We start from the raw sequence: 115,343 nt of genomic DNA, 5'->3' as shown, positions 1-115,343 counted from the left end.
TGACCTGGCGCTCACTCGAGCCGTATCGAGCGCTGTCGGCGTTCCGGTTATCGCATCGGGCGGCGCCGGGAGTGCCGGGCACTTCGCTGAGGTGTTTGCGGAAGGGCACGCAGATGCGGCGCTTGCCGCCAGCATTTTCCACTATAAAGAGGTAACGGTTCACGAGGTTAAGGATACGCTGCGCAGTAAAGGAGTGAACGTTCGATGAAACCTTCTGAAGACCGGAGTTTAGGGGAACAAATCTCTTGGAACGCGGACGGGCTGGTGCCTGCTGTCGTTCAAGACGCAGTCAGCAAAGAAGTGCTCATGCTGGCGTATATGAACCGGGAGTCTTTGCAGAAATCGCTGGAAAGCGGCCAAACCTGGTTTTGGAGCCGTTCTCGGCAAGAGCTATGGAACAAAGGCGCGACAAGCGGCAATACTCAACAAATCGTGTCCCTGCATTACGATTGCGATAGCGACACATTGCTCGTCAAGGTGCGGCAGAGCGGACCGGCATGTCATACGGGCGCGTACAGCTGCTTCTTCACAGAAGTCGAAGGCGCGTCCCCTGCCGTTTCCGCCGCTGACGATCGCTTTGGACCGCTCAGCCGGCTGGAAGCAACCATTGCACAGCGGCATGCCGAGCGCCCCGAAGGAGCTTATACGACTTATCTTTTCGACAAAGGTATAGACAAGATCCTCAAGAAGGTCGGAGAAGAAACGGCCGAAGTGATCATTGCCGGGAAGAATCGTGATGCGGCAGAACTGCGCGCTGAGGCGGCCGACCTCATTTTCCACCTGATGGTGCTCCTTAAGGAGCAGGACATTCCTTTCGATGCGGTGTTGGGGGAATTGGAGTTCCGCCATCGCAAGCCCGTGAAGAAAGACTAGGTGGCGGCTATGCGGATTGATTACCATACCCATCATTACAGGTGCGGACATGCCGTCGGTTCTCTTGAGGAATATGTACAGAGCGCGATCGCCAAGGGGTTGACCCATATCGGCTTATCGGATCATATGCCGCTTCTGCATGTTGATCCGGCTGACTATTATCCTGAGATGGCGATGCCGATGGAAGAGCTGCCCCGATATGTGGAGGAATGCCTGACCCTTAAAGAAAAATATAAAGACAAAATAGCGATTCGAGTGGGCCTTGAAGGCGATTATATCGAGGGTTACGAGGAAAAGATCGCGGATTTTGTTCATGCATACCCTTGGGACTATGTCATCGGATCCGTTCATTTTCTCGGGACATGGGACGTCACGGATTTCCGCCAGGTTCACCAATGGGAAGGCCGGAGCGTTATAGAAGTCTATGAGCAGTATTACGATGCGGTTCAGAAAGCGGCGGCTGCCGGTCTGTATGATTTTATCGGCCATATCGACGCGATCAAGCGATTCGGCTACCGGCCCGAGGAAGATACCACAGAATTGGAAGACCGTGCGCTGGCTGCTGTTGCTAAGAATGGGCTGGCCATTGAGTTGAATGCGGCGGGTATCCATACGGCTGCTAAGGAAATGTATCCCTCGCGAAGAATGCTGGAGAGAGCTAGAGCCTATGATATTCCGATTACGTTCGGCTCTGACGCACACCATCCGGATCGAGTGGCCCAAAAAGGGGATGAGGCCGAAGCCATGCTGAAAAACGCAGGTTTTACTCATATCGCCACATTTACAGGCCGCAAACGGCAGCAAGCACCTTTATAAATGAGCCTCTTGTCATGTATAATGAGTACAAAGTGACGGTTTTCGACACGTAGAGATAAAAACTGTGGCAGAGCCGAAAATTTGGAGGGGCACATGTATAGCAGTAAAAAGCTTCGTATCTTTTCGGGATCTTCCAATCCGGTCTTGGCAGGAAAAATTGCCGAGCACCTGAACACTCCGCTGGGGAAAATCAAGCTTTCCCGATTTAAAAGCGGAGAAGTCTATGTTCACTATGAGGAGTCCATTCGTAATTGCGATGTTTTCCTTATCCAGTCCTTATCTCATCCGATCAATGAACATTTTGTCGAGCTGCTGGTCATGATCGACGCGGCTAAACGGGCTTCCGCCCGGACGATTAACGTCGTGCTGCCGTATTACGGTTACGCCAGACAGGAGAGGAAGGCTGCGCCTCGCGAGCCGATATCCGCCAAGATGGTCGCTGACGTCTTGACGACGGTAGGCGCAACCCGGATTATATCCATCGATCTTCATGCCCCTGCGATTCAGGGATTTTTCAATATACCGGTCGATCATCTGACTGCTCTGGATTTGATCAGCGACTACCTGAAATCCAAGAACATAATCAATCCCGTCGTCGTTTCCCCGGACGCCGGGCGCGCGTCTACAGCCGAGAAGCTGGCGAACCAGCTGGATTCTCCTTTTGCGATCATGATCAAGAAACGTCCGGCGCATAATGAATCGGTCATTACGCACGTAATCGGGGATGTCTCAGGCTCTACGCCGATCATTATCGAAGATATGATCGATACCGGCACGACCATCGTGAATGTCGTGGAAGGGTTGAAGGAGCGGGGCGCGGAAGATGTCTATGTATGTGCCACGCATCCGATTTTCTCAGGCAATGCGCTGGAGAAGCTGGATCACCCGAACATCAAGGAAGTGGTCGTTACGGATTCCATCCTGATTCCGGATCACCACTCTTCCAGGTTTAAGGTCATCACCGTAGCACCGATGCTCGCTGAAGCCACCCGAATTATTATGGAAGGCGGCTCCATCAGCACATTGTTCAAGAACGCCGGAGTGTAATCATATTTAATAATACCAAGGTGCCTAATGCCGTAAAGTCGGCGAGGCATCTTTTTGTTTAAAAGTAGTAAGAAGAGTTATTGACGGTTTTTAGATCCTTAGTTATTATGTTAATAACACCACTGGAGAAAATAACTAAATATACACATCTAAGACATCACGAATCCCCATAAGATTCGTGATTTTTTTGTAGAATTCGAGTTTTTCCGGGGGAATTTATCATATGGCGAAACAAATAAAGCACGACCAGGAACTTATCAAAAAAACTAAACAAAAAAATGATCCTGAACTTAATCAAAGTGCACCGACTGATATCACGTGCACAGCTTAGTAAGCTGTCAAAGATGAGCGCCACTTCGATCAGCAGGATTATCGCCGAATTGATTAATGAGGGACTTGTTCGGGAAACAGGGCAGACGTCTTCTGGTGTCGGCAGGCAAGCCGTACTTTTGGAGCTCAACCCCAGCGCTATTTTCACAATTGGAGTTGAGATCGATAGGGAAATCATAAAAGCCGCAATATTTGATTTCTCAGCAAAATCTATCACTGAGATCCACCAGTCAACTGCTGTCAACAATTCAGACCCTAACGAAGCTGTCGACCAAATTTGTTCACTGATACTATCCTTGATTGAAAAAACAGCAAATGAGGCGGCAAGATATTGCTCCGTCGGAATTGGGCTGCCGGGTGTCATTAATTCTGACGAAGGTGTCTCTCTGTTCTCAGCGCAAATGAATTGGAAAAACATACAATTAAAATCATTAGTGGAAGAAAGATTGGGTATACCGGTTTATATAGACAATGACCAGAAGGTAAAAGCGCTTGCTGAATACTCTTATGGCTCAGCCCAAAATTCAAAGAGCACATTGTTTATTGGAATTGGAAGCGGCGTGGGGTCAGTTCTCATGGTAAATGGAAACGTATTCAGGGGAGGATCGAATAGTGCAGGTGAAATTGGCCATACAACGATTGATCCTAATGGTATTCTCTGCGAATGCGGCCGACGGGGATGCTTGCAAACTTATATTGCCGATTGGGCGTTGATCCAGGAAGCAAACAAACTCAGCCCTACACAAAACATCGATCAACTGTTTGAAGCGAGTAAAACGGAGTCGTGGGCGAGCAGTATCATCAATCGGGCTGTTATGTATTGTGGCATGATGATCAGCAACGCGGTGTGTATGTATAATCCGGACTCGGTTATCGTAAGCGGTTCCCTTGTGGAAAGCTATCCCGAGCTGATCACTATGATCGAGGAGCAGTGCAATAAATTTGTGTGGGAGCCGTATAAAGACACTTTTAAAATTTACAGCTCCGAACTCGGAGGATCGGCGAATCTGATCGGAGCCAGTGTACTTGCCACTAATAAATACTTGGAACAATAGTAATCTATAGACGGGAGTGACGACAAAAATGATTGAAACCTTAGTAGAAGAATATCGAGGGAATGTACTTGAAAATACTCACAGCGGGAGAATTTGCGGTGTGAACGAGAGAGGAGAGGTGGTGTATTCGATCGGCGACGTGGAACAACTGACTTATCTACGTTCTTCCGCCAAACCTTTGCAAGCACTTCCTTCTATTCAACGTGGGGTTCAAGAAAAGTATAATTTGACGGACATTGAACTGGCATTATTGGGAGCATCACATCGAGGGGAACCGTTTCATATTGAAGCGCTGGAGTCCTTGTCACGAAAAGTCGGACTGAATGAAGACAATTTGATCTGTTTGCCCACATACCCTTTGAACCCCGATGCCAGAGACAGACTATTCAAGTCAGATCATCCAAAGCGAAAAATTTATCATAATTGTTCGGGCAAGCATTTTGGCATCATGTCACTGTGCAAACTGCTGGCTGTGGAAATTGATAACTATTGGGAACGGGAACACGCCGCCCAGCAAGAAATATTGAAAACAGTTTCTATTATGTCTGGATATCCGGCTGATCATATAAGCCTAGGTGTAGATGGCTGCGGAGTTCCGGTATTTGCATTACCTCTTAGAAATATTGCACAAGCCTATATGACACTTGCATGTCCAGATCTAATCGAGAATGTGGCACTAGGAAAAGCAGTACAGACATTGACCCGGATTATGAACGAGCAAAGCCGGATGATCGGGGGAACGGATCAAATCTGCTCAACATTACTGCAAGATCCGAACATTGTTGCCAAGGGCGGAGCAAAGGGGATTTATTGTTTCGGCTTAAAGAACGAACGTTTAGGGTTTGCGCTAAAAGTAAGCGACGGATCCGAAGAAGAATGGCCGTTAATCGTGGCGGGTATTCTTCAACAGATTGATTATAGTAATCAATCAACGATAAACAACATGCTCCGTCTTTCCAGCCAGAAAGTGATCAACGACAACAATCGTATTGTCGGTGAGAATAAAATCTCATTCCATCTATCAGCTTATCGAAGGGATTAATATTTTGACACCAAAATTGGAGGTGGTCATTCTCACAATTATGGCGTGAGAAATTGTGTTGCAAATTGAATGCTAATCGGAGGTCAAAACGAATGAGTAAACGTATTTCTTATTTCGGCGCAGTTATGGTGTTAATCTTATCAATTGTTGTAACCGCTTGCAGTTCCGGTAATAAGACCAGCGGCGCGTCTAGCAGCAACTCACCGGAAAGCACGTCAAGCTCAAGTTCCACGCCAAGCTCAAGTGAAGAAAAGGTGACGATTTCTTACTTAGATAACATACCCAGTCCAGAAAGAACGGCTCTTTTGAAAGAGATTATTGGTAAATTCGAAAGCAAATACCCAAACATAAAAGTGGAATACTCCTCAGTGGCTTTTGAAGAATCCTACAAGAAGTTGATGGTAATGGGCGCATCGCAGTCTCTGCCGGACGTATTTAATGTGGATGAGTCCATGCTGGGTACTATGATTCCGACTGGTTATCTTGAGAACTTGCAGTCTTATGTTGACAAGTGGGACCAAAAGGAGAACCTGATCGAAGGCGTTAAAAACTGGCCATCCAAATACAAAGGCGACTATTATGCTGTACCGGATGCATTTATGCTGCAAGCACTCTTTATACGTTCGGATTGGTTTAAAGAAAAAAGTCTGCAACCACGTATCGACACTTGGGATCAATACTTTGAATATGGCAAACAATTGACAGATGCTGCAAAAGGCCAATACGGTATTTCATTCCGCGGCGGTCCGAACGGGATCGTTCGATATATGGAGTATCTTGCTTCTCTGACGGAAACGCCCGGTTGGTTCGACGCTGACGGAAATCCGATTACATCGAAACCGGAAGCTTTGGAAGCATTTAAAAAAATTCTACGGGGTATATAAAGATGGTTATGCTCCAAAAGAATCCATTAACTGGGGCTACAATGAAATGGTGCAAGGCTTCATGAATGGCCAGGCGGCTATTTTGAATCAGACGGCGGAAGTTATCGTGCCGGTTCAAAAGAATATGAAAGAAGGCAATTGGGAAATCATTCCTATACCGAAATCGCCAAGCGGGAAAAACTTCAACCATTACGGCTCTACCGCTGCCTACGCCATATCCAGTAACTCGAAAAACAAAGAGGCCGCTTGGAAATTTATCGAATTCGTAAGTTCGCCTGAGATTAACCTCGAGTACGCAAAGCGAAACGGAATGCTTCCTATCTTTAAAGACTCTTATTACGACGAGTTCTTCAGCAAGGGAGCAATAAAAGGATTTGCGGAACAAATGGCCGACCCCAACATTGTGTATGTCAACTGGGCTGACTATTTGCCGGAGCAATCCACGTTCATCGGTACGTTTGCAAAAGACGAAGTGCAAAAATACTTGCTGAACAAGCAATCGGCCGAAGATACTTTGAAGAACCTCAATGAGTTCCTGGTTAATGCGCAAAAAAAATATAATGAAGCCAATAAAAAGTAATTAGATTTGATCAAGTGATATAAAAAGCATGCATATTACATGCGTGCTTTTTATATGGGTTATAGACAAGAAAGGAGGCTGGTCATGGATCTGAAGTCAATCAAGGGCAAAGAACCCTATTTGCTGCTGCTTCCGGCCTTTATATTAATATTGGTTTTCTTCGGTTATCCAATCGTAGAAGGCATCAGACTTGCTTTTTATCACTACCTGCTGACAGAACCGTTTAATATTCATTTTAATGGATTAGACAATTTTAAACTTTTAATTCATGACTCGAACTTCACCCTCGTTCTGAAAAATACGGTCATCTGGGTTCTGGGCTCCGTGGGCTTGCAACTGATTTTGGGGATGATGGTTGCACTGGCCTTAAATAACTTGCGATTTCGTGGCAAGAACTTGTTTCAATCCTTTTTGTTTCTGCCGTGGGCGGTTTCCGGTTTTCTTATAGGAATGATGTTCAAATGGATGTTCAATGAAGCAATGGGCTGGTTAATTATCTTCTGGTTCACTTAGGGGTGGTTAGTGAAGGTATCCCCTTCTTGGCGATGCCGGGGGTATCCATCTATCCGGCAATCATCGCTATGGTTTGGTATGGTGTACCTTTCTTTGCCATCATGATACTCGCGGCGTTACAGTCCATCCCGGATGAAGTCTATGAGGCGGCTGTCATGGATGGGGCGGGCCGTATAAGAACGTTTATCCACATCATGCTCCCTTATATTAAAAGAACGTTGGTCTTGGCCGTTCTGCTTCGGGTCATATGGGTGTTCAATTCGGCTGATATTATTTACATAATGACTAATGGAGGACCCGGGAACACCTCCCATACTCTTGCTTCCTATATCTTCGGAACCGTGTTTTATACCATGGATTTCGGTGTCGCATCAGCTGCGGGTGTGGTGATGTTGGCGATGCTTATTCTGTATACGGTCATTTTCTTCTCCGCAACACGATTCAACAAGGGTGGTGAATTCTAAGCATGAAAAGTAGGGGAAAATGGATCAGTACCATTACGCGTGTTGCCGTTTTATCCTGTGCCTTCCTTTTCGTTGCTGTTCCGCTCTATTGGATGTTAATCACTTCCTTGAAAGATAGAAAAGAAATTTACGGCGGAAAGCTGACGTTGTGGCCAAGCAATGTAACCTTCTCAAACTATATCGATACTTTCCGTCATTCGGATTTTCCTCAATTTTTTTGGAATAGTCTGGTTGTGACCATGCTCAGCTCTTTATTTGTATTGATTATTTCGGTCATGGGCGGATATAGCTTGGCCCGATTCAAGTTCAAAGGTAAAGCTGTCGCGCTTATGGCATTCTTGGTTACCCAAATGGTACCGACTATGGTTATGCTTATCCCGCTGTTTATCGTTTTCGGCAAGTTCGGTTTAATTAATCATCTGGTCTCGCTCATCGTGTTGTACAGCGTTATAAATATTCCTTTCTGTTTAATTACACTCTCAGGTTTCTTTCAAAGGATTCCAATCTCTCTTGAAGAGGCGGCGCTCATTGACGGCTGTTCCCGATTGTCGGCTGTGGTCCGGGTTGTTATCCCAATCATGCTGCCGGGCATTGTTGCGACATTTGTGTTTGCTTTCACCGGAGCATGGAATGAGCTGTTCTTTGGGATTATGTTCATAAATGGAGGATCCCAGGCAACGATTCCTGTCGGATTGAACAGCTTTGTGCAAAAGTTTGATATCGACTGGGGGCAGATGAGCGCTGGGGGTATTCTATCACTCGTGCCGGTCACTGTGCTTTTCATGTTCGTGCAAAAGTATATTGTAGCCGGTTTAACGCAAGGCGCAGTAAAAGGAGAATAACAAAATCAAATGAGAGGAACGTGCAGCATGCGCGAGCCGAAACTTATTCGGACAAATCCTTATATTATTGATGAAGTTGAAGCAGACATTCCCGCTTTTACGAAAGAAGACTATCAATGCAGGTTAAACCTGCTTGTTGATAAATTGAAGCGGGACGATCTGACACATGCGATCATTTACGCCGATAGGGAGCATTTTAGCAACCTTGAATATTTGACGGGGTTCGAGCCGCGTTTTGAGGAGCTTTGCTCATTCTTAACCAGTCAGGCGAAGCCACCCTTGTCGTGGGCAATGAGTGCTGGGGCTACTCCTTTGCATCGCCGCTTGATTTAAAACGAGTGCGCTATCAAAATTTCAGCCTTCAGGGGCAGCCGAGAGATGAATTAATATCCTTAGAGCAAATTTTCATCGAATGCAGAATCCACGCAAGCTCCCGAGTGGGTCTTATCGGATTTAAGTATTTCGAGTCAAATCATCTAAAAAATTATCAAAATAAAACAGATATACCAGCTTATATTGCGGATGAACTGTATGAGGTCGTAGATCGGGTGAATGTAGTTAACTATACGGCGGCCATGACTCACCCTACCGAAGGTCTCCGCATGGTGATCCGTTCCGCGAAGGAAATCGCTTTCTATGAATATGTCTCGAACAAAACTTCTAATGCAGTAATTAATATTCTTAAAGAATTGACACCCGGCATCAATGAGTTAGAAGCATCGCGTAACGCATGTTACGATGCTTCGCCCATCAGTATGTTTCCGATCGTTAATTTTGGCGAGGAACATGTAAAACTAGGTTTGCGCAGTCCCGATCACCGTACTCTGCAGGATGGTGATATGATTACAGTTTGCTATGGTTTGAGGGGGAGTCTAGTAGCACGTTCGGGGTTCGCAGCAACCGGACCGTCTGCACTCCCTGATGAATATGGAGATGTTGTGGAGCACTTTTATAAACCATATTACCAAGCGCTTGTCGCATGGTATGAAACTCTTCGCGTCGGCAATCTCTATGGGGACAGTCATGAGAAAGTATACAGCATCATTGGAGACAAAGACCGCTTTGGTCTGTTCCTAAATGTTGGACATCTCATTAGCAGCGATGAATGGCCGAACTCGCCTGTGTACGCAGGCTCAGAAATTCCGATGTTGTCCGGACATTATTTACAATGTGATATTATTGCCTGCAGCGATTATCCTTTCAAGCAGGCAATTTTAGAGGACGGATTGATTCTGGCTGACGATTCGCTTCGTACTGCACTGCAGCGTGAATACCCGGATGTGTTTGCGCGAATTCAAAAAAGAAGAAGATTTATGATCGATACACTAGGCATTAACGTGCACGAGGATGTGTTGCCGTTGTCCAATGGGCAAGCGGTTATGCACCCTTATATGCTTGACCTTAATACCCTATTTTCCATAAAAGAATAGTAGGGAAGGAGCAATCATGAAACTTGAGGTTATCGTGACGCGAGTTGATGAAGCGTTAATTGCCGATCAATCAGGTGCAGACCGGATCGAACTTGTCTCAGGTATCTTGGAGGGAGGATTGACGCCTAGCTGCGCTATGATTGAAGAGGTCGTTAATGCTGTGGGTATTCCGGTGAATGTCATGGTCCGTCCGCACAGCCAGTCCTTCCGATATTCAGCAGGAGATAGAAAAGTAATGGCAAAGGATATAGAACACATCCGTAAGGTTGGGGCGAATGGTATTGTTATCGGCGTGTTGAGCGGTGAAAGCACTATAGATGAATATGCGTTGCAATGGTATCTTGACTGTGCCGAGCATCTGGAGGTCACTTTTCATAGGGCGTTCGACGAGTTGGCGAATCAGGAGGCTTCGGTTAACACACTGCTGAAATATCCTCAAATCACAAGACTGTTGACGTCCGGCGGAAAATCGAACGTCAACGATGCGGCGGACCGCGTCAAGAAATTTGTGGAATTAACGAAAGGGACGCATCTTACCGTGATGGCGGGCAGTGGTCTGAGAGTTGAAACGCTGAGAGCTTTTGTGGAGAAAACAGGCGTTAAGGAAGTGCATTTTGGGACAGGTGCCAGAATTGACTTAGACCCTCTAAAGAATGTGGATGCCGGGAGGATTATAAATATAAAAAAGGTGATGCTTGATATTGGCATGTAAGCAGGAGGATCGGTGAGATGAAAATATTGGTGCTGCCTATGGCTGACATTGCAGGGTACGTGGCCGACCTGCTTGCTGTTCAGCTGCAAGAGAGGCGCGACTCCGTACTGGGGATGACAACGGGTACTACGCCGTTAACGACAGGGATATATATAGAATGGGCTCGGCGAGTGCATCAAAAAGAGCTTGATTTGAGCCGGGCACGATTCGTGAACCCGGATGAGTTTATCGGTCTGCCCCAAAATCATCCGGAAAGCTACCGCTCATATATGAACAAGCACTTATTTAATAATATCGATGTCCCGTTAGAGCATATTCTTTTTCCGAATGTGGAAGCACAAGACCTAAAGGCCGAGTGCGAGCGATTCGACACTGTCGTGCAAAGTTGGGGAGGAATAGACTGGCAGCTGCTTGGCCTGGGTCAAAATGGGCACATTTGCTTTATTGAGCCTAATGATGCGATCCCTTCTTCATCCTATATCGTGAATGTCGCAGAAGAAAACAGAATACTATACGCTGCTGATTTCGGATCGTTAGCTGATGTTCCTACACAAGCTGTCACCACCGGGTTAAGGATGCTGATGTGCGCAAGGAAGATAGTTCTGGTTGCCGTTGGTACTAAGAAGGCAGGTGTCGTGGCGAGAATCGTACTTAATCCAGTGAGCACAAGATTACCCGGTACATTTTTACAATTACATCACAATGCAGTTATGATCCTTGATGAAGAGTCGGCCGAAGGACTTCCTGAGTCTCTAGTTAACAGGCTAAGAAGGATTAAGTAATCGGAGAAGATCGCAATACATCTAGCATTATGTCTAGATGATGCGGTCTTCTTCTCATTCCCCGATGATTATCATCTAAATAAACAAGCGAGTACTGTGTGCGCTCTTACTGCGGTGCGTTTTATTTTATGCAAAGCGCCTGCTGTGGTATAATCTTGTTAACATAAACAACAACTTAGGAGGTGCCTTGCCGATGAGTCAGCGGAAACGTGCGGCCAAAAACCGTCGTCCCAAAGTGATCCCGATGCGTCTGGATGCTACCTTCTTCTTTGAACGGGCCGTACAGTCGCTGGATCGTTATCACTATGACAAGGCATTGAAATATTTCCGCCGCGCCGTGGAATACGAACCGGAGAATCCGGTCAACCATTGCAATATGGCAGGTATTCTGTCGGAGATGGGACGTTACGAGGAATCCAATGTAATCCTTCGCTCCGTGCTGGATCAGATCGATCCTGCGATGACCGAATGTTATTACTACTTGGCGAACAACTATGCCAACATGGAATTATACGAAGCGGCTGAAGAAGCGTTGGTCCGTTACTTGGAGAATGACCTGGACGGACAGTTTTTGGATGAAGCGGACGAGCTGCTTGATCTGTTGAACTATGAACTGAACCGGCCGACGAAGATTTCCACGATCAAGTCACGGGAGAATATTTACGCTCATGATAAGGCGCGTGAATTGCTCGAAGCGGGACATTTCGCCGAAGCCGTCAAAATATTGGAAGAAATTATACAACGCCAACCTGATTTTTTAGCGGCAAGGAACAACTTGGGACTGGCATACTACTATATGGGATTGTTTGATCAGTCTGTAGCCACGATCACCGAAGTTCTGGACGCGGAACCGGGCAACCTGCATGCACTTTGCAACCTGGCGATATTCTATCAGCATTCGAATCAGGAAGAGCCGCTCCGCGAATTGATCGAGAAGCTCAACAAAACGGTGCCCTTCCACCCCGAGCATGTGTTCAAGATGGCCACCACACTCGGTATTGTCGGCGAACACCGGGAGGCTTACAGCCATTTCCGCCGTCTGTTAAGGACGGGCGAATTGGCCGGCGAGCCGAGCCTGCACCATTTTGCCGCAGTTGCGGCCACCAATCTGCTCAGGTATGACGATGCGGAGAGACATTGGAAACAGGCAGAAAAGCTCGATCCGCAGTCTCCCGTGCCTTCTTTTTATCTGGATAAGCTTGATAAGGTCCGCAAAGGAGAAGAACGGGCACCGACTCATTATCATTATCATCTTCCCTTCGAGGAGCAGTTCAAGCAATGGGAGAACAGTCCCGGTCAAGTCACGGAGGCGCTAAAGCGCGAGCCTTTGATTCGTTCGTCGTTCTTCTGGGCGCTGCGACACGGTGACCGGAAGACGAAAGTTCAGGTGATCCAGGCGCTCGGGCTGGTTGCCGACGAGGAAGTGATCGAAGCGCTCAAAGCGTTTCTGATTGATGCGGACGAGGACGACGAGCTGAAGCGGGTAGCCGTGCTTGTCCTTCGTTCGATCGGAGTGCAGGATGCATTGACCGTTACGTTCAGCGGACGGACGCTCACTTTGGAAGCAAGGCGCAAATCGGCAAGACTTCCGGTGTGGGACAACGCGTGGCAAGCGGTACTGGAACAAGCGCTGGAAGGTATGTCCGGCCGATATGATGTGGTGCAGCAGCATGATATGATGACATTGTGGGTTGATTATCTGTCCCGGGTATACCCGGAGGTTCCCAAGCTCCACAAGTCAACCGGCTGGGCCGCCGCGCTTGAATACTGGACGGCGAAGATGCACCGCAGGACAGTAACCTACGCGGATCTGGTGAACCGGTACGGGGTATCTCAAGCAAGCATCAGCCGTTATGCGAACAGGATAGACGAAGCGTGCGGAATCCGCGAGAAACTGGATTTAACAACGCCTTCTTTTCACTAATAGACGCCTACAATGACGCAGCGGAAGCTAGGAGGAAGAAACATGCATAAGACGATTGTTATCGGAACCGGGCCTGCAGGATTAACGGCGGCCATTTATTTGGCACGTGCGAATTTGGCTCCACTGGTTATTGAAGGTCCCGAACCCGGCGGCCAGTTAACGACCACGACGGATGTGGAGAACTTTCCGGGATTTCCCGACGGCATTATGGGTCCGGATTTAATGGCTAATATGCGCAAGCAGGCGGAGCGTTTCGGCGCGGAATTCCGCACAGGCTGGATTAACAAAGTCGATATGTCCAAACGTCCGTTCACGCTTTCTCTCGAAGGCGGAGAGACGCTGCAAGCTGAAAGCCTGATTATCTCAACGGGCGCTTCCGCCAAATACATGGGTATTCCCGGAGAACGGGATAATGTCGGACATGGCGTGAGCACATGCGCTACCTGTGACGGATTCTTTTTCCGCGGCAAAAAGATCATCGTCGTCGGCGGCGGAGACTCGGCTATGGAAGAAGCTAACTTCTTGACCCGCTTTGCTTCCGAGGTCACGCTGGTTCATCGCCGGGAGGAAATGAGAGCCTCCAAAATTATGCAGGATCGTGCGCGGGAGAACAGCAAGATCACCTGGGCCATGAACCGTACCCCTTTGGAAGTCGTTGCAGGCGACGCAGGCGTTACCGGGTTGAAGGTTCGCAATAATGAGACGGGCCGTGAGGAAATCATTGAAACACAAGGCCTGTTCGTTGCGATCGGACATACACCGAACACGAAATTTTTGGACAATCAGATTGAGACGGATGAGCTTGGCTATATCAAAGTGAAGCCAGGCACCTCGGAGACCAACGTACCGGGTGTGTTCGCCTGCGGCGACGTGCAAGACCACAAATACCGTCAAGCCATTACCGCTGCCGGGACCGGTTGTATGGCCGCTCTCGATTGCGAGAAGTTCCTGGAAGGCGCGCCGGTTCACGATTGGAGCCAAACGCTCGGTTAATTGAGGAGCGATCATTATACCTGTTGAGGTGTCCGCTAACATGTCAGAAACATTGTACGTCGGCGTAGATTTGGGTGGTACGACCATCAAGGTTGGACTCTGCACTGCCGCAGGGGATCTGCTCCGTACCTATGAGGGCGCGACAGAGGCCGCGGGTGGCAGCGATGCCATTCTTTCCAATATCGAAGCTTACGTGAAATTGCTCGTGCCTCCCGGCACCCCGGAATGGGACGCAGTGGCCGGCGTAGGCATCGGTGTCCCCGGGTTTTTGGATATTCCGGCCGGAATCGTTAATTCCTCGCCTAATCTGCCCTTCAAAGACGTGCCGCTGACGCAAATCATGCAGGAGAAACTCGGAAAGCCTGTAAAGATGAACAACGACGCGAATGTTGCCGCGCTCGGAGAGTCATGGGGCGGCGCCGGCCGAGGGGTTGCCAACTGCGTCTGTTATACGCTGGGCACCGGCGTCGGCGGAGGCATTATTCTTAATAATCGGTTGATTGAAGGCTTCAAAGGTATGGCTGGAGAGCTTGGCCACTTGTCGATTGTCCCGGATCTCGAGGCTATCCAATGCGGCTGCGGAATGATGGGCTGTCTTGAGACCGTATCATCCGCAACCGGTATTATCCGGATGGCCCGTGACGCTGTGGAACGCGGCGACAAGACGCCGCTCGCGTTACTGGAAGAGATCACTGCGAAGGATGTTTTGGACGCAGCGAAGGAAGGCGATGAAGTCGCGCAGCGAATCGTCAGCCGGGCGGCCTATTATTTAGGTAAATCGCTTGCGGCTGTGGCAATCGTCCTCAATCCCCAAAGATTCATCATCGGCGGAGGGGTCAGTAAAGCAGGGGAATTCTTTTTTGCGCAAATCCGCGAAGTATTCAATAAATTGACGCCAGGCAATGCCAAGGACGGGGTCGAGATTGTGGCCGCCGAGTTGGGTAACAATGCCGGTGTCGTTGGGGCAGCAGGTTTGTTCCTTCGCGCGTAACTTTAGCTGGCGCCTGCACCGCCGTCCTTGACGGCGGCTCAGGCGCTCTGTCATTAATCGCGGCTTGGGAGGGGATCTTTCATGGAGACAATGACGTCGCAGCCGACACTGGTAATCATCACCGGAATGTCGGGAGCGGGCAAAACGATTGCGGTTCAGAGTCTGGAGGATTTAGGTTTCTTCTGTGTAGATAATTTGCCGCCGGTGCTCATACCGAAATTTGCCGAATTGATCGAGCAGTCGCAGGGACGGATTGCCAAGGTTGCGTTGGTTATCGATCTGCGGGGCAGGGAATTTTTCACGGCGTTGTCCGAGTCGCTCTCTTTCATTCGTGAGCAAAACACCATTCATTACGAAATCTTGTTTCTTGACGCCACCGACTCGGTGTTAGTGCAGCGCTACAAAGAAAGCCGCCGGCGGCATCCGCTCGCACCGGACGGCATGCCGCTGGACGGCATACAATTAGAGAGAAAGCTGCTTGAGGATCTGAAAGGCTGGGCTACTCAAGTTATCGATACGAGCATTCTCAAGCCGGCTGCGTTGAAAGAGAAAATCATCAGCCGCTTTACAAATCTCGACCGCAATAACATTTCCATCAATGTAACCTCGTTCGGATTCAAGTACGGTGTTCCGATCGATGCGGATTTGATTTTCGATTGCCGGTTCCTGCCGAATCCCCATTACGTTGAGCAGCTGCGTCCGAAAACAGGGCAAGATCCGGATGTGTACGACTATGTGATGAAGTGGCCGGAGACCCAGACATTCCTCTCGAAACTTCTCGATATGCTGCAATACCTCATTCCTCTGTATCAGAAAGAAGGAAAGAGTCAGGTTGTGATCGGAATCGGCTGCACCGGTGGAAAGCATCGGTCCGTGTCGATCGCGGAATATTTGGGGCGCATGCTGGGCTCCAGTGAAACGGAAAAGGTACGTGTCAGTCATCGTGACGCGGAACGTGACCGTCAAAGTTGAGGTGATGCAATGCAACAAAATCGGAATCTGGCCCGTAAACCGCGAATTGTCGTCATTGGCGGCGGCACAGGGTTGTCTGTTATGCTCCGCGGACTTAAGCAAAAACCGCTTGACATTACCGCGATCGTAACCGTCGCCGATGATGGCGGCAGCTCCGGCATTCTTCGGGAAGAGCTGCAAATTCCGCCGCCTGGCGATATTCGAAGCGTTATCTCTTCTCTGGCGGATACAGAGCCGCTGCTCGCTGAAGTGCTGCAATACCGATTCCATAACGGGACAGGTTTAGCGGGTCACAGCTTGGGAAATCTGATATTGGCGGCTATGACGGATATCACCGGCGATTTCGTCACCGGGATTACGGAGTTAAGCCGTGTGCTGGCGGTGCGGGGACGTGTATTGCCAGCAGCGAATCAAGCGATTGTGTTGAAAGCCGAAATGATGGACGGTTCCATTGTTGTCGGCGAGTCCTCCATTCCGAAAGCGGGCGGAACTATTCGCAGAGTATTCATTGAGCCGGAGGCCGTGGAGGCTCTGCCGGAGGCGGTCGAAGCGCTTCGGGCGGCAGATGCGATATTGATCGGTCCCGGCAGTTTATATACGAGCATTATTCCGAATCTGATCGTGCCTAAGCTCGCCGAAGCCATCATCAACTCCGATGCGGTAAAGCTGTTTGTGTGCAATGTGATGACACAGCCGGGGGAGACTGATAATTATTCGGTGAGCGATCATTTGGAGGCCATCCACTCGCATATCGGTCATCATTTGTTCGATTATGTCATCGTGAACGACGGGGAAATTCCTTCGCAAGTTCAGGACCTGTATGCCGAAAAAGGTGCGAAGGCCGTTCATCTGGATTTGGAGGAGGTAACGCGGAGAGGCTACAAAGTGATCGCCGATCGTTTGGTGCTGTTCCGCACGTATCTGCGCCACGATGCCGCCAAGTTAAGCCAACATATTTATCAACTGGTAGAAGACTGGATGTTGCGAAAGGGGTGAAACAGGCATGTCATTTGCGGCGCTTACAAAAAAAGAATTGACGATGGTGGACTCCGACACCTGCTGCGAGCGGGCTGAACTGTCTGCGCTGATCCGTATGAACGGAACGGTCTCGCTCTCGAGCAAGCGGGTCGTTCTGGACTTTGCCACGGAAAATGCCGCGATCTCGCGCCGAATGTACACTCTGCTCAAGCGACATTTTAAAGTGCCTACCGAGCTGTTGGTTCGTAAGAAAATGCGGCTTAAAAAGAACAACGTGTATGTAGTTCGGATTCCGGCGGGCGTCGAGGACATACTGAAAGAGCTTGCCATTGCCACGGAAGGCTTTGTGTTCCATCCGAGCATCGACAAGAATCTGGTGCGTAAACCGTGCTGCAAACGGGCCTATTTGCGCGGCGCCTTCCTTGCAGGCGGGTCTGTTAATAATCCGGAGGGTTCCTCCTATCACTTGGAGATCTCTTCTATGTATGAGGAGCACTGCAAAGCGCTGGTAGAGCTGGCGAACAAATTTCAATTGAATGCTCGTTTCATCGAAACGCAAAAAGGGTTTCATCCTTTACCTCAAAGAGGGCGAGAAGATCATTGAATTCCTGAGCATTATCGGCGCCCATCAGGCGTTGTTCAAATTCGAGGATGTCCGCATCATGAGGGATATGCGCAATTCCGTGAACCGGATCGTCAATTGCGAAACGGCCAACCTGAACAAGACGATCGGAGCGGCTGTCCGGCAGATCGATAATATCAAGCTTTTGCAGAAAGAAGTCGGTCTTAATAACTTGCCTGAAAAGCTGCGCGAAGTTGCCGAGGTGAGGCTTCAGCATCCCGATATCAATCTTAAAGAAGTCGGAGACTTACTGAAGGGTCAGGTCAGCAAATCGGGAGTGAACCATAGGCTCCGCAAGCTGGACGAATGGGCGGAAAAAATCCGAAACGGCGGCGCATAAAGCGTGTGGCGCTTTTGTTCCGAACAATGGTATAATAGCAAAGAAACCCATGTGCGGGGTCCCTTCGAGGGACGAATCAATAATAGGGGGTATCCGGTCCATGACGAGACAGCCGGTGGTTGTTCGGCTAAAAACGGGGCTTCACGCCAGACCGGCGGCGCTTTTCGTGCAGGAAGCCAATAAATTTTCGTCCGATGTGTTTGTAGAGAAGGATGAAAAGAAAGTTAATGCCAAGAGCATCATGGGTATTATGAGTCTGGCAATCAGCTCCGGCACGGAAGTCGCCATCAGTGCGGACGGTTCCGATGCCGAGCAAGCTGTAACCGCTTTAGTTCAACTGGTAAGCAAAGAAGAACTGGAGAACCAATAATTTATCGACGCTGAAGCTCCCGAGAGGGAGCTTTTTGCATTTTATTGTTTATATTGAGAATAATTGAAACATTATCCGGGCTTGTTGCGTCCATAGGTCAAACACTTGAAAGGGGTTTATGGATGAAACAGCGCGGCGTACAGGTCTTGATCCTTGCAGTGGCAGTTGTCGTTATCGGTTGGTTTGGAATGGGTAGAGAGGGGCCGGCTGTCGTGGCGGCGGAAGGTGTTCCGGCAACCGCTTCGAATACGGTTACCGTCGGTGCCAACGGATCCATTATGGTTGAACCGGATGTCGCTTACTTGAATGTCGCGGTAGAAACCCGGGGAGCGAAGGCGGGCGATGCGCAAAAGGCGAATGCCGACAAATTTGCGGCAGTGGAGAAAACGCTGTACGAGACATTCGGGATCGAGAAAAAAGACGTGAAGACGACCGGCTTCCGAGTACAGCCGGAATATAACTTTACGGAAAAGGAAGGCCAAGTGTTAAAAGGTTATCTGGCTGTTCACTCCATCCAGGTCACTTACCGGAAGCTGCCGGAAATCGGGAAGCTGCTGGACGCGCTGTCTGCGGCCGGGGCAAACCGGATGGACGGCGTTCAATTCGATACCGAGAAAAAAGAACAATACGAACTCGAAGCTTTGAAGAAGGCAATGGCTAATGCGTCTGCCAAGGCCGACGTACTTGCAACGTCTGCCAATCGTCAGCTCAAAGGCGTCGTTAACATCGTGCAAGGCAGCGTAGCAAACAATCCTATTATCATGAGTACCACAGCTGAATCCGCAATGTTCGCAGAGGATCTGGCGCAGCGTTCCTCTTCCTCCGTTCAATCGGGACAGATCCAGATCACGACTTCAGTCACCGTGCAGTATAATATGCAATAAGAGTATCCGGCTGTTCCAGGAGGTCTGTGAAGACTAAGGGGATGGCCTTTTTTTGTGTCCGGACAAAATGAAAACCGCCGCTCCAAGGAGCGGCGATAACGGTGTGAGATTGTTCGTGTATATAATAATCAAGCCTGCTGCAAATGCTCCAATTGACGCATGGAGATGGCTTCTTCCAATAGCTCGATGAATTCGCTGGACAGATTCAACTTCTTGGCCTCGCGGTACACTTCGAGCAAGTGCTCATCTTGCAGCGGGCGCAAGAGCGAAGCCTTGTCGCTGAGGCGGCGATCGGCCATCACATCGACCGGTGCGGCGTTTGATTGTCGGTCATCCTTACTTACCAAATAAGGGTAGGAACGTTGTGCCATCAGAATCCCCTCTTCCAAAATTCCTAGGTGCTAACTAGAAGTGGAGGTAATTGGAATTACCTCAGAAGTAAGCATACCACGGATTGTGGATGAGCAGATGGGGGATTCAACGGTTTGAAAATGACTTGACAGGAAAATGGGGCTATGATAAATGCCGACTTCTTTCGACCTGGGTGCGAGTGAATTTCAGTTGGTGTGATCACATAGAAAAAAAGCGGGCCTGCGCCCGCTTTTTGTGTTCCCAGACTCATCAGACTTTTTCGATGACTTTGTCGATAAGCCCGTAATTTTTAGCCGCTTCGGCGTCCATAAAGTTGTCGCGGTCGGTGTCCTTGTCGATTCGCTCCAACGGTTGGCCGGTACGTTCGGACAGAATTCCGTTCAGCTTATCGCGCAGCTTCAAAATGCGTCGAGCGCGAATTTCAATGTCGCTGGCCTGACCTTCAGCGCCGCCGAGCGGCTGGTGAATCATAACCTCGCTGTTCGGCAATGCGAAACGCTTGCCTTTAGCACCGGCAGCAAGAAGGAACGCGCCCATAGACGCCGCCATGCCCACACAGATGGTGGACACATCGGGTTTGATGAAGTGCATCGTATCATAAATCGCCATACCGGCTGTGATGGAACCGCCGGGGCTGTTAATATACAAATGAATATCCTTGTCAGGATCCTCGGCTGCCAAGAATAGCAGTTGGGCAATAATGGAGTTGGCAACCACGTCATTTACCTGAGTGCCCAGAAAAACGATTCGATCTTTAAGCAGACGGGAATAAATATCGTATGCACGTTCTCCTCGATTGCTTTGCTCGACAACCATTGGTACAAAACTCATATTCGGCGTCCCTCCTCATGTCTTTGTAATTTATCATATCGAATTCAAATGTAAAAGTCAAAGAAAGTCAAAGAGGATCTGTCCACTGAAATTCTTTGATTCAGGGAGAAGTGTACGCCGAAAAAGGATGCCCCTTCCACCGCTGCTCTTCCCCACAAAGTGACGTTATGCTAACGAAGCTTAATCCGATTACTTTGCAGGGACCCCTGAAACCATCAAGTTGTCATGAACTATTATTACCGACACAACTCGATTTCAAAGGCGGCCGTTCCACTTTCCAGGGGCATTCCTTTTCCTCTGTACACGACCTGAATCACGATTTCACGGACAGACGAGGGCGCAAAAAAACCGGCCGTATGGAACGGCCGGTTGTGTTGAATGCTATTGGTTGGTTAAATTTGGCGCGCCCGCGAGGAATCGAACCTCGATCTCAGGCTCCGGAGGCCTACGTCATATCCGTTGGACCACGGGCGCACATTGTGACAGCAAGAATTATTATATGGGATGCCAAGCCAAAAAGCAAGCTGAATGGGGCTGGAAAATTTATTCCTTTTGCGGAGTTGCAACGCTGTTGTATATTCGATAATATAGAGGTGGGACTTAAAAAGATACGTCGGGACGTTTTACGTCCAACCATCGGATTCGCAGGATTACCGACGATCACCATCCGGTTCCCAGGAGGTTACGCGGAAAGAATGCGAAATATTGTTGAGATTCAAAAGAAGTTGCTGCCCGATCTCATGCAAGTCATGCAGAAAAGGTATGAAATTCTTCACCGGATAGCCGCAGCCGGAACAATCGGCCGCAGGACGCTGGCGGCCAACCTGGATCTCACAGAACGCGTCCTGAGAGCGGATTTGGATCTCCTGCGCTCGCAGGGACTGCTTGACACGGGAACCTCCGGCATGACCCTTAGCGACGCCGGCCGGCAGCTTGTAGAAGAGATGGAGCCGATCATTAAGGAAATATTCGGCTTGACGGCTTTGGAAGAAGCCGTTCGTGAAGCTTTCGGCTTAAAGCAGGTTGTCATCGTCCCCGGAGATTCCGACACATCCGCGGCAACGAAGCGCGAAATGGGCCGTGCGGCCGGCAAAGTGCTGAGAGACAGCTTGTCTGCAGGAGACGTCGTTGCCGTTATGGGCGGCACGTCGATGGCGAGAATGGCCGCTCAATTTTCCACAGCTTTTACCCTGAAAGACAATTGGTTCGTGCCCGCACGCGGAGGCTCGGAGAGAGTGTGGATTACCAAGCGAACACGATCGCCGCCGAGTTAGCCAAGCGAACCGGAGCCAGATACCGGATGCTGCATGTACCGGATCATTTAAGAGAAGAGGCTTATCAAACGATCATGCAGGAGCCTAACGTTCGGGAAGTGGTCGATATGATCCGCAGCGCCCGTATTGTCGTTCACGGCATCGGAGACGCGCTGACCATGGCTCGCCGGCGGAAGCTCAGTGATGACACGAAGGGTGAATTGCTCAAGGATGGAGCGTTAGCCGAGGCGTTCGGCTACTACTTCGACCGAAGCGGCAAAGTCGTTCACCGGATGGCGACCGCAGGGCTTCGTCTCGAGGATATCGAAGCTGCCGGTATCGTAATCGGCATAGCAGGCGGGCGCAGCAAAGGCGAAGCGATCGCTTCCGTGTTGAGATTCGGGCACGATGACGTTCTGGTAACAGACGAAGCGGCGGCACACGAAGCTTTGAAACATATTTGAAGCCTTGGCATGCAAAGAGGGTAATCATACTTATTGTGGTCTTAGCGCATCAGCGCTTGAAAGTATAGATCAATAAACAATGAAATTCCAAGGAGGAAATTATTGTGGTAAAGGTTGGTATTAATGGATTTGGCCGTATCGGCCGCAACGTATTCCGCGCTTCTTTCAAAAACTCCGATGTTGAGATCGTGGCCATCAACGATCTTACCGACGTTAATACGCTCGCTCACCTTTTGAAGTGGGATACGACACACGGCCGGTTCGACGGAACGGTTGAAGCCGCCGAAGGTGCTATTATCGTTAACGGAAAAACAATCAAAGTGTTCGCCGAACGCGATCCTGGAGCGCTCCCTTGGGCTTCTGTAGGGGCGGAAATCGTCGTTGAGTCTACAGGTATTTTCACCGCTAAAGAAAAGGCGGAGCTTCACCTGAAAGGCGGAGCCAAAAAAGTTATCATTTCCGCTCCTGCAACCAATGAAGATATTACAGTGGTAATGGGCGTCAACCATGACAAATACGATCCTGCCCAGCATACGATCATCTCCAACGCTTCCTGCACAACCAACTGTTTAGCGCCGTTCGCGAAGGTGATCAACGATCAATTCGGGATCGTGAAAGGTATGATGACCACCATTCACTCGTACACGAACGACCAAAGCGTGCTTGATGTGCCGCACAAGGACCTTCGCCGTGCCCGTGCCGCAGCGGAAAACATCATTCCGTCCTCGACCGGTGCCGCCAAAGCGGTCTCCTTGGTGCTGCCCGAGCTGAAAGGCAAATTGAACGGTCTGTCCATGCGTGTGCCGACTCCGAACGTATCCATCACCGACCTCGTTGCGGAGCTTAAAGTAAATGTCACGGTTGATGAGGTGAACGCCGCTCTGAAAGCTGCTTCTGAAGGCCCGCTCAAAGGCATTATGGAGTACTCCGAAGAGCCGCTTGTGTCGAGAGACTACAACGGCAACCCGGCTTCGTCCACAATTGATGCGTTGTCCACAATGGTCGTAGAAGGCAACATGGTGAAAGTTCTTTCCTGGTACGATAACGAGTGGGGCTATTCCAACCGCGTTGTTGACCTGGCCGCATACATCGCAAGCAAAGGTCTGTAATACGAATATCCCGAAATAACTTCGTCCCGGATTGCTCTGCAAGCCGGGACACGTTTTACATCCGGTCTATTAGCCGAGACTCACAAGTAGACTGCGGAGTTTCATGTTGATTGAGGGAGGATTGCGAGTTGAACAAGAAAAGCGTTAGAGACGTAGACGTCGCCGGCAAGAAAGTGTTTGTCCGCGTGGATTTTAACGTACCGCTGGAGAACGGTGCCATCACAGATGATACCCGCATACGCGAGACACTGCCTACGATTCGTTATTTAATGGAGAACGGTGCTCGAGTTATTCTTGCCAGCCACTTAGGCCGGCCTAAAGGGCAGGTCGTTGAGGAGCTGCGGCTGACGCCTGTTGCCGCACGGTTGTCCGAGCTGCTAGGCAAGCCAGTCGCGAAAGCGGATGAGGTAGTAGGCGAAACGGTAAAAGCAAAAGCCGACAGCTTGAAAAACGGGGACGTGCTGCTGCTCGAAAATGTGCGTTTCCACCCGGGTGAAGAAAGCAACGATTCCGAGTTGGCACAAGCTTTCGCCGGATTGGCTGACCTGTACGTGAACGACGCATTCGGCGCCGCGCACCGTGCTCATGCGTCAACGGAAGGCATCGCACACCATCTTCCGGCCGTGTCCGGCTTGTTAATGGAGAAGGAGCTGGATGTGCTCGGCAAAGCGCTGAACAATCCGGAACGCCCCTTTACCGCCATCGTGGGCGGTTCCAAGGTGAAAGACAAGATCGACGTGATTAACAAAATGATTGAGATCGCAGACAACATCCTCATCGGCGGGGGATTGACCTATACATTCCTCAAAGCGCAAGGCAAAGAAATCGGCAAATCGCTTCTCGACAATTCCAAGCTGGAGCAGTCGTTGGAATTTATAGAGAAGGCCGAAAGATCAGGCAAAAAGCTGTATCTGCCGGTAGACATTGTCGCGGCCGACGATTTCAGCGCGACCGCCAACACCCGAATCGTCGATACGGACCACATTCCCGCGCAATGGGAAGGCGTCGATATCGGGCCTGAAACGCGGGAGATCTTTGCTGACGTGATCAAAAACTCAAAGCTCGTCGTGTGGAACGGACCGATGGGCGTTTTTGAAATAGAGCCGTTCTCGCATGGAACGCGTGCAGTCGCACAAGCCTGTGCAGAGACGGATGCGTATACCATAATCGGCGGCGGGGACTCGGCAGCGGCTGCGGAGAAATTCAAGCTGGCCGATCGAATGAACCACATTTCCACAGGCGGCGGCGCGTCTCTTGAATTCATGGAGGGCAAGCCCCTTCCTGGCGTTGTCGCACTGAACGATAAATGAGGTGGGTAATATGAGAACTCCGATCATCGCAGGGAACTGGAAAATGTTTAAAACGGCCTCAGAAGCGGCTGCTTTCGTCTCCGAATTAAAGGGAGAAGCAGAGGTGTCGGGCGTGGAGAGTGTTATTTGCGCGCCTTTCACCACTCTGCCGGCGCTTGCGGAAGCCGTGAAAGGAACAAAGATCAAAATAGGCGCCCAGAATCTCCATTTTGAGGACAACGGCGCATTCACGGGTGAAGTCAGCGGCCCAATGCTGAAAGACCTTGGTGTGCATTACGTCATCATCGGTCATTCGGAACGCCGCCAATATTTTGGGGAAACGGACGAGACCGTAAATAAGAAAGCTCATGCCGCCTTCCGTCATGGCTTGATTCCCATCATCTGTGTCGGTGAAAAGCTGGAGGAGCGGGAAGCCGGTCAAACCAAAACGGTATGCCGGGTTCAAACCGAAGCCGCGTTGGCCGGACTGAGCGATGAGCAGGCTTCGGCGCTTGTGATCGCTTACGAGCCGATCTGGGCGATCGGAACCGGCAAATCCTCCACAGCCGAGGATGCCAACGAAGTAATCAGCTTTATCCGTGATGTCATTAAAGGGCTGTACAACGCAGAAGTTGCGGACAACGTCCGTATTCAGTACGGCGGAAGCGTTAAACCGAACAATGTGGCGGAATACGTAGGGCAACCCGATATCGACGGGGCTCTGGTCGGGGGCGCAAGCCTCGAACCGGCATCCTATGCAGCATTGGTCCAGGGGGCGAAGTAATATGTCAGCACCAAAACCGGTAGCCCTCATCATACTGGACGGCTTCGGATTACGTGAAAGCATTCACGGCAATGCCGTTGCTCAGGCCAATAAACCGAATTTCGACCGCTACTGGAATACGTTCCCTCACACGACGTTAACGGCGTGCGGCGAAGCCGTCGGCCTGCCGGGAGGCCAGATGGGGAATTCCGAAGTGGGACACCTCAACATCGGTGCCGGAAGAATTGTCTATCAGGATTTGACGCGTATTTCCAAGTCGATCCGCGACCAGGAGTTTTTCGATAATCAGACGCTCGTCGATGCCGTGCGTCATGCGAAGAACAATAATAAAAAGCTTCACCTGTACGGCTTGCTTTCGGACGGCGGTGTGCACAGCCATATCGCCCATCTGTTCGCTCTGCTGGAGCTTGCGAAGAAAGAAGAGTTCGATGACGTTTATATTCATGCGTTCCTGGACGGCCGCGACGTGTCGCCGGACAGCGCCGTCGGTTATCTTCAGCAGCTTCAATCCACGATCGACCAGCTTGGAGTGGGCCGCATCGCCACGGTTCAGGGGCGTTACTACGCAATGGACCGCGACAAGCGATGGGAGAGGACGGAGAAGTCTTACCGCGCGATGGTATACGGCGAAGGACCGGCATATCGGGATCCGGTTCAAGCAGTGAAGGAATCCTACGAGAAATCGGTATACGATGAATTCGTCATGCCTACCGTAATTGTCGGCGGCGACTCCAAACCGGTAGGCTTGGTTGAATCGGAAGACTCGGTCATCTTCTTCAACTTCCGTCCGGACCGCGCCATACAGTTGTCCAACGTGTTTACGAATGAAGACTTCCGCGGCTTTGACCGGGGTCCTCATTTTCCGAAAAATTTGTACTTCGTCTGTATGACCCTGTTCGCGGAATCGGTCGGCGGTTTTGTTGCCTACAAGCCGAAGGATCTGGACAACACGCTAGGCGAAGTTCTTGTACAGCAAGGCAAGAAGCAGCTGCGGATTGCGGAAACCGAAAAGTATCCGCATGTTACGTTCTTCTTCAGCGGCGGCCGCGATGTTCAGCTGGAGGGCGAGACCCGTGTCCTCATCAATTCGCCGAAGGTCGCCACTTATGACCTGAAGCCGGAGATGAGCGCTTACGAGGTGGCGGATGCCGCCGTCAGAGAAATCGAAACAGGCGGTCATGACGCCATTATCCTCAACTTCGCGAACCCCGACATGGTTGGGCATTCCGGCATGCTGGAGCCCACGATCAAAGCGGTGGAGGCCACCGACGAATGCCTCGGCAAGGTAGTAGATGCCGTGCTGGCGCAAGGCGGTGTGTGTGTTATTATGGCTGACCATGGGAATGCGGACATGGTAATAGACGACGAAGGCCGTCCGTTCACGGCACATACGACGAATCCGGTGCCTTGTATCGTTACCGCGGAGGGACGCAAGCTTCGGGAGGGCGGCATTCTGGCGGATGTGGCGCCGACTATTCTCTCTTTAATGGAGCTGCCCAAGCCGGAACAGATGACCGGGAAATCGCTTCTATTTGTGTGATTAACGATTTACCCATAAGATGTATATGTTTCGCCCCATTAAATTTTAATAAGGAGTGTTACTTAATGACGATTATTACCGATGTGTACGCACGTGAAGTCTTGGATTCCCGCGGCAATCCGACCGTAGAAGTGGAAGTCCGTCTGGAATCCGGCGTGCTGGGCCGCGCGATCGTTCCTTCCGGTGCATCTACAGGCGCTCACGAGGCCGTCGAGCTTCGTGACGGCGACAAAGACCGTTACCTGGGTAAAGGTGTATTGAAGGCAGTGGAGAACGTTAACACGACGATCGCGCCGGAAATCATCGGTTACGATGCACTGGATCAAGTGGTGATCGACCGCAAAATGATCGAACTGGACGGAACTCCGAATAAAGGCAACCTGGGTGCGAACGCAATCCTCGGTGTTTCCATCGCTGTAGCCAAAGCTGCCGCAGACGCGCTCGATATGCCGCTGTACACATACCTCGGCGGGGTGAACGCTAAAACCCTTCCCGTGCCGATGATGAACATCGTCAACGGCGGAGCGCATGCGGACAACAATGTAGATATTCAAGAGTTCATGGTTCTTCCTGTGGGGGCGCCGACGTTCGCGGACGCTTTACGCATGGGTGCGGAAATTTTCCACGCATTGAAATCGGTTCTTAAAGCGAAGGGCCTGAACACTGCAGTAGGTGATGAAGGCGGATTCGCTCCGAACCTGGGCTCCAATGAAGAAGCGCTCAGCACGATTCTTGAAGCGATCGAGAAAGCCGGCTACAAAGCGGGAGAAGAAATCTTCCTCGGTATGGACGTTGCATCGACCGAGTTTTTCAAAGACGGCAAATATCATCTTGAAGGTGAAGGAAAATCCTACACACCGGCTGAGTTCGTGGACTTGCTGGCCGGTTGGGCCCAGAAATATCCGATCATCTCCATCGAAGACGGCTGCGCTGAGGACGATTGGGAAGGCTGGAAGCTGCTCACCGATCGACTGGGCGGGAAAGTACAGCTTGTCGGCGATGATCTGTTCGTAACGAACACAGAGCGCCTCTCTGACGGGATCAATAAAGAGGTAGCGAACTCGATTCTCGTCAAAGTTAACCAAATCGGTACGCTGACGGAGACCTTCGACGCGATCGAAATGGCGAAACGGGCCGGTTACACGGCGATCATCTCGCACCGTTCAGGTGAGACCGAGGATGCGACGATTGCTGATATTGCCGTAGCAACGAATGCCGGACAAATCAAAACCGGCGCACCGTCCCGGAGCGACCGCGTGGCGAAGTACAACCAATTGCTGCGCATCGAGGACCGTTTGGGCTCCATCGCACAATACGGCGGCAGAGCGGCATTCTATAACCTTCGCGGGTTGAAGTAATCGAACAAAAGAACATCTTTCTCAGAAAGAGCAGACTCTTGTGCGCCTCACAGCACAGTCTGCTCTTTTTTTTTCGCCTCCAAAATGCCATAGAAAGAAGCCAAAAACCCCTCTCGTGAGAACGCATTCTTTTGCCTATAATGGGGTATATGATTTTAACAGTGTCGATAGGATGGTGAACTGTATGAGCAGACCAGAAGTAGGTATTCAGCTATATTCCGTTCGTGATCGCAGTGAGAAGGATTTTCTGGCAACCATTCGGGAAATCGCAGGGATCGGATACAAAAATGTAGAGTTCGCCGGCTATTACGGTTTTTCCGCTCGTGAAGTTAAGCAGGTAATGGAGGATACCGGCTTGCATGCGACTTCGGCTCATGTCGGACTGTCCGTGAATGAACCGGCCAAGATGTGGGACAACTTGCGGGAGCAGATTGAATACGCATCCGAGCTGGGTTTGAAGCGTTTCATCGTTCCATGGTATCCGCTCGGGGACAATCCGTCTCTGGACGATGTAGCCCGAATGGCCGACACTTTGCAGCACGCAGCGGGTATCGTGACGGGCGCGGGGATGGAATTCGGCTATCACAATCATGATTTCGAGTTTAAGCCGGTAGAAGGCAAGCTGGTCATCGATCACCTGTTGGAGCGAATTCCGGCGCACCTCCTGTTCGCGGAGTTCGATCTGGGCTGGGTGAAGGTCGCAGGCCAAGACCCGGCTGAGTATATCAACAAGTATGCCGGGCGGCTTCCGCTCGTTCATGCCAAAGACTTCAAGCCGGACGGTATCGACACTGAAATCGGCCGCGGTACCGTCGATTGGGACGCCGCTTTGGCGGCTTGCGAATCCGTTCACGTCGAGTACGTTATTATCGAGCAGGAGCGTTACGACGTATCGTCGCTGGAAAGTGCGAAGCTCAATTATGAATGGTTCAAACAACGCGGCTGGATCTGACGAATAGGCGGTGGCGGTATGGAATTCAGGCAGCTGCGGGCGGACGACTTTGATGAACGGGTGGCATTGTCCACATTTGCATTTCAGTTTGAATTATCTGCTGAAGAAGTGGAGGACCGCAGGAATAATTTCCGCCCTCAAGACGGCTGGGGCATATTCGATGAGAACGGGCATATGCTTTCGGGGCTGTTTTTGCTTCCTTTCGAAACATGGATTCAGGGCCGGAGTTACAAAATGGGCGGCCTTGCGGGAGTGGCGACATGGCCCGAAACTCGCAGACACGGCTATGTGAGCCGCCTCCTTGAGCACTCGCTGCAGACGATGCGCGACAACGGACAAACGATCAGCATGCTGCACCCGTTCTCGTTTCCTTTTTACCGCAAATACGGTTGGGAAATGACGTGTGAACGGAAGCAATATACGATCCATACAGCGCAGCTTCCTCCGCGCATCGATACGCCGGGACAGGTTGTGCGCATGTTTAAGCCTGACGTTGAGCTGCTGCATCCTCTCTATTCCGCTTTCGCGTCGCAGTACAGCGGCACACTGATTCGTGACGCGGAATGGTGGGAACGAAGAGTTCTGAACAAAAAAGGCGTCATCGCGGTTTATTATAATGAAGATGAAGAAGCTCAAGGTTATGTTTTCTATCGGGTGGCGGATCGAAAGCTGACCATACATGAGTTGGTAAGCACGAACGAAATGTCCCGCAAGGCGTTGTGGACTTACATAGGCAATCATGATTCGATGATCGATCAATTGACGATCACGGTTGCTGTCGATGATCCGCTGCCTTTGCTCATACCGGATCCGCGCATCAAGCAAGAAATAACGCCGTATTTCATGTCCAGGATCGTAGATGCCGAGGCTTTTGTACGGCAATATCCTTTTGCTGAGGCGGAAACTGAGGAAGAAGTGAACCTTTCTCTCACGGATCAGCATGCAGATTGGAACAACGGGAACTATCGGTTGAAGATTGCGAAAGAAGGAACAGCTCGTTTGGAACGGTTGCCGGGAGAGGAATCTGCACCGGGGGGTATCGCGTGCGATGTTCAAGCGCTGACGGCAATGCTGGCGGGGGACAGGCGGCCTAGTCTGCTGCAAGAAACCGGATGTATTAGCGGAGACTCTAAGAGTATAGCGATACTCGACCGGCGAATTCCACGCAGAACCACTCATCTTATGGACTTTTTCTAAGCAGACGTCTTATCGATCTCATTTTGTGGAAGAATTCAACATGGTTGTCAAGCTGCTAGGCGTTGTGATAGAATAAAAATACTGTTTTTGTTTCGGTACTAGGGGGTGTAAGCGTGGTCGTATTTCTTAAAGTACTTCTGGTTATATTCTCACTCGGCGTGATTGCCGTTGTTCTGTTGCAGCGCGGTAAGAGCGCAGGTTTATCGGGGGCTATCACCGGCGGTGCCGAGCATTTGTTCGGTAAACAAAAAGCCCGTGGACTGGATTTGTTCCTGCAGCGTCTCACGATCGGTCTGGCAGTGGGATTCTTCATCCTTGCTCTCATTGTCGCTTATTTCGTTAAAGAGGTCTAATCATTTACAAAGAACAGGCGGGAAGCGTAAGCTTCCTGCTTTTTTTGTGCCATCGGCCGAGACAACGGGTGTTTGTCCGATTGCCGGGGCAGGAATACGTGTATACTATACATAAACGAGGTGATACGGAGTGCCGATATGCACAGAGCAGGAGCTGCTCGATTTCATGCGGGAGACCGCTTATAAACCAATGACGTACCAGGAGCTGGAGAAGCATTTTGGCATAGAGGATGCGGCTGAATTCAAGCAATTTCTGCGCATGTTGGCCGAAATGGAACAAGAGGGCAAAATCCTGATGACGCGTACCAATCGTTATGGCGTGCCTGAGCGTATGAATCTGCTGCGCGGCCGCATACAAGGTCATCCCAAAGGTTTTGCGTTCCTGATCCCGGAGGAAGAAGAACATCCGGATGTCTATATTCACGCGAACGATATGAAAGGCGCGATGAATGGAGATATCGTTCTCGTACGGGTGACCTCCAAAAGCGAAAACGGAAAAATGGAAGGCGAAATCGTGCGGATCGTAAAACGTGCGGTCACACAGGTCGTCGGGCTGTTTAGTAGTCATGACAGCTTCGGATTTGTCGTGCCCGACGACAAGAGGATTAATAAAGATATCTTCATCCGCGCTGAAGGTTTCAAGGGAGCTGTAACCGGTCAGAAGGTGGTCGTGAGCATTATCCGCTACCCGGAAGGCCGATCCGCGGCTGAAGGTGAAATTATAGAAATCTTAGGACACAAAGATGATCCCGGTGTCGATATTCTCAGTATTATCCGCAAGCACGGATTGCCGGAGGAGTTCCCGGAAGAAGTGTTGGCGGAAGCGCAGGCCGCTCCGGATTCCATATCGGATGACGAGATCGTTCGGCAAGGAAGACGGGATTTACGCGACAAAGTGATCGTTACGATCGATGGCGAAGACGCCAAGGATTTGGACGACGCGGTCAATGTAGAACGTCTGCCTAACGGGAATCTGCTGCTGGGTGTGCATATCGCCGATGTGAGCTATTATGTGCGTGAGAAATCACAGCTCGATGAGGAAGCTTACAACCGGGGCTGCAGCGTTTACCTGGTCGACCGGGTCATTCCGATGCTGCCGCACCGTTTATCCAACGGGATCTGCTCCTTGAACCCGAAGGTGGATCGGCTGACGATGTCGTGCGAGATGGAATTTGATCCGAAGACGATGCGCCGTGTCCGACATGACGTGTTCACCAGTGTCATTCGAACGACCGAGCGCATGACATATACCAATGTTCGTAAAATATTGACCGATCAAGACCCTGAAGTGATGGAGCGCTACTCCGGACTAGTGGAAAACTTCCGGCTGATGGAGGAGCTCGCAATGGCGCTGCGGCAGCAGCGGATGCGCAGGGGCGCCGTCGATTTCGACTTCCAGGAATCGAAGGTAATCGTGGACGAGCAGGGTAAGCCGGTTGATATCGTGAAACGTGAGCGTTCGGTCGCGGAGCAGATTATCGAAGAGTTTATGCTCGCGGCTAACGAGACGGTAGCGGAGCATTTTCACTGGTTAAAGGTGCCGTTTATTTACCGTATCCACGAAGATCCGGATGGCGAGAAGCTGATGCGTTTCATTCAATTTGCCGGTAATTTCGGGTATGCGGTGAGGGGCCAAGGGAATACGGTACACCCGCGCGCACTTCAGACTTTGCTGGAAGAAATCCAGGGCACGAAGGAAGAAACGGTTATCAGCACGATGATGCTGCGGTCGATGAAGCAGGCCAAATACGATTCCGAAAGCCGCGGCCACTTCGGACTTGCGGCGGAATTCTACACGCATTTCACGTCTCCGATCCGGCGTTATCCCGACTTGGCTATACACCGGGTGATGCGGGAGGTTTTGGAGAATGGAGGCGCCCTTCCGGAAAACCGATATGACCAGCTGGCGGCACGTATGCCCGACATTGCGGTGCAATCTTCTGAACGGGAACGTGTAGCGGTCGATGCTGAGCGCGATACCGAAAAGCTGAAAAAGGCCGAATTTATGCTTGATAAAATCGGTGAGGAGTTCTCCGGCATTATTAGCGGCGTCACGAGCTTCGGTATGTTCGTGGAGCTGGAGAATACGGTGGAAGGCCTTATTCGTCTCAGCGATTTAACGGACGATTATTACCATTTCCATGAACTGCATATGGCGTTGATCGGTGAGAGGACGTCCAAGGTGTACAGGATCGGCGACGAAGTGAAGATTCGTGTCGCCCGAGTGAATATGGATGATCATACGATCGACTTTGAAATGATGGACATGAAATCCCGCGGCGGAAAAGTAAGCCTTGTCGGCAACCGGGCTCCGTCGGGCGTGATCGTAAGCGCAAGAAACGCGGCGCAGGCGGCGGTTTCGCTGCAGGCGGGCGTGTTGATCGCGGAGGGCGGAGCGAGCGGGGCGGCAGCGATGCAGGGCGCGCCGGCGGAGGCCGTAATGCAGGTGCCGCCAAAGCCGGGCGAGGCCGCAAGACAGGTCCAGCCGAACCGGCGGGAACCGGTGTTAAGAGCGGCTCTGCAGCCCCTAGGCGGAGCGCCAAAACGGTCGTCGCCGAAAGGGAGGCTCCTCCGGCAAAGGGAGCTAAAGGCGTGGACATGTGGGGACTTCCCGTGTCGGGGAATTACCCTCGGGAACCGGAAGAGAAGCCAAGCAGACGTAGAAAGTCGAAGAAATAAGCCTCAGCGAGCCAACCGGTAGATGTGCCGGCTGGCTCATTTTTTTCAGGAGCAGCCCTTCGATACCATTTTACAAACTTCGCCGTATCTTATAGGATAGAACTTAATGTGTACGAGTATGGCGGGGTGGGAATAGATGAAGCAGTTATATCATGTACTGGGAGCGAAGCAGCTCGTGAGGGACGAGCTGGAGGAGCTGTTCGAATCTGCTCGGGCCATGGAAGAAGTCGTCGCAGCCGGCGGGGATCGACGCTATGAAGGACGCATTATGACGACATTGTTTTTTGAGGCGAGCACGCGCACCCGCTTATCGTTCGAATCCGCGATGCATCGACTGGGCGGGAGTGTCATCGGCACGGAGAACGCCGGTCAGTTCTCCTCCGCGATTAAAGGCGAAACGCTTGAAGACAGCATTCGGATACTGAGCGGCTACAGCGATGTTATCGTGATGAGGCATACGGAAATCGGTGCGGCTAAGCGAGCGGCGAAGGTGGCGGGCGTTCCCGTCATCAACGCGGGCGACGGGGCGGGCGAGCATCCGACTCAGGCGCTGCTTGACGCCTATACGATCAAGAAGGAGTTCGGACGCATCGACGGGTTGAAAATCGCGATGGTCGGCGATCTAACTTATGGTCGCACCGTCCACTCACTGAGCTATATTTTGGCTAATTATCAGGATGTCATGATTTACTATATCGCTCCAGAGAATGTGCAGATCCCGGTTAACGTGAAGAGGTACCTGGACGAAAAAGGGATTGAATACATGGAGACAGACGATTTGGACGCAGTCGCGGGTTCGGTCGATGTTCTGTATCAGACGCGTATTCAGAAAGAACGCTTCCCATCGGTGGAGGAGTACGAAAAGGCTTCCGGCAGATATATTGTGGACGCCGAGCTGATGAGTCGAATGGGACGCGAATCCATTGTGCTCCATCCGCTCCCTCGTGCAGGTGAGATAACCGAGGAAGTGGACGCCGATCCTCGGGCCGCTTACTTCCGCCAGGCAGTTAACGGGCTTTATATTCGTATGGCGTTAATCGATAAGTGTCTCGGCGGCAGCAGATAATGCGGCTTCCGGATGAAATAAGCCGCTGCGAGCGGTTTAAATGAGCGGAACCCGTGCTCCATGACGGAATAAGCCGCTGCCAACGGTAATATTGATGGTGCCGCCGCGCGCGTGCTATAATGAATGTCCGAACAGAAGGAGGATGAAGGAAAATGGGCAAGAAAGACCAGTTCGACAAACCGCTTGCACAAAATAAAAAAGCGTCCCATGATTACTTCATCGAGGAAACCTATGAAGCGGGCATGGTATTGACGGGCACGGAAATTAAATCGCTGCGCACCGGCCGGGCGAATCTCAACGATGCGTTCGCGACCATCCGAAACGGCGAGATTTTTCTGCATAACCTGCATATCAGTCCGTTCGAGCAGGGGAACCGCAACAACCCGAGCGATCCGACGCGTGCACGGAAGCTGCTTCTGCATAAGGTGCAGATCCACAAGCTGCTCGGTCTTTCCAAGCAGGAAGGCTACACACTTGTGCCGCTGCGCGTATATGTGAAGAACGGGTATGCTAAAGTTCTGATCGGCGTCGGTAAAGGTAAAAAGCAGTATGATAAACGTGAAGCAGCGGCTAAGCGTGATGTTCAACGCGATCTTCAGCGGATTTTACGGGAGAAGCAGAAGGTCAGCATGCCGAAGTAATTCGGGTGCCGGCGGATCGGCATTGTGTGGCAGCATTGCCAGTAATCGTTTAGGTATTTCGTTGCTATTCATGGTATAATAATAAAGCAAGCTCATGCATTATTCTTATTATCCGGGGCCGTTTATGGATTCGACGGGGATAGTTCGAGCGTGGGTAGCGGGTAGTAGGGCTGCGTCTGCTTCACTAACGCGGAAACCTATTAAACGGCAAACAACAACCAACTTTAGCAGCAGCCTAAGAAACTGATCTGCTAAGCTTCTACTCTCCATCGCCCATGTGGCGGGATAGGGGCTCAACTTTAGTGGGATACGCTGTCTAGTCTCCGCCTGGGGCTAGCTGAAGAAGATAATCAGGCTGACCCGAAGGGAATCCGGTGACGGGGAGTCTCTAGGGTGACATCAAATCTGTCACTACACCCGTAGAAGCCTATGTGGCGTTGTCTTCGGACAGGGGTTCGACTCCCCTCGGCTCCACCATAAGAACACTGACCGCACGAGGTCAGTGTTTTTTTGTGGAGAGAATTGGGGAGTCGCCCCGGTCCGAAGGAGGACATTGGGGTTCGATCGCACGGAGGTCTGCAAAGCAGACCGAGTACGCAATCCAATTCTACCTCTAAGCTTGTCATCGTCGAATAAGCTTCGTGAGCAAGTTAAATCAGGAATTGGATACTCCCCTCGGCTCCACCATGTAAATCCACAACCGCGTGAGGTTGTGGATTTTGCATTTAGTTATTATCACTTTTCAGTACAGGAAGCGTTTACGAAAATAATTTTTAATGACAGTACGTATGATTATACGTATAATAATGTGTGTAAAGAACATAATATATAGGAAAGGATGTGTCAAAGGTGGGGATGATATTGGAAAGGGAAGTTGGAATGAACATGGCCGATGAGACTAAGACGCGGGTTCTATTTGGTCGTGACCAACTGGTAAATACCGCGACGATTTCTCGACACTTCAGTAAAATTAAAGCTCTTGCTAACATAAAACCTTTGTTTATTACAGACAATGGAGAAGTGAATATGGTATTACTTAGTTATGATGCCTATGAGCAAATGTTTAAGAGGCTTAAAGAGCTTGAAGAGGAAGTGTTGGAATATCGTGAGGAGGAAGCGAAGAGGGAACCGGATAGTTTGGTGGAATGGCGTTCCATTCGTCGCGTTGAAAATGAGGAGTAAATAAACAATCGTCGGTTTGTCGTAAAGTTTTGTAGAAAGGCAGCCGAAGAATACTCAAAGTTAGATGGAGCTATCCTTAATGAAGTGGACGAGGCACTTCAATCACTTGAGCAAAGGGCAGACGCAATAGGTAAGGTGCTCGGTAAAAAACGAAGTGTAGATCTGACTGGATCAAAAGAGAAGAAGCTTCGGAGTTCAGGGATTAGAATTATCTATATTATCTCCAATGATTTTCGGGAAGTTGAAGTGCTGCAAATCGTGGAAGTCCTACTAGTAGATTTTAAACGTAAAGATTATGATGTTTACCGAGATGCACTTGAGCGTCTTCAACGGTATTGGAGAGATGGATTAGAGGACAAAGAAGATGGTTCACTTTACTGGAACCTCAATGAAGACAACCCTATAGATTTAAATGAGCCTAGCATGATTGACCAGATTTTTAATGAAAATTTTGATAACCTTGACGAAGAAATAAAGGATAAAATTATTGAATTATTTAACCATGGCGATGTCATTGGTGCATACGAAATTTGGAGAGACGCAAATGGTCAAGGCTTTTGAAAATGTGTCAGGGTAACTTGATGTTCCTTGTTCCGCCTGTTATTCAAACATAGCTTAAGCTATTCCTCCAAACATCCTCAGCATCAAACGGCGAAGGATTGTGGTTTTGCACAGCCACGGTTCGGCCCCACTATAAGAACACTGACCGCACGAGGTCAGTGTTTTTTTTGTGGAGAGATTGGGGAGTCACCCCGGTCCGGAGGAGGACATTGGGGTTCGATCGCACGGAGGTCTGCAGAGCAGACCGAGTACGCAATCCAATTCTACCTCTAAGCTTGTCATCCTCGAATCAGCTTCGTGAGCAAGTAAAAGCAGGAATTGGATACTCCCCTCGGGGGAGAAATCGACCGCCCACTTTTAATTTTACGCCATAGAGTAAAAATTTGCATTTTAAAAGTAAATTATTATGTTGCTTTTTAAAGTAAAGGATATTACTCTATAAAGTAAGGAGGATGAAAATATTGGAGGATATTCGACTTAATGTTCCGCTTCTTCGCCAACGTGTTCCAAATTTGACGAGTGCTGCTCGATCAGTTGGTCTGCGTTCTGCGACGGTTTCAAACTTATGCACTGGAAAAATTCCAGTAGGTCGTGCAGAAGTTCGTACGCTTGTAGCATTAGCCTCTTTGGCTAAATGCAGCTTGGATGAATTGATTCTAATTGGGGAGGAAATTGAAATGATTGAAACTGGGATTAAAACCTTAGATTTGTTTGCACCATTAGTCAAAGGGGGAACCGCGGGATTAGTAGCCCGCCCGAAGATGGGCCAGTTAGTTGTACTTGCTGAGTTATTTTATCGATTGAAACAACAAGGCTATGTGACCGTACTTCTTAAGCCAGAAGGGGACCATCCCGAAATTGAAGATGTGGCAGGAGATGCAGAAATAGTCTGCAATAGCGTGGACGAAGCTTTTACACAGATTAGTAATATCGGCTCCACCAAGGATGTAGTTTTGTCAAGTGATCGCTCCCATGTCATTAGCAATGAGATCTACAATTTGCAGAACCGTCTGCATAAGTCTGGTGTCGTTTCATTAACCACTTTGCTTGTAGATCTTAAAGGTGAAGCCATCGACGAGGGATTACCTTACGGACCGCTTGAAACACTATGGCAATTCGACGCGGACTTGGCGGTTAGACATATCTATCCTGCTGTGAACCCAGTGCTCTCCACCTCCGAAATTATCGAGGGTGCCGATACGGACTCCCTTCATCAATCGATCGGACAAAAGGCCAAGAAATTACTGCGTCGTTACAAGGAATTGCGATTTTTGGTTCAAGTACACGGCATGGAAGCGCTTCCTAATGCCGAAACACAAACCTTTATGCGAGGCGAGAGGCTCGAAGCCTATCTCACGCAGCCACTATACGTAGCAGAAGCTTTTACAGGGACAGCAGGAGTTAACGTTTCCCTGCAAGAAGCTTTGCAAGATGTTCAACGAATTCTAGATGGTGACGTGGATGAGAGAGACACTAAAGAATTAATGTATATCGGTCGGTTACAATAACGAATCAAATTGATTATCAATTTGTACGCCATTTTACATAAATAGGATCAAGAGGACAGTTGGGTTCGATCGCACGCGCCGGCGGGGATGCGGCGGTTCGACATCAGGCTTTGAAGGATCATCCCGGTGATGACAAGAAGGATCCCCGCCCAAGATAAAGCGGATGGCAAGGCAACGGAAAGGAAGAGTCGCTCCATAGCAAACGTAAAAACGACCTCGCCCGATTGCGTCGCTTCAACGGCTGCCAGCCGATGTGCGGAGCCGCTGGCCATCCCCGTCGCGGAAAAAAAGAGAACGGTCGCGATGACGCCTGCAAATATGGCTACAAGCAGCGACTGGCTGATCTGTCCTGCACCTGGCGGCCCGCTGCGCACGAGTGTATAAACCGCCAGCAGGATCCACACCGGCAGACTGGCAAGTGTCATGCCGAGTATGCGCTGATAGACGTCCAGCTGACCCTCGCACGCCTCCATCATTTTCCTATTGCCGAGCGGATATGCGAAAGCGGCAATTACGACGGGCACGACGCCCGCAATCAAATCCCCCGTCGAGATCTTCCCGGCCTGCTGCAACTGCATAATGCCAACACCCAGCAAGATTAGGAGAGACATGACCAGTCCCGTCCACGGAATTTTTTCTCTCACCTTCATGGGACCGCCGGGTGTCGGGATCACCTTGTAAAACAAAGGGGAGAGCAGCGAGCCCGCAATGATGGTCACCTGCCATGTCCCCGCAATGACGGCTCGTATTCGGCCGCATAACACACCGGCGCGTACATTACTCCGAGTCCGACTGTACTCCATCCGATCCATAGGCCAAGCCGCTTCTTCATGTCCGACAGCAGAGCTCCCAAACCTTTTCTATAAACGACAATAATCAGAAGGAAAGGAATCATGAACAGAAATCGCAGCGAAGCGCTCCACATCCAGCTGCCGCCGGACAATGTCATCGCCTGATTCATGACAAAGGTGAAGGAAAAAAAGAAAGAAGCCAAGATGCCGTATACAATAGGACGCATTTAAGCCAAATAGGCCTCCTTGACTTGCTCGTTGCTAAGCAGCGATTTGGCTTCGTCTTCCATCAGAATTTCGCCGGTTTGGATCACATAGCCCCGGCGGGCGACTTGGAGCGCTTGATAGGCGTTTTGCTCGACGAGCAGAATGGTCATCCCGCCGCGGTTCAACTCCTGAATGATTTCGAAAATTTGCTCGACCAGGATCGGTGAGAGACCCATGGAGGGTTCATCCAGAAGCAGGATCTTGGGCTGCATCATCAACGCGCGTGCGATGGCCAGCATTTGCTGCTCTCCTCCGCTCATTGTTCCGCCCTGCTGATGGTAGCGTTCCTTCAATCGGGGAAAATAGGCAAAAGCCCGTTCCGTTCGTTCCCTAATCTGCTTCTTATCTTTGACCGAGAATGCTCCCATCTCCAAATTTTCCTTGACGGTCAGCCTTGGGAAAATGCGCCGGCCTTCCGGTACATGCGCGATGCCTTCGAGCGCAATCTGATGCGGGGGTTGGGCTGAAACATCTTTCCCACCGAATAAGACTGAGCCTTGAATCTTTACCTGGCCGCAAATCGATTTGAGCGTGGTGGATTTGCCGGCGCCGTTCGAACCGATCAGTGTAACGATCTCTCCCTCATCGACCGTAAGAGAGATTCCCTTCAACGCTTCGATAACCCCATAAAAAGCGTGCAACCGGCGAAGCTGCAGTAAACTCATGAGACCACCTCTTGTTCGACAGCGCTCTTGCCTAAATAAGCTCAATCACTTTGGGGTTCGAGCGAATTTCGGCAGGAGAGCCCTCTGCGATCTTGATCCCGTGATCGAGCACCATAATATGCTCAGACAGATCCATCACCAATTTCATGTCATGTTCGATTAAAATAACCGTCATATCCAAATCGAGTTGAATTCGCTTGATGAGTCCGATCAACTCTGCCGTTTCGCGCGGATTCATCCCCGCCGCCGGCTCGTCAAGCAGCAATACCTTCGGCTTGGTCGCCAGCGCTCTGGCTATTTCCAACCGCCTTTGGGCGCCATAGGAAAGGCTGTCCGCTTGTTCGTTCAACAAGACTTCATTCGACAATATAACAGTATATGTTATAAAAAGTAACATATATCTACTCGGTTAGTGGAATAAGAGCTCGATTATTAGTATCTATCTGTCGAAATCACTCAGTTTTTTCGCAGATTTGAAAATTATTCGTTGACCACTCTTGGAGAATATTGTTTATAATGGAAACAGTAACGCAACAACCGAATATGCGGATGAAGGCAGCGGGAGAGATTACCGCTTCTGAACAGGTAACGCCGAAGGAGTAAGCCTCCGGGTGAATCTCTCAGGCAAAAGGACCGTTGCTGGACGCAACTCTGAAGAGCATCCCGGGCACGGGATCACCAACGGGGAAACTTTCGGCGCATGTGCATGCGTCGGAGGGTAACTCTCAGGTACCAAGGACAGAGCCGAAGGAACGAGAAGCGCACGATGCGCGTTTTTCGACTACCCTTCAGACCTGTCTTTTTTTGTGCACTCATAACTGGAAAGAGGGTGATGGAATGAGTCAACTTCAAAGGACACCGCTGTTTCCCTTTTATCAAAAAGAAGGCGGACCGGCCGCGCGCTGTATCGATTTCGGAGGATGGGAGCTGCCCGTGCAGTTTTACGGCATTGGGCGGGAGCACGATGCGGTTCGCATGAAGGCGGGTCTGTTTGATGTATCCCACATGGGTGAATTTGAAGTATCGGGTCCGCAGGCCGAATCGTTCGTGCAGCAAATGACCACCAACGACGTGTCCCGGCTGGCAGCCGGGCAGGCACAGTACACGCTGATGTGTTACCCGGACGGCGGGGTCGTGGACGACCTTCTGGTGTATAAGCGGTCAGCGGAACATTTTATGCTCGTTGTGAACGCCTCCAACATCGCCAAAGACTTTGCCTGGCTGAATGTCCGGCTGCCGAAGGGCGCGGAGCTGCGAGACCGTTCGGAGACAACCGCGCTGCTGGCGCTTCAAGGCCCTTTGTCGGAATCCATACTCTCCCGTCTCGCAGACGCCGACTTGGCAGCGCTTTTGCCTTTCCACTTCCTTGATGGCGTCGAGGTTTGCGGGAAGAAAGCGCTAGTGTCCCGTACCGGATACACCGGGGAAGACGGGTTTGAGATTTATTGCGGCGCTGCGGATGCGCCTCACTTATGGGAACAACTGCTCACGGCGGGGGAGCCGGACGGTCTCATCCCCGCAGGTCTCGGCGCCCGCGACACGCTTCGGTTTGAAGCGCGGCTGCCTCTGTACGGACAAGAGCTGTCCGACACGATCTCTCCGCTGGAAGCCGGTCTCGGAATGTTCGTGAAGCTGGATAAAGGGGATTTTATCGGCCGGGATGCATTGGCTGAACAGAAGACGAAAGGTCTCAAGCGCAAGCTAGTCGGCATTGAAATGATTGACCGCGGCATTCCGCGCGCGCATTACACCGTTCATGCGAATGATCGGCAGATCGGAGAAGTGACGACAGGCACCCAATCCCCCACGCTCAAACGAAATCTGGGACTTGCTCTTCTGGACATCGCACATACCGGCCTGCACAGTGAGGTGTGGGTGGATGTACGCGGCAAAATGTTGAGAGCAGAAGTGGTTTCCACCCCTTTCTACAAGAGAAGCAAACCAGCGGATAAAGGAGAGAAACCCGGATGAAACACCGATATTTGCCGATGACGGAACGGGATCAAGGCGAGATGCTCACAGCGGTCGGCGCCGAATCCGTGGAGGATCTGTTCGCGGACATTCCTGCGTCGATCCGTTATCAAGGCGTGCTGCCGATGTCATCCGCGCTCGATGAGCCAAGTTTGCTGAAGCATATGCGAAAGCTGTCCGAGCGCAACGCCGATACCGACCGGTATTCCAGTTTTCTCGGAGCGGGCATATACGATCACCATATCCCCGTCGTCATTAACCATGTGCTTTCGCGATCTGAATTTTACACCGCCTATACGCCGTATCAACCGGAGATCAGCCAAGGCGAGCTTCAGGCCATTTTTGAATTCCAGTCGTACATTTGCGAATTGACAGGCATGCCTGTTGCCAACGCCAGCATGTATGACGGCGCAACGGCGCTGGCAGAAGCGGCCGCCCTGGCAAGCGGCGCGACCAAGCGCAAGCGGATTGTGGTCAGCCGGACCGTGCATCCCGAAGCTCGCGAAATCGTTCTTACGTCCGCCCGGGGTTTGAATCTCGAGGTGGTGGAGGTCGATTTCCGGGATGGCGTAACCGACCTTGAGCAGCTCCGGCAAGCGGTGGATGAAAATACCGCAGCGGTGCTGGTGCAGACGCCGAATTTTTTCGGATGCCTTGAGGATATCCGGTCGATCGAGCCGCTCATTCATGCGCAAAACGGACTACTCGTGGTAAGCGTCAATCCGTTGTCTCTCGGCCTGCTCGAAGCACCCGGCGCGCTTGGTGCCGATGTCGTTGTCGGCGACGCGCAGCCGCTGGGCATTCCAACCTCGCTCGGCGGACCGACTTGCGGCTTTTTCGCGGTCACACAAGCTTGATGCGCCGCATACCGGGCCGGATTGTCGGTCAGACAACGGACCGGGACGGAAAGCGCGGGTTTGTGTTGACCCTGCAGGCGAGAGAGCAGCATATCCGCCGGGAAAAAGCCACCTCGAACATTTGCTCCAACCAGGCGCTGCTTGCGTTGTGCGCGTCTGTGTATATGTCGGTGATGGGCAAAGCCGGCATGCAGGAAGTGGCCCGTCAGAACATGAGCAAGGCGCATTACGCGTCCGGCCGGTTCCCTTCCGGCTCCAAGGCCTTCACGGAGCCGTTCTTCAACGAATTCGTCATCAAGTTGCCGGAATCCAGCAATATCCCATCAGTGAATGCTAAGCTGCTCAAGGCCGGTTACATTGGAGGATACGATTTGGGAAGAGACTATCCGGAGCTCGCGGGCCATATGCTCGTGGCTGTTACGGAGCGCAGAACGAAAGGCGAAATCGACGATTTCGTCCGCGAATGGGAGGCCAGTCTATGAAGCCGGAAAAAGCGCTCATTTTCGAATTGACTCAGCCGGGCCGGGTCGCTTACTCGGTGCCGGATTGCGACGTTCCCGAAGTGGATCCCGCCTCCGTCATTCCCCATGGGATGCTCAGAGCCAAACCGGCCGAACTTCCGGAGGTCTATGAAGTCGACGTCATCCGGCATTACACGGAGCTTTCGCGCAGAAACTTCGGGATCGACAACGGCTTTTATCCGCTGGGCTCCTGCACGATGAAGTACAATCCGAAAATTAACGAAGACGTCGCCCGCTTCCCCGGATTCGCCAAGATCCACCCCTATCAGCCGGAAGAGAGCATCCAAGGCGCGCTGGAGCTTCTGTTTACTCTGCAAAATGATCTGGCCGCGCTGACCGGCATGGACCAAGTGACGCTCCAGCCGGCTGCCGGCGCGCATGGGGAATGGACCGGATTGATGCTGATCCGCGCCTATCATGAAAGCCGCGGCGAGAAGCGGACGAAAGTGATCGTACCCGATTCCTCGCACGGCACGAACCCGGCCAGCGCCACGGTGGCGGGCTTCGAGACGATCACCATCCCGTCCAACGACCTGGGATTGGTGGATTTAGAAGAGCTGCGTGCCGCGGTAGGCAGCGACACGGCGGCGCTTATGCTCACGAATCCGAATACGCTCGGACTGTTCGAGCGGCAGATCGAAGACGTCGCCAAAATCATCCATGACGCGGGAGGTTTGCTCTATTACGACGGCGCGAATTCCAACGCCATTATGGGCATCACTCGACCGGGAGACATGGGCTTTGATGTTGTGCACTTGAACTTGCACAAGACAATGAGTACGCCGCATGGCGGCGGGGGTCCCGGCGCCGGACCGGTCGGGGTCAAGAGCAGGCTCGTCCCGTTCCTGCCCAAACCGGTCGTCGGACGAACGGACGACGGCGTCTATTACTGGGACACCGACCGTCCGCAATCGATCGGCCGGGTGAAGGCGTATTACGGAAATTTCGGTATTTTGGTCCGCGCCTATACGTATATCCGCACATACGGACCGGAAGGCTTGCGCCGCGTTTCCGAAAACGCCGTTCTCAATGCCAATTATATGATGCACCGGCTCGCTCCTTATTTCGAGGTTCCGTATCCCGGCGTCTGCAAACACGAATTCGTGCTGTCCGGCAAACGGCTGAAAGCGTTCGGCGTTCGCACGCTGGATGTGGCCAAACGGCTGCTCGATTTCGGCTATCATCCGCCAACCGTCTATTTTCCGCTTAACGTCGAGGAATGCATCATGATCGAACCCACGGAAACCGAAAGCAAGGAAACGCTTGATGCTTTCATCGACACGATGATTCAGATCGCGCAAGAAGCGGAAACCGATCCGCAGCTCGTCATTAACGCGCCGTACACGACTGTGGTGAAGCGGCTGGACGAAGCGACGGCCGCCCGCAAACCGGTGCTCAATTGCTCCTGCTGACTTGCGAGTCTCGTATTTTTCTATCCTTTTATTGAAAAGAGGCCTGAACAAATGAGCGATATTAGGGATAACCGCTTTTACAGCGAAGAGCATGAATGGGCGCTGCCCACCGAAGGGCAAATCATCCGTATCGGCATCACGGATTATGCGCAATGCCAGCTCGGCGATATTGTATTCGTGGAGCTGCCGGAAGTCGGCTCCAGCGTGACTGCGGGCGACAGTGTGGGCTCAATCGAGTCGGTCAAAACCGTCTCGGAACTGTACACGCCGGTCAGCGGGACAGTCGTGCGTGTGAACGACAAGCTGATCGACGCGCCCGAAGCCGTCAACAGCGATCCGTATGAGGACGGCTGGATGCTTGAAGTGGAAGTCGACGGCAGCGTGGAGGAAGAGATCGGAAAGCTGCTCACGCCGGATCGTTATCGTACGGTCACCGACTGAATAGGAAGTGCCGGAAAGCACCGTGTACACAGAGCATAGTCTGTCGTTCACGGTGCTTTTTTTATTTTCGGCTCGTGGACGGACGAAAAACACATGGTGTATATTGTGTAGATGATAACCCTGAGGAGTTGGTATCGCAAATGAAGGATCAGTTACATCTCGCCGACCAATTGGCCCAATTGAATAAGCAGCAATTAATCGATTTGCTGCTGCTCTATGCGCGTGATTTTGAACAAGTGGAGCAGCGTTTGACCTTGCATTTCATTCAGCCCACTGGTGCCGATGAGCTAAAACAGTCCAAAGCACTTATTCGGTCATATATAAAACAAAGTTCGGACAGACACGGCTTCGTATCGTATCGAAATGTCTCTTATGCAATAACCGGAGCGGAAATGGTCCTTCAGAAAGCCTTGCAAGTGGTGGATCAAGGTAATGCGCTACGTACAATAAACATAAGTTTTTGCGTGCTTCATGAAATGGAGAGATTGCTTCAATGCTCGGATGATTCAAACGGATATGTCGGCGATTTATTGCACAGTGCCTCTCGACAGTACAAGAAGCGGTTCGGGCAAATCCCGTATCAGACAAAGAAAAGAAGCAGCTACTCACTTTACTGCTGAAGGAAACCCGATATGCTGGCTATGAAGGATGGGATGAATGGCTGCTCTCGATTTTTGAGATTGCGGCTGAGTTAGTGCATAGCGCGGAATCACGACGGATGTGGGAAGAATGTGTGGCTGAACTCGAGTCCAAGAAGAAGTCCGATTCGCACCACTCCTATTTTGTGGAACATGCTGCTTTGCTGAGATACAGGCTCATTCAAAACTTCGATGACTCAGACATCGCTGCCGAATTTTTAGCCAAGAATCTTAAATATCCGGAATTCCGACGAGTGGCAATATCTGACGCTCTTGCTGAGCAACGTTATGAAGAAGCGCTTCAATTGACTGAGGAAGGCGAACGGCTGGACACTCGCAACGGCTTTCCCGGTCTCGTAAATGAATGGAAGAAACTTCGATACGAGGTATATAGATTAACTTACCGCATTGACATGCAGCGTCAGTTGGCGGAAGAGCTGGCATTGGACGGGGAGTATTCCTACTATCAGTCGCTGCAGGAATTGTATGACACTCAGGAGTGGCCGGCTGTGCGGGATCGGATTCTTACAGAACTGGAAAAAGGCGGCCGTGGATGGCACGCGCATGATTTGTATACCAATTTGCTTATTGAGGAAAAAGAAACGGCCCGATTATTGCGATATGTACAAAAGCATCATCGTTCAGTCAGTGAGTATTATCCCCATTTGGTGCTGATTTTCCTAACGAGGTATATGCCATTTTTGAACAGCTTGTGGAAAAGGAGGCGGCTGACGCATCTAATCGCTCGGAATATCAAAAAGTCTGCAAAATAATCCGACAACTCATCAAGGCGGGCGGCTCGGAAATTGCGCAAGAACTGGTTGAACGGCTTGGAGAACGGTATGCTAAACGCCCTGCCATGCTGGACGAGCTTCGAAAAATCAAATAGATCGGCAATATAGATCCGCTTCTATGCTTGCATTCATCCGTAATCCGCCGAGCACCGAAGCACCATGTTGCAGAAAGCTTTTCTTCTGCGTGCATGGTGCTTTTTTTGACGCAAAAATTTCTGAGAATATTCGTTAGGTGGACACATATAGTTTAATCGAACAAGTAAATAGCTTTCTTGCGCTGTGAGAGGATGAGAACAGCCATTATCTGCTATGTATAGCAAATAGCACGATATTTGGCTGTGTTTTTTTCAGGGGGGTGAAAGCGGTTACAATCAATTGTTTTTAGTTTTTCTGCAAGTAAATATGGTTATGGGAGGCTAATGGTATGTCACCTTATGTGGCGGAGATCATTGGTACGGCGATCTTGATTCTATTCGGCGATGGAGTGGTCGCAGGTTCCTTGTTAAGGCATTCGAAAGCGGAAAACGGCGGTTGGGTTGTCATAACGTTCGCCTGGGGCTTGGCGGTCGCCGTCGCGGTGTACGCGGTCGGCCAGTTCAGCGGGGCGCATCTGAATCCTGCGGTGACGCTCGCTTTGGCGGTTTCCGGGGACTTTTCCTGGAGTCAGGTGCCTGGGTATATCGGAGCGCAGATGCTCGGTGCATTTATTGGCGGGGTTCTCGTGTGGCTCCATTATCTGCCTCACTGGAAAGCGACTTCGGATCCGGGATTGAAGCTGGCTGTATTTTGCACAGGTCCCGCAATTAGGAGCCCGGGTGCGAACCTGATCAGTGAAATTATCGGAACCTTTATTCTTGTGCTGGGGATTATGGCGATCGGGGCGAATAATTTCGCGGACGGTGTCAATCCGTTAATCGTCGGTTTCCTCGTCGTCGTGATCGGTATGTCACTGGGCGGAACGACAGGCTATGCGATTAACCCGGCACGTGACCTCGGCCCCCGCATTGCGCATTTCTTGCTTCCGGTTGCCGGCAAAGGATCTTCGGACTGGGCATATGCACCGATTCCGGTCATCGGACCAATCATCGGAGGCATTCTTGCCGCACTATTTTACCAGGGGTTATTCTAGAATCAGCAAGCCATTCGGCCAATAAAACAAACATCAAACGTTGGAGGTCATCGCAATGGAAAAGAAGTACGTATTAGCGCTCGATCAAGGCACAACCAGTTCCCGGGCCATTTTGTTCGACCGTGAGGGGAATATCGCGGGAGTGGCGCAAAAAGAATTTACGCAATATTATCCTCAGCCTGGCTGGGTTGAACATGACGCCATGGAAATTTGGGGTACCCAGAGCGGTGTCGCTCGTGAAGTGCTTGAGACCACCGGCGTCCGTCCACAGGAAATCGTCTCCATCGGGATCACGAACCAAAGGGAAACCACACTCGTCTGGGATAAAAACACCGGAAAGCCCATCCATAATGCTATCGTCTGGCAGGACAGAAGAACAGCGGCCATTTGTGACGATCTGAAAGCTCGGGGACTGGAATCTTATATTCGTGAAAATACCGGACTTGTAATCGATGCCTACTTCTCCGGAACGAAGATCAAGTGGCTTCTGGATCATGTCGAAGGTGCCAGGGAGAAGGCGGAGCGCGGCGAGCTGCTGTTCGGCACAATGGATACTTGGCTCATTTGGAATTTGACCCGAGGGCAAGCCCATGTCACCGATTATTCCAATGCGTCCCGCACGCTGCTCTACAATATCAAAGAGCTGTGTTGGGATAACAAGCTGCTTGATGAGCTGGGCATTCCTGCTTCGTTGCTGCCCGAAGTCAGACCGTCTGTAGGAGAATTCGGTGTTACCGACCCGCAAACCTTTGGCGGCGCGGAAATCCCGATCGCAGGCGTGGCCGGCGATCAGCAAGCGGCGTTGTTCGGGCAAACGTGCTTCGAATCGGGAATGGCCAAAAATACTTACGGCACCGGCTGTTTCATGTTGATGAACACAGGCACGAAAGCCGTGCAGTCGAATTCCGGATTGTTAACCACCATTGCATGGGGCATGGACGGCCAGGTGGAATACGCGCTTGAAGGCAGCATCTTTATCGCCGGCGCGGCGATCCAATGGCTGCGTGACGGATTGAAGCTGTTCGAGTCGGCCGGCGACTCCGAATATTATGCGGGCAAAGTTAAAGATACGGACGGTGTGTACGTCGTTCCGGCTTTTGCAGGCCTTGGCGCGCCCTATTGGGATATGTATGCCCGAGGTGCGATTTTCGGTCTCACTAGAGGCACGAGTAAAGCGCACCTCATCCGCGCAACGCTGGATTCTTTGGCGTATCAGACGAAAGACGTACTCGGCGCTATGGAGAGCGATTCCGGACTGAAGCTGCAGGCGCTGCGAGTGGACGGCGGTGCTACAGCGAATAACCTGTTGATGCAGTTCCAAGCGGACATTCTTGGTGTGGCCGTGCAGCGCCCTTCCGTTACAGAGACGACTGCACTCGGAGCCGCCTACATGGCCGGTATTGCCGTCGGCTTTTGGAACAAAAACGACATTGCTCAAAAAGCGGGCGAGAACACCATGTTTGAACCGCATATGGAGGATACGGAGCGTCAGAAGTTATACAGAGGCTGGAAAAAGGCTGTTAAACGTACGATGAACTGGGAGAACGAAGAAGAATAACCAAACGGGAAAACATGCCGCAGATGCCTGAATTTCAATCTGCGGCATGTTGTTTTACACCGGATACTGGAGGCGGGCAGCATCATGGATCGATTACCTTTTTCGGTGTTCGACAGGTTATCCCATTTGGAGAAAATGTCGGAGCAGACTCTTGATTTGCTGGTCATCGGAGGAGGAATTACCGGCGCGGGCATCGCTCTCGATGCCGCATCGCGCGGGTTGAGCGTCGGTCTTGTGGAGAAACAGGATTTCGGCGCCGGCACAAGCAGCAGATCCACGAAATTGATACACGGCGGACTGCGTTATTTGAAGCAGGGAGAAGTGAAGCTTGTACGGGAAGTCGGCCGCGAGCGGGCGATTCTGCATAGAAATGCGCCGCATTTGGTCATTCCGGAGAAAATGCTCTTACCGTTAGTCATCGGCGGAACATACGGGAAGCTGGCGACCTCTTTCGGCTTATGGCTGTATGACATATTGGCAGGTGTGAAGCGGGAGGAACGGCGGGTCATGTTGAGCCAAGCTCAGGCGGGTGAAGCCGAGCCGCTGCTGCGCACCGATATTCTGAAGGGCGGGGGCTTGTATATTGAGTACCGCACCGATGACGCGAGGCTGACCATCGAGGTAATGAAAACGGCGGTGCAGTATGGCGCGATGTGCGTGAACTACACGGAAGCTGCCGAATTGCTGTATCGGGACGGTAAAATCGCAGGGTTTGAGGCCAGAGACTTGCTGACTCAAAAGACGTTTAACCTTTCAGCCAAAAGAGTGGTCAACGCTGCCGGACCTTGGGCGGATGAACTGCGCGAGAAGGATCGGTCTTTACGGGGTAAAAGCCTGCATTTGACCAAGGGAGTACATCTGGTTGTACCTTATGACAAATTTCCGCTTCAGCAGTCCGTTTACTTCGATGTTCCCGACGGACGCATGATTTTTGCCATACCCCGAGGCAAATGCACGTATTTCGGCACGACAGATACGGACTACCGTAGCGTTATCGAACATCCGCGAGTGACGAGAGAGGATGCCGCCTATCTGATTAACGCCGTCAATCGTATGTTTCCCTCCCTGAATTTGTCGCAGGACGATATATGCTCCAGCTGGGCCGGACTGCGTCCGTTGATTCACGAAGACGGCAAATCGCCGTCCGAGCTCTCACGCAAGGATGAAATTTTCCTGTCTCCGAGCGGACTCATTACGATCGCCGGCGGTAAACTCACAGGTTACCGTAAGATGGCGGAACGCGTTGTCAATATGGTCGCTGAGCAATTAGAGCAAGAAGAGCAAATTTCATTGAACAAGTGCTATACCGATCGCATCGTATTATCGGGCGGGGATTTCTTGTCACCTGAATCTGTCTCTGCCTATATCGAGCAGCTCGCTGCCAGACATTCTCAGCAATTAAGCCGGCAATTGTTAGTCGATTTGGTCAGAAGCTTCGGCACCAACTCTGAGAAGATATTGGAGCTTTCTCACTCGTTCAGGGAAACGGGTACGGAGATGAATCCGGCCACGGCGCTGCTTTTTGCTGAGCTCCAGTATTGCATTCAGGAAGAAATGACGGTCAGTTTGACGGACTTCCTCATTCGGCGAACCGGCATGCTGCTGTTCGATCGACAGAGGATAGAGGAAGTACTCCCGATGGTTGCAGATGAACTCGCCAATAAATTGGAATGGGAGTCGGAGCGTAAATCAGATGAACTGCAGCGGCTTTTCATTGAATATGATAGCGCGGTGACGTTTCACTAGTGCATTCGTAATCCGGAGGTCTGGTATGAGAAGCAAGCTGGTTATCCCTGCAGTGAGAGGATTTAAGGAGTTTGATATCGCGCTGCAATGTCCGCAGGACGTCATCTTTCTGCTCGACGGGGAATTGATTCAACTTCAGGGAATCGTAGATGCCGTTAAAAGGGTCGATAAAAAAATCTATCTCCACCTGGACATGGTAAAGGGAATCAAAGATGATGAGGCGTCCATCCGTTTTTTAGCCAAGGCGGTCAAAATAGACGGTGTGATCAGCACCCGAACCTCAAGTTTGCTTCATGCTAAAAAATATGGTCTCAGTGCGATTCAGCGCGGCTTTTTAATCGATTCCCATTCCATCCACACGATCGTCAGAACCGCGTTACAGGTGCAGCCGGATTATCTGGAGCTGCTGCCTAGCTTCTCTCTTCCTAAAATAACGCAGATCAAGCAAGAGACCGGCTTGGATGTCATCATGGGCGGCTTTATTGAAACCCATGAAAATATGCGGGCAATCTTCGATGCGGGGGCAGTCGCCGTATCTACCAGTAAAGTCGACCTCTGGCGCTAAGGCGGATGAACGGACATGCTGACCTTTCAAGGAGTAGGGATATCACACGGAATTGTGCTGGGAAAGGCTTTCTTCTTAAGAAACAGTCGATTGTCATCGAAGACCTCCAACGAATCGCTTCCGCCGCGCAAGCTGGAAGACATACTGGAACAAACAAAACAAAAACTGCGGCACATGGCGGCGCAAACGGAATATACGATGGGCAGGGACGAAGCATCGATTTTCGAGATGCATCAATTGATATTGGAAGACGAATATTTGATTGAGCAGATTAAAGGTTTACAAAATAAAGGATTATCGCTTAACGACAGCATCGAGCAAGCCTTTCAAGACCTTGCTAGCCAATTCGGAGAGTTATCGGATGAGTATATGCGGGAGAGATCCGCTGACTTTCAGAATTTATCCCAGATCATGCTGAACGTAATAGAAGGCAGTATGGAGCAGATGGAGTTTCCTTCCGATACCATCTTACTGACAGACGAGCTTTATCCGAGCGATATTATATACCTGCAGCAGAAGCAAGTTGCTGCCGTCGTATCCGGCAAAGGAGGCAGTAACGGACATGCGGCGATTCTAGTCCGCTCCTTAGGTTTACCTGCCGTGTTAGGTTTGGGAGACGGTATACATAAAATTGAGCATGGTGCCCAAATCATTGTAGACGGGGCAAGCGGCGTTGTGATCGTTGAACCGGACGACCAAACCAGGCAATCGTTGGACGAACAGTCAGCCTCGTACAACAGGAAAATGAATGCTGCGAAATTATTTCGAACGAGAAAAGCATGTATGCGCGACGGCACTCCTTTCAGTCTGCTCGCTAATGCAAGCAAAGCGGATGATGCTCACGACATTGGAGCGTATGAACTCGACGGTATTGGCTTGTTTCGCACGGAGTACTTGTTTTATGGGCGAAATGATTTACCAAGCGAAGATTTCCAATTCGAATATTTTAAGCAAGTGCTGCAGACAGCAGGACAAAAGCCGGTGACCTTCCGTACGTTCGACATCGGCGGCGATAAACCCGTTCCTCAGCTTACGATGAGGGACGAGACGAACCCCTATCTAGGTCTCAGAGGGATCCGTCTTTCTCTCTATTATGCTGACGTTTTTCGCACTCACTTAAGGGCGTTGATGAGAGCCAGCCCTTATGGGCGCATGGAAATTATGTTCCCTTTTATTTGTGAGCTTCAAGAAGTCGTACGAGCGAAAAGCTTGCTTGACGATGTCATTCGCGAACTTGAGCTGGAGGGACATCCTTATCGTTCCGATATCCCGGTCGGAATTATGGTGGAGCTTCCAAGCGCCGCCATTCAAATTGAGTCTCTCATCGGGCACTGCGACTTTGTGAGTATAGGCACCAATGATTTAACACAATACACGCTGGGCGTTGACCGCACGAATCCGCTCGTTGCTCATTTATATTGCGAGGATCATCCGGCTGTCCTGCAGTTAATTGCGAGAGTAGCGTCTGCAGGCCGGGACTATCAAGTACCGGTAAGTGTGTGCGGAGAAATGGCGGGAAATCCGAGATTTACGACTTTTTTTGCCGGCTTGGGCATTACCAAATTGAGTATCAGCGCTGCAAGGTCCTCTGCGATAAAGGAGGCCTTGAGCCAAACAACCTTTGATGAATGTCAGCGAATTGCAGCGCAGGTACTCGCAAATGGCGCTTTAGCCTAAATGAGGAGGCGTTTAAGATGAAGAAACTGATTAATCATCCCGAGCAAGTAGTGCGTGACATGATTGAGGGTGTCGTGCTTGCTCATCCTGACAGATTGAAAAATGTACCGGATACAAGCGTGCTCATTCGTGCGGATGCTCCGGTTCGGGGGAAAGTGGCGCTCGTGAGCGGCGGCGGCAGCGGCCATGAGCCGGCCCATGCCGGTTATGTCGGCAAAGGCATGCTGGATGGCGCGGTATGCGGGGAAGTATTCACTTCACCGACACCCGATCAGGTTCTCGCAGCGATCAAAGCGGTTGACAGCGGAGAAGGCGTGCTGTTGGTTATTAAAAACTATACGGGCGACGTGATGAATTTCGAGATGGCCGCAGAGTTGGCGGAGGCGGAAGGTATACAGGTAACCAAAGTGATCGTGAATGATGATGTTGCGGTGGAAAACAGCACGTATACAACCGGCCGGCGAGGCATTGCCGGGACGGTGTTCGTCCATAAGATTGCAGGCGCACAGGCTGAAAATGGCGCATCATTGCAGGATGTGGAGCGGGTAGCACTAAAAGTCATTGAAAACGTCAGAAGTATGGGAATGGCGCTCACGTCATGCACAGTACCGGCTGCGGGAAAACCCGGATTCTCCATACCGGAAGATGAGATGGAGATCGGGATGGGCATTCATGGTGAGCCCGGAACGCACCGGGCCAAGATCGCTGAAGCCGACAGCGTCGCCTCGCAGTTATTATCGCTTGTTATAAACGATATGGGCTTACAAGAAGGGGACCGTGTTGCTGTCATGATCAACAGCCTGGGCGCCACGCCGCAAATGGAACTGTATGTGCTGAACAAAACGGTAGGGCAGACGCTCAAGAGTAGAGGAATTCAGGTCCATAAAACGTATGTCGGCGAATATATGACTTCTTTGGAAATGGCCGGATGTTCGATTTCCGTACTTCGGCTGGACGAAGAACTGGCTGAGCTGCTGGATGCCGATGCTGACACATTAGGTTGGAAATAGGCGAAGATGGCTATTACAATCAAGCAGCTTGTCTTATGGCTCGAAACGGCGTCTCAACGCATTCTGCAGCAAAAAAGTTATTTGACCGAATTGGATCAGGCCATTGGAGACGGAGATCACGGGATCAATTTGTCCCGCGGATTTCAGGAAGTGACGAGCAGGATTCAATCAACCGAATACGATGATGTCGGTCAATTGTTTAACGCAGTCGGCAGCACTTTAATTCAAAAGGTGGGCGGCGCCTCAGGCCCCATCTATGGCATTGCTTTCGTTAAAGGCGGGGCTGCGTTAAAAGGACGGCAGGAGATTACTATTGCTGAGTTCTCACAGTTTCTCCACCAAGGCATTGCGGCGATTAAGTCGCTCGGAAAGTCGGAGGAAGGGAACAAAACCGTGCTTGATGTGTGGGCGCCCGTCGCTTCTTATTTGACGGAAAACGGAGAAAACACGGATTGGGCAAAAGCCATCGATCATTGTTGGGAACACGCTGAGAAAACCAAAGACTTAAAGGCGACCAAAGGCCGTGCTTCCTATCTGGGCGAACGTTCCATCGGCCATCTCGATCCCGGCGCCGTTTCGTCCGCGTATTTATTCGAAGCTTTATTTCAAACTCTTGCGGATGGGAATCGGGCGGTATGAGCCGCTATGTCGGGCTGGTGCTGGTGTCGCACAGCGTTGACCTGGTGTATGGATTACAAAAACTTATTTCGCAAATAGAGCCGGAAGTGCCGGTTGCCATTGCCGGAGGCGCTGAAGATAACGAAATCGGTACTAGCGCAATCAAAATAAAAGCAGCTGTTGAAACCGTGCGGTCGGAAAAAGGTGCAATTCTGTTATTCGATTTAGGCAGCGCCTGCATGAATGCCGAACTCGCTCTTGAATGGTTAGGGGATCAGCGGCAAGTGAAAATCGCGGATGCACCGCTGGTGGAAGGCGCTTATGCGGCTGTCATCGAATCCGGGTGCGGCGGCAGCTTGGATGAAGTATGGCAGGCAGCCCAAGCAGCCAGGTGTCAGGAAAAGATGATCTGAGGGATAAAGGATGAAAGTAGAGAAGGATTTGATCGTGAACAGAGCGGACGGTTTGCATGCAAGGCCGGCCGGCAATCTGGTAAAACAACTGAAAGCATATGAGAGCAGCATCGTCTTCGTCTATAAAGACAGACATATTGACGGCAAAAGCATCATTCAATTAATGAAGCTTTCATTGAAACAGGGTGAGCGGGTAAAGGTGGTCATTGACGGCCACGACGCTCAGCAAGCGGCGGCCGCGATTGAGCGTTTCCTGGAACACTGACCAAACAAGGTCAGTGTTTTTTTTGCTATCAACTCATATGCTGCATAAGAGGAAAATGACTTATTCTAACGAATAAAAACAGCGCTGGCTAAACAGGTGCGTTTGAGAAAGGACACTGAAGATGAAAACCGGTATCAACCTTTTGAAAGTACTAGGTGCTGTTATACCAAGCTGCATTTTATATTTCTTTTTAATTAAACATTTCCCAAACACAGGAATAGCTAGAATCTTTGCGCTACCGTCTATTTTCGTTGTAAATACGACCATCACAACCATGGGAATAATCTTTGCCCATCGATTGAATTATGCTCGTGCAGCTGGAATGTGGATCATGATTATACTACTGACATTGGTGCTTACCGTTTTGCTCTATCCTCAAGAATATGGTCCAAGCGTAGCTACTCAATTGTGGAATAACATTGCAGGCAAAAAATACTGAGAAGATTATACAAAGAGCACCAGCCGCAGTGGTTGCCAATGGCATCCAATGTGGCTTTTTCTATGATATATGTAATATTACCTTACATAAATTTAAGATAATCTTAAATATGACTTTACTTTAACTCATCTAGATGTTAGTTTTAATAACATTAATACTAAATAAACATCTTTTATAGGAGGTTGTAAGGTAATATTACATTAATTCATTGTTTTTTAAATACGGAGAGGAGCTACAACATGATCAAATGGAGAAAAGGACTTCTTTCAGTGTTATCAGCCTTGCTTCTACTCGCAACTTTCGTACCGGCTTATGCCTCACCAGCGAACGATGCGGGGCGGCAGCAAACCCCAGGCAAAAAGCAAATCACTTCTGCGGAATTCTTACGAATGCTGACCGATACATATTCAAAAGCGGGAGCCGCTGCTCCAAACCTTGCGAAGAATGGTGATCAAGCACTCAAGAGGGAAGATGCGGCCCTGTATTTATATACAGCGTTGAAGCTGCCAAAAGCGACGATAAAGTTCAAAGATGTTCCGTCGAACAGCAAGTATGCTGCGGCGATCGGTGCTTTGGTCAAAGCAGGCATGATGTCAGGCATATCCAAAGATAAATTCGGTTATGGAAATACAATAAACACCGAGCAAGCTGCGGTGTTGATGATTCGCCTGTACGACCGGATAAAACCGTTCAAATTGATCGAAGCGACGATCTCGGATATGCAGAAAGCTTTGCAGTCGGGGAAAATTACTTCTCGGGAACTTGTGCAAATTTACCTGGATAGGATTGAAAAATATGACGACCATGGACCGTCACTAAAAGCGATAATTACAGTCAACCCTAAGGCCTTGGAAACTGCTGATTCACTCGATAAAGAACGGGCCGAAAAAGGCCCCAGGGGTCCGCTTCATGGCATCCCAATCATCGTAAAAGACAACTACGACACGTTCGATTTGCCAACCACCGCGGGGTCCGCGTCCCTCGCAGGATCGATTCCGCCAGATGATGCCTTCCAAGTCAAGAAGCTTCGCGAAGCGGGAGCGATTGTGCTCGCGAAATCGAATATGGCCGAATTCGCGTTCAGTCCATATGAAACCGTAAGTTCAATCGAAGGTACGACCCGCAATCCCTATGCGTTAGACCGAGTGCCGGCAGGTTCCAGCGGAGGCACAGCGGCTTCGGTAGCTGCCAACTTAGGAGCCGCCGGTCTTGGAACGGATACGGGCAACTCGATTCGCGGTCCGTCTTCCCATAACTCCCTCGTAGGGATCCGGTCGACGATCGGCCTTACAAGCCGGGACGGAATCGTGCCGCTCAACCTGGGGCGGGACATCGGCGGTCCGATAGCAAGAACGGTGACGGATGCGACGATTATTTTGGACGCCATTGCCGGTTATGATCCGAAAGATCCCGTGACCGCTGCCAGCATTGGGAATATGCCGGAAAGCTACATGAGCTTTTTGAAAAAAGATGGGTTAAAGGGAGCGAGAATCGGTGTCCTAAGGGAATTCTTCGAAACGCCTACGACAGACCCGGAAATTAAAAAGTTGATGGAGCAGGCAATCGAAGATTTGCGCAAACAAGGTGCAATCATTGTCGATCCTTTCGTTATTCCGAATCATACCGAAATCCGCAGCAAGGCGAGCGGAGGAAATCCCTTCGAATACGAGCTGAATGAATATTTGAAGTCTCTGGGGACTGGAGCTAAGATGAAAACGCTGGATGATATTATCGCGTCGGGCAAATTTGATCCTTCTATTAAAGACCGCATGTTGGCGGCTCAAAAAGTTGACGTCGCTCCCATGGATGATCCTGCCTATCTAAAGGGTGAATTCTATCGCGACAGATACCGTGAAGCTGTACTGAAAGCTATGGCGGATTACGACATTGATGTTATCGTTTATCCGAGTTGGAGCAATCCGCCGCGGCTGATCGGGGACTTGGAAAGCCCGCACGGCAACAACAGCGGCTTGATGAGCCCGCCGCTGGGATTTCCTGCTTTAACGGTGCCTATGGGATTTAGCTACGACAAATATCCTGCAGGATTGCAAATGCTCGGCCGCCCGTTTGACGAAGGTATTTTGATCCAATATGCATATGCATACGAACAAGCGACGTTGCACCGCGTTCCGCCAACGTCAACGCCATAACGATGAAAACCGTCCGGCTGCCTCTTGGAGGTGCGGACGGTTTTATTTTTATAACGACAGCTGCAGCAGCGAATGCAACATATGTTAAACTAAAACTATAAGAATTTACCAATTAATATTTTTTCAAAAGGGTGATTGTTTGGCTGGGAATATACTTTATATACCTTATACGATCGTTATGATCATTGGTCTGATTATTCTCGGTGCAGTGATCATCTTTAAAAAAAGTAAAACAGCCGCTAAAAATTTCTTTATTTTTTCGATTCCCATTTTTATTTTATTTCAATTTTATTTTTGGAATTTAGAATTCAATGACTATGTGAAAAGCTATTTGTTCCCAAGTAAAGTATTTGAATGTGAATATGTAGAAGAACTGAAAAACATATCTATTCCTCTTCCTGAAAGAACCGTATTTAAAGGAAAATCAGATGGCTGCTCTCTATTTTATTCAACCTATGTGAATGTTAGTGAGTTTAAATCCTTCTATCAGGAAGAGTTAAGGACGCTGAAAAGTAAAGGGATCATTCAAGAATATAAATATACTGAACTTAGTGATAATGATGGGACTGAAAATAAGGGGTTTGCAGCAGAACTGCCATCGGGTTCGAAGATTAATTTTTTTATACAAAGAAGAGAAGGTTCAGGGTTAATTTCAATCGCTTATGAACCTAATAATTAAGTGTAACGATCTATCGCGAAGAGGCAGGTGAACAGGATGAACAATGGTATTACAATCGAGCCTTCTTTTACGCAGAACTTCCAAACTGTAACGCTGGGTATGGGCTGCTTTTGGAGTCCTGATGCCTTGTTCGGTCATTTGCCTGGTGTAGTGAGAACGCGTGTCGGTTATGCCGGAGGAACAGCAGCAAATCCAACTTACCGTGACATGGGGGATCATTCCGAGACTGTTGAGATCGATTATGATCCTTCAATGATATCGTTGAAAGAGATTTTGAATGTTTTTTGGAGCAACCACAATCCGATTAATATTAATGGTTATAAAGGAAAGCAGTATATGTCCCTAATATTATATCGCGATAAAAATCAAAATGAGCCCATACAACAGGTGAAGCAGCGGCAAGAACAAGAAAAGGGGAAGCTTGAAACGCGCGTTGAGCCTTATTCGGGATTTTACTTGGCAGAAGATCGACACCAGAAGCATTACTTGAAAAGGTATCCGAACGCGATCGAAAAGATAAGTACCCTGTATCCTTCTGAAGAAGGTCTGACGAATTCCACTTTAGCCTCACGTTTGAACGGTTTGGCGAAGGGATATACAAACTTGGAACAGATCAAGAATGAAATTAACCAATGGCCGACAAGTTTACACAATCGTGAAATGATGGTTAATCTCATCAAGCAAATTCGATGGTAGGCTTTTGTGGTTTTCTATTTCACATCGATTAGGGGCATTTGCTTCCGTTTGGCTTTGCGGAAGAGATACACGGCGGTGGCAGCGGCGCCAATATCCCCGCAGATGATGTCCGCCATGGTGTCGACAAGGCTGTCATTTTGAGAATGGAGTCCGAATATGCGGTCCGTAGTGAACTCGTAGATTTCCCAGCAACCGGCCATCGCGGCGGCGAAAAACAGAGCGAACCAAACGGCAGCCCCGGAGCTCGGCCGGTTAACGCCATCTTTTTCCGTCGTTTTTTTATAGATCAGCAAACCGACAAAGCACAGGATGATTCCCGACAATAGATGCTCGACTTTATCCAGATAGGGGATCACGCCGTAAAACCCGAACAAGTTCGCAATAAACATCGTCAACGTGATGAAGAACAGAATTGAAAACCGCAAGGCGGGAAAGAGTTCAGTCCTCGTCCATCTCACAGTAAGCCGAATGAGCGTCAAAACAACCACAATCAGAACGGGTTGGAGCATTTTGAAATGAATCCCCCGCGCCCAAAAATAAATGAAGCAAACGGCGGCCAGTATGTACAAGGCAAGCTCGAAAACATCGTTCGCTCGATCTGTCCGTTTTTGCGGATTCATGAACACCCCTCCCTTCGCCCAATGGCGATAAGATCATCATTTTAAAAAGCATTAAACTTATTGTGATGAAATAAACCTCCCTTAATTATTTAAGGAGATAAACAACATTATTCACGATAAAAAAGCACCTCCTAAGCGGAAGTGCTAATTGTGTAGGCATTTAAAATTAGCGATCCTTCAAACCTTTAAGTGTTTCGTCGTACTGCTCTTAAATTGAACGGCGGGAAGCCAGCCACCGCATCATCTCCGGCTTGCTCTGCCAAATGTGATAATGGGTTTTCGCGTATACAACAGCTTCCCTGTCATCGCCATATCCGATGTATTCGGGCATTTGGCGGGGAATCTTTTTCATGCCTAAAAGATATTTCAGCACAAAAGGATTCTGCTTAGCCGCCTTTTTCAGGTATGAATCGAGCTTATCCGAGAGACCGTGAAGGCCATACTCGATCAGTAGTCGGTTATAGTTAAAACTCGCTGTTGCGTCTTCGTCGTACTGTTTAATTAAGGCAGCACCCTTTTTCCATTCTTCAAGCTCGAGGTATGCGATCAACAACAACTCACGCACGCCTTGATTATCGTTCGGATTTAACTCCAGAAGTTCAACATAATGCTTGATGGCTTCAGAATTATTTTCCATAAGCGAGCATGTTTCGGCATAACCTTTTTTGGCTCTCATGTAGGGACGAGTGGGAACATAACCCCAGAAATGTCCGCGATTCTCCTTGAAACAAGCCTCCCCCAAATCACGCTCGCCGGCTAACATCCCCTGTTTATAGTAAAACGCGGTCTCTTTGAGATTGGTCGCGGCGTTCTCGGCAAGAATGTTGTATGCATCTGCGCTGTCCGTATAAAGCTGAAGAGCTGCGTTGGCCATTTCGACACGTTTCTTGGGATTTGGCTCGTCCCATGCGGAGTATAAAAGCTCCTCTGCCTGACTTTTCTTAGAGGGCGGCTTCTTAGGGAGTGGTTTCTGCGCTTGTCCGCGCAACTGATTATTCAGGAAGTTGTTCATTTCATCTATGGAGTCAAAATTCTGATCTTCAAGCAAAGAGCCTATTTGTTGCATGGCTTGCTCCATACCCAGTCTGCTTACAGGGTGCGCATGATCACTCAAGGGATCAAGAGCATTGTCCAAATGAGGCAGGGTGCAATCCGCGAAGTCCATAATGTCATGGGTGCGTTGTGAGATGGTTGCCACCGATACGTTGTATTTTTCGGCCAATTGAGACTGGGTCACTTCATGTCCATAAATTAGGCAAAGGCAATACTCTAAGGCAGCGGGGAAAACACCCGCTTTTTTCGTTACGGGAGTTTCGGAGCTGGAGTAATCGTTCCAGAGCCTAATCGCCAGATCTATTTCGACTGGTGGATATAACCCTTCCGTATTGTTAAATAAGTGCACGGCAATTAACCTGTAAAGCTCATTCCCCCACACTAATTCTTCATTGATGAGGCGCGGGATGGAAATATGCGACGGATCCGGCTTCGAGATAATTCTTGTCACATGGCTTGCTTCGTCTTTTTGAAGGCAGCAGCGCTTGTACTTGTTCCCGCTGCCGCAATGACAGGGGTCGTTTCTCCCTAACTTTTGCATGTAGACCCTCCGTATTTCACAACTTATTTACATACAAGGTAACAAGAAACGACAAGCTTGACAAGACGGCCCCATTGGCACTTAGTCCCAGACAAAAAGCCCTGACCCGCATGGGCCAGGGGCTTTCATGTATGCTATCGTGACTTGACGATAATTTTACGGATGCTTTCACCCGACAAATGATACTTTTGTTCCAAGTCCGCAATGGACCAGCCGTTCGTATAGCAGCGCGCAATTTCCTCGTTTCGTTCGGAAAGCTGCTGTCTTGCGCCGCTTCTTTCGCCCCAGCTCGCTCGCTGCTGCGCCGGCTTGGGGATATAGATGACTTCACCTTGGATGTACTTCTGAAGCTCCGACAGTAAATTAGGGGGAAGCACATCTCTTCCATTCTTGTAATTCACGATAAACGTCCTCCTGGAACAGGTTATTTCTCTTAAGATGACTTGTTGTGAATGTCATGTTCATCGTTTATCCTGCCTCCTCTCGGCTCGTTTATAAATGCGAAAAAACCGTGCAGTATCAACGGTTTTAAAAAAGGGAGGCCTCTCGGCCTCCCCCTATATTGGCCCTCCCCGACTAGACGGAGAGCACCTCCATATGATTGATCAACTTGATCATCTCCTTTCCTAGGAAATCGTCGGCCGGCCCGACAACTTTATTTTACATCCAATCTATGGAAGGTAAAAGTGAAAAAACGATTATAATCGAACTTTACCAGGTTTCATGAATCGACATTTCGTGTACACAAGATGAAAAAGGGAGGTTTTCTATAAATATGAATGCGATTACAATCGTCATAGCATCAGCGTGTATTCTAGCAATAGCCTATCGTCTATACGGGACATTCATGGCTGTAAAAGTACTTCGTATTGAAGACTCCAAGCCCACACCGGCCCACACTTTGGAGGATGGCAAGGATTATGTCCCAACGAACCGCTGGGTCGTGTTCGGACATCATTTTGCGGCCATAGCGGCGGCGGGACCTCTGGTCGGACCCGTGCTTGCAGCGCAGTTCGGGTATCTGCCCGGTCTTCTATGGATCTTGATCGGTGCCGTCTTGGGTGGTGCCGTGCATGACATGGTGGTCCTGTTCGCCTCGATGCGACAGGAAGGGAAGTCACTTTCCGAAGTGGCCAAGAAAGAATTGGGACCGGTCGCAGGTTTCTGTACAGGCCTGGCTATGCTGTTCATCATTACGATCACGATGGCCGGTCTATCCATGGTCGTGCTTCACGCATTGGAGAAAAATCCATGGGGAACCTTCGCTGTTGGAATGACCATACCGATTGCGATGGCAGTGGGTCTATATCAAAGAAAGACCGGCGATCTGAAAAAGGCGTCTATTTTCGGGATTATTCTGGTCATGGGAGCCGTGATTGCCGGACCTTACATTCAGGACACGGCGCTCGGTCAGATGCTCACATTGGATATTAAGACGTTGTCTTGGATTCTTCCCGTTTATGCTTTCTTTGCGGCCGCGCTGCCGGTATGGCTGCTGCTTGCGCCGCGCGACTACTTGAGCAGTTTTATGAAAATAGGTGTATTCGTCGCGTTAATTGCAGGTGTATTTATCGTGAATCCGGCTATTCAGTTCCCGGCTTTCACTGATTTCATAAACGGAGGCGGGCCCATTATCGCCGGACCTGTGTGGCCTTTTGTATCGATTACGATCGCCTGCGGAGCGATTTCCGGCTTTCATGCGTTTATCGGTTCCGGCACCACACCGAAAATGCTCAACCGTTGGAAGGATATCAAAATGGTTGGCTTTGGCGCAATGCTCGTAGAGAGCATGGTTGCGGTTATGGCGCTGATCGCGGCAACAGTGCTTCATCCAGCCGATTATTTTGCCATTAATACATCGCCCGAAAAGTTCCAAGCGCTCGGCATGACCGTTCAACACCTGCCGCAATTAAGTCAGGAGATCGGCTTAGGACTGGAAGGAAGGACGGGTGGAGCTGTCAGTCTGGCTGTAGGGATGACCGATGTTTTTAGAAGCATTCCTTGGTTTGATCACATGGCAGCTTACTTTTTCCAATTTGTCATCATGTTTGAGGCGGTGTTCATTTTGACCGCAATCGATGCCGGAACACGGGTTTCCCGTTATATCATTCAAGATTTTCTGGGCACGTTCATTTCGCCGCTCCGAAGGACTGATTGGACGCCAGGCGTCATCTTCTCCAGCGCGTTGGCTTGTTTCCTGTGGGGCTACTTGCTGTATTCCGGAGATATCAGCTCCATTTGGGTTCTTTTCGGTGTATCTAATCAGTTGATGGCAGCCATAGGGTTAATCATAGGCACCACAGTCATCCTGAAGTTCGCAAACAAGCGTATCTATGCATTGACTTGTCTCGTACCGCTCGTTTATCTGTATGCAACCGTAACGTATGCAGCATATTGGATGGTTACGAAGGTTTATCTTGGTCCCGGCCCGGGACACAGTGTTCTGAATGCGGTGTTGTCCTTAATCATGATGGTACTCGGGGTCGTTATTATTGTCACCGCCATCGGCAAATGGGTACGGTTGTGGAAGCGGCCTGAATTGCCATTGGATCCGGCGGTCAGTTCGAGCAGGGCATTGTGATTCAAATATTGCAGAAAGCGTTTAATAACTGCTGATAGTTTAAGGGCGGATAGCAGGCGATTACTAACCGACTCCAATCGGTTCTCCGAAAGGAGGTGAAATTCAAATGTGTAAAGGCGTAAGAGGCCGTGATTGGATACAAATGACGTTGGTCATCATTCTGATGGCTTTGTTTGGAATGCTTATCCTTGTTATCCAGCCGCCGAAAGTATCCGCAATGCTGCAAGAGGCAGCGGTACCGAACGGATCGCAGCAAGTACTTAACCCGATCGAAGGCGGTATGGATCAGATCGCATCCGGAGAGACCGTCGACAAGCTGGCGAATAGCACAGAACTGACGAATCCCGCAGATTCCGTTATTTCTGAGCAAAGCGTACCGGAAACTACCGGAATTGTAGACAATACGATTGATAGAATAGTGGATCCGGTTGCCTCGCAGCCAGTTGCAGAGGTGCCGCCGCTGACGGTGGAAACAGCGGCGGGAAAGTTAGAGGCACCCGCCATTAAGGTTGACCCAAAGGACGTAAGTAAGCCGATCCGCTCGATCCGGGATACGGCAGTGGAACCGGCCACGGTAACGAAGCCGCTGGTTGATGACATGCCGGATCCCGAAGAAGTGTTGGCGGAAATAGATTTGCCCAAGGATGAAAACTCGAATGTAGATCTGCCGGAGACGGTGTTGTCCGATGAGGATTTGTCCAATGCGCAGGCAGGTTCGGTGCAGAAGGAAACGGTTGTTATCGGTATTGCTTCGGCAACGAAGAATTACAGCGGAGCTTCGCATAAACGAACACAATCGCAAGACAGTCCGATAAATCCAGCGTCTAAAAGGCCGATGCCATTTCCGGAACAAGCAATTAATGCTTCACAGGTCACACTGGCATCCGGAGCCGGCGGCGGACAACCTGCCGGATCCGGTTCAGCATCGCCGGCCGGCGGGTGGATGGCGTTGGCGGACACATCAGCAGACGGCAATCCGAATGACTCGGCACGAAAAATCTTCAGCGGCTATCTGCTGGGGTTCGACCAGTGGTGTCAGCCTCCACCGGAACATCCTCCAATGGCACACTTCTTCTCTCAACATTTTGATGATTAAAACAAACTCAAAAATGAGAAGGAGTGTTTCCAAATGAATAAAGTAAGTCAATGGGTGAAGGTTTCGGTGTTCTCTGGTGCAAGTATTGGGATTGTTTGCTGCCGGCCAAGTCGGCTATGCTGCCGGCGAGGGCAGCCTCAGCTTGGGCTTGAACCACGAAGTTCAAGCGGCAACGAAGGTCGGTACTTCGATGGCAACGGGATCCGCAGCTACAGTGGATGTACAAGCCGCGGTTCAAAGTACCGTTGATGCTGCGATTGATAAGGCGCTTGCTGCTACGCTTGCTGCACAGTCTGATGCGAATGCCGCGCTGACAAACGTCAGCGAACTGAAGGCTGATGTGAGCTCCAGCTCCGACACTGCAGTCGCCGGCAACGTTGATACTGCAATCGAAAGTAAGACAGATACTCAAGCTGATCTTAAAATCGGCAGCGGGATGGCGGCCGACCTGATGATGGGTTCAGCGGCCAATGGGGTCATCCAAGCTTCGGCAGAAAACAAAGTTGATGCCGGCGTGGAGATGAACGCTGACAGCCAACTTATGGCTGGTCTGACCTCCGCTGTTGCAGGTGACACGAAAGTACAAGCTGCAGTCGAAGGCAAAGCTAATGTTAGTGCTAAAGCTAAAGCTAATGCTAATGCTGTAACAAACGTTGGAAGCTTTGGAAAATTAACTGCCAAGCTCACTAAAAGTGCCACTCTCAATGCGACAGCAGATGCTAAGGCAACTGCTGGGGCCAATGCGAATGCCGAGTTGGGGAGCGACAGTGAATTCGCTGTCGACCTCACCGACTACGCAACAATTGATGCAGCGGTTCATGCTAAGGTCGCGAGCGAGGCAAAAGCCTATGCTGATATCGCGGGCAGCAGCGAATTCACAACTGACTTCAAAGCTGACTTCAACGCCAATGTGTCAATCGACACGGATGTTCAGGCTGATGTGCAAGGTAAAGCCGACGTCAATGGTCAGCTTGAAAGCAACAGCCGGTTGACGACCGACTTGAGCAGTGATGCGAAATTCGGAGCGGATGCTCAAGCCAGTGTCGAAGGCACAGCAGACTTTAGCGGCGAAGCTGCATTCGAAGCGGACGCACAGGCAAATGCTGAGTTCAGCGGCCAATCCAGTACCGAAGCTTAAATGCACAACCTATTGAGTAAATAGCAAACCAAAACACCGTGTTAGCCGGGATCTTTCCTGCTGCACGGTGTTTTCTCATATTAATGCGCAGCTTTCAACAACTGCGCCAAACGATCCCTCATAAAGGTGAGATCCATTTCTCGGCGGACAGCCCACGGCCAAATTCGTGAAATCGTAGTTCACGGTCGGTCCCCATAATTCCTGCAAAAATATAGAAACCTCTTCTCCATACGTCTCGGTATCTTTTTTGCGCAAGTTGTCCCGAACCCAGCCGCTTACATTCGGGTGAATAAAGCGTTCCTCAAATGGCCGGATTGCCGGCATCTCAGACATCCAATCAAACTCATATTCAAGAGCCGATTCATCACATGAAACCAATTGTCCTGCTTGATCGAAAACGATGTATCCCTTGGTAACCCTGTGTTTGTAAAAGAACCGATCGTCCTGATTAGCCATAAACATGATGAGCCCAATGATCCGTTCAGCATGTTCTGGGTGATGGCTGTTCAAGTAATTCCGCAAAGGGGCAAATGCCCGATCCAGCCATTGTTGTGTGATTTTCTTAGGAGTGACTACTTTCTTGTACATAAACATCCTCCTCCGCAACAAAAAAACACCGCGCATACAGAGTCGAATTCTCTGCAGGCACGGTGCTTCCGTGTTTGTTTTAATTTGTGACTAGAGTATAGCATGACATGGACAATTTCTTCAATGCCATCTTGCCAAAACAAATGCCAGACGCCCGGTCAATATAGCTATCATCTCGGACGGTGTTCCGATGAATGGAGTCGGCTGCCAGCTGCCGCGATGGTTCGCGATGCAAAGCATGAATTCGTTGCTTCGAAACCGGGTTAGAATGGCACGATAAGCTTCATTTTCATGTTCAATGGAATAGATCACTAGATTGCTGTCGTGAATGCGAACTGAGAGGTGCGTGAATGAGAGTGCGTGGAGCTTCTTTTGTATGAGCGTATGTGCCCAATGCAAAGCCAGACTCAATGGATGCGGCCTCCCGGACAATATCATCCTTTGTATTCGACGATGGGCTTGATCACTTGCGCGATGAGTTTGATTTTCTCTGCGGAGCAGCCTTGAAGCATATCTATTATTTCGTTTCGCATATATTCGTCGGTTGATGTATTGGTTCCGTGCAAAATGTATTCCGGAGAGGTCTCCAGTACAGCGCATATTTTATCCAGATTATCAAGATTTACAGGGGTTCTTCCTCTTTCAATCTTGCTTATGTAGGCATTGGACACGTCCATTGACTCAGCCAAAATCTCTTGTGTGATCCCTTTATCTTCGCGAGCCTTTCTAATTCGATTGCCGATCATCTGATTATCGAAACTCACAGTTATCACCCAATGAGAATATAACAAGACTGCAGTTTTCATAACATGCTTGTGAATTCAACATTAACCTATAGGTTGAGATGACCTGCAAAAAAAACACAGACCGTGAGCGTTTTCTAAGTTACATTGAAGCAGATGCAACTTTTTCTCTTTCTGCGTGTCTTTATTGAAAGGAGTATTTGCTAAATATCCTGTTATAAAAACATAAGGAGAGATACGGTTGCAGATACAACTCAAAAAAAAGTATTTATACTCTGCTATTTTGATTATTTTCTTCATTGGGTGGTTTAGTTGGCTTTTCATTGAATCTTCACAAACTCACAAGATGGAAGCCAGAGTAAAGGGACTGCTGGGCACAGCATTACAGAAAGCGGCGACTGACACTCCCCGTGTTAAAGTGATGAATAACGGTAAAGAATTTTACGGGCCCGATTTAAATAACTCCCACTTCATGTCTAGCGTATATTCAAGACTTAACTTAGTCATGTTTGAGGGGCTGCAAAGCCAAACGTCCCCTTTTTCCAAGATGGAAAGCCTTAAAATGGATACTGACTACATATCTCAACTTCACGCAGAAGCGACAGTTAAATTTGTTGTTTTTGCGGGGCTGACGAAAACCATAACTGTATCCGAGACGATACAAGCACCTAGATATAAGGAAATCACGGGGCTTGCGGAGATGGATAGGTAGAGAGGGCTATCTGACAACACAAAAATTGAATTCATCATCCGAGAGGCGGGAATAAACCATTTAATTAGTTAGGAGTAAACAATGTGAAGCATAAATTTTTAGCAGGTGCAATGTCAGTGCTTCACCCAGGATTAGGACAGATATATAAGCGAGAATTCAAAAAGGGCTTCAAGTATGTAATAATTCCATTCATTTGTTGCTTATTGTATCTATTGTTTAGTATACATTGGCTATTTTTTATGTTCCCTATGCTAGGGTTGTTACTTTTTGTATCTTTTTTTTTGGTTGTATCAAATTATTGAGGCAATTGTAAAAGCTTCACCTGAAGAACCAGAGTTGCTTGAAGGTGTATGAAAGAAGTGGATTTTTCTTCTATTAGTAACTAGCATCGTCATAATTGATCTAGCATTCTTCTTCAATCTTTACACATTATTTTTTTGAATCTATTATTCTCTAATTTGAAGCTGTCAACATTGTTTAGTATTGTAATCGCTTACATTCATAGCTTGCTCAATTAGTCAAAACCGTTGAAAACGATAAACGAGCACCATTAATAACATTAATGACTGTGAACAAATTCGGCGAATATGTAACATATTATTGGGTCTTGTTAAATTAACGGATTACGATTGTGCAGTAATGAAACAGAAATGAAAAATGTAACTTAAGGGCTCTTTAAGCAACATTTCATGAAAGGTCCGTGAAATAAATGCCGCAACTTGCATTTAGAAATTACGTGCTTAGTTCGGTTGAACCGATTGTTAGTCATGGATTATATGAAATGTCACTTACCTCGCCCTCTCACGCCATGTTCGAAGTTGCGGCCACCAGTTTTTTGGTGGGCAGGGGATACAACTTTCTTACCGCTCGTCGTATCGTTGAATCATGGGAAGTTAGTGAATCATTTCCTCCTTTTCAGATAACCCCGGGATATTATTATCCACATGTCTATTGATGTTTACTCACTTCTTTGCCATCTCATCGTTGCGGAAGGGCACGGGTAAGTGAAGGGTGACGGAACCTGCTGCTTTCGGTCTTGGTCTATTCAGACAGCCTTCACTAATGAGATCATGCCCTGCAAAACCTTGTCCAGGATGTAACGCAGAACGACGAAAATAACACAGACAACACTAATCAACAAAACGAACGAAACCAGCAAAGTCAAAACAGCGAATATCATTGTCGATTTTGTGCGGATCAAAAAGTGATGCGAGCGCAGGCGGTTTTCAGTATCGGATGGCGACTCATGGCGGTCATCGGTCCAAATATGCCGAATGACATGGCTTGGCGAAATCCGGGGTAACTTATTTTTTTGTTCACTATCCTTTTGGTTTTACAAACACAGCTGCAAGGAATGAAAAGATGATCGCGGCGGAAATCCCTGCGCTGGTAACTTCAAATATCCCCGTTATAACCCCAATCCACCCATTACTTTGTAATTCCTGCAAAGCCCCATGTACAAGTGAATTACCAAAGCTTGTAATGGGTACAGTTGCGCCAGCACCTGCGAATTTGATAAGCGGGTCATAAAGTCCGAGCCCATCAAAGGCGGCTCCTAGCACCACCAGCAGCGTCATCGTATGCGCTGGATCCATTTTAAACACATCGAAACATATTTGTCCGAAAACACAGATGGCTCCGCCAATAATAAAAGCCCATAAAAAGATCATTTGTAGCCTCCTCCATTCTCAATGGATACCGCATGAGCAACACAAGGAATGCTTTCACCTTGTTGGAAAGAAATTGGGGATAATAATGCACCGGTAGCCACGATCAAAATTCGGTTTAATTCCCCCTTACGCATTCGTTTCAGCAGATGTCCATAAGTAACAACCGCAGAACACCCACAGCCGCTTGCGCCTGCTTGTACCGACTGTTTTTGGTAGTCGTAAATCATCATTCCGCAGTCGTAATATTCGGTTTGTTTGATCGGTACATGATGTTTTTCAAATAAGTCACATGCAATTTCGTAGCCTACCTTGGAAAGATCTCCGGTAACAATAAGGTCATAGTACCCGGGTTGTATTTGCAGGTCCCGTAGATGAGCTTGAATCGTGTCGACAGCGGCGGGTGCCATGGCAGCGCCCATATTAAATGGATCAGTAAGGCCCATATCGATAACTCTGCCAATTGTCGCTGATGTGACGGCCATACCTTCGCCTTCTTGCGAAACAACAGATGCACCAGCCCCCGTTACCGTAAATTGCGCTGTCGGCGGTTTCTGAGAACCATACTCCGTCGGATAACGGTATTGTTTTTCTGCAGCGGAATTATGGCTGCAAGCAGCAGCGAGCACATACTTAGCTGAACGGGAATTTATCAAATTTGCGGCTATCGCCAAACTTTCCATTGAAGTAGAGCATGCTCCAAACACCCCTAGATAAGGAATTGCCAACGTGCGCGCAGCGAAGCTGGTGCTTATGATTTGATTCATTAGATCCCCGCCGATAAAGAAATTAATCTGTTCCTTGGTCAACCCTGCATTCTCCACAGCCAGCTTCGACGCTTCCTCCAGCAACGTCTTCTCCGCTTTTTCCCAGCTTTCCTGGCCTAACATTAAATCCCCATGGATTATGTCAAAATCGTTCGCGAGCGGTCCCTGTCCTTCAAATGGACCGACAACGGTTGCGGCAGCACGTATGATCGGACGATTCTCAAATGTCCAGCTTTGGTATCCTTGCAGCATGCTTATTTCCCTCCTAAAGCGTTTGGATTGAACAGCAGATGCAGGATAGCCACAATAAATGCGGCGACAGTACCGTAAACAATGACAGGCCCGGCAACTTTAAACATTTTCCCGCCAACGCCTAAGACAAGTCCCTCACTTCGGTGTTCTATAGCAGCCGAAGCCATCGTATTGGCAAAACCGGTAACAGGTACAGCAGATCCGGCACCGGCAAATTGAGCGATCTTATCGTATACACCCAAGCTGGTTAAAATGACAGAAATCAGGATTAATATTGCAACCGTAGGATTGCCTGCCTCTTTCTCATTAAAACCGGCATAATGGACAAAAATCTCCTGGATCCCTTGACCCAACAAACAGATCGCTCCACCCACCAGAAAGGCACGAACACAATTTTTAGAAACCGGTCTGGCCGGTTCTCTTTTTTTGGCCAGTTCTTTATATTCCTGCTGCACGGCAGTCAGGTTCTTCCTTTTGTTGTTCGCCATGACAATTCTCCTTTATCGATGAAGTACGGGTTTCAGCTCCGCGATGACGCGCTCCATTTGTTTCGCGCACTGCTCGTACATCTCTTTTGTCTTTTTATGTCTCGTTGTCAACCCAAACAACATCAGATCGGCTTCGCATTTTTTTAATATGGCGAACAGAGCTGCCTTTTTTTGCGGCAAAGGCACTTTAATTTGATCGTCAAATAAATCCACATACAATTGACCGTATGAATCGACTTGCCCAAGAAACACATTTTCAATCGGCACACCCAACTTGTTTAACTCCGTATTTAACCATTGCCGACTTAACCCGATTGTGGCCAACGGCTCGTCCATTATTTTTCCGTCCATAATAACCGTTTGAGGCTCCTGCTCGGGCGCCACTTTGATTCCAAGATGCTTTGGGGTAAGCGGTTGATTATCACGCGTCAAGAGAACGTTAATCTCACCGCTGGGTTCCATGATCGCAAACTCGACGTCAGCAGCTTTAAATACCATTTTCTTTCGCAGCTGCTCCATGAGTTCATCGGTGGTCAGCCTTACTTGTTTCAGATTGTCTTCCATTATTTTGCCGTCTTTTATCAATACAGTTGCTTTGTGGTCAATAAAATCCCGTGCTTTTTTACTCTTTATCTGGAGGAATTCAATGCCCAAAGTAACAAGACCCCAAACCCCTATAGCGATTATTCCTAAATACCAAGACGCGTCTGTATCTAAAGAAATGTAAGCTGCCAAGCTGCCGAGCGTAATACCGGTGATGTATTCAAACATCGACAGCTCGGATACTTGTCTTTTACCCAAGACCTTAGTCATAGCGAAAAGAACAACTACCGCTATTAACGTTCGATAAGCAACTTCCAATCCAGTGGGCACGGTACGATCCTCCTTTAGTCAACATTACCTCCGCATCAAGATTGTGTGCCGAAATGCCCTGTATAAGCCGAGAAATGTTTTCCCACGAATGGAAGCAGGAATGGTTTAACAACGCATAACGGTTTGACAAATGGGAATGCGTAATTAGATTTACTGAAATTACCTTGTATCATCATGATTAAAACGAACATATTATTTTTGTTACTTTTTAGCGAGTGGTGAGTTAGGCATTTAGCAGCAGAGGAGGTGAGCGTAGCAATGACTGTAGCATCTCAGGTGAAAACATGCATGGCTTCTTTAAAAAGTGCGCAAGCTAGCCTTGAACAGTTTGCTCTGGAAACGGAAAATCAGGAAGCTAAAAATCTTTTTACAAATGCAGCGCAGCAAACACAAGAAATCCTTCAACAAGTGGAAAACCGTGTTTCACAAATAGAAAACCAAGAACCTCAATATAAAGGTTTTTAAAAATACAGATCTGATGGATATAAGTCTCTATTCTATAACCAGAAAAACTTAAGCTTTGAGCGCCCTTTCACCCGCCCTAACAGGAAGTGCAAGGGCGTTCTTTATATTGGCACCAACCACAAGGTGAGCACCCGGTATGATAAATATCACTTCTTTTGGGTAACCTAAGATGCAGGAAGTTCCATTGATAAAAAACGTTACAATAGGAAACACTGCCAAGCGAAATATCATGAAATTCATGATATGTTTCGGAAAGTATACTTAGAAAAAACAGTTGATGAACTTTCGGAAATCATAGAAAGAAAATGGTTCGACTATAAAGTTACTGCACTAACGGCGATAGCATAAACTACGTAGGGCTGCTGCCTTGTATATTTCAGGTTACAACTACATCAAAGCGAACTACCTGAAACTTCAACTTAACATGTGATTAGGCCTGAGGTGCAAATAGGCACCTCTTTTGTATTAAGCTAACGGGCACAATACTGGAATACACGGCTGTTCGGCGACACTTTTTTTGTGCAACTAACCACTTGAAAGAGGAGGAGCTTCATTCCAAGCCATGCGTCTGTAACCCTTGCTGGAAATAAACGTAATTAAGTTTTTGATTACTACCAACAACGAGGCAATTTTTATTCAGAATCTGAGGAAGATCGCCCATTAAAAAATAAGGTAGCTACGTGGTCAGCATTAGCGGGGGTCGTTTCGTTTGCGATTGCTGGTTTGATTTATTTCATCGAATGAGAGAAATAAGAAAAAGCCGCCGGCGCGGCAGCTCTCTGTGGTATCACCCTTCTTTTTTCTTCACCGGAATGTAGATGTCGATCTGCAGAAGCTCATGTTTGTCCTGATGGCATCTTTCGTCGTACCATTCGAATTCCGGCCCGCCGGAGTGCTCGTATCCCGAATGCGGGAACCATTCCCCGAATATTGTCATCCAGGTCGACTGGATCGACGAAACGAAATCTTCATGCCTCGCTTTTGGCGTCGTGAAGACTGCATAGGTCGCTTCGGGGAACTCCCTGCATACCAAATCCTCCGGCACATTGCCGAAATGCTCGGCCTCCATCCCGATGATGTAAGAGAAGCGGCTGGTATCCATTTCGAAATCCGTACACAGTCCGAGTTCCACCACGCTGTCTTTGTGAACCGCGTTCGGTATTCTTTCTCCCTTTCTCTCTTCCAAATAGCGCTGCCAGAACGCCGGAATTTCTTTGTTGTTCTGTCCTTCCTCACTCGTAGTGCGGAGCTCGTACCCGATCAGTTTGAATGCCGGTTTGGTGACGATACGGTAATCCATTCGAATTCCTCCCAAGTATGGATTGAATCTGCGGCTCAGAACGTCGGCCTTCGGATAGGCGGGTGTGCGGATCCCGCTCTTCCGATACTCTCCTGGCGTCATGCCGAACAGCTTCTTGAAAGCGCGGGTAAACGTTTCATGGGTTTGAAAGCCGTGATCCAGCGCAATGTCGACGATTCTCTTGTCCAGATTCGCGACCTCCCTTGCTGCTCTCGCAAGCCTTCTTTTCCGGACATATTCCATTACCGGATCTCCCACCATGGTTTGGAAGACGCGATGAAAGTGATAGTCGGAAAAGCCGGTGATTTCCGCGAGCTCATGAAGCGACAGCGAATCCCCCAAATGGAGCTCGATGTGCTCAATCGTCTTCTGGATGCTTTTGTGATAGCCCATTTGACGTGTTCCCCTCCTTTCGTGGACTAAATGTAACATGTATCCCCGGGGGGTTCTTGACGTTTTTTGCTGCGGCATGCAGAAAGAAATCCTACTTTAAACGGGTACGACATTTCAATAAACTAAAAGGGTGGGATAGTTGTATAACGAAGTAGAAATTATATGTGGCAAGTTTATCAAAAATAGAGAGAGAGAAGTCATATTTTTTGTCAAACTATTAGGTTAGGAGGTATTTAAATTGACTGAACGAGAAGGAGCACAAACCTATCAATTATGGGTAAAAGCTTGGAATGAGGATGCTTCAGTACTCGATAAAGTGACCGCTCCCGATTGTGCTGTCCATCAGGCAAGAACCGATGGTAAATCTAAGGATGATCGAAAAGGAGCAGAAGCATTAAAGGGAATAATCTCGGATGGTTGTGCGTTTTTCAAAGATGTAAAAATGGATATCGAGGTAGGTCCAATTGTAGATGGACCCTACATTTTTCTTCTAGAGCGTGGCAAATTCAAAGACTATTGGGTATCTTCCGATGGTGTACATTTAATGTAGCAATTAGGGATGTTTAGTTGACCCGCTGTATCACAAAAATGGCGTTCAAATTGTCAGCCAATTTGAACGCCATTCCGCATTTACATCACTCGCAGGTTATGATGACTTGTTCTTCTTAATTGCTATTGCAATAGTTACCGCCATTCCGCCCCACAGGAGGATGGCTCCAAAGAGAAACATACCGATCGCGCCGCCGCTCATGCTTTGAATACCTCCCGTTCATGTGGCTCCTTGTGCCAGGAGAAACCGTACGTTAAGATCACACAAGCTATAACAGAAAGTATCAGGCTGCCCCACCCGAATGTCAGCAGCGCGTGATCCGGATATCCTTCATACGCCTTAGAGAACTCCAACTCAAAGTTCTTATAGGTCATAAACAATAGAAACAGCGGCGTGACGAATTTAATCATCACATCCCACCAGGCTCCGATCCGATAATCGGATACAAGATTGTTTTCCTCCCGAATTCGGCTCAATTTATAGAGCCAACCGAGCATGAGAACCTCCAATAGACCCGAAATGACGATACCGAAGCTGTTGATGAAATGATCTACAATGTCCAAAACCACAAGCCCCGCACCGGTTACATAGATCAAACTGACAAACGCGCAGATGCCTACTACCCAATTGACGGCAGCTTTACGTGTCATGCGGAATTTATCCATAACTGCGGCAATCAAAACTTCGATAATGGAAACGAGCGAAGTGAATCCCGCGATAATTAAGGACAAGAAAAACAATGCGCCGAAAAATCCATTCATCCCGGGGAAAGCGTTGATGATTTTTGGGAATACGACGAACGCCAGTCCTACGCCGGCCGCGGCAACGTCTTTAACATCGCTTCCACTCGTTGCAGCCATGAAGCCGATAGCGGCAAACACCCCGATCGCCGCGAGAAATTCAAAGCCGCTATTGCTGAAAGCCATGATAAAGCCGCTATTGTTAACCTCCATCTTTTTGTTCATGTAGCTGCTATAGGTTATCATAATCGCGAACGCTACCGATAAACTGAAGAAAATTTGACCGTAAGCCGCAATCCACACGCTATACCATTCCGGGTTTGTTCCGCCGAGGAAGCCGGGAAGAATCTTTGCAAAGTCAGGCGTGAACAGGTGATTCAATCCTTCGGCAGCCCCTTCAAGCGTTACAGCACGGATGACGAAAAGGATCATGATGACCCACAAAATAGGCATGAAAATAACGTTTAGCTTTTCGATCCCTTTTTTAACGCCTTTGTACAGCACATAGTAGGTAAAACCCATACAGCCAGCAGTGGTAACAATACGCGCCATTGAATGCCGCCAAAGTTCCATCCGCTTGCTGTGACCACGTCATCGGGAAGACCCAGATGAGTGCCGAATAGAAACGCCTGAGTATCATCGCCCCAAGCCAAGTTAAACGAATAGAAGAAATAGGCGAATGCCCATGCGATAACGGCCACGTAATAAGTTGTGATAACGAAGCAGATCAACGACTGCAGCCAACCTAACCATTCAAATCTCTTAGACAGACTTCTGAGGGAATACGGTGCGGATCCGCCACCCAGACGACCGATGCCGAATTCCAACAAGAGGATCGGGATTCCCGCAGTCAAAAGCGCAAAGAAATAGGGGATCAAGAATGCTCCGCCGCCGTTCTCATACGCCACATAAGGGAATCTCCATATATTTCCCAGACCGATAGCCGAGCCTGAAGCCGCTAGTATAAACCCGACTCTGCTGCCCCACTGTTCACGTTCCATCTCCATAACACTCCCAACCGAATTAATATAGATGCCCGTTCGCTAGACAATTTCATGTAAAGAGACCGGCCCATCAGCTCCTTTCACGCAAAATTGACATAAAAAGCCAATGTAAGCAGAAAAGCCACGGAAGTAAAATTTTAAAGGTGCGATGTATGCGCTTTCGCAATAGAACAGTAGTGCCCCAGCAATATATGTATTTGATAAACTATCCCCAAATTCCTCCTTTATACTTCTATTTCACCTGAGCACAAAGATCTAAAACTAAACGGGCTGTAATTGGCGCCTCCTTATGCTCGTTAATATCATCCGAATGGCGTGGCCCTAGTGGATTTTTCTGTGACTAACTGCTCATCTATGATAAAAAAGTCCCTCTCTTCAGGTCCTATGAAATCTTGCTCATGTCGCCTAAGGAAAAATCTTCTAATATGAATGAGCTATCTGCTGTTCTTCGCCATTCTGGCAGTAAGCACGCTTCCCTTCACCGCTCAAGCGTCATCCCCGGACGAGAGAGTTATCGTTCATTTTAAACATAAGAAAGACAAAGACCTGATATTGAAGAAAAACGGTAAGATTCATCGGGAATTTGCAAATGTTGAAGCGATGTCCGTGTCCTTGACTGCGGAAGCCATTCAAAGCTTGACCAACGATCCGAATGTACAATTTATTGAAAAAGATCTGATCGTGCACGTGCAAAGCCAGACCGCGGACTGGGGCATCGCTCAAACGAAGGCACCGAAGGGCTTGGTCATCGAACTACACGGGAAAAGGCGTTAAAATTGCGGTAGTGGATACAGGAATCGCCCCGCACGAAGATTTGAGCGTTACGGGTGGCGCATCTTTTGTTTCCTATACCGCTTCGTATGCCGATGATAACGGCCATGGCACACACGTGGCCGGCATCATTGGAGCCCGGAATAACACCATTGGCGTAGTCGGCATTGCTCCGGATTCCAGTATCTATGCGGTAAAAGCGCTCGACTACGACGGATCCGGTTATCTGTCGGATATCATTGCAGGAATCGACTGGTCGATTACGAACCGCATGGATCTGATTAACCTCAGTCTCGGCAGTCCGCAGGATTCATTGACGCTGCATCAAGTCGTCGATAAAGCTTATAGCAACGGAATACTGGTCGTCGCTGCCGCCGGCAACAACGGTACGGCTAACGGAAGCGGAGACACGTTGGAATACCCGGCTCGTTATGAATCGGCTATCGCTGTCGCTGCTATTGACTCCACTAACCAAAGGGGGTATTTCTCGGCAACTGGAAGTAAGGTAGAAGTGGCCGCACCAGGTGTTAACGTCACAAGCACCTACTTGAACAACAGCTATGCGACAATGAGCGGGACTTCCATGGCTACGCCTTACGTGACGGGAAACCTTGCGCTGATCAAGCAGGCGAATCCGACACTCTCGTATACGGCACTTCGCTCGAAGCTTGATCAAACCGTCGTTGACCTCGGTGCGGCCGGCAGGGATACATGGTACGGCTATGGTTTGATTCAGGCGCCATATGGTTCAGTCACATCTCCGCCGGCTGCTATGACGACGAGCACGAAAGTGTCCACGAACAAAAGTCTTTATATAACAGGCGAAGGTATTAATTACGGTAAATGTTAAGGACGCGAATGGCCTTGCTTTGTCCGGAGCTTCCGTAACGGTTAACATTACCACGCCGACCGGCTCTGTCCTTACAGGCAGCGCAGCCACCTCCACGAATGGACAAGTCGTTTTCAGCATGGGAACAACGATTTACAGTGCGACAGGGACCTATAGGGTAAAAGCAACAGCTAGCAAGACCGGTTATACTTCCAGCTCAGCATTGACGTCGTTCACACTTTTCTAATAGCATGAGCAGAAGCGGCCATTTTCGGCATCATACCGGGAAGCGGCCGTTTTGTATTACCGGGTATTACTTTTGAAAAAACGAGTTATTCGGAGCATAGGCAAGGAACATTTCGAACGCCGTAAGGTCTCGGAATGTTATTGTTACTATAATACGACCTATAACGGCAATCGCCTTCATATGCTGTTTTCCCTCACAACTCGTGTTCGTTATACTTAAGAAGACAGATGATCAGAACAAAATTGGAGGTTTTCTAGTTTTGACTTACATCGAGATCCTCGGGCGACGGAGTGAAATATTGAAACGGAATATCAGCCATTTGATGTTGAAAAAGAACAGATGCGGATTGGGTGGACAAGAGAGCAATTTATATCAATCGATGATTAAAGAGCTTCATCAGAATGAATATCAACTGAATGCCGTGAGAAACCAATCAAATTAAGAAGCTGCTCGTTATAAAACGCTGACCGCAAGAGGTCAGCGTTTTTTTGATTTGAAACAAAAGAAATGATCACGACTGTTATTGGCGGGTAATAACATAAAAGGTTAATATGGTATACTTCAAACGACACTTTCATTTTTAAAGGAGCTTTGTTGGTGGAGACTGCATTACTGGGTAGTTTTATATCGGCGATGGCCACCGTTCTGGGCGCGGTTCCTTTGCTGTTTATTAAGAAGCTGTCCGAAAAGTGGAAGGACGTCCTCATCGCTTTCACGGCGGGGATCATGGTGTCCGCATCGACATTCGGGCTTATGCCTCAGTCCATTAAAGAAGGCGGTATTATCGGACTGACCGTCGGATTTTTAATCGGGATTATTACTCTGGATATCATAGAGAGAAACATTCCGCACATCGATGTGGAGAATGACTCCGGGCTGAGCTCTTTTGACAGCAAATCTTTACTGGTCATCATAGCGTTATTCATCCATAACATTCCGGAAGGGCTGAGTACGGGTTTCAGTTATGCCAGCAACAATGCAGGATTAGGCCCGATGGTGGCGATTTCGATCGGCGCTCAGAACATGCCGGAAGGACTGGTGCTGGCCGTATTCCTTCTGAACTCGGGTCAACGTAAGCTGAAATCTTTACTGATCGTTGCCCTGACAGGCTTAATGGAGATGCTGTCTGCGTTCGTCGGATATTTTACGGCCAGTTACATTCAATGGGTGATCGGCTTCGGATTATCTTTCGCGGCAGGCGCCATGATGTTCATCGTATATAAGGAACTGATTCCGGAAAGCCATGGTCACGGGTACGAACGGGTATCCACTTATTCGTTTATTGTGGGGCTGTTAGCGATGGTATATATCAGTTTTGTATTTGGCTAGAGGAGTGAGCAGCGCTTGGAAATTACAGAACAGCAGGTCGCCGAGTGGATGGTACAAGAAATCAAATTCAGAGGGATCCTTCATCAAGCTGATGCGATTGAATACATAAGAAATCATTTCGGCGAAGAGTTTGTTTTTGTGAATGAGAAGGGGAATGCGTCGCTGTCCAAAGAGGTGAAAAAGGCGTTCCGAAAGCTGCATGGCGGTAAAGTCGCTTGGGATCGGGACGGCTTCTTCTGGGGATGGACCTGAATTTTTCAAGAACCTGCTCTTTACAGATTCTTGTGAAATCGTTATTATGTTTTTGCTAACTTGTATACAAGTACACTATTTAAGGAGATCCTGCTGCATGCTGCATTATCCTTCAGAATGGCTGCACGGAGCATCCCTGGGAGACAGGATTGCCAGCGAGCTAAGGCTTCATGTCATTGACGGCACGATTAAAGCCGGTGAAGTCATCTCAGAGAACCGGGTGGCTGCGGTGTTCGGCACAAGTCGTTCACCGGTCAGGGAAGCTCTGAAAGCGTTAGCAAATGAGGGCCTGATCCGTCTGGAGAGAATGGGTGCGGTTGTGCTGGGCCTAAGTGACGAGGACCTTGATGAGTTGTATGATGTCCGTTTTCTCATCGAGAGCTTTGCTCAACAGCGGCTGGCGGCAGTGGACAACGGCAAGTTGCTTGAAAAATTGCGGCAAATGATTGACAAGATGGAGCTCGCCGTAAAGCACGAGGACATGATTGCATTCTCGAACCTGGACTTTAGTTTTCATGAAGCCATTATTATCGAAGCCAAACACGCAAGAATTCAGCATTTGTGGAAAAGCATCCGTCAAATCGTTCTTACTGTGATGCTGATTACTACCGAGGAGGTGTTCTCCCAGGGGGCAGCCAAGCTGAGCATGGTGATCGATAAGCATCGCAAGATTGTCAGCGGTCTTGAGACAAAGGATGTAAACGTGATCCGGAATGTTGTCCAAGATTACTTCGCGGATTCGAAAGTCACCCTGCACAGCAGTTTGTCATGAGTCGAGCAGGCAACTCGTCCCTATTCGCGCTTAACTTGTCGACAAGTATACCAGTTATCGAAATTAAGTATCGGTTTTTTCCAAAATCGGGCACACTAGTAAACGTCCTATGACATTAACAGAAGAAATGGAGAAGATTAATCATGAACAGTATTTTCGGCCTCAGTCATAATCTGACGTTAATTATTTGGGCATTGGTCTGTATTGTGTTTCTTGTCGTACTTATCGCCAAATACAAATGGAACCCGTTCGTTACATTGCTGATCTCTTCGCTCCTTCTCGGTTTTCTAGCCGGAATGAGCTCACCGGATATTATTAAAGCGGTAACCAGTGGATTAGGCGGCACATTAGGCACAATTGCCATCGTAATCGGACTCGGTACCATGCTCGGTAAAATGATGGCGGAGTCCGGCGGAGCCGAACGGATCGCCACCACGCTCGTCGATAAATTCGGCGAGAAGCGTGTCCATTGGGCGATGATGATCGTCGGATTTGTTGTAGGGATACCGGTGTTCTTCGAGGTCGGTGTCATTCTGTTAATTCCGATCGTGTTCATCGTAGCGCGTAAAACAAAGATGTCCTTGCTGCAGATCGGGATACCGGTATTAGCCGGCCTATCTACCGTTCACGGGCTGGTGCCGCCGCATCCGGCTCCAATGATTGCCATTGAAGCATACGGTGCGGATCTTGGCCGCACGATTCTGTATTCGATTCTTATCGGTTTGCCGACCGCGATTATTGCAGGTCCTCTTTTCGGTAAATACATCGGCAAGCGAATCCAGGTTGAACCTCCGGCCGAGCTGGCCGAACAGTTCGCTTCCAAGGCTACACGTGATCTTCCGGGCTTCGGAATCACGTTGTTTACGATACTGCTGCCCGTTATATTGATGTTAGTAGGGTCGGTGGCTATCATTGCTGATCCGGATGCGACTAACGGCTTTACACAGTTCGCCCAATTTATCGGCCATGAGATTATTGCGCTGCTGATCTCCGTTGTGTTCGCCTTTTACTCACTCGGGTTTGCAAGGGGCTTCAATAAAGAAGACATATCCCGTTTCACAAGCGAGTGCTTGGCGCCTACCGCAACGATCATCTTGATTATCGGAGCCGGCGGAGCGTTTAAACAAGTATTGATAACAAGCGGCGTAGGCGGAGCGATTGCCGAGATCGCAACCCAAGCTAATATCAATATTATTTTGTTCGCCTGGTTTGTAGCTGCGTTAATCCGCGTCGCAACCGGTTCGGCAACCGTGGCAATGACAACGGCGGCCGGTATTGTCGCTCCGGTACTTGCGCTTAATCCCGATGCCAATATTGAGCTGACGGTACTTGCGACAGGTGCCGGGTCGCTTGTGCTGTCGCATGTGAACGATGCGGGATTCTGGATGGTCAAGGAGTTCTTCAACATGACCGTTCCGCAAACGTTAAAATCATGGACCGTTATGGAAACCATTTTGTCTGTGACGGCATTGATCTTTATTCTTCTCCTCAGCACCGTAATGTAAGGGGTAAAGAGCTCGTCAGGAGAGCGAGGGGGTTTATCAGTGAGCAAAGGTTTATATATGATTGGCGTTGATATTGGGACAACCAGCACGAAAGCCGTGCTGTTCGAAGAAGACGGTAAGGTTGTAACTAAGGCGGATGCCGGATATCCGTTATATACACCTACCGCATCTACGGCGGAGCAGGACCCGGACGAAATTTTTCACGCGGTCGTCCGTACGTTAAAGCAGGTAATGATTCAGAGTGAGGCGAGAGCCGATCAAGTAATGTTTGTCTCCTTCAGTTCGGCGATGCACAGTGTGATTGCTGTCAATGCTGACGGCAAACCGCTGACCCGATGCATCACTTGGGGAGATAACCGCAGTGCTGAATGGGCTGAGCGGTTGAAACGCGACATGGGCGGCCATGAGATCTATTTGCGGACAGGTACCCCGATTCATCCGATGTCCCCGCTGCCCAAATTAATGTGGCTGCGCCACGAACACGCGGATTTATTTCAACAGGCGAGCAAGTTTATTTCGATAAAAGAATATGTCCTGGCCAAGCTTTTCAACGAATATGTCGTGGACTATTCCATTGCATCGGCGACCGGGATGATGAACCTGGAGAAATTGGATTGGGACGAAGAAGCGCTGACCTTGGCGGGGGTTAGAAGGGACCAACTGTCAACGCTCGTACCGACGACTTATGCATTAAAGGGGCTGAACCCGGCATTCTCGGCAGAAATGGGGATTGCGCAGTCTACTCCATTCATTGTAGGAGCCAGTGACGGTGTTCTCTCCAATCTCGGCGTCAACGCAATTGAACCGGGGGTCGTTGCGGTCACAATCGGAACCAGCGGCGCCATTCGGACAGTCGTTGACCGGCCGATGACCGATCCTAAGGGTAGAATTTTTTGTTATGCGTTAACGGAAAAGCATTGGGTCATTGGAGGAGCGGTAAACAACGGAGGAATTCTGTTCCGGTGGGTGCGGGACGAGTTTGCGGCTGCGGAGGTGGAGACGCCGGCCGTCTGGGCTTGGATTCATATGATTTGCTGATGCAGATCGTCGAGAAAGTAAAACCGGGCGCGGACGGATTGATCTTCCACCCCTATTTGACGGGAGAACGGGCTCCCTTATGGAATGCGCATGCCCGAGGCTCCTTTTTCGGTTTGACGCTGCAACACCGGAAGGAACATATGATACGCGCCGTGCTGGAGGGCATCATTTTTAATCTGTACACCGTATTGTTGGCAATGGAAGAAAGGATGGGACGTCCTGCGAAAATTCATGCCACCGGCGGATTCGCCCGTTCTGCGTTGTGGAGGCAGATGATGGCGGATATTTTCGATCAGGAAGTGGTCATCCCCGAGAGCTATGAAAGCTCCTGCCTGGGCGCAGCGGTGCTGGGACTGTATGCGGTGGGAAAGACCGACCGCCTGGAGATTGTTGCCGACATGGTCGGGGCGACTCATGCTCACAAGCCGATTAAGAGGAATGCTCAGATTTACCATGAGCTGCTGCCGATTTATATCTCGATTTCCCGCAAGTTTGAAGAGGAATATGAAGCGATAGCGGCTTTTCAGCAGAAGACATGGTGAGAGGCCTCTCCGCTAAAAAAAACACTGACCATGAGGTCAGTTTTTTTTTTTGCTGATTAAGAAAGAGTTAGAAACAGAATTTCGCCGGGTCAATGGCTGCAACAGGTTCACCATTAACGTTCAACCATATGTAGTAATAGTCTACGGAAGCGCCGGTCGCTTGGAACAAGGTGCTGTGAACGGCTTGCTGAGTAGTGAATGTGAGTGCGGCCGTATCCGCAGTCGGCACGGAGACCGGTACACTCAGATTGATCGTCCAATCGTTCTGTGGTTTATAAGCCGCACTGACAGCTCCGGCAATTAACATTTGTGCAATAAATGCAACACCGATTAATGTAAGAACTCGTCTCATTGGTTTCACCTCCTTAGGCTAATTGTTATGCAATTTATCTGCAATCCTGAGAAAAGCGGACACAATTTCCGTGTTAAAATGTGTTCCGCTGCATCGCATGATTTCCTCCAGAGCTTCTTGAACAGGTATTCCTTTGTGATATACGCGATCTGAGGTCATCGCATCGAATGAATCCACTACTGCGATTATGGAAGCAAGCATAGATATCTCTTTGCCTTGTAAACCGTGAGGATAGCCTTGTCCGTCAAATTTCTCATGATGCTGCTCAATGACATCACCGACAATTTTCAGATCAGGCAATCCTTTGTCATACAATAATTGTTTGCCGTGAATCGTATGAGATTTCATAATCTCAAACTCTTCAGAGGTCAGCTTGCCGGGTTTATTTAAAATGTGTTCAGGAACTTTGGTCTTACCGATATCATGGAAAAATGCGGCCAAATTCAGAATAAACATCTCATGTGAAGGCAGCTTTAACTCTTCCCCGACCATCATGGATATAGCTTTGATTCGTTCACAATGGTCTGATGTGTATCCGTCTTTCTCCTCAATACGAACTGCGAGCTCCAGTAACTCCTGATTGACGCTGCTGTAGTTGTGGAAGAAGGGTCTGGACACGACATAAAGAAATTCGGTATCCTGAGCCGCAATGAACATAGCCAGTTCAGTGATCAGATGAGCGGAGATGGAGTCTCCTGATTTGATCGGAATATCACCTTTCGCAGACTATTATTCGTCATGTACTATACGAATTTCTAATATATTAATATAATGTAAACGCATTTAAATCCATTTTTAAGGGAATGTGGCCATGGAAGCGACCCCGGTAATAAATCCAGCTCCAAGTACGGCTCCCAACAAGAAAAAGCGGCGGCGGCGAATTTTATGGGTAAGTGGATTGATACTGCTGCTTTTGCTTGGGATTGCAAGCGGCGCTGCCTATTGGATCGTACGAAGCAGCCTTCCTGTAATCGAAGGGAAAGTGGAAATCGCAGGACTGCAGCATCCGGTTTCCGTATGGCGTGATCAGAACGGAGTTCCGCATATCGAGGCGCAGAATGAGCACGATTTATATTTGGCACAAGGATTTGTGACGGCTCAGGACCGCATGTTTCAGATGGATTTGAGCAGACGCCAAGCATCGGGTCAGTTAAGTGAAGTAATCGGGGAGCAAACTTTGGAACGCGACAAGTTTTTCCGCGCGTTCGGCTTGAAGCGTGCGGCCGAAGCTTCTCTGGCGGCGTATTCTACCGAGGCGAAGAATGTTCTGGAGTGGTATGCCCAAGGCGTTAACAACTACATACAACAAGCGAATGAGTCGGGCTCTCTGCCGGTCGAGTTTCGTATATTGGGATACAAACCTGCGGAGTGGCAGCCTGTGGACTCTCTTGCGATCGGTAAATATATGGCGTACGATCTGGGCGGGCATTGGCAAGGCCAGGCTTTTCGTTATCAGCTTTTACAGACTGTGTCTGAGGACATGGCTCTTGACCTGTTTCCTTCATACCCTGCAGATGGAGCCACAATCATTCAAGCAGCAAAGGACAATCCGGTTGATCTGCAAGCGACGGTTGCGGCCGCCGCGATCCCGGACCCGTTCAACGGCAGTAACAACTGGGTCATTTCGGGACAAAAATCCGCATCCGGTAAGCCTATGCTTGCCAATGACCCCCATTTGGGCTTGAGCACGCCGTCTATCTGGTACGAAACGCATCTTCAAGCTCCTGAGCTGAATGTGAGCGGTGTGATTTTCGCCGGGGTCCCCGGTATTATAGTTGGCCACAATGAGCATATCGCCTGGGGCGTCACGAATGTGGGGCCGGATGTTCAGGATTTGTATATCGAGAAACGGAATCCGAACAATCCCAATGAATTTGAATATATGGGCAAATGGGAGCCGGCTACTCTCTATAACGAACAAATCAAGGTTAAAGGCGCGGCCGCGGTTGAGTATCAAGTGGCTGTGACAAGGCACGGTCCGATTATTTCGGAGTTCGCCAAGGATAATCAACAAGACACGGCCCTAGCGTTACGATGGACAGCACTTGATGCGACGACCGAGCTTGAAGCCGTGCAACGGTTCGGCAAAGCACGCAATTGGGAGGAGTTTAAAGAGGCGTTGACGTATTTCGAGGCTCCTGCACAGAACTTCGTCTTTGCCTCGGAAGACGGAACCATTGCTTACAGAGCAAACGGCAAAATCCCGATCCGAAAAAAAAGGCGACAGCATGGTTCCCGTGCCTGGTTGGACGGATGAATATGAGTGGACAGGATTTATTCCATGGGAAGAGCTGCCCACCACCGTAAATCCGCCTAAAGGGTATATTTCCACCGCTAATAATAAGGTTATCGATGACAGCTATCCGTACCACATCTCCAACAGTTGGGCAGAGCCGTACCGTCAGACGCGCATACAGCAAGTTCTGGATAGTAAGCCGGTGCTGCAGATGGAAGATCTCCAAAAGCTTCAATTCGACCGGCATAATCTATTGGCGGAGGAGTTTCTGCCGGGGATGCTGTCAGCGGTTGAGAAAAACGGTTCTCTGCGTCCGTTGGACCAGGAAGCTGTGAAGCTGTTGAAGGCTTGGAATAAGCAAGATGATCCGGATCAAGGCGGTCCCCTTCTGTTCGCCCTTTGGATCGCTCAGCTTGAAGAGGTTGTGTTCAAGCCTGAAGTGACCGACGATATGATGAAAATGTTCGAAGACAAGGCGATCGTTCGGGATGAGCTGCTGCGTAAGGCGCTGGAGGGTAAGCCTGGTCCGTGGATTAGCAACAAAGGCGGTATCGAGCAGGTTGCCTATCTTGCCTTTCAATTAGCGGTAGATGAGGCGGTTGATCGCCAGGGTAAGAAACCGGCAAAGTGGAAGTGGGGAAAGTTCCATCAGGTTAAGTTCGCCCACCCGCTTGGTGCGGTCAAACCGCTGGATTTGATTTTTAATGCGAAAGCCGTCGCTATGGGCGGCAGCCGGGTCACTGTCGGAGCAGCCGGCTGGGATAATGAAACGGGCGAAGTGACTCATGGCGGAGCCTGGCGCACCGTGATCGATCTGGCTAACCCGATGAAATCGTATAATGTGGTAGGGCCAGGCCAATCCGGACATCTGCTCAGTCGTTGGTATCACGACCAGATAGACGAGTGGACAACGGGAAGCTACCACGAAACGAATATGGAACAAAGCAAATATCGTGGGGCAGGGTACCGCTTGCAGCTCATTCCGCAGTAAAGCGGACCCGCAATAGATACAAGAATCGAGTGCAAACTGGCAGCAGTTTGCACTCTTTGTTTGTTAACGCGAAACTGTATATAGGCGGGGATGGATAGAAAGACTTAAATTGGGAAATGCTTTAATTTAAATATTCCTTTACGGGCATATTCCTTATTTGGTATATTTTGGTGGGAAGGAGAAACTTTATATGGGCGTGAAAATAACAACTTTGAGTGTACTTGCCGAGCCCAACCGCTTACACATTGTCGAGCTCTTGCGGGACGGACCCCTTACAGTGGGTGAAATAGCCGAACGACTTGGGCTCCACCAGCCGCAAGTTTCCAAACATCTTCGTGTTCTTAGCGATTCCGGGCTCGTTGAGGTGCATCCAAGCGCCAACCGGCGTATCTACAAGCTTCGACCCGAGCCGTTCGATGAGCTGGATGCTTGGGTTGATTCGTTCCGCCGTTTGTAGGGCGGGAGATTCGATCGCATGGACGATTATCTGCGGGAACTGCAAGAAAAGGATGTCCGCCGAGAATGATAGCTGATCCATATTCTAGAAGTCAGTCTGCCGTTAACGCGGGAAGCCTGACTTTTCCGTTCGTTTAAAGCATAACGCTGCCGGTTATTCTATAACATTGGCATTGCTAGCGAAAGGGGATTCAGATGACGCATACCGACCACCAAAACCATTCGGTATATGAGCATATATTCAAATGCTCTCCGATTGGAATGGGCATCTTATCTCCCGCGAACGGATCCTGGATCAGGGTTAACCCGGCATTGTGCGAGCTGCTCGGATATACCGAAGAAGAGCTGTTGGGATCACTGTATTCCCAAGTGTCTCATACGGCTGATCCGGCAAGGGGAAGCGGCTGCGATTCTAACGAGCTTCTTACTGGCGATTCGTCCACGATCGAGTTCGAAAAAACATTTATTCACAAACAAGGGCGCCTCATTTGGGCTCGTGTACATATGAGTGTGGTCCGCAATGAACACAGCGGCGAGCCGTTGTATTACATCGCTCAAGTAGAAGATAACGAACGAAAGCTAATAGAAGAACGCCTGAAAGAGAGCGAACGACAATTCCGCCTCATTTCCGAGAATTCGCTGGATCTGATATCCCGGCATGCTGCGAATGCACAGGCGGCTTATTTGTACGCCTCTCCGTCCGCACTAAACCTACTCGGATATGATCCGGAAGAGATGGTCGGTAAAAGCGCGTTCGATTTCTTTTATCCTGCCGACATTCCTGTCGTTAACAAGTATTTGGCTGCCATCCAGGAAAAGGGAGCTTACACTGTCGCCTACCGGATTCGGCACAAGGACGGAAGATACATTTGGTTTGAAAGCACCGGGCGGTACACTTACGATGAGCACACCGGAGCCGTCAAAGAAATCATTGCGATCTCACGCGATATTACGGAACGAAAGGAGGCCGAGAAACTTCTCCAGGAGAGCGAGCAACGCTACAAGTCTCTTTTCGAGTACAGCCCGGCAAGCGTGTATTCCTTCGACCTCGACGGCAAATATCTCTCTGCTAACACGAACTTAGAAGCGCTCACCGGTTTCAGCAAGGAAGAGCTTGTCCACATGACTTTCCTGCCGGTCATCGACCCCAATGATCTAGAGAAGACGATCGCTCATTTCGAGCTTGCCAAACAAGGAATCCCTCAAAATTACGAAATTACGATCATCCATAAAAATGGGCATCGGGTGGAAGTCAGTGTCACGAATGTGCCGATCATAGTGGACAACCGGGTCGTTGGTGTATATGGCATTGCCGTCGATATTACGGAACGCAAAAGATATGTGGCACAGATAGAAAAATTAAGCTATCAACACTCTTTGATTCTGAATGCGGTCTCGGAGGGTATATTCGGCCTGGATCACCGAGGCTGTACCATGTTCATCAATCCGGCGGGCGCCGAACTGCTGAGCTACGACGCGGACCATTTTCAAGGAAGAAACTATCACGAAATCATACAGCACACTCGAGCCGACGGATCACCCTACCCGGTGGCGGAATCCCCTATTTTCAAAACGATAAGGGATGGCTTGCCGCGCAACGTGAAGGAAGAAATCTTCTGGAGAATAGACGGTTCAAGCTTTCTCGCGGAATATCAGGTTACGCCGATTATGGACAGAGGGCAGATCAGGGGTGCCGTTGTCGTTTTCAACGATATTACGAACGAGCGCGAAATTATTAAAGCCAAAGAGTCGGCTGAACGGGCGGATTCCGCCAAGTCGGAATTTCTCGCAATCATGAGCCACGAGCTTCGCACCCCGATGAACGGTGTAATCGGGATGACGGAGCTGCTGCTGGACACCCCGTTAACGGATGAACAGAAGGATTATCTCGAAATTATCCTCAAAAGCGGAGACGCTCTCGTACACATTTTGAACGATATATTAGATCTCAGTAAAATTGAGGCAGGAAAGCTCGATCTCAATATTGAACCGATCGATTTACGTTTGATCATGGGATCCGTACTTGAGCTTTTCAGCGGCAAAGCGGAGGAGAAGAGGCTTGCGCTGACCTCACGGATCAATGATTACATTCCCGAGTATGTGATGGGAGACGGGAGTCGAATCCGGCAGGTGCTCGTTAACTTGATCGGCAATGCTCTTAAGTTTACCGAAACCGGACATATCCGAATCTCCATACATAACAAGCAGATTAAAGATCCTGATTTTCTTGCGGTGGAGTTTCTTGTCGAAGACACAGGAATCGGCATTCCCGCAGACAAGCTTGATCAGCTCTTCCAATCCTTCTCGCAGCTTCATCCGGCAATCAACCGCAAATACGGGGGAACGGGATTAGGCCTCGCCATCTGCAAAAGGTTAGTTGAGTTGATGGGTGGAACGATCTCAGCGGAAAGTGAGGAGGGCTTGGGCTCCACTTTTCGATTCAGTCTTCCTCTAGGTATTGCAGGCGCATCCGCAGATGTAGACCTGGGACGGCAGCCTGATGGACACTTTAATCCGGACCGTCCCGTTCATCCGGAAGGTAAGCCGCTGCGGATCTTGATTGCCGAGGACCAGCCGGTCGAATTAAAGCTGCTGCAGCGAATTCTGGCAAAATTGGGCTATGACGCGGATGGTGTGGACAATGGCGCCGAAGTCGTGAAATCCGTATCCCGGCAGCAATACGATATTATTTTCATGGACTTCCAAATGCCTGTTATGGACGGAATCGCCGCAACCAAGCGGATCCATGAGATGCTTCCGCCGGACCGATTGCCGGTCATCATCGCGGTCACCGCATTCGCTCGTGATGAGGACAAAAAGATGTGTCTTGAAGCTGGAATGAATGACTTTCTAGGCAAACCGATTACCTTAAACGACGTGAACACAATGCTTCAAAAATGGGGTTCCGAACAGTAGAGTTCACGGTCAGCGCATGTTGTATTTTTTGGCTCAGGAGCTGTTTTAATTTCTTTGTAAACGGTTAATAAAATAATACAAAGACGGCTTAACCAACGAGTTTCTCATTACTGTACCTTCGACGAAATGGTTTTTTAATCAGACTCCAGGCATATAAGGGTGACAATGATTCCCTATACAGAGGACATTTCACCAATCATTCATTTATCGCCTGTGAGCTGTTTAAAATAAAATCACTTGTTCAAAGGGGATAGTCCAATGGAACAGGGTTAGCGAAACATGCTGTAATCAGTTTGCATCAGGAGGAAAAAGTCGGTGACAACTTTTTCTTGTAAGCTGTGGGCATGTGGGAACTCAGGCAAGTGAGACGGTTGGACATGCCGAACATGTCACTATGAATGTAAAGTATTTAAGACATGTGGCGCATGTCGGATGAAAGGATAGGGAAGTTCATAAATGAATAGCAGGCGTAAGAAATAGTCTCCGTTTATGGCGTAAATAAACGGGGACTATTTATTATTTCCGGCAATAACAATTAACGGGGGGATGACTGGAATGAGAGAAACGGTAAAGGAAGGGAATAGCTTTGTAGTGAAGGACAATGGCGAAATGGTAGCTGAGATCACGTACAAGCCGGCTGCCAAAGACATGATCGTCATCGATCATACATATGTCTCACCCGCCATGCGAGGACAGAAATTAGCCGAGGATTTGGTGAGGCGGGTGGTCGAACATGCCAGGGAAGCGAATAAGATGGTTGTACCTTCTTGTTCTTACGCTCACGCGCAATTCAAAAGACATAACGAATACCAAGATGTTTGGAAGCGGGATCAATAGGCTTAGGGCCGTTCGACTACGCATCAGCCCACACCGATAGGCGCACGCAGACGTAATTTGTTAATAAACAAAGCTACGGTGCGAGGTGTTCAGGATGTCTGACATGCTTGAGCAGATCAAGCATTTGCTTCAGTCGGGGGATCAACTGTTCAGGCAGTTCAATGAACTTTGGAGGCAGTATCCCAAAACAGACGTACAAGAGCAGGGGAATAAGCTGAAAGTGATTATTGATGCGCCTGGACTGGACAGAAACAGGCACCAATGGTTGTTCCGCGTTGAGGACCGACAATTGCACCTTCGCGGGCAGCTGGATGTTCAGGAATCGGTAACCGGTGATCGGGGAAACAGATTTAGCCAGCGGATGAGCGAACAATTTACTACAGTCATTCCACTGCCTGCGCCCGTACATCGCAACCCCAGCTCGGTTCATTACTCGGACGGACGCGTTACAATCGTTCTCGAAAAGCAGCGGGGATTTGATCAAGATGGATGGCGATCGTTGGAGTTTTCTAATAAAAGCAAGAGATGAGCTGAACCTGTGCTTAAAGGTCAAATAAGCCGCTGCGAGCGGTTTAAATGAGCAGAATCTGCGCTCAATGGCCAAATAAGCCGCTGCCAGCGGTTTAAATGAGCTCAACCTGTGCTCAATGACCAAATAAGCCGCTGCCAGCGGTTTAAATGAGCCCAGTTGACACTGTAACTCAAAGTGCACGCTTGCGATGCACTCCCACTGCGCCGTCTCCACACAGGGAGGCGGCGTTTCTGTTTACCCTATGTTCGGTTAATCTTTACTGTCTGAACTATCCTGCATCAAGAGGTGGTAAATGAAATGATAGTTGAACGCGTAACCGTCGAGATCAATGGACAAGAGGTAACCGGCGAGGCTGGCCAGATGATTCTTCAAGCGGTGACGGAGCAGGGGGAATTCATCCCGAGCATCTGCTATCAGCCGCAGCTGGGACCCATCCGCACCTGCGACACCTGTATGGTGGAAGTGGACGGCGAGCTTGTACGGGCTTGCAGTACACCGCTTGAACCGGGTATGCGGGTATCCACCGAATCGCAGTTGGTAAAGGAAGCACAGATGGAAGCGATGTCGCGGATCCTTAAAAATCATGAGCTCTACTGTACGGTATGCGATAACAACAACGGCAATTGCATCGTTCATAATACAACGGAACGCCTTGAGATGGCCCATCAGAAATACGAGTTCCGCAAAAAGCCATACGAAGTTGACTTTTCTCATCCCTTTTACAGATACGATCCTAACCAATGTATCCTGTGCGGGCGGTGTGTGGAAGCCTGCCAGGATCTGCAGGTGAATGAAACGCTCTCCATTGACTGGAGCCGTGAGGCTCCCCGTGTCATTTGGGACACTGACGTACCGGCCGACCAATCTTCCTGCGTTTCCTGCGGGCATTGTGTGACTGTCTGCCCTTGTAATGCGCTCATGGAAAAATCGATGCTCGGAGAAGCGGGTTACTTGACCGGCATCGGTGCGAACATTCTTGAGCCGATGATCGATTTGACCAAGGAGATTGAGCCGGGTTACCGGGAAATCTTCATGGTTTCCGAAATGGAGGCTGCGATGCGGGAATCGCGAATCAAGCGGACGAAGACGGTCTGTACGTTCTGCGGTGTCGGCTGCAGCTTTGAAGTGTGGACCAAAGGGCGCGAAATTTTGAAAATAGAACCTAGCGTCGATGCGCCCGTAAACGGAGTGTCCACCTGCGTAAAAGGCAAGTGGGGGTGGGATTTCGTAAACAGCGAAGAGCGGCTCACGAAACCATTGATCCGTAAAGGCGACCGGTTCGTTGAATCAACTTGGGAAGAAGCGCTCGATCTGATCCAGAGTAAATTAGGAAATGTCAAAGAGACCCACGGCCCCCATTCGATCGGTTATATTTCCTCTTCTAAATGCAGCAACGAGGAAAATTACATTTTTCAAAAGTTTGCGAGAGCCGTCATGGGATCCAACAACGTCGACAACTGCTCCCGTTACTGCCAATCCCCCGCTACCTCAGGTTTGATGCGCACGGTCGGGATGGGAGGAGATAGCGGAACGATGGTCGACATCCAAATGTCCGAGCTGGTGATCATCGTCGGCGCCAACCCGGCGGAGTCCCACCCGGTGCTGGCAACGCGGGTCAAGCGTTCACATAAGCTGACCGGTCAGAAACTCGTTGTCGCGGATCTTCGGAAGAACGAGATGGCGGAGCGTGCCGATGTTCATCTGCATCCTAAGCCAGGGAGTGATCTGGTTTGGATTTCCGCGGTAACCAAATACATCATCGATCAAGGATGGGCGGCGAAGCATTTTCTCGACAAGCGCGTCAACGGGTACGAGGAGTATGTGAAATCCCTGGATATCTTTACGCTTGATTATGCGGAACAGGTGACCGGGCTCAGCAAACAGCAGATCATCGGTGTCGCCGAAATGGTTCATGAATCCCGATCCACTTGTATCCTCTGGGCGATGGGGGTCACTCAGCATATGGGTGCGACCGATACCAGCACCGCGATCTGCAACCTGCTGCTGATTACGGGTAACTTCGGGCGTCCGGGCACCGGCGCTTATCCGCTTCGCGGACATAACAACGTGCAAGGTGCGTGCGACTTCGGAACGATGCCTAGCTACATGCCGGGCTACGAAAAAATAAGTGATCCGTTAGTGAGAACGCGATATGAAAAGGCTTGGGGTGTGAAACTTTCGGAGCAAGCCGGCTATGACAACCACCAGATGGTGGACGGCATACAGAACGGCGATCTCAAAGCCCTGTACCTGTACGGCGAGGACATGGCGCTTGTAGACGCCAATTCGAATTTCGTCGAAGAGATGTTCGAAAAGCTGGAATTTTTCGTAGTGCAGGATGTGTTCTTCTCCCGTACTGCACAGTATGCGGATGTAGTTCTCCCGGCGTCGCCAAGTCTTGAAAAAGAAGGCACGTTCACCAATACGGAGAAGCGGATTCAACGGTTCTACCAAGTGTTCGAGCCGCTTGGCGAATCCAAGCCGGATTGGGTGATCATCCAGGAAGTCGCGAACCGTTTTGGCGCAGGATGGAACTATACTCACCCCTCCGAGATTATGGCTGAAGCTGCAAGCCTTGCGCCGCTGTTCTCGGGTGTATCCTATGAGCGGCTCGAAGGTTGGAAAAGCCAAGTGTGGCCGGTAGGGCCGGATGGTGCAGGCACACCGATTCTGTATACGGACCGTTTCCACTTCCCGGACGGCAAAGCGAATTTATTCCCGGTCAAATGGACGCCGCCGTACAAGCCGGAAGAGCAATATGACTTGCACATCAATAACGGACGTCTGCTGGAGCATTTCCACGAAGGCAACCTGACGTATAAGTCGGAAGGCATCCGTCATAAAGTGCCCGGCACATGGTTGGAGGTATCGGAAGAGCTGGCTGCGGAAAGAGGCGTGAAAGACGGATCGCTTGTCCGCCTGGTGTCGCCCTTCGGACAAGTCAAGGTTCGGGTGCTGGTCACCGACCGTGTCAAAGGCAAAGAATTGTACCTGCCGATGAATACGCCGGATCCGGAGGAAGCGATTAACCGGCTCACCAGCAGTCTGTTCGATATCGTCACTCATACTCCGAACTATAAGGAAATGAACGTACGCATGGAAGTGCTGGAGAAGGACGGCGAGAAGCCGCTGCCGCGTGTAAATCACCGGTTTGCCACGCGGAATCCGCAAATCGGTGTACGGGTAGAGGACAAATGGAAACGGCCCGATTTCGAGCCGGTCATGGACACCATCCGGAAGGAGGGGGAAGAGCATGGCCAGAGCCATTCGCTTAATTGAGAAGAAAACACAGACTAAGTCGGAGAAGCAGACGGAGTCGATGGGTGAGATTCTGAAGGTAATGTCCGACAACCGCGAGGCGATTACGCAGTTTCTCGATATTCTAGGCGAGCTGCATAAATCCGGCGTGCTGGATATCGCCCAAGGAGTTATGAAGAATAGAGCCCAGCTGGGAGCGGTCGGATTTGAATTCATTAAAGTGGCTAACATCCCCATTATTCTCAAGAACCTGATTATCGGAGTCCAATTCTTGGGCCGCCTCGATCCTAAGAAAACACAAATGCTGATGGATAGCCTGTCCAAAGGGATTGAGCAAGCCGGCCAGCCGGACAAGGAACATAAGAGCATGTTCGGCTTGCTTGGCATGCTGCGGGATCCCGACGTCAAAGCATCGGTGAGCACAGCGCTTCATTTCTTGCAGGGAATGGGTGCGGGACTGAGCGAGCACGATACGGATGCGGATAAAGGCGCTGTCAGGCATTGACTAAGTTAAAAGGAAAAATGGCGACCCGTGTGCGGGCCGCCATTTCTGCTTTTGAAGCTGCATTGCCGATCTAATTAGCATGGGATAAACACCGGCAAAGCAGTTCTAATGCCTTATTCAAATGCCTGTAATAAGAAGCCGCCGACAAGCCCAGCCTCTCCGCCACCCGGTCATGCGGTCTTATCCCTTGTATATAAGTGTACATTAACAATTTTCCGAGGATCGCTTCCCTCTCTTCTCCTTGCATCAGGTTCTGTATGGCTCCGGAAACGTCTTCCCGAACGTCCTGGCCGGTCCACTCACTAGAACCTGCTAGTGTCCTCCTATTCGGGAATAGCCGGGTGTATGCCTCGGACCATGCAGGATCCCGGGGAAGCTCGTTCCAATGGTTGAGCACTTTCTTTAACTCTTGAAGGTTCGAGCACGATTGGTTCTGATCCACGGTCTGTTCCGCCTGGCCCTTTGTCAGCGATCTATCCAATTTGGTAAGAAAATCTTCCTTTGTGAGGTCCAGCACGAAAGCTCTGTATTCCGTCCCCAAGGATGTCGTCGCATCGGCCCAAGGCGCGCGTTCGAATCCGCACAGCTCAAAGACGGGAAACCATTCTCTTAAGCAGGTGAAGTCGAGGATCCACTCCGACGGGGAAAAATGGTTGATCAAGGTATGGATGATATATGCGCGTGTTTTGTCTTCCAGTTCGGGATCAATCCCGATAAACGAGAGCAAAAACGCCATCGGGACAGGCTTCCATGCGCTGACGAAAGGCTGCAATAAAGGTTCGCAGGCCAACACGTGAAGCATTGTATCGTGTAAAGGGATTTTACCGACCGATGCGATTAACTGATCATGTTTCCAGATTGTGATGAAGGAAGAAGGATCAACCTTCCAAATTTGCCGGATCAGCTGTGCCATATGAGTCTCTTTTGCTTCCGACGGAGAAGCGGATTGATGATAACGAATATAAAGCGATTCGACCGCCGGCACAAGGGCGACACCGGTCCGCAAGGACCGAAAGGTGATAAGGGAGATCAAGGGGAGAAAGGCGACCCTGGCCCGCAAGGTCCGCAAGGTCCGGCGGGTTCAACTGAGGCATTGGAAGCGCAGTTATCACAGCTGCAGGCGCTGATAGAAAATCAGAACGCACAGATCGCCGCTCTGGATACCCGCGTCAGAGAATTGGAAAACGCGCCGGGCCTGGTTATCGTAACCGGAGCGGAGTTCACACCGGTCAATCAAGTATGGATCGACGGCAGATACAATGTTACCTACGATGTCCAGCTTAACTTGAGCGACGGTACGACAGTGCCCTACGGCCAACGCCAGAGCGTATCGTTTGCCTATCAGGAAACTTCAAAGCAGCACTCATTCAACGCAACTTATAACGGAGGCTATTACCCGCTGACCGTCACGGTACAGAGACTGAGTCCCAATCCGACCGTTGCGGACATTCGTCTCACGGTTGTAGACTATGAAGAGCTATTCATAATTGGAAAACCCACAATTTATCACTATATAATCAGAGTGAACCTTATAATGAGCGACGGAACATTCAGACCGTATCAGGATCTGGATATACGGCGCACGGAAGAGCCGGGATCAGAAGAAACGATCTTCATCAATCATGAGGGCAGGACCTATTCTTTTACAAAAGTGTTATCTTAACCTGTCAGAGGCACTCATTCCGATTTGGAATGAGTGCTCTTTATTTCTACGGACATTTAAACCCAGGGAAGTTTGCACTCTTCAGGAGGGATGTTCACGAAAGATTGAATCGACGGCTGCCTCAGCGCACGGCCCTCCTGCCATCTCCATTCGCTGTATTGGACTTTGGCAGTGACTACCGGTTTCACCCAGAAAGCGTCCCTGTGGCGTTCGGGTTTTCTCGCGAAAGGGTGTTTTTCAACTTTTAAAGGTTCAAGCAGCTGTGTCAGCTCCCGCCATTCGGCTTTGGTTAACTTGCCGGTGCCCGTATGGCCGATATACCAAAGCTTGCCTTCGTTGTCGTACTGGCCGAGCAGGACGGCATTAACAAACCCGCCACTGAGTGTAAATCCTCCGACCACCGCTATAACGTCGCCGTAGTTTTTAACCTTTTTCCACCTGTCATCTTTTCCGCCTAAGGAGTAGGAACTGCGCAGATCTTTACAGACAATGCCCTCCATCCCTTGCTGCTGCACTACTTGAAATAGGGTGTCACCGTTATCGTGCGAGGCCACCAACTGAACATTCTCGTTAGGAGAGATGATCTTATGCAAAAGCTCTATCCTGTCTGACAAAGGGCGGCCGTTGACCCATTCCCCGTTGTAATAGACGATATCGAAAATCATGTAAGTAATACGCACGAGACGCCGGACTTCACTGACTCTCTCCAGCCTCTGGATGAGATCGCGCCGCATGACTTCATGAAACGAAGGCTTGCCGTTCTCGGCGAGGGCAATCACTTCACCGTCTAGAATGACGGAATCCGCATCACAGTAAGAGCCAACTTGCAGCAGCTCCGGATAGTGGCAGGTGCGTTCATTTTGCTTGCGGTTAAAAAGCTTTGTTCCCTCTTGATCGTGATAGGTTAGAATGCGGGTGCCGTCCCACTTGATTTCATATCTCCAAAAGTCTTCTTGCGGTATTTCATCGCTGATGACCGGCTCGAACGGAAAAATAAGCTCCATGTTGATCCCCTTACAAAACTCGTTTAATACATATTTTGGGCAGTTGTAAGCAAAATAATAATTCATTTTTCTCACATGAGGAGCATTTCATTGACGAACACAGTCGTTACCATTGAGAATAAGGAGATTTCGATCTCCCACCCCGAACGTATCCTGTGGCCTGATGCGGGTGTGACCAAGTTTCAATATATCCAATACTTGATGGAAATCGCTCCGTTCATGCTGCCTTACACCACGGATCGCATGCTCATGATATGGCGATACCCTGAGGGCATAACAGGCCGGCGAGTCGAGGAAAGGTCCATACACGGCACGGCGCCGGAATGGCTGCCTCGCGTTATCTACGGCGGGAAAGAACGGATACTGTTGAATGACCGGGCTGCTCTCGTCTGGGTGGCCAATCGCCGAGGATGCGAGCTGCACGTTCCTTTCGACAAACATTACCGCAAAGAATATCCGACTGAGCTTGTGTTTGATCTCGATCCGGCAGAGGATATGGATTTCGGCGTTGTTTTGCAGGTGGCGCTGAAGCTGCACGAGGTGCTCTCTTCCTTATCGCTGCACAGCTTTCCGAAAACCTCGGGAGCGACGGGGCTCCAAATCTTTGTGCCGGTAGAGCCTAAATATACGTTTGAACAAGCGCGGCAAATCAATGAATTCATTGCGAAATACATGCTTCAGCAGCTGCCGGATATAATCACGCTGGAGCGGGTGGTGGAGCGCCGGGGCAGCAAGCTGTATTTCGACTACTTGCAGCTATGGCGAGGTCGAACGATGGCTGCGCCTTACTCCGTTCGAGCGAAGCCTCAAGCTACGGTATCGGCTCCGGTTACCTGGGAAGAGGCGGCGAGGGGTTTTGTGCCGGCCGATTTCACCATCGCGAACATGACAGACCGAATCGGGAGGGTAGGTGACCTTTTCCGCTTCGTTTCCAGTGAAGAAGTGCGATTAAATCAGCAGTTAGACAAGGTTCTCGACTTCATACAAAAAAATCCGACATCATCCGTTAATAGGATATAAGACCTAGAAGGAATCTGGAAATACGTGTAGAATTTACTAAACACAGCTTCAAGACTCGCTAGGGTGGTGGGCTAATGGAGAGATTAGAGGACATCGGTGTAGCGCGTTGGAACCGCAAGTTGCTGAACATGTACTGGTTTTGTATTTTAGTGACAACCGTTGGGGAAATCGGCAATCTGTTTCTATCGGAAAGTAGCTATCAGCAGTTCATTATCTATTCTCTATTGGCTCCTCTCAGCGTCTTGTTAGCTCTTATGGGTGTGTCCGAGTTTTTCTATCGTAAAATCAATTCAAGCAGCCCGGAGATAACCATTCTCACCGGTATTCTGTTGACCGGAGTTATCGTGTATGCCCATGCGGATATCGACAGCATTCTCGGCGTGTATTTTCTGCCGCTGCTCGTCTCCGTGTTCTATTTCAAAAAAAGCTATGTATACAAGGTAAGCTTCATGAATCTAGCTTCCCTGATCATCATGTATCTGATCCAGCCTGAGCTTCGTTTAGAAACGACGGCAATGGAGCTATTCACGACCATTCTCGTTGTCGGTGTCGCCGGACCCTATATCGCTGCGCAGATTATGGACCGCGGAGTAGATATTCTGCAAAACCTGAAGCATGACGCGCTGACCGGTCTGTCCAATCACATGACATTCCATGACCACCTGCAGCAATGGTATGAGCGCGGCCGAAGACGCAAAGAGCCTGTCATGCTGGCTGTTATGGATTTCGACGATTTTAAATGTATCAACGATGTCTACGGACATCGGGCCGGGGACATGGTTCTTCGCGGCGCCGCGGACATATTGAGCAGTTACATGGGAGGCGAGGATATTGCCGCCCGATATGGCGGCGAGGAATTTGCTTTGCTGCTGACCGGTCGGACGGAGCGGGAGGCGTACATGCTCTGTGAAGAAATCCGTACCGCGATTTCGGCATCCGAGCATCCGGAGCTGAAGGGCCGTACGGTTACCGTAAGCATCGGACTGACCGGCTTGGAGCCGGGCATGGATAAGGAGAGCTGGTTCCGGCAAGCGGACAAGCTGTTATATCAGGCGAAGAGGCTGGGTAAAAACCGCACGGAAACGAAGTTTAACGGGTCCGCCGCTTCCTAAAGCAAATGCGATCGGATTGTAAATAATTTTCATTATGACAAATTAGTTCCGAAATTAAATTTCAAATAGCCATTGTGTTTTAGGAAAACTGGGCTTAATATAGAGTTGATTTTCAGTCCGATACGATGAGTAGGGAACACAAATGGCGATTAATGATAATATTTTGATCAAGATCCGGGATATGAAGGACAGCTTGACGCCCGTCGAGAGAATGGTCGCGGAATATATTCTGGCTAATATGGAGGAAATCCCCCATCTCTCGATCAAAAATCTCGCGCAACTGAGCAAAACCAGCGATGCATCCGTGCTTCGATTCTGTAAAACGCTGGGCTATAACGGTTACCGCAGTTTTATCGTGAGCATTTCGGCTTCTCTCGGTTCCATGGATGAGGAGCACAAGGATCAGTACACCGATATTCAACCCGGAGATGACCTGTCCGTCATCATTTCCAATATTGCCCGCAACAACAGTAAATCCATTGAAGACACGCTGAGTGTCATCGATCGGAAAGAAGTGGCGCGTGCCGTCAAAGCTCTCCGCGCCAGCAATCGAATCGTCTTTTTCGGAATCGGCGCTTCCGGTCTGGTGTGTAAAGATGCCGAGCAGAAATTTTCGCGGATTAATAAGATGTGCCATGCCTATACGGACGGCCACATTCAACTGACAGCCGCAACGCTGTTAGGCAAAGGCGATGTCGCGATCTTTATTTCCAATTCCGGGGATACGGTGGAAATTCTCGAAACGCTGGAAATTGCCAAAAAGAACGGCGCATCGATTATTGCGATTACCAAATATAATAAGAGCCCGTTAGCGGACAAATCCGACATCCTGTTAAGTATTTCAACACCGGAGGTTACCATTCGAAGCGGTGCCATGGGATCGCGAATCGCCATGCTCACCGTCATCGATATTCTTTTTGCAGGGGTAGCCAGTGCGGAATACCAGAATGTGAAGAAGTACTTGTCCAAAACGCACAATATTTTAGCAAGCAAGCATCGAAAGTAAAAAAAAGACATCGTCCAATAACGGACGGTCTCTTTTTTTACCGGAAATAAGTATTAAAAAACAGGGTAGGAGAATGACGATGAATGAATACCTTGCGGGATTGACGACGGAGGAGATTAACCAGGACACTCAGATGATCGATGAAAGTTCCACTGAGCAGATGCTGAGACTTCTCAATCAGGAGGATGCCAAGGTTCCGGAAGCGGTTGCCGCGGAAATTCCGCAAATTGTGAAAGCGGTTGAAGTCTTGCACCATGTTCTCAAAAAAGGCGGCAGGATGTTCTACATAGGGGCTGGGACCTCAGGCAGAATCGGTGTGCTTGACGCATCGGAATGCCCGCCCACTTTCGGTGTTGACCCTACGCTGGTGCAAGGTCATATTGCCGGAGGCGATTTGGCTTTAAGATTGGCGGTTGAAGGATTCGAGGCAAGATTATACGATTTCCTTTGGGGAGGAATATTCTAATATGAAAAGAAGATCGATTGTATTAACGGCAGCGGCAGACCTTTCGGCCCGGCAAATTTCCGGTTTGCGAACACGACTTATTTCTCACCGATGATGGCCGGCGCTAATGTATATAATCGCCGTTATGCCGTGGGCTTAATGTCCGGAACCTCGGTGGACGGCATCGATGCCGCGCTCGTCGAATTTAACGGTGTCTCTGGCCAGCCGCCTCATGTCAGACTGATCGCATTCGAGAATACACCCTATCCCGCCAAGGTTAGGGAAGAAATCTTTTCACTGTTTGACCCGAAGACAGCAACAGTAGATAGAGTCGGCCGGATGAACGTGTGGCTGGGCGAGCTGTATGCTGAGGCAGCTTTGTCCGTAATCGCGAAGGCTGGGCTTGATCGCCGCAATATAGCGGTCATCGGCTCTCATGGACAAACGATTTATCATTCGCCGGAGATTCAACATACCGACGGTTATGATCTGCATTATACAGTGCAGATCGGAGAAGGCGCCGTGATCGCTGCCAGAACGGGGGTTACGTGCGTATCCGACTTCCGTGTCGCCGACATGGCTGTCGGCGGACAGGGTGCGCCGCTCGTTCCGTTTACGGAATACCTGTTGTACAGGGAGGCGGAGCATACGCTGCTGTTGCAGAATATCGGCGGAATCGGCAATGTGACCGTCATTCCTGCAGGCTGCACGCCGGAGCAGGTGTATGCTTTTGACACCGGTCCGGGCAACGTTTTGATCGATGGGCTGGTCTCGCGTCTCTACCCCGGCGAGAAAACGATGGATACGGGAGGCGCCATTGCGCAGAAAGGCAGTGTTAATGCCGACCTTCTTCAATTGCTGCAGCAAGAGGCATATTACGGGCTGCCTTTGCCGAAATCTACCGGCCGGGAGCTCTTCGGCTCCTCATATATCGATAGGCTTCTTAGTTACAAGCATGAACACGGTATCTCTGCGGAGGATCTGGTCGCAACCGTCACCATGCTTACCGCTTGGTCCATCGGAGACGCTTATCGCCGCTTTATTCGGCACCGCGATCCGTCACAACTGATGATAGTAGGCGGTGGAGGAAGCTATAATCCGGTGCTGATGCAATTCCTCAAGCAACAGATGGCTCCTATGGACGTACAAGTGCGCACCCAGGAAGAGGTCGGGCACAACAGCGACGCTAAAGAAGCTATTGCTTTCGCATTGCTTGCCGATTATACGATAAACAAGCTGCCGAACAACCTTCCTTCTGCGACGGGAGCTCAGCGTCCTGTGATTATGGGGAAAATCTCTTACTAGATCCCGATTTTTATATCATCCTCGTTTTGGGAGGCGGCGGCAATGGTCCGGAACGGCATCGACAACATCGAGCGATACGCACATTTGTTCAAAGGCAAACGGTTGGGACTCATTACGGCGCCTACGGGATTGAACCGGGATTACGTATCCACAATTCAGATTCTGCATGAGAATTTCAACCTGGCCGCATTGTTCTCGCCGGAGCACGGAGTACGAGGCGATCAAGAGGCCGGCGCTCTGGTGGACTCCTATCTGGATCCCTATACGGGAGTGCCGGTATATAGCTTGTATCGTAAAGATCCAAGCGTCTCAGTCAGGAAATGTTGGATCAGGTAGACATCATTGTCTACGATATTCAGGATGTGGGAGTCAGGTATTACACTTTTATCTACACGATGCTCTATGCTTTGGAAGACTGCGCTAAGGCGGGCAAAGAATTCGTCGTTCTCGACCGGATCAATCCTCTGGATGGGCTGACGGTAGAAGGCAATATTTTAAAAGAGGGCTATCAATCTTTTGTCGGCAATTATCCTCTTTGTATGCGGTATGGGTTGACTGCCGGCGAAGTGGCTTCGATGGCCAACAGCCAGATGAACTGGAATTGCACGCTCCATGTGGTTCACTGCGAAGGCTGGGAGCGGAACATGCAGTTCCCGGATCTCGGCCGCTTCTGGGTGCAGCCGTCTCTCGGCATACCGCGGTTTGAAACGGCGTTGCTATACTCCGGCACCTGCTTAATTGAAGGCACGAATGTATCGGAAGGAAGAGGCACCTCATGTCCTTTTGAAATTATCGGGGCACCGTTTATCGATGCTGGGCGGCTGGCGGATGAGATGAACGGTAAGAAGCTGCCAGGGGTGTTTTTTCGGCCGGTCTATTTTAAGCCTGCAGCTTCCAAATTCCAGGGAGAGCTGTGCCGCGGCGTGCAAGTCCATATTACGGATACCCGGGCCGTTCGAGCGGTGGACACCGGTGTGACTCTGCTGTATACAATTAAGCAAAACCATGAAGAGTTTGCTTTCCTGCCGCCGGTGAAGGAGAATTCCAGGCCTTTTATCGATTTGTTATGCGGTGACAGTTTGTTCCGGGATGATTCGGCGGATCTTGCTGGAGTGTTGGAACAATTTCGTGAGGAAAGCCGGGAGTTTGCAAAGCTCAAACAGCAGTACCACCTTTATTAATGGAGTCGATGAGGTATGGAGAATCTGTCGTTGAGAGAAAAAATCGGTCAGTTAATCGTTACAGGATTTCCGGCGCCTCACATTACCGATGATCTTAGAAGCTTGGCCCGGGATTACAAAATCGGAAACATCATTTTATTCAGCCACAACGTGGAGAATGCCGCCCAGCTGAGAGCCTTGTGTGCGGATTTACAGCGGTTGATTACGGATCAAACGGGACATCCGGCGCTTATCTCTATTGACCAGGAGGGAGGCAGGGTGACTCGCTTGCCTGCGGATGCAACGAATGTGCCTGGGGCTATGGCTATTGCTTCCACCGGCCGTTCGGAGAACGCTTATGCAGCCGGCCGCATCACGGCTCGCGAGCTGTGCGCGCTCGGGATTAATTTCAATCTCGCCCCCGTGCTGGACATTAACAATAACAAAGAAAATCCGGTTATCAATGTGCGCTCTTACGGAGACACCGCAGAAACCGTCGAAGAATACGGGCTGCAAATGATGCGGGGATTGCAGGATGGAGGCGTTCTGGCGTCTATCAAGCATTTTCCCGGTCATGGCGACACAGCCGTAGACTCTCATTTAGGGCTGCCGGTCATTGAGAAATCGATCGAACAGTTGATGGAACTTGAGCTGAAGCCTTTTATCGCTGCTATTGAGAGCGGAGCGGAAGCGATCACCACTGCTCATATTCTGTTTCCGTTGATTGATGCAGAACGAGTTCCCGCAACAATGTCCAGAACGATCATCACTGAGTTGTTAAAAGAAAAGTTGGGCTATAAGGGACTGGTCATCTCGGATTGTCTGGAGATGGAGGCGGTTAGGAAGTATTACGGCACCGCAAAGGGGGCTCTAGGTGCGCTAAAGGCCGGGGTTCATCTGATTTTTGTCAGTCATACCCCATCGCTGGTCAAGGAGACAGTGGAAGTCATCGAGCAGGCGGTACAGTCCGGGGAACTGTCTATGAGCCTATTGGACGATGCGGTGGAAAAAGTATTATTTTATAAGGACAAATATGGCATTCTGGCGGAAACGGAGTTATCTGTCGTGGGAGGTGCGGTTCATCTACGCGCAGCAACGGCGATAAGCGTGGAAAGCATTTGCCATGTGCGCGGGAAGCTGGCAACGATTGAGAAGAACGACAAGGATACGATCTTCGTTGGAAGCTATCCTTACCGGGCCGATCAGGCATCCAGCAGGGTGAATGCGCGACTCTGTTTTCCGGCGGTGATGGCTGAGGCGTTTGCTGCGGCACATCTGATCATTAACATTGATCCTGAAGAGGCAGAAATTGATGAGTTATTGAAAAAGGCAGAGGGATACTCAAGAGTAGTAGTTGGGATGTTTAACGCGCTTGATAATTCCGGCCAGCTGGAGCTTGTCAACCGGCTTTACGGCAATGGACATCAGGTCACTGCCGTAGCGCTCGGCAAACCTTATGACTTGGAGGCGCTGCAAGGGGATATCTGCGGACTGGCCGCGTTTGAGTACACTCCATTGGCGCTGAATTCGGTCATACAAATTTTGAGCGGCGCCGCACAGCCTGCGGGAAAAGTTAGTATTGCTTTGTTGGAATAAGGATGTGATGACAGATGAGATACGTTGCCGGTTTAGATGGCGGCGGCACCAAAACCGCGGTTATGGTTGCCGATGAGAATGGTGTTGTCGTGCGAACCTTTACGTCCGGTGCCATCAACTATAATGGACAGGACGAGGCTAGCATCCGCGGCAGTTTCCGAGAGATTTTTGCAGCCATAGGAGAGGCATGCGACGGATTGGAGCACTGCGCACAGGTCTGTATAGCGCGGCGGGGCTTAGCAATCCGAGCAACATCAATCGGCTGACATCGAATGTCAGGGAATTCGGATACGTGGGCGGTTTGCTGATCGTCGGCGATCAGGAAACGGCTCTTTGCGGCGCGCAAGAAGATGAGTTCGGCGTTATTCTTATAGCAGGTACAGGGTCCATTTGCTACGGTAAAAATCAATCCGGTGTATCTCACCGCGCGGGCGGTTTCGGCTACCTGATTGATGATGAGGGCAGCGGATACAGTATCGGCCGGGACTTGCTCACAGCTGTTGTGAAGGCGCACGATGGCCGTTCCGCTGAAACGGCAATTACCGGAATGGTGTATCGGCAGCTTCAAGTGGAATCGGTTCAGCAGATTATAGGCTTTGTCTACGACAAGCAGACGAATAAAAAGGACATTGCTGCGCTGGCTCCCATCTTGTCTGAAGCCTGTGCGATGGGGGACAAAGCGGCTCTGATCATCGCGGCCAAAAGTGCTCACTCTTTGTTCGAACTGGTGGTTCCCGTAGTCGAAAAGTTGTCACTGCAGGAAGGCGTGCTTGCAATGTCGGGCAGTGTTCTGCTGCGCAATGCTTTTGTTCGGGAAGCTTTTGAGCAGAAGCTGAAAGAGAGCTATCCCCAGCTGACATGTATCACTGCGAAGAGGGATGCTTCTTATGGCGCGGTAATTATGGCGTTGAACCGTTTATAAGGTTAATATTACATACCATTTTCTAAGAGGGGGAAACGCGCGATGTCTGATATGCTGGTGAAGCTCTATGATTTGCCGGAAAGAGAGGCCTTGCTGCCGAGTTTGCAAAATGCCGGAATTGAGGTGCGTCTGGCCATACCACCGGAGAAACATGTGGTTGTGGAGTGGGTGCGCTCCACTTTCAACTCCCATTGGGCAAGCGAATGTGAAGCGGCATTCTCCCGACAGCCGGTGTCCTGTTACATAGCAACGGCCCCACGGGCCGACGCTGATGGTAATAACACGCGCAAAATGATCGGGTTTGCCTGCTATGACGCGACAGCCAAAGCTTTTTTCGGACCGACAGGGGTCGACCCTGAGGCTCGCGGATTGGGCGTCGGTAAGGAACTGCTTATAGCAGCGCTGCATGCGATGCGAGCGGAAGGCTACGCGTATGGAATCATCGGCTCAGCAGGACCAGCAGACTTCTATGCCAAACTCGTCGGCGCTGTTGAGATCCCCGGATCGTCACCGGGTATCTATCGCGGGATGCTCCGGTAAAACGTGTTAAGCACACCGCTCAGTCCTTTGGGACTGGGCGGTTTTATTTTTTAGGCAGCATTTACCGCACCGTGTAACAATGTTTTTCATCGTTTTTTGTTTAGTCCAGCGGGCACGCATCGGATTAACGAAGTGTTAGTTAGTCCAGATACAAATAGCGGGCGCTAGGCCTGCTAAGCGTTGGTGTACAGGTGCGAAGGTTGGGTATAGGTGCGATAGTTGGGTGCAATTTCGATAGTTCGGGTATAGGTTCAATACTGGGTACAGGTGAGCGCAGGCGATGATTCATTTCATGAGATGCCCATGTGTTCAGCCTTTCTCCACAATCGCGACGGTGCAGCGGGAGATGCAGACGAGTTTGTCCTCTTCGTCGGAAATTTTGACCTCCCAGACCATCGTTCTGCGGCCCTTGTGAAGCGGAGTTGCTACAGCGGTTACCATGCCGCCGCTTTTGCTTCTTAGGTGATTCGCGTTGATTTCAAGGCCTACCGCAGCGTACTTTTGCAGATCGACATTGAGCGCCGCAGCCAGGGATGCCGCTGTTTCAGCCAACAGCACCGAGGCGCCACCGTGCAGAATGCCTGCATATTGACGCGTTTTGGGACCGACCGGCATCTGCAGCACGACGCGGTCAAGAGACAACTCTACGTATTCGATATCCAGAGCTTCCATCGCAGTGTCTTTTTTTATCTCATTCATGTGCTGGATAAAAGCCGGCTTTTCCATCCGATAGGCACTCAAAACCTCGTTTGACACGATCACGCTCATCAACCTCTTTCAATTTGTTATAATGACTAATTAAGGAATGCTGTTTGGTTCTAGAATAAGGTTTATTGCACGCTTGGACAAGATATATAGTGCACGGATCGGCGAAGGAGAAAAGAAGATGAACGAGCAACTGGCATTACATACGGATAAGTACCAGATAAACATGATGTATGTTCATTGGGCGCAGGGTACGGATAGCCAGCGGGCCGTATTTGACGTTTATTTCAGGAAGCTGCCGTTCGGCAACGGCTTCGCGGTGGCCGCAGGACTTGAGCGCGTTATTCGCTATATCGAGCAGCTCCACTTCACTGAAGAAGATATCGCATATCTTCGGACACAAGAGGAGAATTATCCGGAAGAGTTTCTGGACGCGCTGCGGGGATACCGGTTCAGCGGCGACATCCATGCCGTACCGGAGGGGACCGTCGTATTTCCGAATGAGCCGATCCTTCGTGTTCAGGGGCGCATTTTCGAAGTGCAGCTTCTCGAAACGGCGATCCTTAACTTCGTAAACTACCAGACGCTGGTTGCAACGAAGGCCGCGCGGGTGAAGCAGGTGGCTCCGAACGATACACTGCTGGAATTCGGAACGCGGCGCGCGCAAGAAGCGGATGCGGCTGTTTGGGGAGCCAGAGCTGCGTATGTTGCGGGGTTTGATGCAACCTCCAACCTGCGGGTGGGCAAGATGTTCGACATCCCCGTGTCCGGGACGCATGCACATGCATGGGTGCAGATCAATGATTCGGAAGAGGAAGCTTTCCGCAAATATGCAGAAGTGCTTCCCGATCAAGTGACGCTTTTGGTGGACACCTATGACACCTTGAAGAGCGGAGTGCCTAACGCAATCCGTATCGGCAGGGAGCTTGAAGCCCGCGGCAAGCGAATGAACGCGATCCGTCTGGACAGCGGCGATCTGGCTTATCTGTCGAAGAAAGCGCGGAAGATGCTTGATGATGCAGGGTTTGAGTATGTTAAAATTGTCGCCACCAACGACTTGGATGAGAACATTATCCTTAACTTAAAGGCAGAAGGCGCGCGCATCGACGTTTGGGGTGTCGGCACACAGCTCATCACAGCGGCGGATCAGCCTGCGCTTGGCGGTGTTTACAAGCTGGTCGCACGCGAGAAAAACGGGTATTACGAGCCCGTTATCAAGATTTCCGCCAACCCGGAGAAGGTAACCAATCCGGGTGTGAAGGATATTTACCGTATCATCATACGGGAGACCGGCAAAGCGAAAGCCGATTATATGGCGCTGCCGCATGAAACGGATATACGGAACGGCGAATCGATCCGGTTGTTCGACCCCGTACACTCGTACTTAGAAGAGAAAGTGACGGATTACGACGCCATTCCTCTCCTGAAGACGATCTTCAAAGCTGGAGAATTGGTGTATCAGTTGCCGACGCTCGAAGAGATCCGTCAATATCATCAGGATCAGCTGAAAGCGTTCTGGCCCGAATATCTTCGCAAGTTAAATCCCGAAGGATATCGTGTGCATCTAAGCGCTGAGCTATGGAAGCTGAAGATGGAACTGATCCGCAAGTATCAATTTTAACACCGTTAATGGTTCGTTTGCTCAAATACTTTCTGTGTAAATCGAATCCACTCTCTCGCCGCAAACGAGAGGTAGCTTTTTTTGCGCCACACCATCGCGAGATGCCAGAGAATCTCAGGCTCGACCAAGCTTAGAACACGAACGCGGTCGGGCCTCAGTGTCTTGCAGATGACCTCCGGAAGCAAGGCGACTCCTAAGTCCGCGGCAACCATTTCCACAATGAAATCCCATTGGGAGCTTTCATACAGAATCAATGGATCGAACCCCGCCCGTCTGCATTCGGTGATGATCTTGTCATGCAAGGCGAACTCTTGGCGGAAAAGGATGAACGAGTCGCGGGAAAGTTCCGATAACGCAACCTCTTCTCTTGCGGCGAACGGATGTGAAGGATGAACGATCAGCCTTAATTTTTCTTTCACAATCGTAAACGAATCAAAAACATCCGCATCGATCGGCAGCAATACAACCCCCATATCCAAATGCCCGCCGGCCACTTCGGCCTCTACCTTTTTCGAACCCGCTTCTACTAAGTCAATGACCAGCCCCGGATACTTTTCGCGGAAGCGGCTCATGATTTTCGGAAAAAAGTTCGCCCCTACCATCGGAGGCAGTCCGATCCGGATTGAGCCTTTGTTGAAATTAGTGAGATCGTCAAGCTCCGACGTAAGGCTGCGAAAGGAGTCCAGAATGTTCTGCGACTGCTCCACAAGGACGTTTCCCGCATCTGTCAATTCCACGCGTTTGCCGGCCCGGGTAAAGAGCTGAACGCCGAGCTCCTCCTCCAGCTTTTTGATCATTTTGCTGAGTGTAGGCTGCGTGATATGCAGCTCCTCCGCTGCTCTCGTGAAACTGCCGCAACGAGCCAACTCCACCACATACTGCAAATCGCGAATTTCCACTTTTACACCTCCCGCTTATCTCACCACCATGCTGCATCAACTATAGACAAATGGCATAATAAGCATGCAATCTATTCATTTTACCCATGACGGGAATTGTTGTATACTGTTCCTCTTGAAGGAGGAATGCAAGATGTCAACATGGCTCAAAAGCGCCGCACAGGTCGTATTCCTCATTGCTTTCTCGTGGCTCATGAATCTGATCATGGAAATCTGCCATTTAAATATACCTGGAAGCATTGTCGGGATCGTTGTTTTGTTCGTGCTGCTGCAAACGAAAGTCGTCAAGCTCGAATGGATTGATTTGGGCGCCAAATGGCTGCTTGCGGAGATGCTGCTTTTCTTTATTCCGTCAGCAGTCGGCATCGTTCAATATAAAGATTTGATGTTAGCCAGCGGCTTGCGTATTTTGGTCGTTGTTGTCGTAAGTATATTGGTCGTAATGGCTGCCACAGGGCTGATGGCCGAGAATTTGGCTAAAGCGAAGGAGACGAACGCATCATGATCCTGCCTGCTGTCTGCCTTGTATTGACGATTGCGATTTATGGGTTTGTGAAAAGGTTTTATAAGAAATATCCGAAAATCTATTTTACTCCGCTGGTCGTTACGCCGGCGATTCTCGTCCTTTTATTAGTCTGGACAAACATCCCGTATAACACGTACGATGCAGGAGCGCATTGGGTCACCGATATGATCGGTCCTGCCACCATTGTGTTGGCTGTGCCTATATACAAAAATCTGCCGATCCTCAAAAAGCATGCGTTCGTCATTGTCTCCAGTGTGCTTTTCGGATCGACGATTGCCATCGTTACTACTGCGTGGATCGCCAAAGCGTTAAATTTGGATGCGCGATTGATCGAGAGTCTGGCGCCCCGTTCAGCCACAACTCCAATCGCTATGGCAGTGTCCAAAATAACGGGAGGAATACCGACTATAACTGCGGTTATCGTGCTCTTGACAGGTGTGCTCGGCATTGTGCTGGGACCGCTTGTCATCCGATTCTTTGGAATCCGTAACGATGTAGCCAGAGGTGTGCTGTTCGGCACCGGTGCCCATGCGGCAGGGACATCCAAAGCATTCGAATTCGGTTCGGCAGCCGGCTCGATCTCGAGCATCGCCATGATTCTAACGGCTTTTTTCACTTTTATGACAGTATCATTGGTCATCGGATTTTTTATCTGATTGTCAGAGGAGAGACCGGATGAGTTCCCGAATATACAAACCGCTTCTTGGGGGAGTGCTTGCGCTCACGGTAGCGATGGGCATCGGACGATTTGCTTATACCCCGATGCTGCCTGTTATGGAGAAGGAGCTTGGTCTTTCCGTTACTTCGGCCGGCATGCTTGCTTCCCTAAATTATATCGGTTATTTTATCGGCGCTTTGACGGCAGCTTGGCTGCCTCTGCGGCGAGACCGACAGCGAATTCATGTTATCGCCTTGTGCCTGTTGGCCAGTGCTTTGACGACCTGCGCAATGGCGGTTTCCGTGTCCCATTGGGCATGGTCGATGCTCCGCGGTTTAAGCGGTGTATTCAGCGCGATCATTCTCGTCGTGAGTTCAAGCTTGATCATGGACTGGTTGTCCCGCCGCGAAGAGCAGGCCAAAATCGGCATTTTCTACTCCGGCGTAGGCTTCGGTATCGCTTTAACCGGAATCGCCGTTCCTTGGCTGGCTCATATCGGCAATTGGCAGGCAGGATGGTATGGTCTTGGTTTGGTAAGCATCGTAGCCGGCGCCTGCTCTTTTTTCTTGCTATCGGGTATTCCAAAAGACGAACACGAAACTCATCCCCAGCAGCAATTTCCCGTGAAAGCTCATTCCCCGTTCTCTCTGTGGGGCATTACATTAGCCTATGGACTTGAAGGTCTGGGCTATATTGTGATGGGTACTTTCGTGAACGTGTATTTTGCGGAAGTTTCCACATTATCTTGGCTTGGAAGCGCAAGCTGGACGCTTGTCGGCTTAGCTGCCATTCCTTCGACATTACTATGGACTGCCGCCGCTCACAGATGGAGCCTCAGAAGAGCAGCCTATCTCGCTTATTTTGCACAAGCCGCCGGTGTGATGCTGCCTGCTTTAGTTCCCGGGGTCACATCTGCGTTGATCGGTTCGATTCTTTTCGGCGGTACTTTTATGGGGATTACCACAATTGCTCTCACAATCGGAAAACAAGCCTCGCCCGGGCAAAGCGCCAGAACAATCGGTAACATGACCGCAGCGTTCAGTATCGGGCAGATTATCGGGCCGATCGCGGCTGCTGCAATAACTGAGAACACAGGCTCGTACTCGTTGTCTATGTTGTTGTCGGGAACTATGTTATTGATGGCAATCGTCTTGCTGCGGTTCAGTGAGGTCAAAGTCAGCCGAAATTAAATTTTCAAAATAAAGGGATACTATCCTCATCCTGAGAATGAGGGGGGACCCGTGTGTTCGTGTATGGACAAGATATTCCTTTGCATGATGTACCGATAAATGAAAGCGTCGATTCCAGCGCGCGACAACCTGTGGAGCCTGCTGAGTATGTATTCGAGTATGGCAGAGACATTTTTCCGGACACAGTGTCAGATTGATCTTGAACTTGATGAAAGGTGGATACCTTTGTGGCCAAGTTACTTTACATCACCGCGAACCCTAAATCGGATGAACAGTCGTACAGCCTGTCCGTAGGCCGGGCATTTCTGGAGGCGTACCGCAAAGAGAAACCTGAGGACGAAATCGTAGAGCTGGACCTCTATCAAACGGAAATTCCGCATATCGATACGGACGTGTTCAACGGATGGGGCAAGCTGCAGCAAGGTAAAGGATTCGAGGAATTATCGGCCGACGAAAAAGCCAAGGTGGCCCGGATCAACGAGTTAACGGATCAGTTCATTTCCGCTCACAAGTATGTGTTCGTTACACCGCTATGGAATTTCAGCTTTCCGCCCAAAGTCAAAGCGTATATCGATTGCATCTGTATAGCCGGCAAAACCTTCAAGTACACTGCGAACGGTCCGGTTGGACTTTTGCCCGATAGAAAAGCCGTACATATTCAGGCGCGAGGTGGAGTCTATTCCGAAGGCCCGGCCAAAGACATGGAATTCGGAGACCGGTATTTACGTGCGATTTTCCAATTTATCGGCATTACCGATGTCGACTCTGTCTATGTGGAAGGGATGGCACAGATGCCCGATCAAGCTGATCAAATCAAGGAAAAGGCGATCGCGCGTGCTCGGGAATCGGCGAAAGAATTCGCCAAGGATCCTGTCCGGGTTTAATGCTGATTTACCTTATCAAGCGGCTCAACATGTTGTTGGGCCTTTTTCTTATGCTTGCACAACTTGCACAGTCTTGACGTGTCCGGGTGATCTGATAGAGTGAACGTATATTCTACTTCGGGTGGGGAAAAAAATGACCGGAGCAATAAACGAAGACCAGGAATTGGATTTCGAGTTTGGCTTGTATACATTCGGTGATCTGGCGCGAGATCCGGTGACCGGACGGGCGATTGACGCCCACGAACGTTTGCAGGAGATCGTGG

General features: G+C 49.7%; 105 protein-coding genes, 1 tRNA gene, 1 other RNA gene, 13 pseudogenes and 1 riboswitch (2 of these 121 running past the window's edge). Of the genes and pseudogenes, 95 read left to right on the top strand and 25 right to left on the bottom strand.

Annotated features, from left to right (window positions below):
• The 24 genes and pseudogenes from hisF to SD71_RS03490 all read left to right on the top strand — a co-directional run.
• Positions 1-208, top strand: partial view of an imidazole glycerol phosphate synthase subunit HisF gene (gene hisF, locus SD71_RS03595; protein WP_041059487.1) — the 3' portion only. The gene continues 551 nt to the left of window position 1, outside the view; only the last 208 of its 759 coding nucleotides appear in the window; its start codon lies beyond the left edge, outside the window; the stop codon is at positions 206-208.
• Positions 205-873 carry a bifunctional phosphoribosyl-AMP cyclohydrolase/phosphoribosyl-ATP diphosphatase HisIE gene (hisIE, locus tag SD71_RS03590; RefSeq protein WP_041059484.1) on the top strand — a complete coding sequence of 223 codons (669 nt, stop codon included), beginning with the start codon at positions 205-207 and terminating at the stop codon, positions 871-873. Before hisF ends, hisIE begins: the two co-directional genes overlap by 4 nt.
• Before the next feature lie 9 nt (positions 874-882).
• Complete coding sequence (gene hisJ, locus SD71_RS03585; protein WP_041059482.1) at positions 883-1,689, top strand: histidinol-phosphatase HisJ; 807 nt, start codon at positions 883-885, stop codon at positions 1,687-1,689.
• A 93-nt stretch (positions 1,690-1,782) separates the two neighbouring features.
• The gene (locus SD71_RS03580; RefSeq protein WP_041059479.1) at positions 1,783-2,736 is read left to right on the top strand and encodes a ribose-phosphate diphosphokinase; all 954 of its coding nucleotides are present in this window, start codon (positions 1,783-1,785) and stop codon (positions 2,734-2,736) included.
• Positions 2,737-3,014: 278 nt separating this feature from the next.
• Positions 3,015-3,080, top strand: a pseudogene (locus SD71_RS26125) (hypothetical protein); the annotation flags it as partial.
• Positions 3,081-4,121: an ROK family protein gene (locus tag SD71_RS03575; RefSeq protein ID WP_161793324.1), complete on the top strand. Its 1,041-nt coding sequence runs from the start codon at positions 3,081-3,083 to the stop codon at positions 4,119-4,121.
• Between the two features lie 28 nt (positions 4,122-4,149).
• On the top strand, positions 4,150-5,163 hold the full coding sequence (locus tag SD71_RS03570; RefSeq protein ID WP_041059478.1) for an asparaginase: 1,014 nt from the start codon (positions 4,150-4,152) through the stop codon (positions 5,161-5,163).
• A gap of 92 nt (positions 5,164-5,255) precedes the next feature.
• Positions 5,256-6,047, top strand: a complete 792-nt coding sequence (locus tag SD71_RS25420) for an extracellular solute-binding protein (RefSeq protein WP_041059477.1) — start codon at positions 5,256-5,258, stop codon at positions 6,045-6,047.
• Between the two features lie 46 nt (positions 6,048-6,093).
• Positions 6,094-6,627, top strand: coding sequence for an extracellular solute-binding protein (locus tag SD71_RS25415; protein WP_041059476.1), 534 nt, complete (start codon positions 6,094-6,096; stop codon positions 6,625-6,627).
• An 84-nt stretch (positions 6,628-6,711) separates the two neighbouring features.
• On the top strand, positions 6,712-7,140 hold the full coding sequence (locus SD71_RS24335) for a carbohydrate ABC transporter permease (RefSeq protein ID WP_052475890.1): 429 nt from the start codon (positions 6,712-6,714) through the stop codon (positions 7,138-7,140).
• Between the two features lie 32 nt (positions 7,141-7,172).
• On the top strand, positions 7,173-7,604 hold the full coding sequence (locus SD71_RS24330) for a carbohydrate ABC transporter permease (protein ID WP_235426978.1): 432 nt from the start codon (positions 7,173-7,175) through the stop codon (positions 7,602-7,604).
• A gap of 107 nt (positions 7,605-7,711) precedes the next feature.
• On the top strand, positions 7,712-8,446 hold the full coding sequence (locus SD71_RS03550) for a carbohydrate ABC transporter permease (protein WP_235426969.1): 735 nt from the start codon (positions 7,712-7,714) through the stop codon (positions 8,444-8,446).
• Positions 8,447-8,473: 27 nt separating this feature from the next.
• The gene (locus SD71_RS03545; RefSeq protein WP_041059474.1) at positions 8,474-8,779 is read left to right on the top strand and encodes a hypothetical protein; all 306 of its coding nucleotides are present in this window, start codon (positions 8,474-8,476) and stop codon (positions 8,777-8,779) included.
• Positions 8,731-9,876 carry a M24 family metallopeptidase gene (locus SD71_RS03540; protein ID WP_152619318.1) on the top strand — a complete coding sequence of 382 codons (1,146 nt, stop codon included), beginning with the start codon at positions 8,731-8,733 and terminating at the stop codon, positions 9,874-9,876. Before SD71_RS03545 ends, SD71_RS03540 begins: the two co-directional genes overlap by 49 nt.
• A gap of 16 nt (positions 9,877-9,892) precedes the next feature.
• On the top strand, positions 9,893-10,588 hold the full coding sequence (locus tag SD71_RS03535) for a copper homeostasis protein CutC (RefSeq protein ID WP_041059472.1): 696 nt from the start codon (positions 9,893-9,895) through the stop codon (positions 10,586-10,588).
• Positions 10,589-10,605: 17 nt separating this feature from the next.
• Positions 10,606-11,370 carry a glucosamine-6-phosphate deaminase gene (locus SD71_RS03530; protein ID WP_052475888.1) on the top strand — a complete coding sequence of 255 codons (765 nt, stop codon included), beginning with the start codon at positions 10,606-10,608 and terminating at the stop codon, positions 11,368-11,370.
• Positions 11,371-11,563: 193 nt separating this feature from the next.
• The gene (locus tag SD71_RS03525) at positions 11,564-13,294 is read left to right on the top strand and encodes a tetratricopeptide repeat protein (protein ID WP_041059471.1); all 1,731 of its coding nucleotides are present in this window, start codon (positions 11,564-11,566) and stop codon (positions 13,292-13,294) included.
• A 42-nt stretch (positions 13,295-13,336) separates the two neighbouring features.
• On the top strand, positions 13,337-14,287 hold the full coding sequence (gene trxB / locus SD71_RS03520) for a thioredoxin-disulfide reductase (protein WP_041059469.1): 951 nt from the start codon (positions 13,337-13,339) through the stop codon (positions 14,285-14,287).
• 40 nt (positions 14,288-14,327) lie between these two features.
• Positions 14,328-15,278 (top strand): ROK family glucokinase, encoded by a 951-nt coding sequence (locus SD71_RS03515; RefSeq protein ID WP_041059465.1) that lies wholly within the window; start codon positions 14,328-14,330, stop codon positions 15,276-15,278.
• 81 nt (positions 15,279-15,359) lie between these two features.
• Positions 15,360-16,250 (top strand): RNase adapter RapZ, encoded by an 891-nt coding sequence (gene rapZ, locus SD71_RS03510; protein ID WP_041059463.1) that lies wholly within the window; start codon positions 15,360-15,362, stop codon positions 16,248-16,250.
• Positions 16,251-16,259: 9 nt separating this feature from the next.
• Positions 16,260-17,246: a gluconeogenesis factor YvcK family protein gene (locus SD71_RS03505; RefSeq protein ID WP_041059460.1), complete on the top strand. Its 987-nt coding sequence runs from the start codon at positions 16,260-16,262 to the stop codon at positions 17,244-17,246.
• 7 nt (positions 17,247-17,253) lie between these two features.
• Positions 17,254-18,190, top strand: a pseudogene (gene whiA, locus SD71_RS03500) (DNA-binding protein WhiA).
• Positions 18,191-18,290: 100 nt separating this feature from the next.
• Positions 18,291-18,560, top strand: a complete 270-nt coding sequence (locus tag SD71_RS03495; RefSeq protein ID WP_041059457.1) for an HPr family phosphocarrier protein — start codon at positions 18,291-18,293, stop codon at positions 18,558-18,560.
• 122 nt (positions 18,561-18,682) lie between these two features.
• Positions 18,683-19,444: an SIMPL domain-containing protein gene (locus tag SD71_RS03490; protein WP_041059455.1), complete on the top strand. Its 762-nt coding sequence runs from the start codon at positions 18,683-18,685 to the stop codon at positions 19,442-19,444.
• Positions 19,445-19,572: 128 nt separating this feature from the next.
• On the opposite strand, the gene sda is transcribed toward SD71_RS03490, so the two are convergent.
• The 3 genes from sda to SD71_RS03475 all read right to left on the bottom strand — a co-directional run bounded on the left by sda (position 19,573) and on the right by SD71_RS03475 (position 21,121).
• Positions 19,573-19,815, bottom strand: a complete 243-nt coding sequence (sda, locus tag SD71_RS24655; protein ID WP_041059453.1) for a sporulation histidine kinase inhibitor Sda — start codon at positions 19,813-19,815, stop codon at positions 19,573-19,575.
• 250 nt (positions 19,816-20,065) lie between these two features.
• Complete coding sequence (gene clpP, locus SD71_RS03480) at positions 20,066-20,647, bottom strand: ATP-dependent Clp endopeptidase proteolytic subunit ClpP (protein ID WP_041059447.1); 582 nt, start codon at positions 20,645-20,647, stop codon at positions 20,066-20,068.
• 399 nt (positions 20,648-21,046) lie between these two features.
• Positions 21,047-21,121 (bottom strand) — tRNA-Arg (locus tag SD71_RS03475).
• A gap of 221 nt (positions 21,122-21,342) precedes the next feature.
• Here SD71_RS03475 and SD71_RS03470 point away from each other — a divergent pair.
• The 16 genes and pseudogenes from SD71_RS03470 to SD71_RS03400 all read left to right on the top strand — a co-directional run bounded on the left by SD71_RS03470 (position 21,343) and on the right by SD71_RS03400 (position 38,583).
• Positions 21,343-22,364: pseudogene (locus SD71_RS03470) on the top strand (sugar-binding transcriptional regulator).
• A 104-nt stretch (positions 22,365-22,468) separates the two neighbouring features.
• Entirely contained in the window at positions 22,469-23,473 is a 1,005-nt protein-coding gene (gene gap / locus SD71_RS03465) for a type I glyceraldehyde-3-phosphate dehydrogenase (RefSeq protein WP_041059444.1), read from the top strand.
• Between the two features lie 128 nt (positions 23,474-23,601).
• Positions 23,602-24,783: a phosphoglycerate kinase gene (locus SD71_RS03460; RefSeq protein WP_041059441.1), complete on the top strand. Its 1,182-nt coding sequence runs from the start codon at positions 23,602-23,604 to the stop codon at positions 24,781-24,783.
• Positions 24,784-24,793: 10 nt separating this feature from the next.
• Positions 24,794-25,546 carry a triose-phosphate isomerase gene (gene tpiA / locus SD71_RS03455; protein WP_041059439.1) on the top strand — a complete coding sequence of 251 codons (753 nt, stop codon included), beginning with the start codon at positions 24,794-24,796 and terminating at the stop codon, positions 25,544-25,546.
• Between the two features lies 1 nt (position 25,547).
• Complete coding sequence (gpmI, locus tag SD71_RS03450) at positions 25,548-27,086, top strand: 2,3-bisphosphoglycerate-independent phosphoglycerate mutase (RefSeq protein WP_041059436.1); 1,539 nt, start codon at positions 25,548-25,550, stop codon at positions 27,084-27,086.
• 65 nt (positions 27,087-27,151) lie between these two features.
• The gene (gene eno / locus SD71_RS03445; RefSeq protein WP_041059435.1) at positions 27,152-28,444 is read left to right on the top strand and encodes a phosphopyruvate hydratase; all 1,293 of its coding nucleotides are present in this window, start codon (positions 27,152-27,154) and stop codon (positions 28,442-28,444) included.
• 184 nt (positions 28,445-28,628) lie between these two features.
• Positions 28,629-29,396, top strand: a complete 768-nt coding sequence (locus SD71_RS03440) for a sugar phosphate isomerase/epimerase family protein (RefSeq protein WP_041059428.1) — start codon at positions 28,629-28,631, stop codon at positions 29,394-29,396.
• An 18-nt stretch (positions 29,397-29,414) separates the two neighbouring features.
• Complete coding sequence (locus SD71_RS03435; protein WP_041059425.1) at positions 29,415-30,593, top strand: GNAT family N-acetyltransferase; 1,179 nt, start codon at positions 29,415-29,417, stop codon at positions 30,591-30,593.
• A gap of 113 nt (positions 30,594-30,706) precedes the next feature.
• A complete protein-coding gene (secG, locus tag SD71_RS03430; RefSeq protein ID WP_041059422.1) occupies positions 30,707-30,946 on the top strand; it encodes a preprotein translocase subunit SecG in 240 nt (79 codons plus the stop codon).
• A 136-nt stretch (positions 30,947-31,082) separates the two neighbouring features.
• A pseudogene (rnr, locus tag SD71_RS03425) lies at positions 31,083-33,625 on the top strand (ribonuclease R).
• Between the two features lie 136 nt (positions 33,626-33,761).
• On the top strand, positions 33,762-34,691 hold the full coding sequence (gene pyrB / locus SD71_RS03420; RefSeq protein ID WP_041059417.1) for an aspartate carbamoyltransferase: 930 nt from the start codon (positions 33,762-33,764) through the stop codon (positions 34,689-34,691).
• 152 nt (positions 34,692-34,843) lie between these two features.
• Positions 34,844-35,332, top strand: coding sequence for an SsrA-binding protein SmpB (gene smpB, locus SD71_RS03415; protein WP_041059416.1), 489 nt, complete (start codon positions 34,844-34,846; stop codon positions 35,330-35,332).
• Between the two features lie 114 nt (positions 35,333-35,446).
• Positions 35,447-35,809, top strand: a transfer-messenger RNA (tmRNA) gene (ssrA, locus tag SD71_RS22835).
• Positions 35,810-36,193: 384 nt separating this feature from the next.
• A complete protein-coding gene (locus SD71_RS03410) occupies positions 36,194-36,514 on the top strand; it encodes a type II toxin-antitoxin system Phd/YefM family antitoxin (protein WP_161793323.1) in 321 nt (106 codons plus the stop codon).
• 84 nt (positions 36,515-36,598) lie between these two features.
• Positions 36,599-37,075 carry a hypothetical protein gene (locus tag SD71_RS03405; RefSeq protein WP_041059413.1) on the top strand — a complete coding sequence of 159 codons (477 nt, stop codon included), beginning with the start codon at positions 36,599-36,601 and terminating at the stop codon, positions 37,073-37,075.
• 461 nt (positions 37,076-37,536) lie between these two features.
• Positions 37,537-38,583, top strand: coding sequence for an ATP synthase beta subunit C-terminal domain-containing protein (locus SD71_RS03400; protein WP_041059410.1), 1,047 nt, complete (start codon positions 37,537-37,539; stop codon positions 38,581-38,583).
• A 173-nt stretch (positions 38,584-38,756) separates the two neighbouring features.
• Here the strand turns inward: SD71_RS03400 and SD71_RS03395 are convergent.
• The 3 genes and pseudogenes from SD71_RS03395 to SD71_RS03385 form a co-directional block, all read right to left on the bottom strand.
• A pseudogene (locus SD71_RS03395) lies at positions 38,757-39,478 on the bottom strand (DMT family transporter); the annotation flags it as partial.
• A gap of 123 nt (positions 39,479-39,601) precedes the next feature.
• Positions 39,602-40,306, bottom strand: a complete 705-nt coding sequence (locus SD71_RS03390) for an ABC transporter ATP-binding protein (protein ID WP_041059407.1) — start codon at positions 40,304-40,306, stop codon at positions 39,602-39,604.
• Positions 40,303-40,661: pseudogene (locus tag SD71_RS03385) on the bottom strand (ABC transporter ATP-binding protein C-terminal domain-containing protein); the annotation flags it as partial. The pseudogene SD71_RS03385 and the gene SD71_RS03390, both read right to left, overlap by 4 nt.
• Before the next feature lie 194 nt (positions 40,662-40,855).
• A riboswitch (glycine riboswitch) is annotated at positions 40,856-40,952 on the top strand.
• 191 nt (positions 40,953-41,143) lie between these two features.
• On the opposite strand from SD71_RS03385, the gene gcvT reads away from it, so the two are divergent.
• The 19 genes and pseudogenes from gcvT (at position 41,144) to msrA (ending at position 59,885) form a co-directional block, all read left to right on the top strand.
• Positions 41,144-42,277 (top strand): glycine cleavage system aminomethyltransferase GcvT, encoded by a 1,134-nt coding sequence (gene gcvT / locus SD71_RS03380; protein WP_041059405.1) that lies wholly within the window; start codon positions 41,144-41,146, stop codon positions 42,275-42,277.
• A pseudogene (gene gcvPA, locus SD71_RS03375) lies at positions 42,274-43,616 on the top strand (aminomethyl-transferring glycine dehydrogenase subunit GcvPA). The gene gcvT and the pseudogene gcvPA overlap by 4 nt, the downstream one beginning before the upstream one ends.
• Positions 43,613-45,067 (top strand): aminomethyl-transferring glycine dehydrogenase subunit GcvPB, encoded by a 1,455-nt coding sequence (gene gcvPB, locus SD71_RS03370; RefSeq protein WP_041059403.1) that lies wholly within the window; start codon positions 43,613-43,615, stop codon positions 45,065-45,067. The pseudogene gcvPA and the gene gcvPB overlap by 4 nt, the downstream one beginning before the upstream one ends.
• Positions 45,068-45,118: 51 nt before the next feature.
• Entirely contained in the window at positions 45,119-45,508 is a 390-nt protein-coding gene (gene gcvH / locus SD71_RS03365; RefSeq protein ID WP_041059398.1) for a glycine cleavage system protein GcvH, read from the top strand.
• 140 nt (positions 45,509-45,648) lie between these two features.
• Positions 45,649-46,128 (top strand): hypothetical protein, encoded by a 480-nt coding sequence (locus tag SD71_RS03360; RefSeq protein ID WP_041059396.1) that lies wholly within the window; start codon positions 45,649-45,651, stop codon positions 46,126-46,128.
• 113 nt (positions 46,129-46,241) lie between these two features.
• Complete coding sequence (locus SD71_RS03355; RefSeq protein WP_152619317.1) at positions 46,242-46,919, top strand: hypothetical protein; 678 nt, start codon at positions 46,242-46,244, stop codon at positions 46,917-46,919.
• A 445-nt stretch (positions 46,920-47,364) separates the two neighbouring features.
• Positions 47,365-48,069, top strand: a complete 705-nt coding sequence (locus SD71_RS03350; protein WP_041059391.1) for an MIP/aquaporin family protein — start codon at positions 47,365-47,367, stop codon at positions 48,067-48,069.
• A gap of 55 nt (positions 48,070-48,124) precedes the next feature.
• Positions 48,125-49,627, top strand: a complete 1,503-nt coding sequence (gene glpK, locus SD71_RS03345) for a glycerol kinase GlpK (protein WP_041059389.1) — start codon at positions 48,125-48,127, stop codon at positions 49,625-49,627.
• Between the two features lie 84 nt (positions 49,628-49,711).
• A complete protein-coding gene (locus SD71_RS03340) occupies positions 49,712-51,373 on the top strand; it encodes a glycerol-3-phosphate dehydrogenase/oxidase (protein ID WP_041059387.1) in 1,662 nt (553 codons plus the stop codon).
• 25 nt (positions 51,374-51,398) lie between these two features.
• The gene (locus SD71_RS03335; protein WP_041059384.1) at positions 51,399-51,938 is read left to right on the top strand and encodes a glycerol-3-phosphate responsive antiterminator; all 540 of its coding nucleotides are present in this window, start codon (positions 51,399-51,401) and stop codon (positions 51,936-51,938) included.
• A 15-nt stretch (positions 51,939-51,953) separates the two neighbouring features.
• Positions 51,954-53,615, top strand: a complete 1,662-nt coding sequence (gene ptsP, locus SD71_RS03330; RefSeq protein WP_041059382.1) for a phosphoenolpyruvate--protein phosphotransferase — start codon at positions 51,954-51,956, stop codon at positions 53,613-53,615.
• A 17-nt stretch (positions 53,616-53,632) separates the two neighbouring features.
• On the top strand, positions 53,633-54,625 hold the full coding sequence (dhaK, locus tag SD71_RS03325; protein WP_041059380.1) for a dihydroxyacetone kinase subunit DhaK: 993 nt from the start codon (positions 53,633-53,635) through the stop codon (positions 54,623-54,625).
• A 6-nt stretch (positions 54,626-54,631) separates the two neighbouring features.
• The gene (dhaL, locus tag SD71_RS03320; protein ID WP_041059377.1) at positions 54,632-55,264 is read left to right on the top strand and encodes a dihydroxyacetone kinase subunit DhaL; all 633 of its coding nucleotides are present in this window, start codon (positions 54,632-54,634) and stop codon (positions 55,262-55,264) included.
• The gene (gene dhaM, locus SD71_RS03315) at positions 55,261-55,656 is read left to right on the top strand and encodes a dihydroxyacetone kinase phosphoryl donor subunit DhaM (RefSeq protein ID WP_041059375.1); all 396 of its coding nucleotides are present in this window, start codon (positions 55,261-55,263) and stop codon (positions 55,654-55,656) included. Before dhaL ends, dhaM begins: the two co-directional genes overlap by 4 nt.
• 10 nt (positions 55,657-55,666) lie before the next feature.
• Positions 55,667-55,921 (top strand): HPr family phosphocarrier protein, encoded by a 255-nt coding sequence (locus SD71_RS03310; RefSeq protein ID WP_041059373.1) that lies wholly within the window; start codon positions 55,667-55,669, stop codon positions 55,919-55,921.
• A gap of 121 nt (positions 55,922-56,042) precedes the next feature.
• Positions 56,043-56,360, top strand: a complete 318-nt coding sequence (locus SD71_RS03305) for a hypothetical protein (protein ID WP_041059370.1) — start codon at positions 56,043-56,045, stop codon at positions 56,358-56,360.
• A gap of 239 nt (positions 56,361-56,599) precedes the next feature.
• Positions 56,600-58,510 (top strand): amidase family protein, encoded by a 1,911-nt coding sequence (locus tag SD71_RS03300; RefSeq protein ID WP_041059367.1) that lies wholly within the window; start codon positions 56,600-56,602, stop codon positions 58,508-58,510.
• A gap of 139 nt (positions 58,511-58,649) precedes the next feature.
• A complete protein-coding gene (locus SD71_RS03295; protein WP_041059363.1) occupies positions 58,650-59,189 on the top strand; it encodes a hypothetical protein in 540 nt (179 codons plus the stop codon).
• A gap of 36 nt (positions 59,190-59,225) precedes the next feature.
• Positions 59,226-59,885 carry a peptide-methionine (S)-S-oxide reductase MsrA gene (msrA, locus tag SD71_RS03290; protein WP_041059359.1) on the top strand — a complete coding sequence of 220 codons (660 nt, stop codon included), beginning with the start codon at positions 59,226-59,228 and terminating at the stop codon, positions 59,883-59,885.
• A 14-nt stretch (positions 59,886-59,899) separates the two neighbouring features.
• On the opposite strand, the gene SD71_RS03285 is transcribed toward msrA, so the two are convergent.
• The 3 genes from SD71_RS03285 to SD71_RS03275 all read right to left on the bottom strand — a co-directional run bounded on the left by SD71_RS03285 (position 59,900) and on the right by SD71_RS03275 (position 62,500).
• Positions 59,900-60,505 carry a hypothetical protein gene (locus SD71_RS03285; RefSeq protein ID WP_052475886.1) on the bottom strand — a complete coding sequence of 202 codons (606 nt, stop codon included), beginning with the start codon at positions 60,503-60,505 and terminating at the stop codon, positions 59,900-59,902.
• A 208-nt stretch (positions 60,506-60,713) separates the two neighbouring features.
• Positions 60,714-62,099: an SEC-C metal-binding domain-containing protein gene (locus SD71_RS21885; RefSeq protein ID WP_052475885.1), complete on the bottom strand. Its 1,386-nt coding sequence runs from the start codon at positions 62,097-62,099 to the stop codon at positions 60,714-60,716.
• Positions 62,100-62,233: 134 nt separating this feature from the next.
• Positions 62,234-62,500, bottom strand: a complete 267-nt coding sequence (locus SD71_RS03275; protein WP_041059355.1) for a CD3324 family protein — start codon at positions 62,498-62,500, stop codon at positions 62,234-62,236.
• A gap of 374 nt (positions 62,501-62,874) precedes the next feature.
• On the opposite strand from SD71_RS03275, the gene SD71_RS03270 reads away from it, so the two are divergent.
• The 3 genes from SD71_RS03270 to SD71_RS03260 all read left to right on the top strand — a co-directional run bounded on the left by SD71_RS03270 (position 62,875) and on the right by SD71_RS03260 (position 66,914).
• Positions 62,875-64,680: a carbon starvation CstA family protein gene (locus SD71_RS03270; RefSeq protein WP_041059352.1), complete on the top strand. Its 1,806-nt coding sequence runs from the start codon at positions 62,875-62,877 to the stop codon at positions 64,678-64,680.
• Between the two features lie 106 nt (positions 64,681-64,786).
• Positions 64,787-65,776 (top strand): hypothetical protein, encoded by a 990-nt coding sequence (locus tag SD71_RS03265; RefSeq protein WP_041059349.1) that lies wholly within the window; start codon positions 64,787-64,789, stop codon positions 65,774-65,776.
• 76 nt (positions 65,777-65,852) lie between these two features.
• A complete protein-coding gene (locus tag SD71_RS03260; protein WP_041059347.1) occupies positions 65,853-66,914 on the top strand; it encodes a hypothetical protein in 1,062 nt (353 codons plus the stop codon).
• Between the two features lie 75 nt (positions 66,915-66,989).
• On the opposite strand, the gene SD71_RS03255 is transcribed toward SD71_RS03260, so the two are convergent.
• The 3 genes from SD71_RS03255 to SD71_RS03245 all read right to left on the bottom strand — a co-directional run bounded on the left by SD71_RS03255 (position 66,990) and on the right by SD71_RS03245 (position 68,266).
• Positions 66,990-67,502 carry a hypothetical protein gene (locus SD71_RS03255; protein WP_041059344.1) on the bottom strand — a complete coding sequence of 171 codons (513 nt, stop codon included), beginning with the start codon at positions 67,500-67,502 and terminating at the stop codon, positions 66,990-66,992.
• Between the two features lie 120 nt (positions 67,503-67,622).
• Positions 67,623-67,913 (bottom strand): hypothetical protein, encoded by a 291-nt coding sequence (locus SD71_RS03250; protein ID WP_041059341.1) that lies wholly within the window; start codon positions 67,911-67,913, stop codon positions 67,623-67,625.
• A 23-nt stretch (positions 67,914-67,936) separates the two neighbouring features.
• Positions 67,937-68,266, bottom strand: a complete 330-nt coding sequence (locus SD71_RS03245) for a helix-turn-helix domain-containing protein (protein ID WP_200889544.1) — start codon at positions 68,264-68,266, stop codon at positions 67,937-67,939.
• Positions 68,267-68,486: 220 nt separating this feature from the next.
• Between SD71_RS03245 and SD71_RS03240 the strand changes: the two genes are divergently transcribed.
• On the top strand, positions 68,487-68,957 hold the full coding sequence (locus SD71_RS03240; RefSeq protein WP_041059339.1) for a hypothetical protein: 471 nt from the start codon (positions 68,487-68,489) through the stop codon (positions 68,955-68,957).
• Between the two features lie 1,319 nt (positions 68,958-70,276).
• Here the strand turns inward: SD71_RS03240 and spoVAE are convergent.
• The 4 genes from spoVAE to SD71_RS03220 are packed head-to-tail and all read right to left on the bottom strand — an operon-like array spanning position 70,277 to position 73,004.
• Positions 70,277-70,627 carry a stage V sporulation protein AE gene (gene spoVAE / locus SD71_RS03235; protein WP_041059337.1) on the bottom strand — a complete coding sequence of 117 codons (351 nt, stop codon included), beginning with the start codon at positions 70,625-70,627 and terminating at the stop codon, positions 70,277-70,279.
• The gene (gene spoVAD / locus SD71_RS03230; RefSeq protein ID WP_041059335.1) at positions 70,624-71,643 is read right to left on the bottom strand and encodes a stage V sporulation protein AD; all 1,020 of its coding nucleotides are present in this window, start codon (positions 71,641-71,643) and stop codon (positions 70,624-70,626) included. The genes spoVAE and spoVAD overlap by 4 nt, the downstream gene beginning before the upstream one ends.
• 2 nt (positions 71,644-71,645) lie before the next feature.
• Positions 71,646-72,131 (bottom strand): stage V sporulation protein AC, encoded by a 486-nt coding sequence (spoVAC, locus tag SD71_RS03225; protein WP_041059332.1) that lies wholly within the window; start codon positions 72,129-72,131, stop codon positions 71,646-71,648.
• A 12-nt stretch (positions 72,132-72,143) separates the two neighbouring features.
• Positions 72,144-73,004 (bottom strand): DUF421 domain-containing protein, encoded by an 861-nt coding sequence (locus SD71_RS03220; RefSeq protein WP_041059329.1) that lies wholly within the window; start codon positions 73,002-73,004, stop codon positions 72,144-72,146.
• A 258-nt stretch (positions 73,005-73,262) separates the two neighbouring features.
• Here SD71_RS03220 and SD71_RS03215 point away from each other — a divergent pair, with 258 nt between their 5' ends.
• Positions 73,263-73,469, top strand: a complete 207-nt coding sequence (locus tag SD71_RS03215) for a DUF1657 domain-containing protein (protein WP_041059325.1) — start codon at positions 73,263-73,265, stop codon at positions 73,467-73,469.
• A 787-nt stretch (positions 73,470-74,256) separates the two neighbouring features.
• On the opposite strand, the gene SD71_RS03210 is transcribed toward SD71_RS03215, so the two are convergent.
• A complete protein-coding gene (locus SD71_RS03210; RefSeq protein ID WP_041059323.1) occupies positions 74,257-75,162 on the bottom strand; it encodes an AraC family transcriptional regulator in 906 nt (301 codons plus the stop codon).
• 238 nt (positions 75,163-75,400) lie between these two features.
• Between SD71_RS03210 and SD71_RS03205 the strand changes: the two genes are divergently transcribed.
• Positions 75,401-75,712, top strand: coding sequence for a hypothetical protein (locus tag SD71_RS03205; protein WP_041059320.1), 312 nt, complete (start codon positions 75,401-75,403; stop codon positions 75,710-75,712).
• Between the two features lie 96 nt (positions 75,713-75,808).
• On the opposite strand, the gene SD71_RS23450 is transcribed toward SD71_RS03205, so the two are convergent.
• Together SD71_RS23450 and SD71_RS03200 are read right to left on the bottom strand one after the other, a co-directional pair.
• Complete coding sequence (locus tag SD71_RS23450) at positions 75,809-75,913, bottom strand: MetS family NSS transporter small subunit (protein ID WP_152619316.1); 105 nt, start codon at positions 75,911-75,913, stop codon at positions 75,809-75,811.
• Positions 75,910-77,453, bottom strand: a pseudogene (locus tag SD71_RS03200) (sodium-dependent transporter). The gene SD71_RS23450 and the pseudogene SD71_RS03200 overlap by 4 nt, the downstream one beginning before the upstream one ends.
• Before the next feature lie 432 nt (positions 77,454-77,885).
• On the opposite strand from SD71_RS03200, the gene SD71_RS24650 reads away from it, so the two are divergent.
• The 7 genes and pseudogenes from SD71_RS24650 to gntK all read left to right on the top strand — a co-directional run bounded on the left by SD71_RS24650 (position 77,886) and on the right by gntK (position 84,741).
• Positions 77,886-78,230: a hypothetical protein gene (locus SD71_RS24650; protein ID WP_235426968.1), complete on the top strand. Its 345-nt coding sequence runs from the start codon at positions 77,886-77,888 to the stop codon at positions 78,228-78,230.
• A 10-nt stretch (positions 78,231-78,240) separates the two neighbouring features.
• A complete protein-coding gene (locus tag SD71_RS24645) occupies positions 78,241-79,077 on the top strand; it encodes a S8 family peptidase (RefSeq protein WP_235426967.1) in 837 nt (278 codons plus the stop codon).
• Positions 79,078-79,900: 823 nt separating this feature from the next.
• On the top strand, positions 79,901-80,632 hold the full coding sequence (locus SD71_RS03185) for a ZIP family metal transporter (RefSeq protein WP_041059314.1): 732 nt from the start codon (positions 79,901-79,903) through the stop codon (positions 80,630-80,632).
• A 15-nt stretch (positions 80,633-80,647) separates the two neighbouring features.
• Entirely contained in the window at positions 80,648-80,884 is a 237-nt protein-coding gene (locus SD71_RS03180; protein ID WP_041059310.1) for a DUF6953 family protein, read from the top strand.
• A 100-nt stretch (positions 80,885-80,984) separates the two neighbouring features.
• Positions 80,985-81,656 carry a GntR family transcriptional regulator gene (locus SD71_RS03175; protein WP_041059804.1) on the top strand — a complete coding sequence of 224 codons (672 nt, stop codon included), beginning with the start codon at positions 80,985-80,987 and terminating at the stop codon, positions 81,654-81,656.
• Positions 81,657-81,799: 143 nt separating this feature from the next.
• Complete coding sequence (locus SD71_RS03170) at positions 81,800-83,161, top strand: GntP family permease (protein WP_041059307.1); 1,362 nt, start codon at positions 81,800-81,802, stop codon at positions 83,159-83,161.
• Positions 83,162-83,200: 39 nt separating this feature from the next.
• A pseudogene (gene gntK / locus SD71_RS03165) lies at positions 83,201-84,741 on the top strand (gluconokinase).
• A 67-nt stretch (positions 84,742-84,808) separates the two neighbouring features.
• On the opposite strand, the gene SD71_RS03160 reads toward gntK, so the two are convergent.
• Both SD71_RS03160 and SD71_RS03155 read right to left on the bottom strand, forming a co-directional pair.
• Complete coding sequence (locus tag SD71_RS03160) at positions 84,809-85,093, bottom strand: hypothetical protein (protein ID WP_041059304.1); 285 nt, start codon at positions 85,091-85,093, stop codon at positions 84,809-84,811.
• Between the two features lie 18 nt (positions 85,094-85,111).
• Positions 85,112-85,750, bottom strand: coding sequence for an HD-GYP domain-containing protein (locus SD71_RS03155; protein ID WP_052475884.1), 639 nt, complete (start codon positions 85,748-85,750; stop codon positions 85,112-85,114).
• Between the two features lie 154 nt (positions 85,751-85,904).
• Here SD71_RS03155 and SD71_RS03150 point away from each other — a divergent pair.
• From SD71_RS03150 to SD71_RS03120, 7 genes and pseudogenes are all read left to right on the top strand, one after another.
• Positions 85,905-88,320 (top strand): annotated as a pseudogene (locus tag SD71_RS03150) (penicillin acylase family protein).
• Between the two features lie 190 nt (positions 88,321-88,510).
• Positions 88,511-88,774, top strand: a pseudogene (locus SD71_RS22825) (ArsR/SmtB family transcription factor); the annotation flags it as partial.
• Between the two features lie 197 nt (positions 88,775-88,971).
• Positions 88,972-91,692 (top strand): PAS domain S-box protein, encoded by a 2,721-nt coding sequence (locus SD71_RS03140; protein ID WP_041059297.1) that lies wholly within the window; start codon positions 88,972-88,974, stop codon positions 91,690-91,692.
• A gap of 555 nt (positions 91,693-92,247) precedes the next feature.
• A complete protein-coding gene (locus tag SD71_RS03135) occupies positions 92,248-92,529 on the top strand; it encodes a GNAT family N-acetyltransferase (protein ID WP_041059294.1) in 282 nt (93 codons plus the stop codon).
• A gap of 94 nt (positions 92,530-92,623) precedes the next feature.
• Positions 92,624-93,058: an Hsp20/alpha crystallin family protein gene (locus SD71_RS03130; protein ID WP_152619315.1), complete on the top strand. Its 435-nt coding sequence runs from the start codon at positions 92,624-92,626 to the stop codon at positions 93,056-93,058.
• Positions 93,059-93,358: 300 nt separating this feature from the next.
• On the top strand, positions 93,359-96,340 hold the full coding sequence (gene fdhF, locus SD71_RS03125) for a formate dehydrogenase subunit alpha (RefSeq protein WP_041059286.1): 2,982 nt from the start codon (positions 93,359-93,361) through the stop codon (positions 96,338-96,340).
• Positions 96,315-96,824 (top strand): DUF1641 domain-containing protein, encoded by a 510-nt coding sequence (locus tag SD71_RS03120; RefSeq protein ID WP_041059283.1) that lies wholly within the window; start codon positions 96,315-96,317, stop codon positions 96,822-96,824. The genes fdhF and SD71_RS03120 overlap by 26 nt, the downstream gene beginning before the upstream one ends.
• Before the next feature lie 70 nt (positions 96,825-96,894).
• Here SD71_RS03120 and SD71_RS03115 read toward each other — a convergent pair whose 3' ends face one another.
• Positions 96,895-97,737, bottom strand: coding sequence for a hypothetical protein (locus SD71_RS03115; RefSeq protein ID WP_041059280.1), 843 nt, complete (start codon positions 97,735-97,737; stop codon positions 96,895-96,897).
• 36 nt (positions 97,738-97,773) lie between these two features.
• On the opposite strand from SD71_RS03115, the gene SD71_RS24640 reads away from it, so the two are divergent.
• On the top strand, positions 97,774-98,487 hold the full coding sequence (locus tag SD71_RS24640; RefSeq protein ID WP_041059277.1) for a collagen-like triple helix repeat-containing protein: 714 nt from the start codon (positions 97,774-97,776) through the stop codon (positions 98,485-98,487).
• 56 nt (positions 98,488-98,543) lie between these two features.
• Here SD71_RS24640 and SD71_RS03105 read toward each other — a convergent pair whose 3' ends face one another.
• The gene (locus SD71_RS03105) at positions 98,544-99,491 is read right to left on the bottom strand and encodes an ATP-dependent DNA ligase (RefSeq protein ID WP_041059274.1); all 948 of its coding nucleotides are present in this window, start codon (positions 99,489-99,491) and stop codon (positions 98,544-98,546) included.
• A gap of 90 nt (positions 99,492-99,581) precedes the next feature.
• Here SD71_RS03105 and ligD point away from each other — a divergent pair, with 90 nt between their 5' ends.
• The 9 genes and pseudogenes from ligD to SD71_RS03060 all read left to right on the top strand — a co-directional run bounded on the left by ligD (position 99,582) and on the right by SD71_RS03060 (position 108,597).
• Complete coding sequence (ligD, locus tag SD71_RS03100) at positions 99,582-100,511, top strand: non-homologous end-joining DNA ligase (protein ID WP_235426966.1); 930 nt, start codon at positions 99,582-99,584, stop codon at positions 100,509-100,511.
• Between the two features lie 74 nt (positions 100,512-100,585).
• Positions 100,586-101,623, top strand: a complete 1,038-nt coding sequence (locus tag SD71_RS03095; RefSeq protein ID WP_041059268.1) for a GGDEF domain-containing protein — start codon at positions 100,586-100,588, stop codon at positions 101,621-101,623.
• Positions 101,624-101,765: 142 nt separating this feature from the next.
• The gene (locus tag SD71_RS03090; RefSeq protein ID WP_041059266.1) at positions 101,766-102,629 is read left to right on the top strand and encodes a MurR/RpiR family transcriptional regulator; all 864 of its coding nucleotides are present in this window, start codon (positions 101,766-101,768) and stop codon (positions 102,627-102,629) included.
• 79 nt (positions 102,630-102,708) lie between these two features.
• A pseudogene (murQ, locus tag SD71_RS03085) lies at positions 102,709-103,056 on the top strand (N-acetylmuramic acid 6-phosphate etherase); the annotation flags it as partial.
• 129 nt (positions 103,057-103,185) lie between these two features.
• Entirely contained in the window at positions 103,186-104,379 is a 1,194-nt protein-coding gene (locus SD71_RS03080; RefSeq protein WP_041059264.1) for an anhydro-N-acetylmuramic acid kinase, read from the top strand.
• 42 nt (positions 104,380-104,421) lie between these two features.
• Positions 104,422-105,560: pseudogene (locus SD71_RS03075) on the top strand (exo-beta-N-acetylmuramidase NamZ family protein).
• Between the two features lie 15 nt (positions 105,561-105,575).
• The gene (gene nagZ, locus SD71_RS03070; RefSeq protein ID WP_041059262.1) at positions 105,576-107,135 is read left to right on the top strand and encodes a beta-N-acetylhexosaminidase; all 1,560 of its coding nucleotides are present in this window, start codon (positions 105,576-105,578) and stop codon (positions 107,133-107,135) included.
• Between the two features lie 187 nt (positions 107,136-107,322).
• Positions 107,323-108,057 (top strand): BadF/BadG/BcrA/BcrD ATPase family protein, encoded by a 735-nt coding sequence (locus SD71_RS03065; RefSeq protein WP_326998685.1) that lies wholly within the window; start codon positions 107,323-107,325, stop codon positions 108,055-108,057.
• 42 nt (positions 108,058-108,099) lie between these two features.
• The gene (locus tag SD71_RS03060; protein WP_041059260.1) at positions 108,100-108,597 is read left to right on the top strand and encodes a GNAT family N-acetyltransferase; all 498 of its coding nucleotides are present in this window, start codon (positions 108,100-108,102) and stop codon (positions 108,595-108,597) included.
• A 309-nt stretch (positions 108,598-108,906) separates the two neighbouring features.
• Here SD71_RS03060 and SD71_RS03055 read toward each other — a convergent pair whose 3' ends face one another.
• Complete coding sequence (locus tag SD71_RS03055; RefSeq protein WP_200889547.1) at positions 108,907-109,296, bottom strand: hotdog fold thioesterase; 390 nt, start codon at positions 109,294-109,296, stop codon at positions 108,907-108,909.
• Positions 109,297-109,483: 187 nt separating this feature from the next.
• On the opposite strand from SD71_RS03055, the gene SD71_RS03050 reads away from it, so the two are divergent.
• Positions 109,484-110,923, top strand: coding sequence for a nicotinate phosphoribosyltransferase (locus tag SD71_RS03050; RefSeq protein WP_041059257.1), 1,440 nt, complete (start codon positions 109,484-109,486; stop codon positions 110,921-110,923).
• 5 nt (positions 110,924-110,928) lie between these two features.
• Here SD71_RS03050 and SD71_RS03045 read toward each other — a convergent pair whose 3' ends face one another.
• Positions 110,929-111,822, bottom strand: coding sequence for a LysR family transcriptional regulator (locus SD71_RS03045; RefSeq protein WP_041059254.1), 894 nt, complete (start codon positions 111,820-111,822; stop codon positions 110,929-110,931).
• Between the two features lie 133 nt (positions 111,823-111,955).
• Between SD71_RS03045 and SD71_RS03040 the strand changes: the two genes are divergently transcribed.
• From SD71_RS03040 to SD71_RS03020, 5 genes are all read left to right on the top strand, one after another.
• The gene (locus SD71_RS03040; RefSeq protein ID WP_041059252.1) at positions 111,956-112,327 is read left to right on the top strand and encodes a CidA/LrgA family holin-like protein; all 372 of its coding nucleotides are present in this window, start codon (positions 111,956-111,958) and stop codon (positions 112,325-112,327) included.
• Positions 112,324-113,004 carry an LrgB family protein gene (locus SD71_RS03035; protein ID WP_041059249.1) on the top strand — a complete coding sequence of 227 codons (681 nt, stop codon included), beginning with the start codon at positions 112,324-112,326 and terminating at the stop codon, positions 113,002-113,004. The genes SD71_RS03040 and SD71_RS03035 overlap by 4 nt, the downstream gene beginning before the upstream one ends.
• A gap of 19 nt (positions 113,005-113,023) precedes the next feature.
• Positions 113,024-114,196, top strand: coding sequence for a YbfB/YjiJ family MFS transporter (locus SD71_RS03030; RefSeq protein WP_041059245.1), 1,173 nt, complete (start codon positions 113,024-113,026; stop codon positions 114,194-114,196).
• A gap of 227 nt (positions 114,197-114,423) precedes the next feature.
• Complete coding sequence (locus SD71_RS03025; protein WP_041059242.1) at positions 114,424-115,080, top strand: FMN-dependent NADH-azoreductase; 657 nt, start codon at positions 114,424-114,426, stop codon at positions 115,078-115,080.
• Between the two features lie 133 nt (positions 115,081-115,213).
• Positions 115,214-115,343, top strand: partial view of an LLM class flavin-dependent oxidoreductase gene (locus tag SD71_RS03020; protein WP_041059240.1) — the 5' end (the start) only. Its footprint extends 959 nt past the window's final position; the window shows 130 of its 1,089 coding nt (coding positions 1-130); the start codon lies at positions 115,214-115,216; its stop codon lies off the right edge, out of view.

The sequence above is a fragment of the Cohnella kolymensis genome, from assembly GCF_000829465.1.
Lineage (GTDB): Bacteria > Bacillota > Bacilli > Paenibacillales > Paenibacillaceae > Cohnella > Cohnella kolymensis.
This window is presented reverse-complemented; position numbering and strand designations above follow the sequence as displayed.

What these genes read in the sequence shown, in the direction of transcription:
- hisIE (WP_041059484.1), top strand. Translation starts at nt 205, where the DNA reads ATGAAACCTTCTGAAGACCGGAGTTTAGGGGAACAAATCTCTTGGAAC.
- hisJ (WP_041059482.1), top strand. Translation starts at nt 883, where the DNA reads ATGCGGATTGATTACCATACCCATCATTACAGGTGCGGACATGCCGTC.
- SD71_RS03580 (WP_041059479.1), top strand. Translation starts at nt 1,783, where the DNA reads ATGTATAGCAGTAAAAAGCTTCGTATCTTTTCGGGATCTTCCAATCCG.
- SD71_RS03575 (WP_161793324.1), top strand. Translation starts at nt 3,081, where the DNA reads ATGAGCGCCACTTCGATCAGCAGGATTATCGCCGAATTGATTAATGAG.
- SD71_RS03570 (WP_041059478.1), top strand. Translation starts at nt 4,150, where the DNA reads ATGATTGAAACCTTAGTAGAAGAATATCGAGGGAATGTACTTGAAAAT.
- SD71_RS25420 (WP_041059477.1), top strand. Translation starts at nt 5,256, where the DNA reads ATGAGTAAACGTATTTCTTATTTCGGCGCAGTTATGGTGTTAATCTTA.
- SD71_RS25415 (WP_041059476.1), top strand. Translation starts at nt 6,094, where the DNA reads ATGGTGCAAGGCTTCATGAATGGCCAGGCGGCTATTTTGAATCAGACG.
- SD71_RS24335 (WP_052475890.1), top strand. Translation starts at nt 6,712, where the DNA reads ATGGATCTGAAGTCAATCAAGGGCAAAGAACCCTATTTGCTGCTGCTT.
- SD71_RS24330 (WP_235426978.1), top strand. Translation starts at nt 7,173, where the DNA reads ATGCCGGGGGTATCCATCTATCCGGCAATCATCGCTATGGTTTGGTAT.
- SD71_RS03545 (WP_041059474.1), top strand. Translation starts at nt 8,474, where the DNA reads ATGCGCGAGCCGAAACTTATTCGGACAAATCCTTATATTATTGATGAA.
- SD71_RS03535 (WP_041059472.1), top strand. Translation starts at nt 9,893, where the DNA reads ATGAAACTTGAGGTTATCGTGACGCGAGTTGATGAAGCGTTAATTGCC.
- SD71_RS03530 (WP_052475888.1), top strand. Translation starts at nt 10,606, where the DNA reads ATGAAAATATTGGTGCTGCCTATGGCTGACATTGCAGGGTACGTGGCC.
- SD71_RS03525 (WP_041059471.1), top strand. Translation starts at nt 11,564, where the DNA reads ATGAGTCAGCGGAAACGTGCGGCCAAAAACCGTCGTCCCAAAGTGATC.
- trxB (WP_041059469.1), top strand. Translation starts at nt 13,337, where the DNA reads ATGCATAAGACGATTGTTATCGGAACCGGGCCTGCAGGATTAACGGCG.
- SD71_RS03515 (WP_041059465.1), top strand. Translation starts at nt 14,328, where the DNA reads ATGTCAGAAACATTGTACGTCGGCGTAGATTTGGGTGGTACGACCATC.
- rapZ (WP_041059463.1), top strand. Translation starts at nt 15,360, where the DNA reads ATGGAGACAATGACGTCGCAGCCGACACTGGTAATCATCACCGGAATG.
- SD71_RS03505 (WP_041059460.1), top strand. Translation starts at nt 16,260, where the DNA reads ATGCAACAAAATCGGAATCTGGCCCGTAAACCGCGAATTGTCGTCATT.
- SD71_RS03495 (WP_041059457.1), top strand. Translation starts at nt 18,291, where the DNA reads ATGACGAGACAGCCGGTGGTTGTTCGGCTAAAAACGGGGCTTCACGCC.
- SD71_RS03490 (WP_041059455.1), top strand. Translation starts at nt 18,683, where the DNA reads ATGAAACAGCGCGGCGTACAGGTCTTGATCCTTGCAGTGGCAGTTGTC.
- sda (WP_041059453.1), bottom strand. Translation starts at nt 19,815, where the DNA reads ATGGCACAACGTTCCTACCCTTATTTGGTAAGTAAGGATGACCGACAA.
- clpP (WP_041059447.1), bottom strand. Translation starts at nt 20,647, where the DNA reads ATGAGTTTTGTACCAATGGTTGTCGAGCAAAGCAATCGAGGAGAACGT.
- tpiA (WP_041059439.1), top strand. Translation starts at nt 24,794, where the DNA reads ATGAGAACTCCGATCATCGCAGGGAACTGGAAAATGTTTAAAACGGCC.
- gpmI (WP_041059436.1), top strand. Translation starts at nt 25,548, where the DNA reads ATGTCAGCACCAAAACCGGTAGCCCTCATCATACTGGACGGCTTCGGA.
- eno (WP_041059435.1), top strand. Translation starts at nt 27,152, where the DNA reads ATGACGATTATTACCGATGTGTACGCACGTGAAGTCTTGGATTCCCGC.
- SD71_RS03440 (WP_041059428.1), top strand. Translation starts at nt 28,629, where the DNA reads ATGAGCAGACCAGAAGTAGGTATTCAGCTATATTCCGTTCGTGATCGC.
- SD71_RS03435 (WP_041059425.1), top strand. Translation starts at nt 29,415, where the DNA reads ATGGAATTCAGGCAGCTGCGGGCGGACGACTTTGATGAACGGGTGGCA.
- pyrB (WP_041059417.1), top strand. Translation starts at nt 33,762, where the DNA reads ATGAAGCAGTTATATCATGTACTGGGAGCGAAGCAGCTCGTGAGGGAC.
- smpB (WP_041059416.1), top strand. Translation starts at nt 34,844, where the DNA reads ATGGGCAAGAAAGACCAGTTCGACAAACCGCTTGCACAAAATAAAAAA.
- SD71_RS03390 (WP_041059407.1), bottom strand. Translation starts at nt 40,306, where the DNA reads ATGAGTTTACTGCAGCTTCGCCGGTTGCACGCTTTTTATGGGGTTATC.
- gcvT (WP_041059405.1), top strand. Translation starts at nt 41,144, where the DNA reads ATGAGTCAACTTCAAAGGACACCGCTGTTTCCCTTTTATCAAAAAGAA.
- gcvPB (WP_041059403.1), top strand. Translation starts at nt 43,613, where the DNA reads ATGAAGCCGGAAAAAGCGCTCATTTTCGAATTGACTCAGCCGGGCCGG.
- gcvH (WP_041059398.1), top strand. Translation starts at nt 45,119, where the DNA reads ATGAGCGATATTAGGGATAACCGCTTTTACAGCGAAGAGCATGAATGG.
- SD71_RS03360 (WP_041059396.1), top strand. Translation starts at nt 45,649, where the DNA reads ATGAAGGATCAGTTACATCTCGCCGACCAATTGGCCCAATTGAATAAG.
- SD71_RS03350 (WP_041059391.1), top strand. Translation starts at nt 47,365, where the DNA reads ATGTCACCTTATGTGGCGGAGATCATTGGTACGGCGATCTTGATTCTA.
- glpK (WP_041059389.1), top strand. Translation starts at nt 48,125, where the DNA reads ATGGAAAAGAAGTACGTATTAGCGCTCGATCAAGGCACAACCAGTTCC.
- SD71_RS03340 (WP_041059387.1), top strand. Translation starts at nt 49,712, where the DNA reads ATGGATCGATTACCTTTTTCGGTGTTCGACAGGTTATCCCATTTGGAG.
- SD71_RS03335 (WP_041059384.1), top strand. Translation starts at nt 51,399, where the DNA reads ATGAGAAGCAAGCTGGTTATCCCTGCAGTGAGAGGATTTAAGGAGTTT.
- ptsP (WP_041059382.1), top strand. Translation starts at nt 51,954, where the DNA reads ATGCTGACCTTTCAAGGAGTAGGGATATCACACGGAATTGTGCTGGGA.
- dhaK (WP_041059380.1), top strand. Translation starts at nt 53,633, where the DNA reads ATGAAGAAACTGATTAATCATCCCGAGCAAGTAGTGCGTGACATGATT.
- dhaL (WP_041059377.1), top strand. Translation starts at nt 54,632, where the DNA reads ATGGCTATTACAATCAAGCAGCTTGTCTTATGGCTCGAAACGGCGTCT.
- dhaM (WP_041059375.1), top strand. Translation starts at nt 55,261, where the DNA reads ATGAGCCGCTATGTCGGGCTGGTGCTGGTGTCGCACAGCGTTGACCTG.
- SD71_RS03310 (WP_041059373.1), top strand. Translation starts at nt 55,667, where the DNA reads ATGAAAGTAGAGAAGGATTTGATCGTGAACAGAGCGGACGGTTTGCAT.
- SD71_RS03305 (WP_041059370.1), top strand. Translation starts at nt 56,043, where the DNA reads ATGAAAACCGGTATCAACCTTTTGAAAGTACTAGGTGCTGTTATACCA.
- SD71_RS03300 (WP_041059367.1), top strand. Translation starts at nt 56,600, where the DNA reads ATGATCAAATGGAGAAAAGGACTTCTTTCAGTGTTATCAGCCTTGCTT.
- msrA (WP_041059359.1), top strand. Translation starts at nt 59,226, where the DNA reads ATGAACAATGGTATTACAATCGAGCCTTCTTTTACGCAGAACTTCCAA.
- SD71_RS03285 (WP_052475886.1), bottom strand. Translation starts at nt 60,505, where the DNA reads ATGAATCCGCAAAAACGGACAGATCGAGCGAACGATGTTTTCGAGCTT.
- SD71_RS21885 (WP_052475885.1), bottom strand. Translation starts at nt 62,099, where the DNA reads ATGCAAAAGTTAGGGAGAAACGACCCCTGTCATTGCGGCAGCGGGAAC.
- SD71_RS03270 (WP_041059352.1), top strand. Translation starts at nt 62,875, where the DNA reads ATGAATGCGATTACAATCGTCATAGCATCAGCGTGTATTCTAGCAATA.
- SD71_RS03265 (WP_041059349.1), top strand. Translation starts at nt 64,787, where the DNA reads ATGTGTAAAGGCGTAAGAGGCCGTGATTGGATACAAATGACGTTGGTC.
- SD71_RS03255 (WP_041059344.1), bottom strand. Translation starts at nt 67,502, where the DNA reads ATGTACAAGAAAGTAGTCACTCCTAAGAAAATCACACAACAATGGCTG.
- spoVAE (WP_041059337.1), bottom strand. Translation starts at nt 70,627, where the DNA reads ATGATCTTTTTATGGGCTTTTATTATTGGCGGAGCCATCTGTGTTTTC.
- spoVAD (WP_041059335.1), bottom strand. Translation starts at nt 71,643, where the DNA reads ATGCTGCAAGGATACCAAAGCTGGACATTTGAGAATCGTCCGATCATA.
- spoVAC (WP_041059332.1), bottom strand. Translation starts at nt 72,131, where the DNA reads ATGGCGAACAACAAAAGGAAGAACCTGACTGCCGTGCAGCAGGAATAT.
- SD71_RS03215 (WP_041059325.1), top strand. Translation starts at nt 73,263, where the DNA reads ATGACTGTAGCATCTCAGGTGAAAACATGCATGGCTTCTTTAAAAAGT.
- SD71_RS03210 (WP_041059323.1), bottom strand. Translation starts at nt 75,162, where the DNA reads ATGGGCTATCACAAAAGCATCCAGAAGACGATTGAGCACATCGAGCTC.
- SD71_RS23450 (WP_152619316.1), bottom strand. Translation starts at nt 75,913, where the DNA reads ATGAGCGGCGGCGCGATCGGTATGTTTCTCTTTGGAGCCATCCTCCTG.
- SD71_RS24650 (WP_235426968.1), top strand. Translation starts at nt 77,886, where the DNA reads ATGAGCTATCTGCTGTTCTTCGCCATTCTGGCAGTAAGCACGCTTCCC.
- SD71_RS03170 (WP_041059307.1), top strand. Translation starts at nt 81,800, where the DNA reads ATGAACAGTATTTTCGGCCTCAGTCATAATCTGACGTTAATTATTTGG.
- SD71_RS03160 (WP_041059304.1), bottom strand. Translation starts at nt 85,093, where the DNA reads ATGAGACGAGTTCTTACATTAATCGGTGTTGCATTTATTGCACAAATG.
- SD71_RS03155 (WP_052475884.1), bottom strand. Translation starts at nt 85,750, where the DNA reads ATGTTCATTGCGGCTCAGGATACCGAATTTCTTTATGTCGTGTCCAGA.
- SD71_RS03140 (WP_041059297.1), top strand. Translation starts at nt 88,972, where the DNA reads ATGACGCATACCGACCACCAAAACCATTCGGTATATGAGCATATATTC.
- SD71_RS03135 (WP_041059294.1), top strand. Translation starts at nt 92,248, where the DNA reads ATGAGAGAAACGGTAAAGGAAGGGAATAGCTTTGTAGTGAAGGACAAT.
- SD71_RS03130 (WP_152619315.1), top strand. Translation starts at nt 92,624, where the DNA reads ATGTCTGACATGCTTGAGCAGATCAAGCATTTGCTTCAGTCGGGGGAT.
- fdhF (WP_041059286.1), top strand. Translation starts at nt 93,359, where the DNA reads ATGATAGTTGAACGCGTAACCGTCGAGATCAATGGACAAGAGGTAACC.
- SD71_RS03120 (WP_041059283.1), top strand. Translation starts at nt 96,315, where the DNA reads ATGGCCAGAGCCATTCGCTTAATTGAGAAGAAAACACAGACTAAGTCG.
- SD71_RS03115 (WP_041059280.1), bottom strand. Translation starts at nt 97,737, where the DNA reads ATGGCACAGCTGATCCGGCAAATTTGGAAGGTTGATCCTTCTTCCTTC.
- SD71_RS24640 (WP_041059277.1), top strand. Translation starts at nt 97,774, where the DNA reads ATGATAACGAATATAAAGCGATTCGACCGCCGGCACAAGGGCGACACC.
- SD71_RS03105 (WP_041059274.1), bottom strand. Translation starts at nt 99,491, where the DNA reads ATGGAGCTTATTTTTCCGTTCGAGCCGGTCATCAGCGATGAAATACCG.
- SD71_RS03095 (WP_041059268.1), top strand. Translation starts at nt 100,586, where the DNA reads ATGGAGAGATTAGAGGACATCGGTGTAGCGCGTTGGAACCGCAAGTTG.
- SD71_RS03090 (WP_041059266.1), top strand. Translation starts at nt 101,766, where the DNA reads ATGGCGATTAATGATAATATTTTGATCAAGATCCGGGATATGAAGGAC.
- SD71_RS03080 (WP_041059264.1), top strand. Translation starts at nt 103,186, where the DNA reads ATGATGGCCGGCGCTAATGTATATAATCGCCGTTATGCCGTGGGCTTA.
- nagZ (WP_041059262.1), top strand. Translation starts at nt 105,576, where the DNA reads ATGGAGAATCTGTCGTTGAGAGAAAAAATCGGTCAGTTAATCGTTACA.
- SD71_RS03065 (WP_326998685.1), top strand. Translation starts at nt 107,323, where the DNA reads ATGCGACGGATTGGAGCACTGCGCACAGGTCTGTATAGCGCGGCGGGG.
- SD71_RS03060 (WP_041059260.1), top strand. Translation starts at nt 108,100, where the DNA reads ATGTCTGATATGCTGGTGAAGCTCTATGATTTGCCGGAAAGAGAGGCC.
- SD71_RS03055 (WP_200889547.1), bottom strand. Translation starts at nt 109,296, where the DNA reads ATGAATGAGATAAAAAAAGACACTGCGATGGAAGCTCTGGATATCGAA.
- SD71_RS03050 (WP_041059257.1), top strand. Translation starts at nt 109,484, where the DNA reads ATGAACGAGCAACTGGCATTACATACGGATAAGTACCAGATAAACATG.
- SD71_RS03040 (WP_041059252.1), top strand. Translation starts at nt 111,956, where the DNA reads ATGTCAACATGGCTCAAAAGCGCCGCACAGGTCGTATTCCTCATTGCT.
- SD71_RS03035 (WP_041059249.1), top strand. Translation starts at nt 112,324, where the DNA reads ATGATCCTGCCTGCTGTCTGCCTTGTATTGACGATTGCGATTTATGGG.
- SD71_RS03030 (WP_041059245.1), top strand. Translation starts at nt 113,024, where the DNA reads ATGAGTTCCCGAATATACAAACCGCTTCTTGGGGGAGTGCTTGCGCTC.